The organism is Variovorax sp. Soil_C_12 (assembly GCF_057657375.1).
Genome location: NZ_JBDGIO010000004.1, coordinates 169,316 through 279,757 on the forward strand (window position 1 = coordinate 169,316; position 110,442 = coordinate 279,757).

A 110,442-nucleotide genomic window follows, 5' to 3' on the forward strand; every position below is an offset into this window, starting at 1 on the left:
GCCTGCCAGTAGGCATCCATGCTGCCGTGGTAGTCCAGGTGGTCCTGGGTGAAGTTGGTGAACACCGCGACCGCGATGCGCGTGCCGTCGAGGCGGCGCTCGGCGATGCCGATCGACGATGCCTCGATCGCGCAGGCGCCGAAGCCGCGCTGCGCGAAGGCGCGCAGCTCGCGCTGCAGCATCACAGGGTCAGGCGTGGTGAGGCCGGTGTAGGTGAGATCGGGCGGCACGCCGACGCCGAGCGTGCCCATCACGGCGCAAGGCCGCGTGCTGTCGTGCGCCGCCAGCGCCTGCGCCAGCCACCAGGCGGTGGAGGTCTTGCCGTTGGTGCCGGTGACGGCGAGCACGTCCAGGCGCGCCGACGGGTCCTCGTGGAAGGCCGCAGCGATCGGTCCGGTGGCGGCCTTCAGGCCGGCGTAGCGGGCGATGCGTTCATCACCCTCGTCGAAGCCGAAGGCCTCGGCGCCCTCCGCCTCGATAAGACAGGCCGCCGCGCCCTGGGCCAGCGCAGCCGCGACGTGGCGCCGGCCGTCGGTGGCCGCGCCCGGCCAGGCGACGAAGCCGTCGCCAATACTCACCGGGCGGCTGTCGGCATGCAGCACGCCGCGCACGCGGGACTTCAGCCAGCCCGCGGCCTCGAGGGGGTTGTGGAGCGCCAGCATCAGAAGCTCTCCTCCACGCCGTTGGTCACGACCAGCGGTTTGACTGCCAGGTCCGGCGGCACGTTCATCATGCGCAGCGTCTGCTGCACCACCTCGCTGAACACGGGCGCGGCCACCAGGCCGCCGAAGTACTGGCCGGCGCTCGGCTCGTCGATCATCACGGCCACGATGATGCGCGGCTTCTCGATCGGCGCCATGCCGGTGAACCAGGAGCGGTACTTGTTGCTGGCGTAGCCCCTGCCCACCTGCTTGTGCGCGGTGCCCGACTTGCCGCCCACCGAATAGCCGATGGTCTGCGCCCGCTGGCCGGTGCCGCCGGGGCCCGCGGCCATCTGCAGCATCTTGCGCACTGCCAGCGCGTTCTGTGACGAGAACACCTTCACGCCCACCGCCGGGTCGGGATTCTTGAGGATGGTGGCGGGAATGATGGCGCCGTCGTGCGCGAAGGCGGTGTAGGAATGCGCCATCTGGAACAGCGAGGCCGACAGGCCGTAGCCATAGGCCATGGTGGCCTGCTCGACCGGCTTCCAGCTCTTCCACGGACGCAGCCGTCCGGTCACGGCGCCGGGGAACTGGAGCTGCGGCTTCTGGCCGTAGCCGAGTGCGGTGTAGGTGTCCCACATCTCGTGCGGCGTCATCTTCTGGGCGATCTTGAGCGCGCCCACGTTGCTGGACTTCTGGATCACGCCCTCCACCGTCAGCAGGCCGTAGTTGTGGGTGTCGCTGATGGTGAAGCCGCCGATGCTGAAGCGCCCCGGGGAGGTGTCGATCGGCGTCTGCGGCTTGATGCGGCCGGCCTCCAGCGCCATCGCCACCGTGATGGGCTTCATGGTCGAGCCCGGCTCGAAGGTGTCGGTGAGCGCGCGGTTGCGCAACTGCTCGCCGGTGAGGTTCTGCCGCTTGTCGGGCACGTAGCTCGGGTAATTGGCCAGCGCCAGCACCTCGCCGGTGATGGCGTCCAGCACCACCACGCTGCCGGCCTTGGCCTTGTTGCTGGTGACGGCGTCGCGCAGCTTCTGGTAGGCGAAGAACTGCACCTTGCTGTCCACGGAGAGCTGGATGTCCTTGCCGTCCACCGGCGGCACCTGCTCGCCGATGCCCTCGACCACGCGGCCGAGGCGGTCCTTGATCACGCGCTTGGAGCCGGCCTTGCCCGCCAGGTCGTTGTTGAAGGCGAGCTCGATGCCTTCCTGGCCCTTGTCCTCGACGTTGGTGAAGCCCACCACGTGCGCGGCCGCCTCGCCCTCGGGGTATTGGCGCTTGTATTCCTTGCGCTGGTAGAGGCCCTTGATGTTGAGCTCGGCGATCTGCTTGGCGATGGGCTCGTCGACCTGGCGCTGGATCCAGACGAAGGTCTTGTCCTCGTCCTCCAGCTTCTTGTCGAAGTCCTTCTGCGCCATGCCCAGCAGCTTTGCCACCTGGCGCAGCTTGGCCTTGACCTCGGGGTCGTCGCGCTCGATGTCTTCGGGAATGGCCCAGATGCTGGGCGCCACCACGCTGGAGGCGAGCAGCAGGCCGTTGCGGTCCAGGATGCGGCCGCGATTGGCAGGCAGCTCCAGCGTGCGGGCGAAGCGCACCTCGCCCTGGCGCTGGAAGAAGGCGTTGCCGAACACCTGCACGTAGGCCGCGCGGCCGGCCAGCACCAGGAAGCCGAACGCAATGCCGGCGACGATGAACTTGCTGCGCCAGACGGGCGTCTTGCTCGCCAGCAGCGGGCTGGTGGTGTATTGGACGCTGCGGCTGCTGCGGCTCATCGAATACCTCCGCCTGCGGCTACGGCGCTATTCGCCTTGGGAGCGGCCCTGCGGCTCATGGAGCACTCCTCCGCGCCGGCGCCGCGGCAGGACGGGCGCCAGGCGCTGCGGGCGCCGGCGCGGGTGCCGCGATCGCCGGGATCACCGTGCCGTCGGCGCGCACGTACTGCGTGATGGCCGGCGTGGTGGTGCGCATCTTCAGCTGCTCCTTGGCCAGCCGCTCAACCCGCAGCGGCGTGGCCTGGGCGCGCTTCTCCACCTCCAGCCGGTCGCGCTCGAGCTCCAACCTGCGCGTCTCTTGCTGCACGCGGTGCAGCTCGGTGAAGAGCTGGCGCGACAGGTACTGCGTGTGCACCAGGTAGATCGCCGAGGCCAGCACGGCGAGGAGCAACAGGAGGTTGAGGCGCACCACGGTCAAAGCTCCCCGGTGCGTTCGGCCACGCGCAGGATCGCGCTGCGCGCCCGGGGGTTGGCATCCACCTCGGCCCGCGTCGGCTTGATGCGGCCGATGGCGCGCAGCTTCATCGCACGCGGCGCGGCGAAGGGCGCGCGGCGGTCGTAGACCTCGCGCGAATGCCTGGCGATGAACTGCTTCACGATGCGGTCTTCCAGCGAATGGAAGCTGATCACCGCGAGCCGGCCCTGGGGTTGCAGCACGGAAAGACTCGCTTCTAGCGCCTGTTGCAGCTCTTCAAGCTCGGCGTTGATGAAAATCCGAAGAGCCTGAAATGTGCGCGTTGCAGGGTTCTGGCCCGGCTCGCGGGTTTTGACCGTGCCAGCCACGAGCTCGGCCAGCTCGGCGGTGGTTGAAATTGGGCCCCGTTCCTGTCGGCGAGCTGCAATCGCCTTTGCAATCTGAACAGCAAACCGTTCCTCGCCATAGTCACGAATCACCTCCGCCATCTGCTGTATTTCGGCCGTTGCCAGCCACTCGGCCACGCTCTGGCCGCGCGTGGTGTCCATGCGCATGTCGAGCGGGCCGTCGAAACGAAAAGAAAAACCCCGTACGGGGTTGTCGATCTGTGGGGAGCTCACGCCAAGATCCATCAGCACGCCGGCGACGCTGCGCGGCGGCAGTTCCCCCAGACGGTCGAAGCTCTGGTGCCGGATGGAAAAACGCGCATCCTCGATGCGCGCTGCCTCGGCCACCGCTTCCGCGTCCTTGTCGAACGCGATCAGCCGGCCGGCCTCGGACAGTCTTTCCAGGATGGCCCGGGAGTGACCGCCGCGCCCGAAGGTGGCATCGACGTAGGTGCCGGGTCCTGGCGCGGTGCCGGGAAGGAGGGCGTCCACCGCCTCCTTCAACAGCACGGTCGTATGGCTCCATGGCGCTTGCACGGGCGGCCTCAGAACGAGAAGTCCTGGAACACATCGGGCATCTCGCCCTGGGTGGCCTCGGCCTCCTTGGCGTCGTAGGTGGCCTTGTCCCAGAGCTCGAAGTGGTTGCCCATGCCGAGCAACAGCGCGTCGCGCGTGATGCCGGCGGCCGCACGCAGCTCGGGGGAGATCAGCACGCGACCGGTGCCGTCCATGTCCACGTCCATCGCATTGCCCAGGAAGACGCGCTTCCACCACTGTGCCGACATCGGGAGCGCCGCGATGCGCTCGCGGAATTTCTCCCACTCCGGACGCGGGAACACCATCAGGCAGCCGTGGGGGTGCTTGGTGATCGTGAGCTGGCCGGCGGCGGTCGCGCTCAGGACGTCACGATGCCGGGTCGGCACGGAAAGCCGCCCCTTGGCATCCAGACTGAGCGATGAAGCCCCTTGAAACACGACCGCGTAACCCCTGGTTTGGAAGGCGCCGCGCACCTCGACGAGGCACGAACGGACACTTTTTCCCACTTAACTGCACTTTTTTGCACTGTAGCAGGAAACACCTACCCCGCAACCGGGCGCCGCGGCTATTTTTTGTAATGGAATCAACGACTTAGCGGTGTTTTTGAAGTCTCGAAAACACCGAATTCCGTTGCAAATGAAGCACTTAGCTCACGCAATGAATGTGTTGCGTGAACCGTCCCAGTGCAAAAGCCCGATCAGAGGATGAATCGGGAAAGGTCTTCGTCGTGACTTAGTGCCGAAAGGCGTGCGTCCACGTAGGCGGCGTCGATGTGCACCGTCTGGCCTTCCAGTCTGGCGGCGTCGAAGCTCACCTCGTCGAGCAGCCGCTCCATCACGGTCGAGAGGCGCCGGGCGCCGATGTTCTCGGTGCGCTCGTTGACCTCGTAGGCGATGCTGGCCAGCCGGGTGATGCCGTCGGCCGCGAATTCCAGCGTCACGCCTTCGGTCGCCAGCAGCGCCTGGTACTGCTTGACCAGCGAGGCCCGGGTCTGGGTCAGGATGCTCTCGAAGTCCGCGATCGACAGCGATTGCAGCTCGACGCGGATCGGAAAGCGGCCCTGCAACTCCGGGATCAGGTCGCTGGGCTTGCTCAGGTGGAAGGCGCCGCTGGCGATGAAGAGGATGTGGTCGGTGCGCACCACGCCGTACTTGGTGCTCACCGCCGTGCCCTCGACCAGCGGCAGCAGGTCGCGCTGCACGCCCTGGCGCGAGACGTCGGCGCCCTGGGTCTCGCTGCGGGTCGCGACCTTGTCGATCTCGTCGATGAAGACGATGCCGTTCTGCTCGGCGTTGTTGATCGCCTGGGTGCGGATCTCGTCCTCGTTGAGCAGCTTGGCGGCCTCCTCGTCGACCAGGAGGCGCATGGCCTCGCCGATCTTGAGCTTGCGCGTCTTGCGCCGGCCCTGGGTCAGCTGGCCGAACATGCCGCGCAGCTGCTCGGTCATGTCCTCCATGCCGGCGGGGCCCATGATCTCGAGCGGCGCGCGCTGCTCGGCCAGCTCGATATCGATTTCCTTGTCGTCGAGTTGGTGTTCGCGCAGCTTCTTGCGGAAGGCCTGGCGGGTGGCATTGCTGCTGTCGGCGCTCGCGCCGTCGGCCGTGCGGGCCGGGGGCAGCAGCACGTCGAGGATGCGCTCCTCGGCGCCGTCCTCGGCGCGCATGCGCACCTTGGCGCTCTCGCTCTCGCGCGTCTGCTTGACGGCGATCTCGGCCAGGTCGCGGACGATGGAGTCCACGTCCTTGCCCACGTAGCCCACCTCGGTGAACTTGGTGGCCTCGACCTTGATGAAGGGCGCGTCGGCCAGGCGCGCGAGCCGGCGCGCGATCTCGGTCTTGCCGACGCCGGTGGGGCCGATCATGAGGATGTTCTTGGGCGTGATCTCGGCGCGCAGCTTTTCGTCGACCTGCTGGCGGCGCCAGCGGTTGCGCAGCGCAATGGCCACGGCGCGCTTGGCGTCGGGCTGGCCGACGATGTGGTTGTCGAGTTCGGAGACGATTTCCTGTGGGGTCATGGGCATGGGGCTACTCACTGGGCTCACAGGGTTTCGATGGTGTGATGCATGTTGGTGTAGATGCAGAGCTCGCCCGCGATCTCGAGCGACCTCTTCACGATGTCGGCGGCGCTCAGCTCGGTGTGGTCGAGCAGGGCCTTGGCCGCGGCCTGGGCGTAGGCGCCGCCGGAGCCGATCGCGATGATGCCGTTCTCGGGCTCCAGCACGTCGCCGTTGCCGGTGATGATCAGCGAGCTGTGGGCGTCGGCCACGGCCAGCATCGCCTCCAGGCGGCGCAGCACGCGGTCGGTGCGCCAATCCTTGGTCAACTCGATGGCGGCGCGCGCCAGGTGGCCCTGGTGCTTCTCGAGCTTGCCCTCGAAGCGCTCGAAGAGGGTGAAGGCGTCGGCCGTGGCGCCGGCGAAACCGGCGAGCACCTTGCCCTGGTAGAGCCGGCGCACCTTGCGCGCGCTGCCCTTGATGACGATGTTGCCCAGCGTGACCTGGCCGTCGCCGCCGATCGCGACCTGGTCGCCGTTCGGGGACTTGCGGCGCACGCTGATGATCGTGGTTCCGTGAAATTGTTCCATCGAAGCAATATGGCGATGGCCCGCACGAATGCAAGCCGGAAAGCGGAAAGCAGGGCGCAGACAGAATAGCGCGTTGTGGCGACCTCTTCGGCTGGAATGCCAACGCACGGCGCGGGACGGGCCCGCGCTGCCGGCAGGCTCAGTTCGCCCGGACGCCCACTTCGGCGTGGTCCGCGATCCCGATCACGCCGAAGAAGGCCGCAATGAGGCGGTGTGCATCGACGAAGGCGACGCGCTGGCCGCGCGCATCGCGGGCGGTGACCCAGTTCAGCAGCGAGCCGGCCGCCTGGAAATCGATGCGCACCAGCGCGGCGCAGGAAATGCTCAGGCCCTGCGCATCGGCCAGCTCGGCATCGAGGCGCTCCCAGGTCGCGAGCGACTCGCCCGTGAGCTCCCCCGCCAGCGAGCCGTGGCCCGCCGCGGCGGCCGTCGGTGCGGCGTCGGCGCCTATCAGCTCGTCGTCGTGGCCCGAGACCGAGAATCCGGACGACACCGACGGCCGGGGCGTCGCCGGCGGCGGCTCGAGCTCGCCGAAGTCGCCTTTGGGGTCTTCCCAGGGCGGCGGCGAGACCTCGTAGGTGATGCAGTAGTTGAGCGCCAGCAGCTCGAACTCGTCGGCCCGGTGCATGACGCGCAGGGCCGCCATGTGCAGCTGCCACCAGGCGGCATCGACCCGGCGTTCGTTGACCGGGGTGGCCTCGGTGAGCACGATCAGCAGCCGGTCGGCGCCGGCGAATCGCAGTTGCACCGGCGAGTCGGCCCAGTGGTTGAACAGCGCGCGCAGCGGGCCGGCGGCATCGGCTTCGATGGCGTCGATGGCGCTCCAGTCCAGCTTCCAGGAGGGGCCGGCCGCGGCCAGGGCGCGCGTCAGGGCGAGCAGGTTTTCGCGCTTGAGCACCGGCGGGCTGGCCCAGTCGGCGCCGCCGGCCGGCGGCGGTTCCGGCGCGGGGGTGGCCGCCGCCACGACCTGGGCATGGCGCGCCACCGCGCGCAGCGAGATCCATTCGGGCGAGGCCCGCTTGGTGCGCTGCGCGTAGCGCACCGCGGTGGCCGAGAATTTCTCGTTGTCGCCAATGGCACGGTAGAAGTCGAACAGGGCGCGCCAGGTGTCGTCGTGGTCGGCGCCCGAAGCTTCAGGCGCCAGCGCCTGCAGCAGGATGGCCTCGGTGCCGGCATCGTCGCCGTGGGCGAAGCGGATCGCGGCCTCCTCGATGCAGCCGTCGGAGACGGAGGGCACGGCGGCCGGGCCGGCGGCGCCCTGAGGCGGCGGCACGCCCGGCACGGTGTCGGCATAGGCGCGCGCGTGCTGGGCCGCCATGTCGCCGCCGGGGCCCGCCTTGCCATCGTCGGCGGCCTCGCCGCCGGCGCCGCGGTTCTTCCACCACTGCTGCGACATCTGCTCTTCGATCTCGGCGATCTTCTTGAGCGTGAGCGCGCGGCCTTCGGTCTTGCCGGAGGTGCTGCTGATGTTGAAGGAGGACGGCGTGGCCGCCGGGTCGCGCCCGCCGGCTGCCTCGCGCTGGCGCAGCTTGCGCAGCATGTCGAACTCGCGGCGGCGCACGAAGTCGTTGCGCTGCCGCCGCTCGATCATTTCCTTGAGCATCTCGCGGCTGTAGCCGTTCTCGAGCTGCGAGGACTCCTCGGCGTCGAGCTCGGACCAATCCTTGAGGGGATTGCGAACGAACTTCGCCACCTTGGACAGCAGGCGCCCGGTATCTTCCTTGGCCATGCGCGGCAACTCCCTTCGATCCCGTGCGGCGCTCAGTCGCCGTACATCTTCTGCTTGAGCTCGCGGCGCTGCTGCGCTTCGAGCGACAGCGTGGCGGTCGGGCGGGCCAGCAGGCGGCCGACGCCGATGGGCTCGCCGGTCTCGTCGCAGTAGCCGTAGTCACCGTTGTCGATGCGCTGGATCGACTGCTCGATCTTCTTGAGCAGCTTGCGCTCGCGGTCGCGGGTGCGCAGCTCCAGCGCGTGCTCTTCCTCGATGGTGGCGCGGTCGGCCGGGTCGGGCACCACCACGGTGTCCTCGCGCAGATGCTCGGTGGTCTCGCCGGCGTTATCGAGGATGCCGCGCTTCAACGCCTGCAGCTTGAGGCGGAAGAAGGCCATCTGCTTGTCGTTCATGTACTCCGAGTCGGGCATCGCGATCACCTCGGCGTCGCTGAGCTCCTCGGCCGACTTGGTCTTCCAGTTGTTCGCCAGCTTGGGGTCTTTCTTGACGGCGATGGGCGGCGGCGGCACCAGCGCCGTGTCCGCGACCTGCACGAAGCTGGACTTGGCCGCGGTGGAGGCCACCGATTGCGGCATGGAAGGCACGGTCAGTTGCGACAACCGCGTGACGCGCCCCCCGCGTGCGGGAGCGGGTGCGCTGGAGGGTGGGTTGCTGGTGGAGTCGGTCGGAGTGGTCATGGCAGTTTTCGCCGCAGTGGTGGAGGCCGTGGGCGCCTTTTTAACGGGGATCGATGTAGCAGGTGCGGCGGCGTGGGTGCCGGCCGCCTTGGTTGATGGAGAAGCGCCTGCACCCGCCGCCTTGGCCTTGCTCTCAGCAGGGGGCTTCGGCGGCGCGGCAGGCCTCGCGGGCGTGGACGCGGAAACCTTCTTCGCGGCGGGCGCAGCCTGCTTGGCAACCGCCGTCTTCTTGAGGGCGGGTTGGGACACGGGCGTTGCCTTGGCGACTGGTTTCTTCACGGTGACTGGCTCCTTCGACGAACTGGTACGCGCCCAGGGGTTATACCCCCGAAAGCGGGCCGAAAACGTGCGCAGCTCTATGCCGAAAGTCACACATCGTCCCGGGAAGGACGGTGCCTGGCGTCCGGAACAGGCGCGCGATTGTATAGAGAACTCGAAGGGATGGGAGCGCGCGCCGGTACCGGGTGTTCCCTGCCCCGGCCGCCGGCGCCCGGGCGGGCTCAGGGCGAACGGGGCCTCAGAGGAGGCACTGCTCCAGGCCCTGCTCCAGGATCTCTCGCGGCAGGTCGATGCCGATGAACACCATGCGGCTGTTGCGCTTCTCGTCGGGGCCCCAGGCCGGGCCGAGGTCGCTGCCCATCAGCTGGTGCACGCCCTGGAAGATCACCTTGCGCTCGGTGCCCTGCATGTGCAGCACGCCCTTGTAGCGCAGCATGCGCGGGCCGTAGATGTTGACGATGGCGCCCAGGAAGTCCTCCAGGCGGGCCGGGTCGAAGGGCCGGTCGGCGCGGAAGACGAAGCTCTTGACGTCGTCGTCGTGGCGATGGTGGTGACCCTGGCCCTCGTGCTTGTGCGAGGGGTGGTCGCAATCCTCGCCGTGCGCATGGTCGTGGTCGTGCTCCTCTTCCTCCTTCAGGAAGTCCGGGTCGATGTCCAGCTTGGCGTTGAGGTTGAATCCGCGCAGGTCGAACACGTCCTTCAGCGGCACGTCGCCGAAATGCACCTTCTGCTGCGGCGCGCGCGGGTTCATGTGCTTGAGGCGGTGGATCAGCGCCTCGGTCTCCTCGGCCGCCACCAAGTCGCTCTTGCTGATGAAGATCTGGTCGGCAAAGCCCACCTGGCGGCGTGCCTCCTGGCGGTCGTCGAGCTGCTGCGGCGCATGCTTGGCGTCCACCAGCGTGAGGATCGAGTCGAGCAGGTAGCTCTCGGCGATCTCGTCGTCCATGAAGAAGGTCTGGGCCACCGGGCCCGGGTCGGCCAGGCCGGTGGTCTCGATCACCACGCGGTCGAAGTCGAGCAGCCCCTTGCGCTTCTTGGCGGCCAGCAACTGGAGGGCCTCGCGCAGGTCCTCGCGGATGGTGCAGCAGATGCAGCCGTTGCTCATCTGCACGATCTGCTCCTTGGACTCGGTGACCAGGATGTCGTTGTCGATGTTCTCCTCGCCGAACTCGTTCTCGATCACGGCGATCTTCTGCCCGTGCGCCTCGCTCAGGATGCGCTTGAGCAGGGTGGTCTTGCCGGAGCCGAGGAAGCCGGTGAGGATGGTGGCGGGAATCAGGGCCATGGATGCTCCGGGAATGGGGACAGGGGGAAGGCGGGAAGTTTAGCCACGCGCCCCAGGCCACGTTCCGGCAGGGGCAAAAGGCCTCGAGAGCCTGAGCGGCCTATTTGCGCACCACCACCAGGCCTTTCAAGTACTCGCCCTCCGGGAACTCGATCGTCATCGGGTGGTCCGGCGCCGCGCCCAGGCGCTCGCTGATGTAGCCGTCCACGCCGGCGTCGATGCCGGCCGAGGCCACGATCTTGTGGAACAGGTCGGCGCCGATGCCGCCCGAGCAGGAGAAGGTCAGCAGCACGCCGCCCGGCTCGAGCAGCTTCAGGGCCAGGCGGTTGAGGTCCTTGTAGGCCCGCGCCGCGCGCTCGGCGTGGGCGACGGTGGGCGCGAACTTGGGCGGGTCGAGCACGATCGCGTCGAAGCTGCGGCCTTCGTCGAGAAAGCGGCGCAGACTGGCGTTGACGTCGGCATCGAGGAACTCCGTGCGGGCCCCTGCGAAGCCATTGAGGGCCACATGGGCGCGCGCGCGCTCCAGCGCCGGCAACGAGGAATCGATGGACAGCAGCTCCGCCCCCTCCAACGCATCCGCCGCCTTCAGCCCGGCCAGCGCCGCCACCGTGAAGCCGCCCGTGTAGCAGAAGCAGTTGAGCACGCGCCGGAAGCGCCGGTGCCGCGCCAGCTCGGCGAAGCGGCGGCGGCTGTTGCGCTGGTCGAGGTAGAAGCCGGTCTTGTGCCCGGTGGCGATGTCCAGCGTGAGCTGCCAGTCGTGCTCGCGGATCGCGAGCTCGGTCGGCCCGCTGCCGCGCAGCCAGCCGGCCACGGGCGGCAGGCCCTCGCGCTCGCGGCCGCTCGCATCGGAGCGCTCGTAGAGTTTCGCGAGGCCGGTCGCGGCCAGCAGCGCATCGGCCAGCGCGGGCTTCCAGCGCTCGGCGCCGGCCGACAGGAACTGCGCCACGAGCGTGTCGCCGTAACGGTCGACGATCAGCCCCGGCAGGCCGTCGGCCTCGCCATGGACCAGGCGTACGCCGTCGCTCGGCAGCTCGAAGCGCTCCCGCGCCGCCACCGCGCTCGACACCCGCGATGCCATGAAGGCCGCGTCGATGCGCTGCTGCTCGTCGAAGCTCCAGGCCCGCGCGCGGATCTTCGAATGCGGGCTGAAAGCCGCCCAGGCCAAGAAGCGGCCGTCTTCAGCCTCGATGCGCACCGTCTCGCCGGCGTCGCCGCCGCCCTTGGCGATGGCCGATTCGAAGACCCAGGGATGGCGGCGAAGGAGCGAGCGCTCCTTGCCGGGGCGAAGCCGCAGGACTTTCATTTGCTCTTGTTCCTGACGATCTTGGAGGCGGCTTCCTCGCGAGCCTTGGCCCGGGGATGCGCCGCATCGTAGGCCTTGGCCAGGTGCTGGAAGTCCAGGCGCGTGTAGATCTGCGTGGTCGAGATGCTGGCGTGGCCCAGCAATTCCTGCACGGCGCGCAGGTCGCTGCTGGACTGCAGCACATGGCTGGCGAAGGAATGGCGCAGCATGTGCGGATGCACCGGCGCGGCCAGGCCGGCCTTCAGGCTGCGCTGGCGCAGCTGGCGCCAGACCGCCTGGGAGGACATGCGCACGCCGGTGCGGCCGATGAACAGCGCCGCGGCGCCGGCCGGATCGCGCAGCTGCGCGGCCGGCAGCGCCGCGCAGTCCTCGCGCCGTGCGATCCAGGCTGCCAGCGCCTCGGCCGCCTTGGTGCCTACCGGCACGGCGCGCCGCTTGCTGCCCTTGCCGAGCACGCTGGCCTCCCGCGCATCGAGGTCCACCCAGCCGCGCGCCGTGTTGCTCGCGCGCAGGTCCAGGCCCGTCAGCTCGCTGACCCGCAGGCCGCAGCCGTAGAGCAGCTCCACGATGGCGCGGTCGCGCGCCTCGGTCCAGGGGTCGGCCTCGTCGTCGTGCAGCTCGGCGAGCTGCACCGCCTCGTCGACCGCCAGCGCCTTGGGCAGCGGCCGCCCGGCCTTGGGCGCGTGGACGTCCTGCACCGGGTTCGAACCGATCCGCCCCTCGTGGCCCAGCCAGCGGTAGAAGCCGCGCCAGCAGGAGAGCACCAGCGCAATGCCGCGCGACTCGCGGCCCGCGCTGTGCAATTGCGCCATCCAGCGGCGCACATGCGCGGTCTGCACCTGGTCCAGCGCCAGCCCCGCGGCCTGCGCCTTCTCGACCAGCGTCTTCAGATGGATCGCATAGAGCTCGACGCTGCGCTCCGCCAATCGGCGCTCGACCCGCACATGCTCGAGGTATCGCTCGACGAGCGGCGATTCAGTGGAGGTATCCATTGACGGCATTGTTCACGATGGCCAGCGGCTCGCGCAACGCGCCCCGGAAGGCCATGCCCCAGCGCTGCCAGCAGGTGGTGGGCGCTGCGGCGTACTGCACCTCGAAACGGCGGTCGAAACCTGTGGCCCGCGCCAGCCGCTCGACGCGCCACAGGTGATACGGCTCGGAGATCACGATCACACGCTTTACGCCCGCGGCTTCGAGCAGCGGCCGCGACATCGACAGGTTCTCCCGCGTGGACTGCGACACCGGCTCCAGCAGCAGCGGGCCCGCGTAGCCCACGGCACGGGCGTGCTGCTGCATCACCTCGGCCTCGATGCGTCCGTCTTCCCTGTCGACCCCGCCCGAGAACACGAGCTGGCGCACCAGCCCCGCACGCGCCAGCGCGACGGCGGCATCGACGCGCCCAGTGAGGCAGGGGTTGGGCCGGCCGTCGCGGTACGCGCGATTGCCGAGCACCAGCGCGACATCGGCCGCCTGCCCGGGCGGATGCGCGAGCCGCTCGCGCGCATGCAGCCAGATCGTGCCGTGAATCGCGGCATAGCCCAGCAGCAGCACCAGCAGCGCACCCGGCAGCGCGCGCCGCAGCCGCGCGATCAAGCGCGCAGCCGTGAGAGTGCCGCCGAGGCCAGCTCGGCGATGCGCTCCAGGAAGTCGGTGCCCATTTCCGCGTTGAAGCGATGCGCATCGGGCGATGCCAGCACCAGCAGGCCGAAGGCCGGCGCCTCGGGCTCGGGCCGCAGCGGGATCAGCGCGATCGACACCGCCGCCTGCGGCTCGGCCAGCCAGCTGGCGACCTCGAAGCCGGCGTTGAGGCCGCAGTAAGGCGCGGTCAGCGAGGTGGCCAGCGCCTTCATGTCCTCGCTCACCTGCTGCGCGTAGGGCTCGTGGAGGTAGCTGCTGTCGCAGTCCCAGACCTTGATCGTGACCTGCGGCACCACGAAGAGCGTCTGCAGGTCGCCCGCGATGCGCGTGGGCAGCGCCCGCGGATCGCGCATGGTCAAGAGGCCTCGCGTCCAGCGCTGCAGGCGGTCGGCCGTGACCACGTTCTCGGTGCCGTGGCGCACCATGTCCATCACCCGATGCTCCAGCGCCTTGATCTTCTCGCGCAGCATCTCGGCCTGGCGCTCCTGCAGGCTGACGGCGCGGTTGCCGTGCGGGCTGGTGAGCTGCACCTGCGCCAGCAGCTGCGCATGGCGTTCGAAGAAGTCGGGCGTGTTCGAGAGGTAGTTGGCGATGTCGTCTTCGGTGATGGGGTTCATGGCGTCTTTGTGATTGGATTTCATGGCGCTTTCATCGGGCATCGGGGACCTCGATCTCGCCTTCGAACACGGTGACGGCGGGGCCGGTCATCAGCACCGGGGCGCCGTCGCCGGCCCACTCGATGGTCAGCAACCCGCCGTGAGTCTGCACGTCGACGCGCGCATCGAGCCGCCCGAGCCGGATGCCCGCCACCACCGCGGCGCAGGCGCCGGTGCCACAGGCCAGGGTCTCGCCGGCACCGCGCTCGAACACACGCAGGCGCACGTGGCCGCGGTCGACGATCTGCATGAAGCCGGCATTGACGCGCTGCGGAAAGCGCGGATGGTGCTCGATCGCCGGGCCCTGCTTGGCCACCGGCGCGGTGTCGACATCGGGCACGATCTGCACCGCGTGCGGATTGCCCATCGAGAGCACCGCCAGCGACACCTTGGCGCTGTCGGCGTGCGTGCCCAGGGTGAGATGCCAGGTGTGCCAGCCGTTGTCGTGCTGCGGGTCGAGCCCGGCGGTGTCGAAGGGCACGCGCTGCGGCTCGAAGATGGGGGCGCCCATGTCCACCGTCACGCGGCCGTCGTCGCCCATCCTCGGCTCGATCACGCCCGACAGCGTCTGCACCCGCACCTGGTCCTTGTCGGTCAGGCCCTGCTCGCGCACGAAGCGCATGAAGCAGCGCGCGCCGTTGCCGCATTGCTCGACCTCGCCGCCGTCGGCGTTGTGGATCACGTACTGGAAGTCGACGCCCTCGGCCGGCGCGGGCCGCACGCTGAGGATCTGGTCGGCGCCGACGCCGAAATGGCGGTCGGCCAGGAAGCGATACTGCGCCGCGTCGAGGCCCAGCGCGCCGCGGGTCTCGTCCAGCACGACGAAGTCGTTGCCGGCGCCCTGCATCTTGGTGAAGCGGATTCGCATCGGGGGATTATCAGCCGCGCCGGGCTTCCGATCAGCCGCGCAGCCGGTCGAGCGCCCGATCCAGGAAGACCAGCCGGTCCTGCCCCCAGAAGCGCTCGCCGTCGAGGATGTAGGTCGGCGCGCCGAACACGCCCATGTCCACCGCCTCGGCGCTATTGGCGCGGTAGGTGGCCTGCGTCTCGGCGCCCTGCTCCAGCGCCTGCAGCGCCGCGCCGTCGTAGCCGTTCTCGTCAGCCACAGCGATGCGCACCTCGGCCTTCGAGGTGTCGCGCTCCTCGGCCCACAGCGCACGAAGCAGCGCGTGCGAGAGTGGCTGCGCGTCCAGCCCCTGCAGCTGGGCGGCGATCACCATCCAGCCGGCGTACTTGTTCCAGTCCGGATCGGACGGTTTGCCCTTGGGGTAGTGCGCCGGCTCCAGCACCAGCGGCATGCCCAGGTACTCCCGCCAGCGGGCGAGCTCGAGCGCGTGGTAGCTCCGGCGCGCCTGCGGCCGGGTCTTCAGCGGAATGCCGCCGGTCTGCGGCACCACCGCCTGGAAGTCGTAGGGCTTGAGCGTGAGGCGCACGTGGTGGCGCCGCACGATGTCCTGCAATTGCGGGCCGCCGAGGTAGGCCCAGGGCGAGGAGAGGCTGTAGTAGCAGTCGAGGGCGATCATCTTCTGGATTATCTTCAGGCCATGCCTGACGACGAACTCCCTTCGGCCGCGCTGCCGCCGGTGCCCCCGCAGTTCACGACCAGCCCGCGCGACGCGGCGGCGCTCGATGCCCTCGCGATCCAGGCGCGCGCCGATCTCGAACGCATCAACCTCCCGCCGCCCGCCTGGATGCTCCCGGCCGAATCCGCCACCGCCGCGCAACCGGTGCTCGACGTGCTGGTGGCTGGCGCCGGCATGTGCGGCCAGACCGCCGCCTTCGCCCTGCGCCGCGAGGGCCTCACCAACATCCGCGTGATCGACCGCGCCGCGCGCGGCGAGGAAGGCCCCTGGGGCACCTATGCGCGCATGCTGACGCTGCGCAGCCCCAAGCAGGTCGGCGGGCCGGAGCTGGGCGTGCCTTCGCTCTCCTTCCGCGCCTGGTACGAAGCGCAGCATGGCGACGAGGGCTGGCAGGCGCTGCACAAGATCGGCCGCATCGACTGGCGCGACTACCTGCTGTGGGTGCGCGACACCGCCGGCCTGGCGGTGGACAACGGCGTGAGCCTGCGCTCGGTCGCGCACGACGAAGGCGGCCGCCTGCTCACGATCGAGCTCGAGGGCCCGGCTGGCCGGCGCGAGACCGTGCGCGCCCGCCAGCTGGTGCTGGCGCTGGGCCGTGACGGCAGCGGCGCGCCGCGTTGGCCCGACTTCCCGGCGCTGCGGCGCGACGACCCGCTGGCCACCGGCCGGGTGTTCCATTCCGCCGATCCGATCGACTTTTCCGCCCTCGAAGGCAAGCGCATCGGCGTGCTGGGCGCCGGCGCCTCGGCCTTCGACAACGCCGGCTGCGCGCTGGAGGCCGGCGCCGCCCAGGTGCAGCTGTTCGCGCGCCGGCCGCAGCTGCCGCAGGTCAACAAGAGCAAGGCCGCCTCCAGCCATGGCTTCCTGCGCGGGTTCGAGGGGCTGGACGATCCGCGCAAGTGGCGCGTCTACACCTACATCTTCGACGAGCAGGTGCCGCCGCCCTGGGAGAGCGTGCGCCGCTGCGACGCGCACGAAGCCTTCACGCTGCGCCTGGGCACGCCCTGGCTGGACGTGGCGCCCGACGAGGACGGCGTGACGGTCGCCCTGCCCGACGGCGGCAGCGAGCGCTTCGATGCGGTGATCTTCGGCACCGGCTTCGACGTCGACCTGCTCGACCGGCCGGAAATCGCGCGCTACACGCCGCTGGTCGACACCTGGGCCCGCCATGTGCCCCCCGAGGAGGTGCGGCGCTATCCCGAGCCGGCGCGCTTTCCCTATCTGGGTGCGGGCTTCGAGCTGCGCGCGCATGCGCCCGGAGCGCCGGAAGCGGCCATCGCGCTCTCGCGCATGCGCCTCTTCAACTGGGGCGCCACCATGAGCCACGGCGCGCTGGCGGGCGACATCCCCGGCCTCGCGATCGGCGCCACCCGCCTGGCCCAGGCGATCGCGCGCGACCTGTTCGTGGAAGATGCCGACCGCCACTGGGCGCGGCTGCAGGCGCATGACGAGCCCGAGCTGGCCGCCACGCGCTGGTACGTTCCGGCGGACCGGCGCGAAAGGCCCTGATGGACACCCGCCAGATGCGCTGCATCCTCGCGATCAGCGAGGCCGGCAGCCTCACGCGCGCGGCCGAGCGGCTGGGCCTCGCGCAGCCGGCCCTCACGCAGACGCTGAACCGGCTGGAGCGCGAAATCGGCACGCCCCTGTTCACCCGCACGCGGCGCGGCGCCACGCTGACCGAGGCCGGCCTCGCGATCGTGGACGACGTGCGCGCCAGCCTGGCCCATGGCGACGCCGCGGCCGATCGGGCGCGGGCCATCGCCGCGGGCCGCGCGGGCAGGCTGACCGTGGGCTTCGTGACCCATGCCATCTACGAGGTGCTGCCGCGCGCGCTGCGCCTGCTGCGCGCCGAGCATCCGCAGCTGGAGGTGGTGCTGCGCGAGATGAGCAATGCCGAGCAGGTCGACGCGCTGGCGGGCGGGCGCATCGATGTCGCGCTCTTCCACCCGCCGGTCTCCATCGATGTCCATGTCCATGAGCTGCGGCTGGGCGAGGAGCCGATGGTGGCGGCGCTGCCGGCCGCCCACGAGGTGGCGGAAGACGGCTGCGTCTCCCTGGCCGAGATCGCGCAGCACGGGCTGGTGTGGTTTCCGGAGCAGCAGATCCCCGCCCTGCGCAGCCAGCTGCTGGGCGCGATCCGGCGCGCGGGGCATCAGGTGCAGGTGGTGCAGGACGCGAACCGCACGCTCACCGTGCTGGCCTGCGTGGCCGCCGGGCTGGGCTGGTCGCTGCTGCCGCGCTCGGTGCGTGCGCTGCGCCACGAAGGCGTGCGCTATGCCGAGGTGCGCGACGGCGCCGACCTGCCGGCCTTCGAGCTGGCGGCGATGTGGCTGGCGCGCTCGCGTCCGACCTTTGCCGACGCCTTCGCCGGCAAGCTGTCGCTTCAGTCGAGCTGAAGCTTGTTCTCCTTCGCGAGCCGGCTCCACTTCGCAAGCTCCGCGCGGCGGAAGGCGTCGAGCTCGGCCGGGCCGCTGGCGATCACTTCGGCACCCAGCGCTTCCAGCCGCTGCCGCACTTCCGCGTCCTTCAGCGTCGCGACGATCTCCTTCGACAGCCGCTCGACCACCGCGGGCGGCGTGGCAGCCGGCACGAAGATCGCGTTCCACTCGTACATCTCGTAGCCCGGCAGGCCCGACTCCGCGATGGTCGGCACCTCGGGCAGCGCCGGCGAGCGCGTCCGGCCGCCGATCGCGAGCGGGCGCAGCTTGCCGCCCTGGATGTAGGGCATGCCCGAGCCCAGGCTGGCGAAGAACACCGGCACCTGCCCCGCCATCACATCCGTGAGCGCGGGGCCGCCGCCCTTGTAGGCCACGTGCGTCATGCGCGTCTTCGCCATCGAATCGAAGAGCTCGGCGGCCAGGTGCGGCGAGGAGCCGTTGCCGGAGGAGGCGTAGTTGATCTCGCCCGGCCGCGCCTTTGCCTGCGCGATCAGGTCCTTCACGCTCTGGATCGGCGCGCCGGGATGCACCACCAGGATGTTGGGCACCTTGACCAGCAGGGACACCGGCGCGAAGTCGCGCAGCGTGTCGAAGGGCATCTTGCTGCGCAGCGCCGGGTTCTGCGCATGGTTGGAGGCGTCCAGCATCACGGTGTAGCCGTCGGCCGGGCTCTTGGCGACCAGTTCGCCGCCGATCGCACCGCCCGCGCCACCGCGGTTGTCGATCACGACCGGCTGCCCCAGGCGCGCCGAGAGCTTGGGGCCGATGATGCGCGCCACCGCGTCGACGGTGCCGCCGGGCGGATAGGTCACGACCAGCCGCACCGGCTTGGCCGGCCAGGACTGCGCCTGCGCGGCGGCGGCTGCGAGCAGCAGCCCGGCGGCGGCAGCAAGGACGCGAGAGGTGGCGCGCGCGAGGCGCGTGGAATGGAACATCGTTGTCTCCTTCGGGCGCCCAGGCAGGCGCCTCTTGTCTTGAAAGCTCAGTCGAAGCGGAACAGCGCCGCCGGCGTGTCCACCAGGATGCGGCGGCGCACCCCGGCATCGGGCACCCAGTCGGCCAGCACCGCCCGGGTGGAAGCGAAATCGGCCAGATGCCGGTGCTGCGTGTGCGGCCAGTCGCTGCCCCACAGGAGGCGGTCCGCACCCAGCGCCTGCAGCAGGGCCCGGGCCGCGGCGCAGGCTGCGTTGCCGCGTGAATCAGGCCAGCTGCGGTAAGCGGCGGCGAGCTTGACCCACACGCGCCCGGTCGCGGCGCTTCGCAGCAGCCAGGCGAAGCCTTCGTCGTCGCCGGGCACCGGTCCGGGGCGGCCGAAGTGATCCACGACCAGCTTGCAGCCGGCGTCCAGCAGAGGCTGGCCGGCCACCGGCAGGTCGCGCGATTCGCGATGCAGTTCCACATGCCAGTCGAGGGCGCGCACGCGCTCGAACAGGCGCTGCCACTCGGTGCGCGCGAAGTCGGGGATGGGCAGGCCCACGAGGTTGAGCCGGATGCCGCGCACGCCTTGGCGGTCCAAGTCCGCCAGCGCGGCCTCGTCCAGCGTCGGCTCGATGATCACCACCCCGCGCAGCCGCTGCGGGCTGGCGCGCAGCGCATCAAGGAGAAAGCTGTTGTCGGTGCCCAGGAAGCTCGGCTGCACCAGCACCCCATGCGAGACCGCATGCGCGTCGAGCAGTGCAAAGTAGTCGGGCAGCAGCGCGTCGAAGTCCGGCGCGTGGCGGTGTACCGGGGCCAGCGGCAGGCCGCGCCGGAACACGTGGGCATGGCTGTCGATCGCGGTGATCGCCTCAGGCATAGCGCTGCTCCAGTGCATCGAATTCCTTCTTGCGCACCAGCGCCTGGCGCTCGGCGAAGGTCGCGACCAGGCCGCTCGCCTCCTCGAGCCGGCCGCCGTCGCGCAGGGCCTGCAGCGCCAGCGTCATGCCGCGCACCGCGCCCTGCAGCGCGGCGTTGGCATAGAGCACGAGGCCGAAGCCCATGGCGCCGAGCTCGGCCGCGTCCACCGTCGGCGTCTTGCCGCCGATCACCACGTTGACCAGCTGCGGGCAAGCCAGCTCGCGCGGGATGCGGCGCAGCGCCTCCAGCGACTCGGGCGCCTCGACGAAGGTGATGTCGGCCCCGGCCTCGGCGTAGGCCGCGGCGCGGGCGAGCGCGGCATCGAGGCCTTCGACCGCGGCGGCGTCGGTGCGCGCGATCACGAGGAAGTCGGCATGCCCGCGGGCGTCGACGGCCGCCTTGACCTTGCCCACCATCTCGCTTTGCGCGACCACGCCTTTGCCTTCGAAGTGCCCGCACTTCTTGGGGCTCACCTGGTCTTCCAGCTGGATCGCGTTGGCGCCGGCGCGCTCCAGGGTGCGCACCGTGTGCTGCACGTTGAGCGCATTGCCGAAGCCGGTGTCGGCGTCGACGATGAGGGGCAGCTTCACGGCATCGCGCAGCGCCGCCGTGTGCTGGGCCAGATCGCCCAGGTGGACGAAGCCCAGGTCGGGGATGCCGTAGAAGGTGTTGGTCAGGCCGGCGCCGCTCAGGTAGACGGCCTCGAAGCCCAGTTGCTCGATCACGCGCGCAGCCAGCGCATTGGCCGCGCCCGGCACCAGCAGCCCGCGCCGGGCTTCGACCTTCTGCCGCAGCAGCGTGCCGGGATGGAAGGCTGTGGTGTTCATGCTCACTCGTCCTTCATGCCGGTGGCCTTGACGACCGCGCCCAGGCGCGCGCGCTCGGCATCGACGAACTGCACAAAGGAGGCGCGCGTGCCGCCGATCGGCTCGATGCCCAGCCCCTTGAGCTTCTCGGCGACGGCCGGCGTCTTGATGGCCGCGTCGATGGCGGCGCTCATCTTGTCGAGCACCGGCTCGGGCGTGCCGTGCGGCGCATGCACGCCGGCCCAGTGGGCGATGCGCACGTCCGGGAAGCCCTGCTCCGTCGCCGTGGGCAGCTCGGGATAGGCCGAGATGCGCGTGGTCCAGGTGTTGGCCAGCGCCTTCAGCTTGCCGCTCTTGAGATAGGGCAGCGCGACGATGCTGGCCTCGGACGTGGCCTCGACCTGCTTGCCGAGCACCGCGGTGATCGATTCGGAGCCGCTCTTGTAGGGCACCACGTCGAGCTTGGCGCCGTACTTCGTCTCCAGCATGCCCTCCACGAAATGCGGGGTGCTGCCGGTGCCGGCGGTGGCCCAGTGGAAGCCGGCGCCGGTCTTCGACGCGGCGATGAATTCCTTCAGGTCCTTGTACGGCGCATCGGCCGGCACCAGGATCACCGAGGGCGCAAGGCCGATCATGTTCACCGGCACCAGGTCGCTGTCTTTGTAGGGCAGGCTCTTCTTGATCATGCTGTTGGAGATCACGCCGGCCGCGCTCACCAGGAAGGTATAGCCGTCGGGCGCGCTCTTGGCGACGATGTCAGCGCCCAGCGTGGCGCCGGCACCCGGCTTGTTGTCGACCACGATGGGCTGCCCGAGGGCCTTGGAGGCCCCCTCGGCGGCAGCACGCGCCATCAGGTCGTTGGCGCCGCCGGCCGCGAAGGGCACGACCAGGCGGATCGGCTTGGTGGGCCAGGTCTGCGCAGATGCGGTGGCGGTCGCGCCGGCCAGGGCGGCGAGCAGCACGAGGCTGGAGGAAAGATGCACGGCGATGTCTCCGGGGGTGGGTCTGATGGGTCCCCTCGAACGGGGGCTGGCCCAAGTATCGAGACGCATCGCTCCCGACGGAACGCCGTTGCCCGTTGATTTTGCATAAGCGCGGCTTATGGCCACGCCGCCGCCGGACGCTGGGAGCGCTAAGTCTCGGAGCGGATGCCGCGCATCAGGATCACCCCGCCGAGCTGCGAGGTGTCGGTGCGCATGCGGTAGGCGAGCGCCTGCGGCGTGCCCGCCTGGCTTTGCCAGCCCGCCTTCAGCAGCTGGGCCTGGACCTCGGGGGCGTTCAGCACCTCGCTCATCGCGGCATTGAGCTTCATCACCGCAGCCTTGGGCAGGCTGGCCGGGGCCGCGAGGGCCGTCCAGATCTCCAGGTCGGCGCCGCGCACGCTGGCCTCGCGCAGCGTCGGCAGTTCGCTGAAGAGCGGGCTGCGCAGCGGCGAGGTGACGCCGATGGCCTTGAACTTGCCCGAGGCCACGTGCGGCTTGGCGAGGCCGGGCGGCAGCAGCGCGAGCTGGACCTTGCCGGCGAGCATCGCCTCGATCACCTGCGGGTTGCCGTTGAAGGGCACGTGCTGGGGCGCGATGCTGGTGCGGCTCTTGAGCAGTTCCATGCCCAGGTGCCCAACCGTGCCCACGCCGGGCGTGCCGTACTTGCCCTTGTCGCCGAGGTTTCGCGCCCACAGCAGCAGCTCGGTCGGCGTCTTGCCGACGGCGTCGCCGGAGGTCGCCAGCACCAGCGGCGCGGTGCCGATCAGGCCCACGGGCGCGAAGTCCGTCTCGGGGTCGAAGGGCGTGGCCGGGTTGAGCAGCTTGGCGATCGTGAGGTTGCCGTTGATCAGGGCGCCGATGGTGTGCTCGTCCTGCGCCTTCGCCACCAGGCCGGCCGCGACGTTGCCGCTGGCGCCGGGCTTGTTCTCCACCACCACCGGCTGGCCCAGGCGTTTGGCGAGGGGCTCAGCGATGGCCCGCGCCGCCAGGTCGGGCGAGGCGCCGGCCGGAAAGCCGACCAGCACGCGTACGGGTTGGGTCGGCCAGGTGCCCGGCGCGGCACCGGCACGCGCGGTGCGCGTTGCGGGCGCGGGGGTCTGCTGGGCCCACGCGGCGGTGCCGCACAGCGAGGCGGCGACGCTCTGGAGCAAGCGGCGTTTGGTGATCATGGCGAAATCGGGAATGTTGCAAAGATTGGTAACTGGAAGTTACGCAAACCTTTGCTGCAGCGCAAGACAACCAAATGCCTCACCGGCCCGGCGGGCCGGCCCGCTTCATCAGGCGGAGCGCAGCGAGAGCCGTACCGCCTCGCCTTCGACCGCCACTGCATAGCCCAGCCCATCGGCGAGCGCCTGCAGCGCCACGGCATCGATGGCCAGCTTGCGCGGGGCGCGCAGGGCGCCCGCCATCGGCGGCATCGAATCGGCCAGGGCGGCGTCGCCATGGGTCGCAACGAAGCGCAGGCCCTCGGGGCCGTCGGCCTCGATGCGCAGGGCGCCGAGCCGTTCGGTGGTGTCATGCAGGTAGCCCAGCGCGCCCAGCACCATGTAGCGCAGGGCCGCGCCCTCGGGGAAGCGCGGCTCGTCGGGCGTGCCGGCGACCAGGTCCTCGTCCACGTGCAGCCCGATGCCATGGAGCTCGAAGGCCGCGCGCATCAGCGAGGAACAGCGCTGCACCAGGGCGCTGCGGGTGATGCCGTCGTCGCTCGCGGCCAGCTCCCAGTCGCGCAGGGAGCGCACGCCATCGGCCAGGGCATCGACCTGCTCGGAGATCGATTCGAGCGGCTCCTCCGAGAGGCCCTCGTCGGCCGACGCCGCGGCCGCGCGGTGCTTGAGCAGCAGCAGGCTCATGCGGATCACCGACAGCGGCGCGGCCATGTCATGCCGCAGCGCCGGCAAGGCGCGCGTGAGCAGCTCGTGCCGCACTCCGGCGACGATCCAGCTGCTGGCTCCGGGTGAGGCTTTCACTTTCAATCGAGTGGCTTCCGCGAGAAATGGGGTTCCGAAGTATGGGTGCGCACCGGCGCGCGGCCATGTAGGAGGGGGCCTCCTGCGCCGGCGCGCGCGGGCGCTGCCATCTGGAAGAATGAACCACCGCTCCAAACGGCCGAAAGCAAGAGCATGAACGACGACCCCCAGTACCAGTACGTGCAAGGGCAGGCGCGCCCCGGCTTCCCGGCCCTGCTCGCCGACTACGAGACCCGCAGCCGCGCCGCCGCGGCCGCCGTCGACTGCGCGCTCGACCTGCCCTACGGCCCGCACGCGCGCCAGACCTTCGACTTCTTCCCGGCGCGCGGCAGGCCGCGCGGCACGCTGGCCTACTTTCACGCCGGCTATTGGCAGTCGCGGGACAAGTCGGACTTCCGCTTCATCGCGCCCGCCTATGCGCGGGCCGGCATTCACGTCGCGCTGGTCAACTACCCGCTGTGCCCGGAGGTCTCGGTGGCCGCCCTTGTCGAGGCGGCACGGGCGTGCGTGCCGGCGATCCGCTTGCGGGCCGGTGGCGACGGCGCACTGGTGCTCGCCGGCCATTCGGCGGGTGCGCACATCGCGGTCGAGCTGGCGCTGGCGCAGCAGCCCGGCGCAACGCCGATCGCAGGTGTGGCGGCGCTCAGCGGCATCTACGACCTGGCCCCGCTGGTGGCGACCACGCTCAACGACAAGCTGCAGCTCGACGCGGCCAGCGCCAAGGCCTGCTCGCCCCTGCACCGCGTGCGCGCTGGCGCGGCGCCGGCGCTGGTGGCCGTGGGTGGCGAGGAAACGCCGGCCTTCGTGGCGCAGAGCCGGGACTTCCACGCGGCGTGGAGTGCCGCGGGCAATCGCTCTGCGCTGCACATCGAGCCTGGGGCGGATCACTTCAGCCTGCTGGAGTCGCATTCAGCGCCGGGCAGTTCCTTGTTCGGGGAAGTTCTGGGGCTGTTCGGAAGCGACGGCGGCTAGCAAGCGGTGCGTGCGCGTCGGAGGCCCGGTGCCCCCACCCCTGCCCTCCCCCGGAGGGGGAGGGAGTAAGACCAGGAGTGCGCGTTGAAACAAGCGGGGCGTGTCCCCGTCTTGTCCCCTCTCCCTCTGGGAGAGGGCTAGGGTGAGGGCACCGGGCCTGTCCACGAAGACGTACCGCGAGCAAAGAGCCCTCGCGTCGCCTGCCCATAGCGCCGAGGCGCAAAGCAAGCCGTCATCGGAATCAGCGCCAACGCCACCACCGCCAGGTACACCCAGGCCGCGCCGAACCCGCCGCTCATCGCGCGCACCCAGCCGGTGGCGAAAGGCGCCAGCGCAGCGATCATGAAGCCGAAGCACTGCATGAAGGCGGCCAACGCGCCGGCCTCCGCCGGGTCGGGCCGGTGATCGAGCGCAAGCACCATGCACAGCGAGAAGCCGCCGCCGAGGCCGAATCCCAGCAGCACGACCACGCCCGCGGCCGCCGGCAGTTCCGCAAGCAGGCCGCCGAAGCCGGCGATCTGCATCAGCAGCAGTGCGGCGAGCCAGGGACGCAGGTCGCGCCGGCCGCGCGCCAGCGCCGGCATCACGAGGGCCGCCAGCACCTGCGCCGCGGTCATCAGCGCGAGCAGCGCGCCCGCCTCCTGGTTGCTCCAGCCCCGCTGCGCAAAGGCCGGCGGCAGCCAGGCGACCAGGCTGGTGTAGCCGCCGTTGAGAAGCCCGAAGTAAAGGGCCAGCAGCCAGGCGCGCCGGCTGCGCAGGCACTGCGGCAGCCAGCCGCCACCCATGCGTCCGGCGCTCGCCGGCGCCGAGGCGGCGCGGCCGGCCAGCATCCAGGCCAGCAACGCCGCCAGCGCGGGCAAGGCCCAGATCGCCAGCCCCGCGTGCCAGTCGCCGGCCCGGCGCGCCACCCACGGCGCGCCCAGGGCGCCGAGCCCGCCGCCGCCCATGAGCGCGGCCGAATAAAGACCCATGGCCAGGCCCATGCCGACCGGGTAGGCCCGCTTGATGATCGCGGGCATCAGCGCCTGCACCAGCCCCACGCCCAGGCCCGCGAGCGCGGCGCTGCCGAAGAGCAGCGCCGCCGCGCTAGAGAAACCACGGCTCGCGCAGGCCAGCGCGATGGCGGCCAGGCCCAGCAGCAGCGCGGCGCGCTCGCCGAGCCATCGGCCCACCGCAACGCCGGCCAGCGACATCGGCCCCATGGCCAGCATCGGCAGCACGGTGAGCATCGCGGCATCGCGGAAATCGAGGCCGGTGGCGGCGCGGATCTCGCCCAGCAGCGGACTGCTTGCCGTGAGGAAGGCGCGCAGATTGAGCGCGACCGCCACGATCACCAGCGCGAAGCCGATGCCGGCACCTTGGCGCGCGCGGGCGCCATGCTGCACCTCGCCGCAGTAGGGGGTTGACACAGGATGTCTCATGCCGCCACCGCGCCGGGCAGCAAGGCACCCTCGCGCGCCACGATGCGCCCGCCCGACACCACCAGCCGCCGCGGCGGCCGCGCGACCACGGCCTGCGCGACGGTCTGCGCCTCGACCAGCACCAGGTCGGCGCGGCAGCCGGGCGCCAGACCGTAGGCCTCGAAGCCGCAGCCGCGCGCGCCCGCCTCGGTCACGCAGTCGAGCGCGACCGCGAGCTCGTCGTCGCGTCGAAGGTTGTAGCGCAGGCCGATGAGCATCGCGCGCTCCAGCATGTCGGGGCTGCCGTAGGGCGACCAGGTGTCGCGGATGCCGTCGTTGCCGCCCAGCACCGTGACGCCGGCGCGCCGGCAGGCCAGAAGCGGCGGCACGGCGCGCGCGGCCGGCGCGCTGGTGACCAGCGCCACGCCCAGCTTCGCCATGCGCACCAGCAGCGCCTCGCATTCGCGCTCGGGCAGATCGCCCAGGCAGAAGCCGTGGCTGATCGCGACCCGGCCCTGCAGGCCCAGCGCGGCCGTGCGATCGAGGATGAGTTCCAGCGAGAAGGCCCCCATCGCGCCGGGCTCGTGCAGGTGGATGTCGAGCGGCCGGCCGTGGCGCTGCGCGATCTCGAAGAGCAAATCCAGCGAACGCACCGGATCGCCATCGATCGCGCACGGGTCCAGGCCGCCCAGCACGTCGGCGCCCCGCGCCAGAGCCTGGTCCAGCAGTTCGGCCGTGCCGGGGCGGCCAAGCAGGCCCGACTGCGGAAAGGCCACGATCTGGATCTGCTGCACTTGCTGCATCGCATCGCGGGTGCGCAGCACGCCTTCGAGATGGCGCAAGCCGGCCTCGGTGTCGATGTCCACGTGGGTGCGCAGGCGCGTGGTCCCCAGCGCCAGGAAGGCCTTGGCCAGCGCCAGCGACTGCGTCGCCGCATCGTGGCCGCTGGCCCGGCGGAAGGCGCGCTCGTTGTCGATGCGGTCGACCAGGCGCGGCCCGACCTCGTTGCGGTACCAGTCCATGCCCCACAGCGTCTTGTCCAGGTGGGTGTGGCCCTCGACCAGGCCGGGCAGCAGCAGGGCGCCGCCGCCCTCCTCCACCACGCAGCCCGCCGCGGCTTCGAGCGCAGGGCCGAGAGCGGCGATGCGGCCGTCCTGCACCAGCAGGTCGACGGCGGCGGCGCCCAGGGGGCGCACATTGCGAAGCAGCAGCGGGGGCGGGGACATGGCGGATCCGAAGAGAAAGAAGAAAGAGGTCTGGGGCAAGAGCTTGGTTAACTATTTTTATATTTTTGGTTAACCAAGCGCATCGTAAAGATTGACCATCGCTTCGTCAATCCCGGCCAAAGCCGCCCGACGGGAGGACGCCGGTTAACATTTCCGGCACGCCTTTTCCCGCTCCTTCATGCCCGCCCGCAGCCGCACGTCCACCGCATCTTCCGCCTCCAGGCCACGCGCCGCGCGCGATGTGCCGGCCGAGGCGCCCGTCGCCGACACCAGCGTGGACGAGCGCGTCTACGCAGCCGTCTCGAAAGCCCTGCTGAGCGGCAAGCTGCGCCCCGGCACGCCGCTGCGCGAACGGGCCCTGGCCGAGGCGCTGGGCTGCACGCGCGGCGCCATCCGGAAGGTGCTGGCACGGCTGGGCATGGAAAAGAGGCTGGTGCTGGAACACAACCGCGGCGCCTTCGTGCCCAACCCCTCGATCGAGGACATGCGCGGCATCTACCGCGCGCGCCGCATCGTCGAGGCGGGGGTGGTCACGACGTTGTTCGGGCAGTTGTCGCGCGAGCAGAGCGCTGCGCTGCGCAAGCACGTGCAGGCCGAGCAGCGCGCCTTCAAGGAAGGGCGGCGCGAGGACGCGATCCGCCTGGCGGGCGAGTTCCACCTGCTGCTCGCGCGCATGACGGGCAGCGAGGAACTGCTGTCCTATCTCCAGCGGCTGGTCGCCAACACCGAGCTCTACAAGGCCCTTTACGACTCCGCGGAGGCCGCGAGCTGCGCGCCGCGGGAGCACGAGCAGATCATCGAGGCGCTCTCGGGCGCCTCGCTCGCGCGCGCGCTGGCCGTGGCGCTGGCGCACCTCGACGAGCTGGAGCAGCGCGTGATCGCCGGCGCCGGCGCCGCGCAGCAGGCGCCGGACCTGGCCAGCCTGTTCGCCACTGGCGGGTTGTGACCGGCCGCTAAACCCAGCCCGCGCGCCGGAAACGGTAGTACAGGAAGCCGCAGAAGCTGGCGATCAGGCCCAGCGCGGCCCAGTAGCCGTAGCGCCACTTCAGCTCCGGCATGTGCTCGAAGTTCATGCCCCAGATGCCGGCGAAGGCGGTGCACACGGCGAAGATGGCCGCCCAGGCCGCGAAGCGCTTGGTGACCTCGTTGTCCTCGATCGTGACCATCGAGAGGTTGACGCTGATGGCGGTGCCGATGGTGTCGCGCATCGAGTCGATGGTGTTGTTGATGCGGCCCAGGTGGTCGACCACGTCGCGGAAGTAGTCCTGCGAGCCGGCGCAGATCTGCGGCACGCGCCCGCCGTGCAGCTTGCCGGTGCCTTCGAGCAGCGGTGCGACGGCATGCTTGAGCAGCGTGAGGCGCTGCTTGAGCTCGTAGAGCTGCTTGATGTTCTCGCGCGCCGAACCCTTGGTGAAGATGCGCTGCTCGATGGTCTCGAGCTCGACCTCGAAGGCGTCGATGACGGGGAAGTAGCGGTCGACCACCGCGTCCATCAGCGCATAGAGCACGAAGCCCGGGCCGTTCTTCAGCAGCTCGGGCTCGCGCTCGCAGCGCTCGCGCACCTCGACGAAGCCATGCTCGCTGCGGTTGCGTACCGAGACCACGTAGTTGCGGCCGACGAAGACGTCGAGCTCGCCCACGGACAGCTCGGAGGGCGTCTCGGCCCGGCCCGGCTCCACCAGGTGCATCACCACGAACAGCGAGTCAGCGTACTCCTCGACCTTGGGCCGCTGGTGGCCGTGCTGTGCATCCTCGACCGCCAGCGGATGCAGGCCGAACTCTTCCTGCACCTCCGCCAGCTCCGCCGGCGTGGGGTCGCGCAGCGCGACCCAGACGAAGCAGCCGGGCAGCGAGACGTAGTCGCTGATCTCGGAGACGGGGATGTCGGCCAGCTTGGTGCCGTTCTCGTAGACGACGCAGTTGATGAGCATGCGAGGGGAACCGGGCGGTGGGGGGGGACAGGACGCGGCATCTTGCCACGCGCCGATGTTGCAGGCCTTGGACAGGCCCCTCGATCAACCCTCAGGCTTCTTCCGCAGCCACTGCAACAGCGGCCCCACGATATCCAGCGGCAACGGAAAGATGATGGTCGAGTTCTTGTCCGCCGCAATCACCGTCAGTGTCTCCAGGTAGCGCAGCTGCAGCGCCTGCGGCTCGCGCGCCAGGATCTCGGCCGCCTCCGCCAGCTTGACCGAGGCCTGCAGCTCGCCCTCCGCATGGATCACCTTGGCCCTGCGCTCGCGCTCGGCCTCGGCCTGGCGCGCAATCGCGCGCACCATGTTGTCGTTGAGGTCCACGTGCTTGATCTCGACATTGGTCACCTTGATGCCCCAGGCGTCGGTCTGCGACTCCAGCGTCTTCTGAATGTCGAGGTTGAGGCGCTCGCGCTCGGCCAGCAGGTCGTCGAGCTCGTGCTTGCCCAGCACCGCGCGCAGCGTGGTCTGCGCGAGCTGGCTGGTGGCCTCGAAGTATTTCTCCACCTGGATGATGGCCTTCTCGGCATCGACCACGCGGAAGTACAGCACCGCGTTCACCTTCACCGAAACGTTGTCGCGCGTGATCACGTCCTGGCTCGGGATGTCCAGCACCATCACGCGCAGGCCGACGCGCACCATCTGCTGGATGCCGGGGATCAGGATCACGAGCCCCGGGCCCTTGACCTTCCAGAAGCGGCCGAGCTGGAAGACCACGCCGCGCTCGTACTCGCGCAGGATGCGCAGCGAGGCGGCGATGATCAGGACCGCGAACACCACGATCAGGACGGTGAGCGCGACGCTGAGATTCAAGAACATCGTCAGGCCCTCGCGGCCGCCGACTCCTGGCCTTCCGGCGCCACCTGCAGCGCGCTGCCCTGCACGCCGCTCACGCGAACGCGGCGGCCCGCGTACAAGTCGCCCGTGCCGGTCACGCGCCAGTAGTCGCCCTGGATCTGGGCCCAGCCCTCGCCGTCGGCGAACTCGACCAGCTCGCCCGTGGTGCCCACCAGGGTCGTGACGCCGCTGACCACCGGGCGATGCCTCGCCTTGGCGGCCATGCCGGCGACCACGATGATGAAGAGCGCCGAGACGGCACTGCTCAGCGCGACCACCCACAGCGGCACGCCGAAGCCTGGGGCGTCGTTGTTGATCAGCAGCACGGCGCCGAAGGCGAAGGCGGCGATGCCGCCCAGCCCCAGCACGCCGAAGCTGGGCAGGAAAGCCTCGGCGACCAGGAAGGCCACGCCCAGCAGGATCAGCGCCAGGCCCGCGTAGTTGACCGGCAGCATCTGCAGGCCGAAGAGCGCCAGCGTCAGGCAGATCGCGCCCACCACGCCGGGCAGCACGAAGCCGGGGCTGGAGAACTCGAACAGCAGGCCGTAGATGCCGATCATCAGCAGGATCAGCGCCAGGCTGGGCTCGGTGATCACCGACAGCAGGCGGCTGCGCCAGTCGGCCTCGAACACCAGCAGCTGCGCGCGCTGCGTGGCGAGGCGCACGGTGCCGCGGTCCATCTCCACGTCGCGGCCGTTGACCTGCATCAGCAGGTCGGCCACGTCTTGCGCGACGATGTTGACCACCCGCTTCTGCAGCGCCTCCTGCGCCGACAGGCTGACCGACTCGCGCACCGCCTGCTCGGCCCACTCGGCATTGCGATGGCGCAGCTGCGCGAGGCTGCGGATGTAGGCCGAGGCGTCGGAGAGGCGCTTGGCGGTCATCGCATCGGGCGCGGGTTCCTTCTCGTTCTTGCCGCCGGGTTTCGCATCCGGCCGGCCCGGCGTCGGCATGCCGATTGCCACCGGCGTCGCGGCGCCCAGGTTGGAGGCGGGCGCCATCGCCGCGATGTGGCTGGCGTAGAGGATGTAGGTGCCGGCGCTGGCGGCACGCGCGCCGCCGGGCGCCACGAAGGTCGCGACCGGCACGGGGGAAGCGAGGATGTCCTTGACGATGCTGCGCATGGAGGCATCGAGCCCGCCGGGCGTGTCGATCTGCAGCACCGCGAGGCGCGCGCCCTTCTGGGCAGCGAGGGCGAGACCGCGGCGCACATAGTCGGCGGAGGCGGGTCCGATGGCGCCGTTGAGCTGCATCAGGACCACGATGCGGGTTGCGGGGGCGGCGGGCGGCGCCGCGGGAGACACGGCTTCAGCGCTGGCCGCTGCTGTCGCAAAAGCCAGGAGGACCAGTCCCATCAACCATGCTCTGGCGGACCTCATGCGGCGGATTCTAGGAGTCGGCGGCATGGATGTCACACGCTCGCAAACCCGCTGCTAATCGACAAAAAGCAGGGCTGGAGACTCCAGCGAGGCCCGCACCGCCTGCACGAACCCGGCCGCGTACTGGCCGTCGATGACGCGATGATCGAAAGAGCAGGACAGGTTCATCATGCTGCGGGGCAGCATCGCGCCGTCACGCATGACCGGCCGCAGCACGATGCGGTTGACGCCCACGATCGCCACCTCGGGCAGGTTGATGATCGGCGTGGAGGCGATGCCGCCCAGGGCACCCAGGCTGGTGATGGTGATGGTCGAGCCGCTCAGCTCGTCGCGCGTGGCATGGCCGGCGCGCGCGGCAGCGGCCAGGCGGGCGATCTCGGCCGCACTGGACCACGGGTCGCGCGCCTCGGCATGCCGCAGCACCGGCACCATCAGGCCCGCCTCGGTCTCGGTGGCGATGCCCACGTGCACGGCGCCGTGGCGCGTGAGCACGCCGGCCTCGTCGTCGAAGCGGGCGTTGGCCTGCGGATAGCGCTGCACCGCCAGCACCAGGGCGCGCACCAGCAGAGGCAGCAGCGTCAGGTGCGGGCGCTCGCCCTCCCACCGTTCGTTGAGCTGCGCGCGCAGGCGCTCCACGTCGCTGACGTCGACCTCCTCGACGTAGGTGAAATGCGGGATGCGGCGCGCCGACTCCTGGGTGCGCTGCGCGATGCGGCGGCGCACGCCGGTGATGGGCACGGCCTCTTCGTCGTGGCGCTCGACGCCGCGCGGTGCGCTCGCCTGGGGCGACTGCGACTCACGCTGTGCGCCGGGATGACGGGCTTGCCAGGCGTCGAGGTCGGCCTGCACGATGCGGCCGGCGGTGCCGCTGGCGGGTATTTGCCGCAGATCGATGCCGAGCTCCCACGCGCGGCGCCGCACGGCGGGCGAGGCGATGGGGCGCTCGCCCGGCTGGGCGGGCTCGACGGCTGAAGCGGCGGGCGCGCGCGCTGGTGCTGGTGCTGGTGCTGGTGCTGGTGCTGGCGGTGATGCTGGCGGTGGTGCCGGTGCCGGTGCCGGTGTAGGAGCCAGCGTCGGCCCGGCCGTCTGCGTGCCGGGCACCTCCACGTTGCCGCCCCCTTCCACCTCGATGCGAATCAGCTCCGCACCCACGGCGATCAGCTGTCCCACCGTACCGCCCAGCGAGAGCACCTTGCCGGCGACCGGCGAGGGCAGCTCGACGGTGGCCTTGTCGGTCATCACATCGGCCAGCACCTGGTCTTCCGCCACGGTCTCGCCCGGCTGGACCCACCAGGCGACCAGCTCCACCTCGGCGATGCCTTCGCCGATGTCCGGCACCTTGATCGCAAGCTCGCCCATGGGCTCAGTCCTCCATCACGCGCCGGAAGGCGGCGCCGACGCGCGCCGGACCGGGGAAGTAGGCCCACTCCTGCGCATGCGGGTAGGGCGTGTCCCAGCCCGCCACGCGCTCGATCGGCGCCTCGAGGTGGTAGAAGCAATGCTCCTGCACCAGCGCCGTCAGCTCGGCGCCGAAGCCGCTGGTGCGCGTGGCCTCATGCACGATCGCGCAGCGGCCGGTCTTCTTCACCGAGGCGACCAGCGTGGGCAGGTCCAGCGGCCACAGGCTGCGCAGGTCGATGATCTCGACGTCGATGCCGGTCTCGCGCGCCGCCGCCTCGCAGACGAACACCATCGTGCCGTAGGTGATGGCCGTGAGCGCGCTGCCAGGCCGGAACACCGTGGCCGACTCCAGCGGCACGGTGTAGTAGCCCTCGGGCACCTCACCCAGCGGATGCTGGGACCAGGGCACCAGCGGCTGGTCGTGGTGGCCGTCGAAGGGGCCGTTGTAGAGGCGCTTGGGCTCCAGGAAGATGACCGGATCGTCGTTCTCGATCGAGGCAATCAGCAGGCCCTTGGCATCGCGCGGGTTCGAGGGCATCACCGTGCGCAGCCCGCACACGTGGGTGAACAGCACCTCGGGGCTCTGGCTGTGCGTCTGCCCGCCGTAGATGCCGCCGCCACAGGGCATGCGGATGGTGATGGGCGCGAAGAAGTCGCCGGCCGAGCGGTAGCGCAGGCGCGCCGCCTCCGACACGATCTGGTCGTAGGCCGGATAGAAGTAGTCGGCGAACTGCACCTCCACCACCGGCCGCAGGCCGTAGGCGCCCATGCCGATGGCCGAGCCGACGATGCCGCCCTCGGAGATCGGCGCGTCGAACACGCGCGAGCGGCCGTACTTGGCCTGCAGGCCCTCGGTGACGCGGAACACGCCGCCGAAGTAGCCTACGTCCTGGCCGTAGATCACGACGTTGTCGTCACGCGCAAGCATCAGGTCCATGGCCGAGCGCAGCGCCTGGATCATGGTCATGGCGGGCATGGCTTCAACCCTTCTGGAACTGCGCGAGCTGGCGCCGCTGTTCCTGCAGATGCGCCGGCATGGTCTGGTAGACATCCTCGAACATCGCCGCCGGGCCGAACAGATGGCCGTCGGCCAGCGAGCCGTAGCGCTCGGCCTCCTTCATCGCCGCGCTCACCTGGGCTTCGAGCTCCGACTGCGTGTTCTGGTGCTCTTCCTCCGACCAGGCGCCGATGCCCCGCAGGTGCTGCGCCAGCCGCGCGATCGGATCGCCGAGCGGGAAGTGCTGCCAGTCGTCGGCCGGCCGGTAGCGCGAGGGGTCGTCCGAGGTGGAATGCGCGCCCGCCCGGTAGGTGATCCATTCGATGAGCGTCGGCCCCAGGTTGCCGCGCGCGCGCTCGGCTGCCCAGCGCGAGGCCGCCAGCACGGCCAGGAAGTCGTTGCCGTCCACGCGCAGCGAGGCGATGCCGCAGCCGACGCCGCGCGCGGCGAAAGTGGTGGCCTCGCCGCCCGCGATGGCCTGGAAGGTGGAGATCGCCCACTGGTTGTTGACCACGTTGAGGATCACCGGCGCGCGGTACACGTGCGCGAAGGTCAGCGCGGTGTGGAAGTCGGATTCGGCGGTGGCACCGTCGCCGATCCAGGCCGAGGCGATGCGCGTGTCGCCCTTGATGGCCGAGGCCATGCCCCAGCCCACCGCCTGGATGAACTGCGTGGCCAGGTTGCCCGAGATCGAGAAGAAGCCGGCGCGCTTCATCGAATAGCACACCGGCAACTGACGCCCCTTGAGCGGGTCGCGCTCGTTGGACATCAGCTCGCAGATCATGTCCACCATCGGCACGTCGTCGCGCGCGAGCAGCAGGCCCTGCTGGCGGTAGGTGGGAAAGCACATGTCGCCCTGCACGAGCGTCAGCGCATGGCCGGTGGCGATGGCTTCCTCGCCCAGGCACTGCATGTAGAAGGAGATCTTCTTCTGCCGCTGCGCGATCAGCATGCGGGCGTCGAAGATGCGCGTCTTCATCATCGCGATCAGCCCGCGGCGCAGCAGCGCGGCATCGGCCTCGGGCACCCAGGGGCCGACCGCCCGGCCCTCCTCGTCGAGCACCCGCACCAGCGTGTAGGCCAGGTCGCTGGTGTCGGCCGGCGCGGCCTCGACCGGCGGCCGCCGCACCTCGCCGGCACGCGAGAGATGCAGGTAGGAGAAGTCGGTCTCGTGGCCCGGCCGCCCGGTGGGCTCCGGCACATGCAGGCGAAGAGGGGAAGCGCCCTGGCTCATCGTTTTGTCTCCGAGCTCGTTGTTGTGGCTTGCAAGGCACAGCCTAACGAAATTCGCGTGTCTGCGCAGCCGGGCAAGTGCGCGAAGTCTCCATTGACACCCGGCGGGCCGAGGACTCGAATGCCTTGTTGGAGCGAGCGGGGGAGCACTCAGCAGGAGCACTCATCATGCGCAAGAAGATCTTCCTGGCGACGCTGGCCTGTCTCGCCGGCTTCAGCCTGCCGGCGTGGCCTGCGGGCAACGGAGGTGGTGGGGGTGGTGGAGGCGGCGGCTCCTCGGTCCAGCAACTGGACCCCGACTACCGCGCCGGCCAGACTGCCGTCAAGGCCGAGCAATGGTCCGAGGCCGTCGGGCACCTCGACAAGGCGATCCGCACCGAGCCCAAGAATGCCGACGCCTGGAACCTGCTGGGCTTCGCCTATCGCCACATGGGCCAGATGGACAAGTCCTTCCAGCACTACGAGAAGGCGCTGGAGCTCAACCCCCGGCACCGCGATGCGCACGAGTACGTGGGCGAGGCCTATCTGCAGGTCGGCCAGCTCGAGGGCGCCGAGAAGCACCTGAAGGCGCTCGACAAGCTCTGCTGGTTCCCCTGCGAGCAGTACACGGAACTCAAGGAGAAGATCGAGAAGTTCAAGCGCTCGCGGGTCGGCGGGTAAGTCTGTTCGGGCGCGGCTGCCTTGCTCCCTCTCCGTCCGGGAGAAGGGTGGGGTGAGGGCACCGGGCCTTCGAGTACGCGCGCCCGTCGAGTACGTCTCTAGTCGATGCTCACCTTCGCCGCCTTCGCCACCTCCGCCCACTTCACCCGGTTGGCGTGAACCGTCTGCTTGAACTGCGCCGGCGTCTCGATGCGCACCGTATTGCCCTGCCCTTCGAACTTCTCGCGGATCTCGGGCTGCTCCAGCACGCTGCGGATGGCGGTGTTGAGCTTGTCGACGATGCGCGCATCGGTGCCCTTGGGCGCGAACACGCCGAACCAGATCGAGCTGTCGAAGCCCTGCGTGCCCGCGATGCCGCTGGAGGCGATGGTCGGCACCTCCCGCACGGCCGCCACCGGCTTGGCGGTGGTCACGCCCAGCAGCCGCACCTTGCCTGCCTTGTACTGCGGCAGCACGGTCTGCACCTGGTTCATGATGCAGCAGGTCTCGCCGCGCACCACCGAGGCGATGGCCTCCGGCCCGCCCTTGTAGGGCACGTGGATCATGTCCAGGCCCAGGCGCGAGTTGAACTCGGCAAAGGCCATGTGGGTGCCGGCGCCGTTGCCGGTGGAGGCGTAGTTGTACTTGCCGGGGTTCGCCTTGACCAGATCGACGAATTCCTTGAGCGTCTTCACGTCGATCACGTCCGGGTTGATGGTGAGCACGTTCGAGACGTCCAGCACCGGCGCCACGGGCACGAAGTCGGCCTCCACGTCGAAGCTCAGCTTCTTGTAGAGGGCGGCGTTGCTGCCGTGGGTGGCGGCGGTGCCGAAGGCCAGGGTGTAGCCGTCCGCCTTGGCGCGCGCGACGTACTCGCTGGCGATGTTGCCGGCGGCGCCGGACTTGTAGTCGATCACCACCGGCTGGCCCAGCTTCTGCGAGAGCGGCTCCTGGATGGTGCGGGCCACCACGTCCACGCCGGAGCCGGCCGGGAAGCCCATGATCAGCGTGACCGGCTGCTGCGGCCAGTCAGCCTGGGCCCAGGCCAGCGGCGCCGCGAGCGCGAGGCCGGCGAAGGCAAGGAACGGGCGGCGGAAAAGAGAAGCGGGCATGGCGGTCCTTGAAAGCAGAGAGGGAGCGAGAGCGCATTTTGGCGCGCGCCTCATTCGCAATGGCATCGAAGCTTATGCAGCAGCAACCATGCCATCGTGCAGCCCGCCTCCCGCCTCCCGATAATGACGGCCCATGGTCCGCCCCACGCAACAACTCCATCCGCCGCGCGAGCCCGCCGCCGTGCTGCCCGCCGCCACCGTGCTGCTCCTGCGCGACACGCCCGAAGGCCTCGAGGTGCTGATGACGCGGCGTTCCGCCAGCGCCAGCTTCGCGCCCGGCGCCTACGTGTTTCCGGGCGGGCGCATCGAGGAAGCGGACGCCGTGGCCCAGGCCGTGGCAACGCGCCGGCCCACGCAGAGCGATCTGCAGCTCACCCAATCGGTCGCCGCGGTGCGCGAATGCTTCGAGGAGCTCGGCGTGCTGCTCGCCCGGCATCCGGACGGCCGCCCGGTCGACCCGGCTGTGGTCACGGCCATGGACCGCAGCACCACCTCGGCGATCGCGCTGGTAGACCAGTGCGCTGCGCACGGCCTGCTTCTGGCGACCGACCAGGTCTACACCCTCGCCCATTGGATCACCGACCGCGACCTGCCCAAGCGCTTCGACGTGCCCTTCCTGGTCGCGCGCGTGCCCGAGGGCCAGACGCCCACGGCCGACGAGGCCGAGCAGTTCGAGCCTTGCTGGGTGCGGCCGGCCGACGCGCTGGCGCGGCACCAGGCCGGCGGCTTCTTCATGATCTTCCCGACGCTGCGAACGCTGGAGCGGCTGGCCGCCTACGCGACGGTCGACGCGGTGCTCGAGGCCTGCGCCAACCGCCACGGCGGCGAAGGGCCGCTGTGGACCAGTTGCCCGCGCGCCGGCCTGCTGCGCGGCAAGGAAGCGCGCTACATGGAGCACGAGTCGCCCTTCGGCGAGCTGGCCCTGGTCTGTCCCGACGGCCAGATCGTGCACGAGCTCGGCTGGCAAACCGAGGCCCCTGTGGCGCTGCTGAAGAACCTGCGTCGCCTCACGGCGCCCAACCCCGGCGCCATGACCGGCCCCGGCACCAACAGCTACATCGTGGGCGATGCGGCCACGGGCTGCATCGTGATCGACCCGGGGCCCAACGATGCCGCACACCTGCAGCGGCTGTACCAGGCCACCGGCGGCGACATCCGCCTGATCGTCTGCACCCATTCGCACCCCGACCATTCGCCGGGCGCGGCGCCGCTGCAGGCGATGTGCAGCACGGCAGCCTCGAAGCCCCCCATCCTCGGCCTGGCCTCGGCGCCGACCGCGCGTCCGCACTCCCACTTCGTGCCCGAGCGCGTGCTGCAGGACGGCGAGCGCCTGGTGCTGCAGGACGGCCAGGGCACGACGCACACGCTGCGCGCGGTGCACACGCCCGGCCATGCGGCCAACCACCTGTGCCTGGTGCTGGAGGAAGACGGCCTGCTCTTCTCCGGCGACCATGTGCTCAACGGCAGCACCACGGTGGTCGATCCGCCCGACGGCAACATGAACGCCTACCTCGATTCGCTCGACCGGCTCGACGCCGTCTGCGAAGAGGGCGGCATCCGCTTCATCCTGCCGGCGCACGGCTACGTGCTGGGCGAGGCGCGCGCCGCCATCGCCCACCTGAAGGCGCACCGCCTGAAGCGCGAGGCCAAGATCGCCGCAGCGATGCAGCAGCTTCCGCAGGGCACGCCCGAGGACTGGCTGCCGCTCGCTTACGACGACGTGCCGCAGCGCCTGTGGCCGGTGGCCGCGCGCTCGCTCGCGGCGCACATCGAGCGCATTCGACAGCGCGCGCCGCAATGAACGAATCCGACGAAGGCATCCGCCTGGCCAAGCGCGTGGCCGCATTGGCCGGCTGCTCGCGGCGCGAGGCCGAGCTGCTGATCGAGAACGGCGCGGTCCGCGTCGACGGCGAGCCGGCTCTGCTGCCGCAGTTGCGCGTGCAGCCGCACCAGCAGGTCGAGATCGAGGCCGGCGCGCGGCCCGAGCCCGTGGTGCCCGTCACGCTGCTGCTGCACAAGCCGGCCGGCACCGCGATCGAGCAGGCGCATCGCCTGCTGGTGCCCGCGAACCATCACGCGCCCGAGCGCGCGGGGTTGCGCTTCCTGCCGCGCCACGTGGCGGCGCAGCGCTGCATGTCGCCGCTGGAGACGGCGGCCAGCGGCCTGGTCGTCTTCACGCAGGAATGGCGCATCGAGCGCAAGCTGCACGAGGACGCGGCGCTGCTGGAGCACGAGCTGATCGTCGACGTGGCCGGCCCGGTCGGGCCGGAGGCGCTGGCGCGGCTGGACCGGGCGCCGGCGCGCGTCAGCGTGAGCCAGCAGGCCGAAGGGCACACCGGCCTGCGCTTCGCCGTCAAGGGCTGGCAACCGGGGCAGATCGCGCAGCAATGCCAGGCCGCCGGCCTGAGGCTGCTGGGCATCCGGCGGCTGCGCATCGGCCGCGTCGCGCTCTCGGGGCTGCTGGCGGGCCAATGGCGCTATTTGCTGCCGCACGAGCGCTTCTGAATCCTCTTCATTCCGCCCCACGCATTCGCCACGCCGAAGGCGCCACGCCGACGCATTTCTTGAACGCCCGGCTGAACGCCGCCTCCGACTCGTAGCCGACGGCCTCCGCGACCGCAGCAACCTTCCTCGCGCCGGGCTCGGCGAGCAGGCGGCTTGCCAGCTGCATGCGCCATTGCATGAGGTACTGCATCGGCGCCTTGCCGACGAAATGCGTGAAGCGCTCCGCCAGCACCGAACGCGAGCTGCCGGCCTGCGCGGCGAGCGCCTCCAGCGTCCAGTGCCTGGCCGGCGACGCGTGCAGCAGCGCCAGCGTGCGCGCGACCAGCGGGTCGTGCAGCCCGGCCAGCCAGCCCGCTTGCGCATCGCCCACCGTGTCGAGGTAGCGGCGCACCACCTCGACGAACATCAACTCGGCCAGGCGCAGCCGCACGCCCCGGCCGCCGGACGAAGGCTCGCGCAACTCGCACAGCGCGAACGCGATCAGATGGCCCATGCGATCGTCCGGCCGCGTCGCGCTGCGCAGATGGATCATCGCCGGCAGCGCATCGAGCACCGGGTTGAGGGGCCTGCGGTCGCAGCCGAGGAAGCCGCAGATGAACTGCGCCCGCTCGGCGCGCTCCCCGCCTTCGCTCACGACCGAGGGCATTTCGCCGGCCGCCATGCTGCGGAAGAAATCGACCGCTTCCTCGGGGCCGTAGGCGGCGGGTGTGTCGGGCGAATCGGCGAGGAAGTAGGCGTCGCCGTGGGGCACGACCAGCACGTCCCCGGTTTGGAAGCGCTCGGGCTGCGCATCGCGCAGTCCCGCCCAGCAGCCGCCTTGCGTGACCACGTGGTAGGAGACCAGGTGCTGCGAGTCGGGCAGCGCGACACGGCGGAACGCATCCGCCCTGGGCGCCCATGACATCCAGGGCGAATGCGCATCGACGAGAAACAGCATGGAGCCGGTGAGGCGCACGCAGCGCAGCACGTCGGACAGGACGTCGAAGCCGGACGCCGCAGCAAGCGATCCGGACGCCGGGTCATGGTTCGCGCTCATGGCCTGGCCGATGCTACACGCAGCGATTGCACCGAAGAGGAATCCCATGAGCAAGATCTTCACGCCGCCCACCGAAGACGCCCCGCGCTCGCCGGCCGAGGTGTACGACACGCAATTCGTCCCGGCGCTGTTCCGACACTGGGGACCGGTGCTTTGCGAGGCCGCGCACATCGGGCCGGGCCAGCGATTGCTCGACGTGGCCTGCGGCACCGGCGCGCTGACGGTGGCGGCCGCCGGGCGCGTCTCGCCCGGCGGCGCGGTGCTCGGGCTGGACATCAATCCCGAGATGCTGGCGGTCGCCCGGCGCCAGCATCCCGAGATCGAATGGCACGAGGGCCGAGCCGAATCGCTGCCCTTCGCCGGCGCGAGCTTCGACGCGGTCGTGAGCCAGTTCGGCCTGATGTTCTTCGACGACCGCGTGGCTGCACTGCGCGAGATGCAGCGCGTGCTGCGGCCCGGCGGCCGTCTTGCCGTGGCGGTGTGCGATGCGCTCGAGCGCTCACCGGGCTATGCGGCGCTGGCCGCGCTGCTCGACCGGCTGTTCGGCCGGCGCGTCGGCGATGCCTTCCGTGCGCCCTTCGTGCTGGGCGACGTTGCCACGCTGCAGGCCTTGTGCAACGAAGCAGGCATCGACCAGGCGAGCGTCGCGCAACACGAGGGCACGGTGCGTTTCGATTCGATCGATGCCCTGGTGTCGACCGAGCGCGCCTGCGTGTGGACGCTCGGCGGCTTGCTCGACGACGACCAGTTCGAGCGCCTGCGGCGCGAGGCGCAGGAAGCGTTCAGTCCCTTCGTCGAGGCCGGCGACAGGGTCGCGTTCGCGATGCCGGCGCTGCTGATCACCGCGCAGAAGCGATGAAGCAAGAAAAGTGTGAAGCGCGCCTGTAAGCCGGATTCTGTGCGTTGGAGTTTCCCCCAACGTGACCGCCATTACTCTGGGCCGCTTGTCGCCAAGCGGCTCGGTGCCACCTACCCGCCAGCTCTGCGGAACCACATCGACGCTGGCCTACTTGGTGTTGCTGCGCGCAGAGATTGCCCGTTTCACCCGACCGGGTTGCCCCGGCCGACTCGTCTCTGTTGCTCTGATCCTCACCTCGCGGTGGAGAGCCGTTAGCTCCTGCGCTGTCCTGTGCAGTCCGGACTTTCCTCCAGTGCGCCCTTTCGGGACTTGCACCAGCGGCGGTCCGGCGCGCTTCACGGGCGTGATTATCTTCGCCCCGGGACAGGTCCGCCCCGACTCCTCCAGAATGGCCGTTTTCCCGGCTCGTCCGCAGTGGACCAACCATCCCAAGGAGATCGAATGAAAGCCCAGAACATCCTGCAGACCATCGGCGGCACGCCGCACGTGCGCATCCAGCGCCTGTTCGGCCATGCGACGCAAGAGGTGTGGATCAAGTGCGAGCGCGCCAACCCGGGCGGCTCCATCAAGGACCGCATCGCGCTGTCGATGGTGGAGGACGCCGAGCGCTCCGGCGCGCTGAAGCCCGGCGGCACTATCGTCGAGCCCACCTCGGGCAACACCGGCATCGGTCTGGCGATGGTCGCGGCGGTCAAGGGCTACAAGCTGGTCCTTGTGATGCCCGACAGCATGTCGGTCGAGCGCCGGCGCCTGATGCTGGCCTACGGCGCCAGCTTCGACCTGACGCCGCGCGAGAAGGGCATGAAGGGCTGCATCGCGCGCGCCGAGGAGATCCTGGCCGGCACGCCCGGCGCCTGGATGCCGCAGCAGTTCGACAACCCCGCCAACGTCGAGGTCCATGCGCGCACCACGGCCGAGGAGATCGCGGCGGATTTCCCCGAAGGCATCGATGCGCTGATCACGGGCGTGGGCACCGGCGGTCACATCACGGGTTGCGCGCAGGTGCTGAAGAAGAAGTGGCCCAAGCTGAAGGTCTTCGCGGTGGAGCCGGTGGCCTCACCCGTGATCTCGGGCGGCGCGCCCTCGCCGCATCCGATCCAGGGCATCGGCGCCGGCTTCATCCCGAAGAACCTCGACACGGAGCTGCTCGACGGCGTGATCCAGGTCGACGCCGAGCCGGCACGCGAGATGGCGCGGCGCTGCGCCGCCGAGGAAGGCATGCTCGTCGGCATCTCCTCCGGCGCCACCCTCACCGCGATCGCGCAGAAGCTGCCGGAGCTGGCGCGCGATGCGGTGGTGCTGGGGTTCAACTACGACACGGGGGAGCGGTATCTGTCGGTGGAGGGGTTCCTGCCGGCCGCCTGAGCTTCAGTCCTTCAGCCAGAGGCGCTTGAGTCGCTTGCCGAGGGGGCTGCGATAGCGGTCGAAATCCTTGCGATCGACGGTCAGCACGTTGTAGATGCTGGTACGGTCGGCGGCAAAGACCAGCGCTACGTCCGCCAGATCCGCTCCGCCATCGGCATAGCGCTCGGTGAAATCGGCGATCTCGGACAGATCCGCCGGATCGCTGGCCAGGACCGTCAATCGTCCGGCAGCCGCCCAACGCAGCAGATTGAGCCAGCCGGCGTCATCAAGCAGATGGCCGGCCTCGGTGAGCACCTCCCAAACGGTATAGAGGCGGCGACCTGCCAGCTGATGCAACATGCCGGCGGCGCTTGCATGGTGAGAGTCGCTGTCATTGAAAAGAGCGACCAGGAAACCCGTGTCAGCGAGCGTATCCGTGCTTCTCACGCAGTCGCTCCAGAATGGCTCGCTTGCCAGGGTGGGTCACGCTCTCCGGCTTGCGCAGCCCGCCGCCCTTGCCGATGTAGAGCGCATCGATCTCGGCCGCTGCCTTTTCCGCGGGGACCACCTTGCCGGCATAGGCGGCAATACTGCGCCGGATGAACTCCGACTTGCTGATATGTAGCGCGGCAGCGGCACGCTCCAGCAGGGTTTCGTCTTCGGCGGGCAATCGGATGGACAAAGTCATGGATCACTCCTGTAATACAGAAGTGTATTACAGGCGACGCCCGTTGCGCCACTTGCCTGGCGCGCTGCTCTGCCCTGATCCAGACAGGAGAACAACTACGCAGCGATCGCGGAGTTTCGGGCATGGCTTGTCGAGGAAGGCCGCAGCACCGAACACTTGGAATCGCCCCACCCGAAAGACCAGGTAGCGGCTCCTGCGCCGCGGAAATTACAATCGCAGCCCCTCAAGCGCCACCTGCCCGATCACCACGGGCCGCCCGCCATGATCCGCGTCTCCGAACTCAAACTCCCCCTCGACCATGCGCCCGAGGCGCTGCCCGCGCTGGTCGCGTCCACGCTGGGCATCGCGCCCGGCGACATCGCTTCGCACACCGTCTTCAAGCGCAGCTTCGATGCGCGCAAGGCCGAGCTGCTCACGGTCTACATCGTCGACGTAGACCTGGCCGATGCACAGGCCGAGGCCTCGGTGCTGGCAAAGCATGCCGGCCGCCCGCATGTGCAGCCTGCGCCCGACATGGCCTACCGCCTGCCCGTGCGCGCCGGCGAGAGCTCGCAGCGCCCGGTGGTCGTGGGCTTCGGCCCCTGCGGCATCTTCTGCGCACTGCTGCTGGCGCAGATGGGCTTCAAGCCCATCGTGCTGGAGCGCGGCAAGACCGTGCGCCAGCGCACCAAGGACACCTGGGGCCTGTGGCGCAAGAGCGTGCTAGACCCCGAGTCGAACGTGCAGTTCGGCGAAGGCGGCGCCGGCACCTTCTCCGACGGCAAGCTCTACAGCCAGATCAAGGATCCGCGCTTCCTCGGCCGCCAGGTGATGGAGGAATTCGTCAAGGCCGGCGCGCCGCCGGAGATCCTCTATGTCGCCCATCCGCACATCGGCACCTTCAAGCTGGTGAAGGTGGTGGAGAACATCCGCGAGCAGATCGTCGCCCTGGGCGGCGAGGTTCGCTTCGAGCAGCGCGTGACCGACGTGCACATCGAGAACGGGCATCTGCGCGGCCTCACCGTGCTCGACCAGCGCACCGGCACCAGCAGCGAGCTGCGCACCGACCATGTCGTGATGGCGCTGGGCCACAGCGCGCGCGACAGCTTCGAGATGCTGCATGCGCGCGGGGTACACATCGAGGCCAAGCCCTTCTCGATCGGCTTTCGCGTCGAGCATCCGCAGGGCCTGATCGACCGCGCGCGCTGGGGCCGGCATGCCGGCCATCCGCTGCTGGGCGCGGCCGACTACAAGCTGGTGCACCACGCGAGCAACGGCCGCTCGGTCTACAGCTTCTGCATGTGCCCGGGCGGCACGGTGGTCGCGGCCACCAGCGAGCCCGGCCGCGTCGTCACCAACGGCATGAGCCAGTACTCGCGCAACGAGCGCAACGCCAACGCGGGCATCGTGGTGGGCATCGATCCGCACGACTACCCCGGCTGGGAAGACGGCCGCACCGGATCGCCCCTGGCAGGCATCGCGCTGCAGCGCGCGCTGGAGTCCAACGCCTTCGTGCTCGGCGGCGGCGACTACCGCGCGCCGGGCCAGCTGGTCGGCGACTTCGTGGCCGGCAAGCCCTCGAGCGCGCTGGGCAGCGTCGAGCCCTCGTACAAGCCGGGCGTGACGCCGGGCGACCTGCATGCCGCCCTGCCCGCCTATGCCATCGAGGCCATGCGCGAAGCCTTTCCTGCTTTCGGACGCAAGATCAAGGGCTTCGACCTGCACGACGCGGTGCTGACCGGCGTCGAGACGCGCACGTCATCGCCGATCAGGATTACGCGCGGCGAGGATTTCCAGAGCCTCAATGTGCGCGGGCTCTATCCCGCGGGCGAAGGTGCGAGCTACGCGGGCGGCATCCTCTCGGCGGGCGTAGACGGCATCAAGGTCGCAGAGGCGGTGGCGCGCGGAATCGTCGACGATTCTTGACCGGGTGATCATCTCGACGTCGTTCGCCTGCTCGGCGAGCGTCAAGACACTGCGGGCGCGACGTTGACGAGAGTGGCATGCTCGGCCACCATCGTGCATCGCCACCCATGCCCGACCAGGCGGCGGACTCGTTGGAGAGGCTTGGCCCGCTGAGGAATGGGCGGTCACGTGCGCCGTTCAGCGCGTTCAAGGAGGTCTCATGGCCGAGAGCGACAAGGTCTTCGCGGGCTCGATCCCGAAGTTCTACGACACGCTGATGGTCCCCCTGATCTTCGAGGCCTATGCCGGCGACCTGGCGACGCTTGCCGCTGCCTCCTCGCCCGGCTCGGTGCTTGAAACGGCGGCCGGCAGCGGCGTGGTCACGCGGGCGCTTGCGCCAAAGCTCAGCGCCGACGCGTCCTATGTGGTGACCGACCTCAACCAACCCATGCTCGACTATGCCGCCACCCGGCAGGGGCCCGATAGCCGCATCGAATGGCGGCAGGCGGATGCGCTCGACCTGCCGTTCGAAGATGCCTCGTTCGACGTCGTTTGCTGCCAGTTCGGCGCGATGTTTTTCCCCGACCGGATCGCCGGCTACGCCGAGGCGCGTCGCGTGCTGAGGCCAGGCGGGCGATTTGTCTTCAATGTCTGGGACCGCATCGAAAAGAACGCCTTTGCCGACGAGGTCACCAACGCCGTCGCCGCGGTGTTTCCGCACGACCCTCCGCGATTCCTCGCCCGCACGCCGCACGGCTATCACGACACCGCACTGATCCGCGAGGAATTAAGCCGCGCAGGGTTCGCCGACATCGAGATCGAGACGAGCGAGAAGGTGAGCCGCGCGGCTTCGGCACGCGACGCCGCCACCGCCTATTGCCAGGGGACGCCGCTGCGCAACGAGATCGAGGCGCGCGACGCCAGCTTGCTTCAACTCGCGACGGACCGCGCGACGGAGGCGATCGCCAGCCGCCATGGTGAAGGCCCGGTGGCCGGCAAGATTCAGGCGCATGTGATCGTGGCGGCGGGATAGCGAAGGCCCGGCGCAAGGGTCGGCAATCAGCCCTGGGCGTTCTGCAGGGCCGCGATGCGCTCCTCGATGGGCGGGTGCGTGGCAAACAGCTTGCCGATGCTGCCCGTGATGCCCATGGCTTCCACCGCCTTCGGCAGCTCGCCGGGCGTCAGGCCGCCCAGGCGAGCCAGCGCATTCACCATCGGCTGCTTGCGGCCCATCAGCTGGGCCGCGCCGGCGTCGGCGCGGAACTCGCGCTGGCGCGAGAACCAGGCCACCACGATCGCGGCCGCGAAGCCCAGCACGATGTCGAGCACCACGGTGGTGATCATGTAGCCGATGCCGGGGCCGGACGAACGGTCGTCGCCGCGGCGCAGGAAGCTGTCGACCGCATAGCCGATCACGCGCGAGAGGAAAACCACGAAGGTGTTCATCACGCCCTGGATCAGCGTCATCGTCACCATGTCGCCGTTGGCCACGTGCGCCACCTCGTGGCCGATCACGGCCTCGACCTCCTCGCGCGTCATGTTGGCGAGCAGGCCGGTGGACACGGCCACCAGCGACGAGTTCTTGAAGGCGCCGGTGGCGAAGGCGTTGGGGTCGCCCTCGAAGATGCCGACCTCGGGCATGCCGATGCCGGCCTTGTCGGCGAACTTGCGCACGGTCTGCACGATCCAGGCCTCGTCGGGCGACTGCGGCTCGTTGATGATGCGCACGCCGGCCGACCACTTGGCCATGGGCTTGCTGATGAGCAGCGAGATGATCGCGCCGCCGAAGCCCATCACCAGCGCGAAGCCCAGCAGGGCCGTCAGGTTGAGCCCGTTGGCGGTGAGGTAGCGGTTGACGCCGAGCAGGCTGGCGACGACGCCCAGCACCGCGACCACCATCACGTTGGTCAGGACAAACAGAAGGATGCGTTTCAAGCTGATTTCTCCGTGGGATTCAGGCGAAGTGCTCGCCGTGGCGAGCAAATGAGGCCCGGCGAGGGGGTTTCAAGCGCCGCACGGCGGATCGTTGTGGTGGTTCTGCCCTGCGGCGCCAGGCCTCGGATCGATCATAGGAGCAAAGTTCGCACGTCCGGAACACGCCACTACGCTCACTCGGGATAAAGCCGGCCCGCCAGCGTGGCGCTGGCCTTGCGCAGCGCGGGCAGGAAGGCGTCGCGGAATTCGACGAAGCTCATGCGCTCGGCGCGCACCGCGATGCTCATGGCAGCCACCATCGTGCCGCTGCGGTCGTACACCGGCACGGCCATGGAGCGCACGCCCAGCTCGAGCTCGCCGTCGTTGCCGGCGTAGCCCTCCTCGCGGCAGCGTGCGAGCAAGGCCAGCACCGGCTTCAGCTCGTACACGGTGCGCGCGGTGAGCGGCTGCCGCGGCATCGCGCGCACGCGCCGCTCGGCCTCCGCCGGCGGCAGGCTCGCGAGCAGCACGCGCCCCAACGCCGAGCAATACGCCGGCAGGCGCGAGCCGATGCCCAACCCCGTGCTGAGGCTGCGCCGCGCGGTGGAGCGGGCGATGATGATCGCGTCGTCGCCCAAGAGCTTGCCCAGCGAGGCCGACTCGCGCGTGCGCTCCGACAGCGCGTCGAGCAGCGGCTGCGCCAGCGAGGGCGTGGCCCGCGAGGCCAGGTAGGCATGCGCCACCAGGAGCGCCTTGGGCAGCATCCAGAAGCGCTTGCCGTCGCTGTCGAGATAGCCCAGCGCCTGCAGGGTCAGCAGCGAGCGCCGCGCCGAGGCCGGCGAGCAGCCGGTCAGCCGCGCCACCTCCGACACGGTGAGCCGGCCGTGCTGGCGCCCGAAGCAGGTCAGCACCTCCAGCCCCTTCTGTAGCGAGGCGACGAAATTCTTGTCGGACGGGTCCACGCTTCCCGGGGAAGCGGCTTCGTTTTTGCGCATAGCGCAAATCTAGCTTGTTCGTGACGCCCCTGGGCCGCACACTTCCCCTACCCCGATGAACGTCTATGACGGAGACAAGACCCCCATGCTGAATTCCTTCGCGCGGCGCCTCTGCGCCGCCTGCCTGGCCGGCGCCTGCCTGCTCGGCCCCGCCTCGGCGCAAAGCCCGCAAGCGCTGAAGCTCGTCGTGCCCTTCCCGGCCGGCGGCACCGCCGACATCCTGCCGCGCGTGGTGGCCGAGAAGCTGCGCGCGCAGTATCCCGGCGGCGTGCTGATCGACAACCGCACCGGCGCGGGCGGCAACATCGGCGCCGAGCTGGTGTTCCGTTCGGAGCCCGACGGCAACACCCTGCTGGTCTCGCCGCCGGCGCCGATCGCGATCAACCAGCACCTCTACAAGAAGCTCTCCTTCGATCCCGCGAAATGGGTGCCCGTCACGGTGCTCGCGACGGTGCCCAACGTGCTGGTGGTCAGCCCCAAGCTGCCGGTGAAGAACGTGCAGGAGTTCATCGCCTACGCCAAGGCCAACCCCGGCAAGCTGAGCTACGGCTCGCAGGGCAACGGCACCACCTCGCACCTGACGGCCAGCCTGTTCATGCAGCTGACCGGCGTCGAGATGGTCCACATCCCGTACAAGGGCACGGCGCCCGCGCTGGTGGACCTGGTGGGCGGCCAGATCGACGTGTTCTTCGACAACCTGAGCTCCTCGCTGCCCTTCCACCAGGCCGGCAAGCTGCGCATCCTGGGCGTGGCCGACGAGCAGCGCTCGCACGCCCTGCCCGAGGTGCCCACCTTCGCCGAGCAGAAGCTGCCCGCCATGAACGCCGTGACCTGGTTCGCGGTGGTGGCGCCGCCCGGCACGCCCGCGGACAAGGTCGCCGGCGCGCAGAAGGCCATCGCCGATGCGCTGGCATTGCCCGACGTGAAGCAGAAGTTCGCCGAGCAGGGCGCCGAGCCGCGCGGCTGGGACAGCGAGCGCACCGGCAAGTTCCTGCAGGCCGAGTCCGCGAAATGGAACAAGGTCATCAAGAGCGCCAAGGTCAGCCTCGACTGACATCACGAACATGAACGACATCGCATCCCAACCCATCCACTGGGCCGGCCCCGGCCTCACGCGCATCCCCTTCGCGCTCTACAGCGACGCGCAGACCGCGTCCGACGAGCAGGCCCGCATCTTCCGCGGCGAGGTCTGGAACTACCTGTGCCTCGAGGCCGAACTGCCCGATGCCGGCAGCTACCGCACCACCTTCGCCGGCGAGACGCCGGTGGTGGTGGTACGTGATGAAGACGGCGAGATCTACGCCTTCGAGAACCGCTGCGCCCACCGGGGCGCGCTGATCGCGCTGGAGAAGTCCGGCCGGGCCGAGAACTTCCAGTGCGTCTACCACGCCTGGAGCTACAACCGCCAGGGCGACCTGACCGGCGTGGCCTTCGAGAAGGGCGTCAAGGGCCAGGGCGGCATGCCGCCGGATTTCTGCAAGGAGGCGCACGGCCCGCGCAAGCTGCGCATCGCCACCTTTTGCGGGCTGGTCTTCGGCAGCTTCAGCGAGGACGTGCCCGGCATCGAGGACTACCTGGGCGAGGAGATCTGCGCGCGCATCGAGCGCGTGCTGCACAAGCCGGTGGAGGTCATCGGCCGCTTCACACAGGCGCTGCCCAACAACTGGAAGCTCTACGTGGAGAACGTGAAGGACAGCTACCACGCGAGCCTGCTGCACCTGTTCTTCACCACCTTCGAGCTCAACCGCCTGTCGCAGAAGGGCGGCGTGATCGTCGACGAGAGCGGCGGCCATCACGTGAGCTACTCGATGATCGATCCGGCCGCGGAGAAGGACGCCTCGTACAAGGAACAGGCGCTGCGCTCCGACAACGACCGCTATCGCCTGAAGGACCCGAGCCTGCTCGCCGGCTTCAAGGAATACGAGGACGGCGTGACGTTGCAGATCCTCTCGGTCTTCCCCGGCTTCGTGCTGCAGCAGATCCAGAACTGCCTGGCGGTGCGCCAGGTGCTGCCCAAGGGCGTGGCGCGCACCGAGCTCAACTGGACCTACCTGGGCTATGCCGACGACACGCCGGAGCAGCGCCGCGTGCGCCTGAAGCAGTCGAACCTGATCGGGCCCGCCGGCTTCATCTCGATGGAGGACGGCGCCGTGGGCGGCTTCGTGCAGCGCGGCATCGCGGGCGCGCACGACCAGGAGGCGGTGGTCGAGATGGGCGGCGACGGCGCCGAGTCGAGCGAAGGCCGCGCCACCGAGGCCTCGGTGCGCGGCTTCTGGAAAGCCTATCGCCAGCACATGGGCGCCTGAACCCACGCGACAAGAGAGACACACACGATGATCGACCTGCTGGCGCTGTGCGCCTTCAACGCGGCCTATGCCCACACCATCGACAGCGATGCGCTGGAGCAGTGGCCGGACTATTTCACCGAGGACTGCCACTACCGCATCACGCATGTGGAGAACGAGCGCGAGGGCCTGGCCGCCGGCATCGTCTATGCGGACTCGCGCGCGATGCTGGAAGACCGCATCGCGGCGCTGCGCGAAGCGAACATCTACGAGCGGCAGCGCTACCGGCACCTGCTGGGCATTCCCTTGCTGGAGCAGGCCAGCGCCGACGGCGCCGAGGCGCGCACGCCCTTCATCGTGGCGCGCATCATGGCCACCGGCCAGACGGAAATCTTCGCCACCGGCGTGTACCAGGACCGCTTCGTCCAGCAGGACGGGCAACTGAAGCTGCAGTCGCGCGTGGCCGTGTGCGACAGCACGGTGACGGACACGCTGCTGGCCCTGCCGCTGTGAGCATTACGACGACACGAGCGCGCCGCCTCGCGCTCGCCGCGGGGGATCCCAACGGCATCGGGCCCGAGATTGCGCTGAAGGCGCTGGCCGCGCTGCCCGCCGATGCGCGGGAACGCATCACGCTCTTCGGGCCGCGCAGCGTGCTCGAGCGCACGGCGGCGCAGCTGGGCCTCGAAGCGATGCTGCCGGCGCTGGGCCTGGTCGATGCCGGCGCGCTGCCGTCCCACGCGGCGCAGCCGGGTCGCATCGAGGCCGCGGCCGGTGCTTCGGCCGTGGCCTCGGCCAGCGCGGCGATCGAGGCCTGCCGGCGCGGCGAGTTCGATGCCGTGGTGGCCTGCCCTCACCACGAGACCGCGATCCACCATGCCGGCATCGCCTTCAGCGGCTACCCCTCGCTGGTGGCCCGTGTCTGCGGCCAGCCGGAAGACAGCGTGTTCCTGATGCTGGTCGGCGGCGGCCTGCGCATCGTGCATGCGACGCTGCACGAGAGCGTGCGCCAGGCCCTGGGCCGGCTGCAGCCCGAACTGATCGCCGCCGCGGTGCGCGCCGGTGTGCGGGCCTGTGCGTTGCTGGGGGTGCCGGAGCCGTCGATCGGTGTGTTCGGCATCAATCCGCACGCTTCCGAGGGCGGGCTGTTCGGGCCCGAGGACGAGGCCTGCGTGGCGCCGGCCGTGCGCGCGCTGCGCGCCGAGGGCCTTCGTGTCGACGGCCCGCAGGGCGCCGACGTGCTGCTGGCGCAGCGCCGGCACGATCTCTACGTCGCGATGCTGCACGACCAGGGGCACATCCCCATCAAGCTGCTGGCGCCGAACGCGGCCAGCGCGCTGTCCATCGGCGCCGAGGTGCTGCTGTCCAGCGTGGGCCATGGCAGCGCGATGGACATCGCGGGGCGCGGCATCGCCGATCCGAGCGCGGTGCTGCGGACTCTCCAACTGTTGTCGGGCATGGCCCCGAAGGACACCACACCATGAGCCATCGCGTCGCCATCGCCGGCAGCGACATCGCCTTCGACTGCGCGGAGAACCAGAGCGTGCTCGACGCCGCCCTGCGCGCCGGTATCGAGCTGCCCTACTCCTGCCGCAAGGGCGTGTGCGGCAACTGCGCCGGCGGCATTGCGCAGGGCGAGCTCGCCGGCCTCGAGGGCGCCTCGATCCGCAACGAGAGCTGCACGCCGGAGCAGGTGCTTTACTGCATGTGCACGCCGGCGAGCGATCTGCAGATCCAGCCGGTGTCCTGGCATCGCATCGACCCCGGCGCGCGCAAGCGCTTCACGGCCAAGGTCTTTCGCAATCAGCTGGCCGCGCCCGATGTGTCCGTGCTTCAGTTGCGGCTGCCGGCAGGCCAGCGCGCGAAGTTCCACGCGGGGCAGTACCTGCAGCTCGCGGTGGGCGACGGCAGCACGCGCTGCTATTCGATGGCCAATGCGCCGCACGAGAGCGATGCGCTGACCCTGCACATCCGCCATGTGCCAGGCGGTGCCTTCAGTGCCCGCGTGCCGGCGCTGCAGCAGGGAGACCTGCTCGATGTCGAGCTGCCCTTCGGCGCCGTGACGCTGGACGCCGCGTCGACGCGGCCCATCGTCTTCGTGGCCGGCGGCACCGGCTTCGCACCCATCAAGTCCATCCTCGACGACATGGCGAAGCGCCGCATCGAGCGGCCGATCACGCTGATCTGGGGCGCGCGCCGCGCGGAAGGCATCTACCTGCGGTCGGCAGTGGCGAAGTGGCAGCGGCAATGGCCCGGGGCCTTCCGCTTTGTCGCGGCCTTGAGCGATGAAGCCGGCGATGCGGGCGAGGACGCCTTCACGGGCCGCGTGGACCAGGCCTTGCAGGTCCACTGCCCCGAACTCGCGGGCCGCGAGCTCTACTGCTGCGGCTCGCCCGGCATGGTGCACGCGGTGCGCGAGCTGGGGCTGCAGAAGCTGGGGCTGGCCGCCGCCGACTTCCACGCCGATGTGTTCGTCGACGGACCGGCGCTCAGTGCCGCGGAGGCCGTGGCCGCCTGAAGACCGCCGCGTCGTCATAGAACTCCGGCGCCTCGTTGGCGGGCCACCAGCCCGGCACGCCCAGCACCGGCAGCGGCGCGAAGGGCTTGCCGGCCAGGTGATCGGGTTCCAGGGCGGCCGCGATCGCCGCATCGTCGATCGCGATCGAGCGGACCGCGCCCGGTGCCCACAGCACGTGCGCCGTGAGCGCCTTGCGCGGCGAAACGAGCTTTTCGAGCAGCGCATGGCCGAAGACCAGCAGGCGGGCCTCGCGCCACAGCGCGCGTTCGCGCATGAAGAGGCCCTGCCAGTCGCGCGCCAGCAGCGCCGCCCACAACGCAGCCGGCGCATCGAGCACCGCTCCGTTCTCGTCGAAAAGCGTCAACGCATCGCGCAGGGGCCCGCGCGTGGCACCGATGCCGGCGCGCGCGATCTCGGCCGCCTGCAATTCGTTGAGGCGCCGCTTGGCGCGCGGGAAATGCAGCCACGCCAGGCCGTTGAAGAAGTCATGCAGGTTGTCGCGCGTGGGCACCTGCGCCGTGCGCAAGATGAAGGCCTCGTAGGCTTCGCCGGGTGGCGCGGCATCGGCCTGCACGAAGCGCAGGGGCCCGGCCGGCAGGTCGATGCCTGCGCCCTGGCCCGACAGCACGGCCGCCACGCCGGCGCCTTGTGCCAGCGACGCCGCCATCGCCGCGGCCCGCGGCGCATAGGGCGCCAGCCAGGGCCGTGCCGGGTCGAAGCCCGGAGGCGGATTCACGACGCGGCGGGGCCGACGTACTGCACCTTGTTCGGCGTCTTCTCCGGCGTCAGCAGGAACAGCTCGGGAAACTTCTTGAACAGCTTGGGCGAGCTCGCGCTCTTGCCCAGCAGCTTGGCGCCGCGCAGACGCTCGGCCGCGTGGTTGAGCTCGAGCTTCGCGCCGCCGGCGAGCTCGGGCACCGCATCGAGGATGCGCAGCACGTCCTCGGGCAGCACCACGGGGGCCGGCGCAGGCGCTTGCGCCTTGCTGCGCCGCGGTGCGCGCGCGGGACGCTTGGCGGCAGCGGGCCGGGCCGCGGACTGGTGCTGCAGATCGATGAAGCTGTCGTAGACCCCCACGGTCTCATCGCCCGTCTTGCCCTGCTGGCCGATGCCGCAGACGCGGCAGCCCTTCTCGCGCAGGCGGATCACCAGCGGCGCAAAGTCGGAATCGGAGGACACCAGCACCACCAGCTCGGGCCGCTCGGCCACCACCAGGTCCATCGCATCGACCGCCAGCGCGATGTCGGTGGAGTTCTTGCCGGAGGCCAGGTTGACCATCGGCCGCACCGAGAGCCGCTTGAAGAGCGCCTGCTGCTTGAGGGCGGTCTCGGCGTTGCAATAGGCGCGGCGCACGTGGATGGCGCCCTGGTCGGCGAGCGTGCGCTGCACCGCCTGCTCGATGACATCGGCCGAGACGTTGTCGGCGTCGATCAGCAGCATCACACGGCGCACGGCGGTGCTCACAGCAGCCTCCACGCGACGGTCTCGCCGCCGCGCAGCGGCTTGAGCGTCGCCTCGCCGTAAGGCACGGTCTCCGGCACGGTCCAGCTCTCGCGCTGCAGGGTCACGGTGTCGCTGTTGCGCGGCAGGCCATAGAAGTCGGGGCCGTGGAAGCTGGCGAAGCCTTCGAGCTTGTCCAGCGCGCCGGCGTTGTCGAAGGCCTCGGCATAAAGCTCCAGCGCCGTGAGCGCGGTGTAGCAGCCGGCGCAGCCTAGCGCATGTTCCTTGAGGTGCGCGGGATGCGGCGCGCTGTCGGTGCCGAGGAAAAAGCGCGGGCTGCCGCTGGTGGCCGCCTCGACCAGGGCCACGCGATGGGTCTCGCGCTTGAGCACCGGCAGGCAGTAATAGTGCGGCCGGATGCCGCCGGTGAAGATCGCGTTGCGGTTGTAGAGCAGGTGGTGCGCGGTGATGGTGGCGGCGGTGAAGCGGTCCGCATCGCGCACGTAGTGGGCGCCCTCCTTCGTCGTCAGGTGCTCGAACACGATCTTGAGCTCGGGGAAGTCGCGGCGCAGCGGGATCATCACGCGCTCGATGAAGACGGCCTCGCGGTCGAACAGGTCGACCGCGGGGTCGGTCACCTCGCCGTGCACCAGCAGCAGCAGGCCATGCTGCTGCATGGCTTCGAGCGTCGGGTAGGTCTTGCGGATGTCGGTGACGCCGGCATCACTGTTGGTGGTGGCGCCCGCGGGGTAGAGCTTGAGGGCGCAGACGCCCGCCGCGGCCGCTCGTGCGATCTCCTCCGGCGGCAACTTGTCGGTGAGGTACAGCGACATCACCGGTTCGAAGTCCAGGCCCTCCGGCACGGCGGCGCGGATGCGGTCGCGGTAGGCCTTGGCCTGCTCGGCGGTGGTCACCGGCGGCCGCAGGTTGGGCATGATCAGCGCGCGGCCGAACTGGCGGGCCGAATGCGGCACCACCGCTTGCAGGGCCGCGTCGTCGCGCACATGGAGGTGCCAGTCGTCGGGGCGGGTGAGGGTGAGGGTCTGGGCGGGGCTGGTCATGGCGTGCATTGTCCCATTGGGCTCCGAGAAGAAAACGAGTCTGAGCAATTGTTGCTGCGTGCTCAGAAAGTTCGGCGGCCCGACCTACGATGCCCGCCTTCAAAACCCAGCTTCACGGCAGCCATCGCGCTTGCCGGGAATCTCCAGGAGCAAATCTGCATGGGCAATACGCCTGTCAAGTCCAGTGCCGGCATCAGGACCATGCCCTATGACGTGGCCGACCAGCTGCGCACGCCCGAAGCGTTGGCTGCGTATCTCGACGCCTGGCTGTCCGAGGCGCCGGACGATGCTGGCGGATCGCGCGCATTGGGCGACATCGCCCGTGCCAAGGGCATGTCCCAGGTGGCGCGCGACACCGGCCTCAGCCGCGAAAGCCTCTACAAGGCCTTGGGCGAAAACGGCAACCCAAGCTTTGCCACCTTCCTCAAGGTCGCCTGCGCACTGGGAATACGGCTGCACGCAGAAGCGGCGTGAGCTCGCGGTAGGCCTTGGCATCTTGCTCCTCGGCACATCCACCAGCAGTTGTAGCGGTATGGCTGCATGCCTCATGACTCCACGTTCAGTTGGATCGCATTCCCAGAATTTTTTTCCATGGCAGTCGCTGCGGGATGAATGGCCTTTGGCCATCCCTCCGCGGGCCTTCAGGCGATCTGCGTCAACGCGTTCTCGAACGCGGTGCGGGCGATGCCGGTGCGTGCGCTGGAGCGCGCATGGCAGCGCTCCAGCGCCGCCGCCACGGTGGCCGAGACATCGCCGAAGATCGCTTCGTCCGAGATCTCGACATCGCCCTGCATCAGGAACGCGAAGGCGCGCGCCATGCCGCAATTGGCAATGAAGTCGGGAATTACCGCGACACGCGAATCGGCGTGCTCGTAGATCGGGCCGTAGAAGATCTCGCGATCGGCAAAGGGCACGTTGGCACCGCTGGACACGACTTCGAGTCCGCCCTCGATCAACTGCTCGACCTGCTGCTGCGTCACCAGGCGCGAGCCGGCGCAGGGCAGGAAGATGTCGGCGCCTACGCTCCACACCCGGCGATTGATCTCCTCGAACGGAAGCATGCCCTTGGCGGCGAGCTGGTTGCCCTTCTTCTCGAGGAACAGCGTGCGAATCTGCTCGAAGCCGAAGCCCTCGGGATCGAGCACCCCGCCCTCGCGGTCGATGATGCCGACCACGCGCGCGCCTGCCTGCGCGAGGTAGTAGGCCGCCGTCGAGCCGACGTTGCCCCAGCCCTGCACGATGACGCGCTTGCCGGCCACGTGGCCACCGTAGAGCCGGTAGTAGTGCAGGACCGATTCGGCCACGCCCCAGCCGGTGATCAGGTCGGCCACCAGGACCTTGCGTGCCGGCTCGGGCGTGTAGCGCGGGTCCTCCACCACCTTGGCCACGCCCATGCGCAGCTGGCCGACCTTTTGAATGCGCTCGCTGTCGCTCGGCATGAAGTGGCCGTTGACCACGCCCTCCTGCGGATGCCACAGGCCATAGCTCTCGGTGATCGGGATCACCTCGTGCACCTCGTCGACGTTCAGGTCGCCGCCGGTGCCGTAGTAGGTCTTGAGCAGCGGCGTCACGGCCTTGTACCAGCGCTTGAGCACGTCGTTCTTGCGCGGATCGGCCGGGTCGAAGTCGATGCCCGACTTGGCGCCGCCGATGGCGGGGCCGGACACGCTGAATTTGACCTCCATCGTCTTGGCCAGCGACTCGACCTCGCGCCGGTCCAGGCCCGGGCGCATGCGCGTGCCGCCGCCGGCGGCGCCGCCGCGCAGGGAATTGATGACGACCCAGCCCTTGGCGGGCGTCTCGGCGTCATGCCATTCGAAGACGATCTCGGGCGCCTTGTTCTCGAAACGGGTCAGCAGTTCTTTCATCTCGGTCTTTCAGGATTCGGTGGATTCTTTGGATTCGGTGCGTTCAGGCGAGCAACAGCTTGTCGTCGTCGACCTTCTCGCCGCGGGTCTTCTCGAACATGTGCAGCAGGTCGGGCACGTCCATGCGGGCGCGCTCGGAGCCCTTGACGTCGAGGATCACGCGGCCTTCGTGCAGCATCACCGTGCGCGTGCCGTAGTCGAGCGCCTGGCGCATGCTGTGCGTGACCATCATGGCCGTGAGCTTGCCGGCCTCGACGATCTTCGCGGTGAGCTCGAGCACGAAGGCAGCGGTCTTCGGATCGAGCGCCGCGGTGTGTTCGTCGAGCAGCAGGATGCGCGAGGGCTGCAGCGAGGCCATCAGCAGGCTCACGGCCTGGCGCTGTCCGCCCGAGAGCAGCCCCATGCGGTCGGCCAGACGGTTCTCGAGCCCGAGCTCGAGGATGCTGAGCTTCTCGCGGAAAAGCTCGCGCAGCTTGCGCGTCAGCGAAAAACCGAAGCCGCGGCGCGCGCCGCGCTTCCACGCCAGCGCCATGTTCTCCTCGATCGTCAGCGCTTCGCAGGTACCGGCCATCGGGTCCTGGAAGACGCGTGCGACCAGGTCGGAGCGCTGCCAGGCCGAGCGACGGGTGACCTCGCTCTCGTCGATGTGGATGCTGCCGCGGTCGACCATCAGGTCGCCGCTGATGGCGTTGAGGAAGGTCGACTTGCCGGCCCCGTTGGAGCCGATGACGGTGACGAACTGCCCCGTGGGGATGCTCAGGTCCAGCCCGCGCAGCACGCGGTTCTCGATCGGCGTGCCGGGGTTGAAGGTGATTTCCAGGCCTTTGGCGCGCAGCATTACTTGGCCTCCTTGACGGCGACTGACGGGTTGGTGCGCACGCCGGGCCACAGGGCGGCCAGCTTGCGCTTGTAGGCGGGCACGAGCAGCGCGAAGGCGACCAGCACGGCAGTCACCAGGTTCAGGTCCTGGGCCTGCAGGCCGATGAAGTCGCTGTTGAGCGCCAACGCGATGAAGAAGCGGTAGAGCACCGCGCCGAGCACGCAGGCCAGCGTCGTGACGACCAGGCTGCGGGCCGGCAGGATGGTCTCGCCGATGATCACCGCGGCCAGGCCGACGACGATGGTGCCGATGCCCATGGAGATGTCCGCACCGCCCTGCGACTGCACGAACAGCGCGCCCGCCAGCGCGACCAGGCCGTTGGACAGTGCCAGGCCCCACACGGTCAGCCGGTCGGTCGAGATGCCCTGCGCCCGCGCCATGCGCGGGTTGCCGCCGGTGGCGCGCATCGCAAGGCCCGTCTCCGAGGCGAAGAACAAATCGATCAGCACCTTGGCGGCGGCCACGATCGCCAGCAGCACCAGGGGCTTGAGCCAGTAGTCGGGCAGGCCGCCGAACTGGAGCAGGCTGAACACCGTGGGGTCGTTGATCAGCGCCACGTTGGGCTTGCCCATGATGCGCAGGTTGACCGAGTACAGCGCGATCATCACCAGGATGCTCGCGAGCAGCTGCATGATGCGCAGCCGCACGTTGAGCCAGGCGGTGAGGTAGCCCGACATGGCGCCGGCAAGAATCGCCGCCGCCGTCGCGGCAAACGGATTCCAGCCCGCGACGATCATCGCCGCCGCCACGGCGCCGCCGAGCGGGAAGCTGCCGTCCACCGTCAGGTCGGGAAAATTGATGATGCGGAACGAGAGGTACACGCCCAGCGCGACCAGCCCGAATATCAGGCCGATCTCGATGGCACCCAGGGAAGCAATGAGCGACATGTCCGATGCGCCCGCTTACTTGACCACCACCTGGGCCGACTTGAGCAGCTCGTCCGACAGCGTCACGCCCTGCTTCAGGGCGGCACCCGGATTGACGTGCAGCTCGAAGGTCTTGCTGGTCTGCGAGGCGATCGTGCCGGGCGCCTGGCCCTGGAGGATGCGCACGACGATCTTGCCGGTCTGCTGGCCGATGTCGTAGTAGTTCAGGCCCAGCGCCGCCACGGCGCCGCGCTTGACCGCATCGGTGTCCGCCGCGACCACCGGGATCTTGGCCTGCTGGGCCACCTTGACGATGCCCTCGAAGGCCGACATCACGTTGTTGTCGGTGGGCGCATAGATCACGTCGACCTTGCCGACCAGGCTCTGCGCGGCGCTGGCCACGTCGACGGTGCGCGCGGCGGCGCCCTCCACCAGCGTCATGCCGGCGGCCGGCACGGCCTTCTTCAGCGCATCGACGATCGCCACCGAATTCGCCTCGCCCGGGCTGTAGATCACGCCGACGCGCTTCGCGTTGGGAAGGACCCGCTTGATGAGCTCGAGATGCTTGTCCAGCGGCGAGAGATCGGACACGCCGGTGACGTTGGTGCCCGAGGCCTCCCAGGTCTTGACCAGCTTGGCCGCGACCGGGTCGGTCACGGCGCTGTAGACGACCGGAATGTCCTTGCTCGCGGCGACCACGGCCTGCGCCGAGGGCGTGGCGATGGCGACGATCACGTCCGGCCGCTCGCCCACGTACTTGCGGGCGATCTGCGCCGCGGTGCCGTTGTTGCCCTGTGCGGACTGGTACTGGAATTTCAGGTTCTTGCCGGCTTCGAAGCCGGCGGACTTCAGCTCGTCCTTGACGCCGTCACGCACGGCATCGAGCGCCTTGTGTTCGACGATCGCCGTGACCGCCACCGACTTCTCGGCGGCGAGGGCGGGCGTGGCGATGGCCGTCGCGGCTGCGGCAGCAATGAGGGCCAGGGAAGAACGCAGGAAAGAATGTTGCACCATGAAGTCCTTGTGAGAAATAGTCGGCGTGGTTCAATTGAGAAAGCCACTCCGGCTGGGGACCTGTTTGATCCCCCATCGCCGAGCCGCTTTCCAGGTGGAGAAGTGTGAACTTCCGCACAAAAAATCTGCTTTCATCCCGCATGGGGAGGAACCCTCAGGCAAGCAACATAATTTCTCCATTCGACCCAGACAGGAGACGAATTTGCACGACATCGAACTCGACCGCACCGACCGCAAGATCCTGGCGTTCCTGCAGGAGCATGGGCGCGCCTCCAACCTGGAACTGGCCGGGGCCGTCGGCCTGTCGCCGGCGCAATGCCATCGCCGCCACCGGCGCCTGGAGGAAGCCGGCTTCATCGCCCGCTACGAGACGCGCCTGGACCCCGCGCGGCTCGACTTGCACGTGGTGGCCTTCATCCTCGTCGCGATGGAGAAGGGGCACATTCGCGACCTGTCGAAGTTCACCGACGTCGTGATCGACATGCCGGAGGTGCTGGAGTGCTACTCCATCACCGGCGACTACGACTTCGTGATGAAGGTCATCGCCCGCGACCTGAAGGCGCTGTCGCGCTTCCTGATCGACAAGCTGATGCGCTTGCCGGGCGTCGACGGCGTGCGGTCCAGCGTGTGCCTGGACGAGTTCAAATGCACGAGCTCGCTGCCGTTGCCGGAATGAGGCTGCCGGGGCTCGCCGGCGCATCCGAGTCCTAGCCGGGCTTTGCTCGGGCGCCCGTCGTCAGCCGCATGCGCAGGCCGACAGGGTGCATCGTGAACTCCAGGATCTCCTCGGGCGGTGTGCCGTCGGGCGTCGAGACGTCGAGCAGCTGGAAATCGCGCGCGAGCATGCTCAGCACCAGATTGATCTCGAGCATGGCCAGGTACCGCCCCGGGCAGAGTCTCGGCCCAGCGCCGAACGGCATCGACACGCGCTTGGGCGAGTGGACCGAGCCGGCGTTGTCCGCGAGCCATCGTTCGGGCCGGAACTCGCTCGCGGCCTCGACGACGGACTCGTCGACAGCGGCAGGCCGCATCGCGAGGAACAGCCGTGTTCCCTTGGGAATGCGAACGTCCTGGATCGCCGTGTCTTCGATGGCATCGAGGATCAAGAGCGGCGCAACGGGCCGAAGCCGCATCGCCTCGCTGGCGCAGGCTTCGGCGTACCTCAGCGATCTGAGCTGCTCGACGGACTGTGCGACAGGCTCCTCTCTCAGGATGGCGCGTGCTTCGTCGACAAGACGGCGCCATGCCGCCGGGTGCTGGTGAAGAAGGTAGATGGTCCAGGCGAGCGTGTTGGCGGTGGTGTCTTCCGAAGCGCTGAGCATGGTGAAGACATTGCCGGTGATGTCGGCTTCACTCAGCGCGCTGCCGTCGGCGTCCCGCGCGGCGAGCATGGCTTCGAGCAGGTCGGTGGGCTGCTCCCGTCTCGCCGGGTCCTGCCGCAGGCGCTCGCGCGCCTGCTCGACGATGTCCTTGATGACCCGATGGATCGCCGCGATGTGCCTGTCGTAGACAATGTCCGAGGGCAGACGGAAGTAGCGCCAGTACGGAAACGGCAGGTTCATCCGGCGAAACAGCATCGGGAACATGTGTTTCAGGTGCTCGTGCAGGTCGCTTCTTTCGTCTTCGATGGTGTTGATGTCGATGCCGAAGGAGATGCCGGATGCTGCGTCCACCGAATACCGCATCAGCTCGGCCTGCAGGTTCATGACCGTGGACGCGTGCGCGGCGGCTATCCACCGATTGCGCAGGCGCCTGGTGACGCGAACGAGGGATGGCATGTAGTTGCGCAAGTGCTCGGGGTCGAAGCCCGTCATGACCATCCGGCGTTGGCGGCGCCACTCGTCACCCTCGGCGGCGAACACGCCGTATGCGGCGGATTCCCGCGCGATGGAGGCGAAATTGGCGGGGCGGCTCCAGGTCTCGGGACGGGCTCGCAAGACGGCCGCGATGTCCTCGGCCTTGGTGATGACGACCACGTCCTGCTTCGCCATCTTGAGGCGGTAGATGTTGCCGTAGGTCTTGGCCCAGCCCTCGAGCTGAAGATGCAGGCGAGGGACCTTCATTTGCAGAAGATTGCCCGCCACGGGCCACTGTCTCGGGCCCGGCAGCTCGTCGATCGAGGTGGGCCGCTGCGCCTTGATGGTCGGGCGCTCGGAGACAGAACTCATCCCTTTTCTCCTCGGCTTGGCGCGACGGCGATGTTGTGGAGCCCAAAGCGTCGTGCATCGTACGCCGCCGCCTCCCTGCGGGCAATCCGGAAGAATCTCGCCGCCTCAGGCGGCTGAATCCGAAGCCACAGGCCCGGCGTATACGGGGTTCGCTCCTGCGGAGTCGAGGGCACATTGAAGTCGCTCAACCGCGGGCATAGACTTTGAAATCCCACTCCCATGGAGGACTGTCATGAGCACACCGACCCAAGTCGCACAACAGGCCTACGCCGCCTTCGGACGCGGCGATGTCGAGGGCATCCTGGCATTGCTGACGGACGACGTCGACTGGCGTTTCCTGGCCAGCGCAGGCATCCCCTACGCAGGCCGTTACACCGGCAAGCAACAGGTGCAGGCGTGGTTCGGCAAGGTGGCCGAGTCGGACGACATCCAGAAGTTCGAGCCGCGCGAATTTCTCGAAGGGCCTGACCACGTCACCGTTCTCGGCTGGGAGCAGACCCAGCCGCGGCCCAATGGCAAGGTCTTCGAGAGCGAGTGGGTGCACGTCTTCACGTTCAAGGATGGCAAGGTCAGCCGCTGGATCGGGACGCTCGACACGGCCGCCCACGTCGCGGCAGGACGATAGGTATCGGTTCGCGGTTCGAGGAACCCGAAGCCTCGTTCCTCGTTCCAGGTCTTCAATGGGCCTTCGAATCGATGCGTCACCATCTGGGCAAGATGCGCTCGCCGGGCAGGATCTCGTACGGGTCTGCCCAGCCCGGAATGGCTCGAACGCGCTGAAGCCACGCCTGGACATTGGGGAAGCGGCCCGCGATCTCGTACCCGCTCTCCGCCACAGGATAGAAAAGGTAGCCGCACATGGAAATGTCGGCAATGGTCGCTCCGGTTCCGACCATGTAGCTTCTGCCCGCGAGGTGCTTGTCGACGATGGCGAAGGCGCTGTCCATCCTTCCGCGAAGCCAGGCCATGACCGCCGGGTCAGGCGCGGTCGCACCGAAGGACTTCATGAAGCGATAGCTCGCGAAATAGCTCGTGAGCTTGTGGTTGTCGAACAGGAGCCAACGGAGCACTTCCAGTCGTTCGTCTTCCGTCTGGCCCCCATACGCGCCGTGCTTGGACGCCAGGTAAGTGAGGATGACGCCAGACTGGGTCAGGCGACGATCTCCATCGTCGAGCACGGGGACTTCACCCATTTCGTTGGTGGCGTCGCGCCACTCGCCCGTGCGGGTGACACCGTTCATGTAGTCGACGAACTTCGCTTCCCAGGGTTGGTTCAGCGCTCGAAGAAGAAAAGCGACCTTGAACGTGGGTCCGGACTGGCAGAAGCCGTGAAGTCTGTACATGGTGACGGCGGTGAAGTTGTTGCGAACGCCAGCTTGGCGAAGAACTCTGCCGCGCCATCTCTGCCTGCCCGCAGCATGGCAACGCTACGAACTTGCATGCTGTCTCCACGAGATTCTCGCCGCGGCGAGCCTTGCCAGCGCCGCCTTTCACCGGCATCATCCGCGCCGCAGAGGAAGGAGACCGCCGATGAAAACGTGGATTCGCCATGCAGCCGCCCTGGCAACCCTTGCCGCCGCTGCCGCCGTGCAGGCCGCAGGCACCGTGGGCAACACGCTGCCGCCGGGCTTCCCTTCGATCGAGGACACCTCGCTCGCCAGGCCGCTTATCGGCTTCGGTGCCGCCGGCGCGGTGACGCGAACGCCGGTCATCCTCGTTCACGGCAACAACGACACGCCCTTCCCCACCGCCTGCAGCCCCTTCGGGCGCATCCAGGCGCTGGCGCAATTCCTCGCGGACAACGGCTATTCCACCAGCGAGCTCTGGGGCGTTGGCTATCAGGGCGACCAGTGCGACCTGGCCGCCGACCAGACGCGCCGCTCGAGCATCGCCCACACCAACGCGGCCAACGTGCCGGACCTGCGCCGCTTCGTGCGCGCGGTGATGGACTTCACGGGCGCGAAGCGCGTGGACATCGTCGCCCACAGCCTGGGCGTGACGCTGGCGCGCGAATGGATGCGGCAGGACGAGGCGCATGACGTGGTGCGTCGCCTGGTGGCCATCGACGGCCCCAACCACGGCATCATCAATTGCTCCCCGGACCCCGCGAACTACTTCCAGGCGCCGGCGGCAGGCGGCTTCACGCCGGCGAGCGAGGTGTGCCAGGAGCTGGGCTCGCCCGACACGCCCTTCCTGCGCCTGCTGAACGGCCGCCACGGCGGCCGCGAGAACGACGGGCCCACGCGCGTGCTGGTCATCCGCAACGGCGACGCCAGCTTCGTGTACTTTCCGGTCCAGGACGGCGCGATCGCACCGGTGCCTGCCGTCGACTCCTTCGGCAAGGCCAATGACTTCTCGAAGAGCGCCAGCCTGCGCGGCGCGCGCGAGCTCGTGCTCACGGGGCAAGGCGCCTACGACGCCATCCTGCGCACCGGCCACCTGGGCATCCTGAATTCGCCGCAGACCTGGCAGGCCACGCTCGACTTCCTCACCGACCGGCCCAGGGGCAAGGACAAGGACGACTGAACGCCCGGGATCGTGCCGCTATGCTGGGCGGCATGAATCCCAAGACGCTGCTCGTGGTCTATCACACGATGACCGGCGGCACCGCGCAGATGGCGCAGGCCGCGGCCGAGGGCGCACGCGGCGAACCCGGCGTGCAGGTGCGTCTGCTGCGCGCGCCGGAGGCGCAGCCCGAGGACGTGCTGGGTGCGGACGGCTACGTGTTCGCCACGCCCGAGAACCTCGCCGCGATGGCCGGGCTGATGAAGGACTTCTTCGACCGCTGCTACTACGCCGCACTCGACCGCGTGAACGGCCGGCCCTACGCCACGCTGATCTGCGCCGGCAGCGACGGCCAGAATGCCGCGCGGCAGCTCGAGCGCATCGCCACCGGCTGGCGCCTGAACGCCATCGCGCCCGCATTGATCGTCTGCACCCACGCGCAAACACCCGAGGCGATCGCGCGGCCCAAGCAGATCGGCGCGGACGAGCTCGCGCAATGCCGCGAGCTCGGCGCTGCGCTCGCGGCGGGGCTGGCGCTGGGCGTGTTCTGATGACGATGGCCGCAACCCTCCTGACCCGTACCCGATGAACATCGTCCTCGTCCATGGCATCTTCGACGACGGGGCGATCTTCCGGCGCCTGGTCGACGCGCTGACCCGCGCAGGGCATCGATGCTGGGTGCCGGCGCTCAAGCCGGCCGACGGAAGAACAGGCATCCGGGACCTCGCTGCCAAGCTCCATGCGTACATCGACCGGCACCTGGGCGCCGATGCCGAGTTGGCGCTCATCGGCTTCAGCATGGGCTGCATCGTCTCTCGCCACTACCTGCAGATGCTCGGGGGCGTGCGGCGCACCAAGGCCTTCTTCGCCATCTCCGGGCCGCACGAAGGAACGCTGACGGCCTACCTGTACCCGGGACAAGGCGCGAAGGACCTGCGGCCGGGCAGCCCGCTGCTCCAGGGCTTGAAGCAGACTGAAGACCGGCTGGACGCGATCAGCCTGTTCACCTACTGGACCTCGCGCGACATCACCATCGTCCCCGCGACCAGCTGCTGCTGGCCCCTGTCCCCGCACCGGCTGGATGCCAAGGCGCTGCTGCATCGCTACATGCCGGGCAGCGCGGCGGTGTGTACCGATGTGGTGGGGCGGGTGAACGCGCTGGCGTCGGGCGACGTCGATTCGAAGGAGGCTTGAAGGCTTCGGGGTCCGCCGGTGTGCGGGGCGTCGCGAGCATTTCGGAGGGCCGGTGCCCTCACCCCAACCCGCTCCCAGAGGGAGAGGGAGCAAGACGGGCCTACGCGCGCGCCAGCTCGCTCGCGGCGCTGTCGCCGAGCGCCAACCCGTCGAGCGAATGGAAGAACCGCCGGCTCGCCGGATCGTCGGAGCCGAGCGCACGGTAGACCACCGCGTTGAAGCATTCGATGAAGCATCGGGCGGCCGCGCTCATCGGGTCGCCGCGGCGCGAGATCAGGCTCACGGTCGCTTCGTTCATGCGCTCGGTCAGCGGCAGCACGCACAGCTGCTCGCGGGCGGCGACCGCCTCCACCAGGGGCCAGGGCATCAGCGTCAGCATGTCGGTGCTGCGCAGCAGGCTGATGACGATCACCGTCGAATGGGCGACGTGGATGGTCGGCGCACACTCGCGCAGATAGCGGGCGAACGGGTCGTCCTGCAGGTCTTCGGCGTCATCGCCGGGCGTCGAGTTCAGCAGCCATTGCGCATCGCGCAGATCGGCCAGCGACCGGGCCTGGGCGAGCGGATGGCCCTCGCGCCCCACCACCGCCGAGCTGGTGCGGAACAGCGGAACATGCGCCATGTCCTCATGGGCGGACGCCGGGGCGGCGCGGCCGATGCAGAAGTCCAGCGTGCCGTCGCGCAGCTTCGGGATCGAGACCGTCTGCACGCTTTCCATCAGCTCCAGGCGCACCGTCGGCATGCGCTGCTGGAACAGCTTGACGACATCCCCCAGGCATGTCAGCGCGATCCACGAGTTCACGCCGATGCGCAGCGTCGCACGCCCGCGGCCCGAGAGCTGCGCCATCTCTTCTTCGGCACGCGCCAGTTGGCCCGCCACCAGCCTCGCATGCACCAGCAGCGCGCGGCCGGCTTCGGTGAAGGTCACGCCCTTGGCCTCGCGCGTGATGAGCAGCGTGCCGAGGTCTTCCTCGAGTTCGCGCACCGCCTTGGTCACCGCGGCCGGCGACAGGCCGGCAGCTCGCGACGCGGCGCGGATGCTGCCGTGGTCGCCGATGGCGCAGAGGGCCTTGAGCTGATGGATCTTCATGCGAGTCCCGGTGAAACGAGGAGCATGGCCGCCATTGTCGGACCCGGCAACCGGCGCTCAACAGCAACACCGTGACGGGGCTATTGCGCGCGGTCGGCAAATCCTAGGATCGAGTCAGATCCACCCCACCTGCCCCCGACCATGGCCCCTCGCCGATCCCGACTCCTGCGCATGCTCGCGGCCCTGCTCGCCGGCGCCACCACGACCCTGGCCGCCGCCCAGGACGATTACCCCTCGCGCCCGATCACGCTGGTCGTCGGCTACGCGGCCGGCGGTTCGACCGACAGCGTCGCGCGGCCCTTCGCCGAGGTGTTCGGCCGCGTGCTGAAGGCCCGCGTGGTGGTCGAGAACTTCGCCGGCGCCGGCGGCGCGATGGGCGCGCTGAAAGTGGTCACCGCGAAGCCGGACGGCTACACGCTGCTCATGGGCGGCAACGGCGAGCTGGTCGCGACCAAGGTGATGAATCCGAAGCAGCCCTACGACGGCCTGAAGGACCTGGCGCCGATCGGCGTGGTCAACCACCAGGGCGGCATGTTGCTGGCGTCGCGCCAGTCCGGCGTCAAGACCACCGACCAGTTCATCCAGCTGCTGCGCAAGAACCCCGGCAAGTACAACTACGGCAGCTCGGGCAACGGCTCGATGTTCCACTTCGCCGGCGAGATGGTGCGCGAGCGCACCGGCACCCAGGTCACCCACGTGCCCTACCGCGGCGTGCCGGCGCTGGGCAACGACCTGGCCGGCGGCGCGGTCGAGTTCGGCTACATGGGCACCGGTCCGGCCAAGGCGCTGATCGATGCGGGGGTGGTGGTGCCGATCGCCGTCACCAGCGGCACGCGGGCGCCGATCTATCCGAACGTGCCGGCGCTGGCCGAGCACCCGGAGCTCAAGGGCTACGACCTGACCGGCTGGTTCGCGCTGATGGCACCGAAGGGGGTGCCGGAGCCGGTGATCGCCAAGCTCAAGGCGGCGCTGAAGGAAACCCTGAAGGACGCCCGCCTGCGCCAGACCTTCAACGAGCTGGGCGGCCTGCCGATGGTCGAGGACGAGGACCTGCCCAAGATGATGCGCGAGGAGGATGCGCGCTACCGGAAGTTCGTTGCAAGCGCCAACCTGGAGACCCAGAAGTGAAGCCCGTGTCCGCCGTCGCCGAGATCGCCGCCGCCGTCGAAGAGCGCCGCCGCCCCTACATCGAGATCGCCGACCGCATCTGGGGCCTGGCCGAGATGCGCTACCGCGAGTTCGAATCGGCCGAGCTGCATGCCGCGGCGCTGGAGGCCGAGGGCTTCCGCGTCACGCGCGGCGTGGCCGGGATGCCGACCGCCTTCGTCGCCGAGGCCGGCAGCGGTGGCCCGGTCATCGGCTTCCTCGGCGAGTACGACGCGCTCGCCGGACTGAACCAGGCCAGCGGCGCGCTGGAGTGCCGGCCCGATCCGGAGCGCGCGTTCAACCAGGGCCACGGCTGCGGCCACCACCTGCTGGGCACGGCGGCGCACCTGGCCGCGGTGGTCGCGCGCGACCACCTGCGGCGTCATGAGCTGCCTGGCACCGTCCGCTTCTACGGCTGCCCGGCCGAGGAGGCCGCGGCCGGCAAGACCTTCATGGCACGCGCCGGGCTGTTCGACGACCTGGATGCCGCGCTGTCCTGGCATCCGTCGGTGGCCAACTCCGTGTTCATGAACGCCACGCTGGCCAACGTGCAGGCCTACTTCCGCTTCCACGGCAAGTCGGCGCATGCGGCGCTGGCGCCGCACCTGGGGCGCAGCGCGCTCGACGCGGCCGAGCTGATGAACGTCGGCGTCAACTACCTGCGCGAGCACATGCCCGATCAGGCGCGCGTGCACTTCGCCTACATCGACTCGGGCGGGCCGTCGACCAACGTGATCCCGGCCTACGCCGAAGTGCTCTACACCGTGCGGGCGGCCCGCATCGACGAGGCGCTGGCGCTGTTTGCGCGCGTCGAGCAGGTGGCGCGCGGCGCGGCGATGATGACCGGCACCACGGTCGAGATGGTGTTCGACAAGGCCGTGTCCAACGTGCTGCACAACGACACGCTCGACCGGGTGATGGCCGAGCAGATGGAGGCCGTGGGCGCGCTGGAGGTCAGCGAGGAGGAGCGCAGCTTCGCCGCGAAGATGCAGTCCACCCTCTCGGCCGAGGAGCTCGCCAGCAGCGCCAAGCACTTCGCGGCGGCGCTGCGCGACCCGCAGCCCATCGCCACCGGCATCCAGCCCTACCGGCCCGAAGCCGCGCGGCCGGTGACCGGCTCTACCGACATGGGCGACGTGAGCTGGGCCGCGCCGACCACGCAATGCCTCACGGCCTGCTTCGCGTGGGGCACGGCCTTCCACTCGTGGCAGATGGTCTCGCAGGGCAAGACCTCGCTGGCCCACAAGGGGATGCTGCTGGCTGCCAAGTGCCTGGCGGCCACCGGCGTCGCGCTCGCCGGGCGGCCGGAGGTGCTGTGCGAGGCGGAACGCGAGTTGCGCGCCAAGCGTGGCGGGGCGCCTTATCGCAGCCCGATCCCGGAGGATGTGATGCCGCCGCCAGCGCGGGAGAAGGCGTGAGGAGCAAGCCTGGCGGTGACTCCCTCCCCTTCCGGGGAGGGCTGGGGAGGGGGCACCGGGCCTTCGAGGTACGCGCCAGCCTCACTCACTCTGAGCCGCCGGCGCCACGATCGCGCCCTTGATGCCATGGCGCTGCAACGCGGCACTCACGAAGCCGCTGGACTTCATGGACTCGACGAAAGCCGCAAGCGCAGCCGCGGCCGGCTCCCCCCGGCTGATCGGCACCCCCATCGCCTGCCGGATCTCCATGAAGCGGCCGGGAAGCAGCCGCAGTCCGCCCAGGCGCGCCGCGTCGGCCTCGAGTTGCTGCTTCACGCCGGCAGCGACGTCGGCGTTTTCGGAGAGAAAGCAGTCGACGACGGCGGGCGAGCTCGGCGCGCGTTCGATGCCGGCCGCCTTCAACTCGCGCGTGAGGTACAGGTCGTAGGCACTGCCCTTCCCGACCATGACGCGCACGCCGGCCCGGTCGACCTCGTCGTTCGAGGCGATCGGCGAGCCTTCCTTGACGAGGTAGGCACCCTCGATCAGCACATACGGGGCCGTGAAGCGGATGCCCTGCCCGCGCAGCGGGTCCACGGCAAAGAAGCCGATGTCGGCCTGCTCGGCGGTCACGGCCTCGACGGACTTCCCGGCGGTGTCGAACACCACCAGTTCGAGCGGAACGCCCAGCTGCGCGGCGAAGGCACGCGCCAGGTCGATCGACACCCCCTCGGGCTCGCCGGTTCCGGCATTCCGCTTCGCCAGGATGGGATTGCCGAGATTGATGGATGCGCGCAGGACGCCCATGGGCGTGAAGGCTTTGACGATGGCTGGGTCTGTAGGCATGGGCAGGTCCGGTAGGTGTCAGGTCTTGAGGATGCCGCTGATTTTCTTGAAGTTGCGCAAGACTACTCGAAGGCCGCAACGCGCCCCCAACAGAGATCCAGGGTCCGCGCGACGGTGGCCTGCGCATCCGCTTTCAGTGCGAGGGCGGGCGGAATGCTCAGCGCGTCGAGTCCCTGCCGCAGACGCTGCAGCACGTCGTCGATGGCGGCCTGCGCATCCGTTGCCCGCAGCCCTGCGATGCTGCCGAGTGCCACGAAGTCCGCTCGCCGCAGCCGCTCGTCCTTGCCGTTGAGCTTCAGCGCCATGCGGTCGTGCTCCAGGCCGGGAAAGGCACGCGTCGTCAGCGCGTCGTAGACGGGCGCGAGGCGAACTGCGCTGAACGCCGTCTCGCCGCCACGTGCGCTCTTGAGAAGCGCCAGGTTCTTCAGGTGCATGTCGCCGTCGCCGATGAGCCACGCGAACAGGACGCGGCGAAGCAGCAGCAGCAGGTCTTCCTCCGGGGCCGTGGACAAGGCGCGAACGGCCCGTGCGACACGTTCGAGGGTCCCGGTGTACTTCGCCTGAGGTTCGAGATCCAGCACCGAGCACATGTCCTCCATGGCCAGCCAACGCGTATCGCCCGGCTGATCGCGGATGTCGAAGCGCTCGACGAGGAGGGCCGCAGACATGCCGTCCGGCATGCGAACCAGCGCGGTCTCCGGTGCGGGAAGCCCGCAGGCGCGCGCGAGCGCCAGGCCGATCCACTCGATGAGCGGCAATGCTTCGAAGGCGCCCGTTCCCGCGGGCTTGAGGATGTGCGTGAAGGGCAGCGTCACGCTGGGCACCAGCTTTCCGTCCGCGTCCAGATGCATGGGGGCCTTGATCTGCACGCCGGAGAGGCGCGGCGTTTCGGCGTTGGCGAAGAGCGCGGCCAGCCGGTGCTCGAAGTCCCGCTCGACGGCGCTCCTGCCGGGGCCGGCGTAGGCGCCCGTGAAGAGCCCGTCGCGGGTGAAGGCAGCCAGCTTGTGGGTCAGGATGTCCGCAGGCAATGCCGACAACTCGTCCACCGTCGCGGCGACGGTGATGTTCGACATGTAGCGCTTGCCTGAGCGCAGCAGGGCGCGTTCGTCGCGGCGGCCCTTCAGAACCGACTCGAGCCAGCCCTCGGGCAGCAGGGAGACGATGAAGGGCGGCAGCTTTCCCGGCACGGTTTGCCGCACGACGGGCGGCAGCCGCGCGCCCTCCTGGTTCGCCGACCAGCGCCATTCGAAACCATCGTGCGCGAGCGTGCCGATGGGCAGTCCGTGCCAGGCCACGAGAAGATCGAAGGCGGCCTCGTTCCGGACTGCCACGGCCGTGGGGCGACGCAACAGGAACTTCTGTGCCGCTTCGGCTTCGCGATACCACTCGTTCTCGCGCGCAAGCGCCCAGAGGGCGTCGCTGGCCCCCTTGGCATCGCCGTACTCTTCGATGAGGCGCGCCGAAAGAGCCTCGCGCATGGCCGACTCGATGGACATCGCGTGCTCGCTGCGCCGACGAAAAGCCTCGAGGAAGCGCTGCCGCACGGCAGAGACTTGAACGCTGAACTCCCCGAGACTGTCGGCAATCGACGCGCTGGCGACCGAAGGGTTTGCCGGCGCCTTGTTCTGGATGATTTCCAGGGCGCGGATGCGGGTGCGCTGGACCCGCTGGCCGGACAGGTAAAGGCGGCCATCGCGGGTGGGGCCGAGCAGGATGGCGCTCGCGCCGGACAAATAGGCCTTGGGGTAGAGGTAGCGCGCGATACGCACGGCGTGCGTGAGAACGGTTTGATCGATGTCGTCCCCCGCGTCTGCATAGATGCCTCGCATGAGCTGGACGAGCTTGCCCGTCTCGGCCTGGTAGTGGCTGCGCGTCTTGTCGATGGTCTCGCCGACGAGGTGGAGGGGCACGTCTAACTTTTCCGTGTTTCAGATACGAGAAAGTTAGCATTTCAGGCTGAGATATGCAAATTTTCTAACTTTCGCGTATTTCAAACACGAAAAGGTTAGTAAAAAGAGGGTAGCAAGGGCTCAACTGACGCGCGCTAACGCGGCAGGGGCTGGGCTGGCGCAGGTGTTCGCACCGCCCCAGGTCCGCCCGTCGAACCCGCCCGCTCCAGGATGAACTCGATGAAGGTCCGGGTCGCCCGCGTGTGCTGCCGGTTGGGCATGTAGAGCATGAACATCTGCGTGCCGAAGATGCTCAGGCGCCAGTCGTCCAGCGTGGTCACCACCTCGCCGCGGCGCACGTCCTCCTGCACCACGTAGTCGGGCACCAGGCCGATGCCCAGGCCGGCCAGGACGGCCTGGCGCAGGAACAGGAAGTTCTCGGAGATCAGCGTGGGCTCCAGCACCACCTCGCGCCGCTCCTCGCCCTGGTAGGCCGAGATGCGCAGCTGCTTGCCGATCACCGCGGCGGTGACCACCGGCGCCCCGCTGAGCTGATCGAGCTGCGTGGGCAGACCGTGCTCCTGCGCATAGGCGCGCGAGGCGCAGGCCACGTAGCGCACCGGCCCCAGCGCGCGGGCCACCAGGTTCTGCGGCGGCTCGGGGATCACGCGGATGGCGATGTCGACCTCGTCGCGCAGCAGATCCTCGATGCGGTTCTCGAACAGCACGTCGAGCACGATGCCGGGGTAGAGCCGCTTGAAGTCGATCAACCAGTCCGACATCACCAGTTGCCCGTAGCCGCTGGGCACGCTGAGCCGCACCCGCCCCACCAGCCCTTCGCCCAGCGACGTGGCCGACTCGCGCGCGGCCTGCAGCTCGTTCTGGATGGCCACGCCATGCTGGTAGAGCCGCTGCCCGATCTCGGTGGCCTCGGCGCGGCGCGTGGTGCGGCGCACGAGCTGGGCGCCGACCGAGCGCTCGAGCTGGTTCAGGTGGTAGCTCACGTTGGCGCGGCTCATCTTGAGCCGGCGCGCGGCCTCGCTCAGGTTGCCGGCATCGAGGATCTCGACCAGCAGGGTGAGGGATTGCAAGTCCATGAAGATCGGCGCATTGTGTCAAAAATTCTTTGACAGTCTGTCAACCAGCCATGCAATTGTCAAAGCGACGTGGCTGTCCAAGAATGCGGGGTTCCCCCCCAGCCCCACCGAACCGGCGCAGGTTCGCCCCCAAGGAGACACCCAGCATGGCTACGAACGCCTCCCCCGACCTCGTCACCTTCCAGCGCCAGGCCGATGTGCTGGTCGTGACCATCGACAACCCGCCCGTCAACGCGCTCGGCGTGGACGTGCGCCGCGGCCTGGTGGCCGCCATCGACGCGGCGCAGGCCGATGGCGCCGCAGCCGCGGTGCTGATCGTCGGCGCCGGCCGCAACTTCATCGCCGGGGCCGACATCCGCGAATTCGGCAAGCCGCCGCAGCAGCCTTCGCTGCCCGAGGTCTGCGCCCGCATCGAGAATTGCAGCAAGCCGGTGGTCGCCGCCATCCACGGCGCCGCGCTCGGCGGCGGGCTGGAGATCGCGCTGTCGGCGCACTACCGTCTGGCCGTGCCCTCCGCCAAGCTCGGCCTGCCGGAAGTGCAGCTGGGCCTGATGCCCGGCTCCGGCGGCACGCAGCGCGCGCCGCGCCTGATCGGCGTGAAGGCCGCGCTGGACCTGATGCTGAGCGGCCGCCACGCCGGCGCCAAGGAAGCGCTGGCCCTGGGCCTGGTCGATCGCCTGGGCGAAGGCACCGATGCGCTGGCCGAAGGGCTGGCCTATGCGAAGGAGTTGGCCGCGGGCAAGGCGCCGGTGCGCCGCACGCGTGACGCAAGCGCCGCGCTCGCCGACAAGGACGCCCAGCGCGCGGCGCTGGAAGCTGGCCGTGCCGACACCGCGAAGAAGAGCCGCGGCCTGTTCTCGCCGATGAAGATCGTCGAAGCCACCGAGGCCGCGCTCTCGCTGCCCTTCGACGAGGGCATGGCACTGGAGCGCAAGCTCTTCCTGCAATGCATCGACAGCCCGCAGCGCGCCGGCCTGATCCATGCCTTCTTCGCCGAGCGCGAAGTGCTCAAGGCCCCCGAGACCAAGGCCGCCAAGCCGCGCGCCATCGAATCCTGCGGCATCGTCGGCGGCGGCACCATGGGCGCGGGCATCGCGGTCGCGATGCTCGATGCCGGCTTGCCGGTGACCATGATCGAGCGCGACGAGCCCAGCCTGGCGCGCGGCCGCGCCCACGTCGAGAAGGTCTACGACGGCCTGATCCAGAAGGGCCGCATGACGGCCGAGGCCAAGGCGGCGGTGATGGCGCGCTTCTCGGGCTCGACCGCCTACGACGCGCTCGCGAAGGCCGACCTGGTGGTGGAGGCGGTGTTCGAGGACATGGCCGTCAAGAAGGCCGTCTTCGCCGAGCTCGACCGCGTGTGCAAGCCCGGCGCGGTGCTCGCCACCAACACCTCCTACCTCGACATCGACGAGATCGCGGCCAGCATCTCGCGCCCGGGCGACGTGCTGGGCCTGCACTTCTTCTCGCCGGCCAACATCATGAAGCTGCTGGAGATCGTGGTGCCGGCGAAGGTCAGCGCCGACGTGGTCGCCACCGGCTTCGAGCTGGCGAAGAAGCTGAAGAAGACGCCGGTGCGCGCGGGCGTGTGCGACGGCTTCATCGGCAACCGCATCCTCGCGGTGTACCGCCAGGCGGCCGACCACATGATGGAAGACGGCGCCTCGCCCTACCAGATCGACAAGGCGGTGCGCGAGTTCGGCTACCCGATGGGCCCGTTCCAGGTGTCCGACTTGGCCGGCGGCGACATCGGCTGGGCCACGCGCAAGCGCAAGGCCGCCACCCGCGACCCGAAGGCGCGCTACGTGCAGATCGCCGACCGCATCTGCGAGCGCGGCTGGTTCGGCCAGAAGACCGGCCGCGGCTACTACCTGTACCCCGAGGGTGCGCGCACCGGCACGCCGGACCCGGAGGTCGAGGCCATCATCGACGCCGAGCGCCAGCGCGCCGGCATCACGCCGCGCACTTTCACCGACGAGGAGATCATGCGCCGCTACATGGCCGCGATGGTCAACGAGGGCGCCAACGTCGTGCACCAGCGCATCGCGCTGCGCCCGCTGGACGTGGACGTGACCTTCCTCTACGGCTACGGCTTTCCGCGGCATCGCGGCGGGCCGATGAAGTACGCCGACACGGTGGGCCTGCCGAAGGTGCTGGCCGACATCCGCGAGTTCGCCAAGGAAGACCCGCTGTTCTGGAAGCCCTCGCCGCTCTTGGTGGAGCTGGTGGAACGCGGCGCCGATTTCTCGAGCCTCAATCAATCCGAGTAAAGCCCCAAGCAGGAGACAACACCATGCGCGAAGCCGTCATCGTTTCCACCGCCCGCACGCCGCTCACCAAGGCGCACCGCGGCGAGTTCAACATCACGCCCGGGCCCACGCTGGCCGCCTTCGCGGTGCGCGCCGCGGTGGAGCGCTCGGGGCTGGACCCGGCGCAGATCGAGGACGCGATCCTCGGCTGCGGCTACCCCGAGGGCACCACCGGCCGCAACGTGGCGCGCCAGACCATCGTGCGCGCGGGGCTGCCGATCAGCATCGCCGGCACCACGGTCAACCGCTTCTGCGCCTCGGGCCTGCAGGCCATCGCGATGGCGGCGGGCCGGATCGTGGTCGAAGGTGCGCCGGCCATGATCGCGGGCGGCGTGGAGAGCATCTCGCAGATCCGCAGCCGCAGCGCCACCGACAGCGGTGACTCCGGCATGGACCCGTGGATCGTCGAGCACAAGCCCGCGCTCTACCTCTCGATGATCGAGACCGCCGACATCGTGGCCAAGCGCTACAACATCAGCCGCGAGGCGCAGGACCGCTTCTCGGCCGAGAGCCAGCGCAAGACGGAAGAAGCGCAACTCGCCGGCCGCTACAAGGAAGAGATCGTGGCCTGCACCACCACCATGGCGGTGACCGACAAGGAGACCAAGCAGGTCAGCCACAAGGAGGCGACGATCGACGTCGACACCTGCAACCGCCGCGGCACCACCTACGAGGCGCTGGCCAAGCTCGAGCCGGTGATGGGCGCCGGCAAGTTCGTCACCGCCGGCAATGCCTCGCAGCTCTCCGACGGCGCCTCGGCCTGCGTGCTGATGGAAGCCAAGGACGCGGAGCGCGCCAACCTCAAGCCCCTGGGCGCCTTCCGCGGCCTGGCGCTGGCCGGCTGCGAGCCCGACGAGATGGGCATCGGCCCGGTGTTCGCGGTGCCGAAACTGCTGGCGCGCAACGGCCTGAAGGTCGACGATATCGACCTCTGGGAACTCAACGAGGCCTTTGCCTCGCAGTCCATCTACTGCCAGGAGAAGCTCGGCATTCCGTCCGAGCGGCTCAATGTCGACGGCGGCGCGATCTCCATCGGCCACCCCTTCGGCATGACGGGTGCGCGGCTCGCGGGCCACGTGCTGATCGAGGGTCAACGACGCGGCGCGAAGTACGCCGTGGTCACCATGTGCATCGCGGGCGGCATGGGCGCCGCGGGCCTGTTCGAAATCTATTGAAGGAGACCGCTGTCATGGATCTCAACTTCACCCCCGAAGAGCAGGCCTTCCGCGACGAGGTGCGCACCTTCCTCGCCGAGAAGCTGCCCAGGCGCCTCTCCGACAAGGTGGCCACCGGCAAGCATCTCGCCAAGGCCGACATGGAGGAATGGCACGCCATCCTCAACGCGCGCGGCTGGCTCGCGAACCACTGGCCCGAGCGGTACGGCGGCCCGGGTTGGACCGCGGTCGAGAAGTTCATCTTCGAGAACGAATGCGCGCTGGCCCATGCGCCGCGCATCGTGCCCTTCGGCGTGAACATGCTGGGGCCGGTGATGATCAAGTACGGCAACGAGGAGCAGAAGCGCTACTGGCTGCCGCGCATCCTCGACGGCTCGGACTGGTGGTGCCAGGGCTACTCCGAACCGGGCGCCGGCTCGGACCTCGCCTCGGTCAAGACCTCGGCCGTGCGCGGCGTCGATGCAGAGGGCCCGCACTACATCGTCAACGGCCAGAAGACCTGGACCACGCTGGGCCAGCACGCCAACATGATCTTCTGCCTGGTGCGGACCAACCGCGAGGCGAAGAAGCAGGAGGGCATCAGCTTCCTGCTGATCGACATGAAGTCGCCGGGCGTCGAGGTGCGGCCGATCATCACGCTGGACGGCGACCACGAGGTCAACGAAGTCTTCTTCTCCGACGTGCGCGTGCCGGCCGAGAACCTGGTGGGCGAGGAGGACAAGGGCTGGACCTGCGCCAAGTATTTGCTGACCTACGAACGCACCAACATCGCGGGCGTGGGCTTCTCGGTGGCGGCGATGGAGCAGCTCAAGGCCGTTGCGGCGAAGCAGACGAAGAACGGCAAGCCGCTTTCGGAAGACCCCGCGTTTGCGGCGCGCATGGCGCGCGTCGAGATCGACCTGGAGAACATGAAGACCACCAACCTGCGCGTGATCGCAGCGGTGGCCGGCGGCGGCGTGCCGGGGGCCGAGAGCTCGATGCTCAAGATCCGCGGGACCGAGATCCGGCAGGAGATTTCGTCGCTGATCCGGCGCGCGATGGGGCCGTATGCGCGGCCTTACGTCGAAGCGGCGCTGGAGGAAGGCTTCGGCGGCGTTCCCTTCGGCCCGGCCGAGGCGGCGCCTGCGGCAGTCAAGTACTTCAACAACCGCAAGCTGTCGATCTTCGGCGGCTCCAACGAAATCCAGAAGAACATCATCTCCAAGATGATCCTCGGACTCTAAATAGCTCACCCCCATGCTTGCCCACTTCGTGTGGCCGCCACCCCCTTCCGGGGGCAACACCAGCGGCCCGGCAAAGCCGGTTCCGCGGTGTTTCTGGAATCGCCCTTTTTTTGCCGCTCCAATCCATGCGGCGCGCGTTGCACAAGACGCAGAGGAGAGTTGAAATGAATTTCGAACATACCGAAGACCGGCGCATGCTCGCCGACAGCCTCAACCGCTTCATCGCCGAGCAGTACGCCTTCGAGGCGCGCGACCGCATCGCGAAGTCGCAGCAGGGCTTCAGCACCAAGATCTGGGAGCAGTTCGCCGAGCTGGGCGTGATCGGCGCCCTGTTCCGCGAAGAGGATGGCGGCTTCGGCGGCGGCGGCTTCGACCTGGCCGTGGTCTTCGAGGCACTGGGCCGCGGCCTGGTGGTCGAGCCGGTGCTGGGCGCGGTGATGGCCGGCGAAGCCATTGCCGCCGCGGGCAGCGAGGCGCAGAAGGAACAGCTGGCCGGCATCATAGCGGGCAGCACCGTCGCGGCGCTGGCGCACGACGAGCCCGGCACGCATTACGAGCTCGCGCATGTGCAGACCCGCGCCGAGCGCAGCGGCGACGGCTGGCTGCTCAACGGCGCCAAGGCCGTGGTGCCGCAGGGCGAGCAGGCGGACCTGTTCGTGGTCTCGGCCCGCACCGGCGGCGCGGACGACGATGAAGCGGGCATCTCGCTCTTCCTGGTGCCGGCGAAGACCAAGGGCCTGTACGTGCGCGGCTGCCCCGCCATCGACGGCGGCCGCGTGGCCGAAGTTGTGTTCGACGGCCTGAAGCTGGAAGGCGCAGCACTGCTGGGCGGCGAAGGCCAGGGCTATCCGGCGCTGGAGCGCGCCATCGGCCGCGGCCTGCTCGCCCTGTGCGCAGAAAGCCTGGGCGCGATGGAAGCGGCCAAGACAGCGACGCTCGAATACCTGCGCACGCGCAAGCAGTTCGGCCAGCTGATCGGCAGCTTCCAGGCCCTGCAGCACCGCATGGCCGACCTGCTGCTCGAAGTGGAGCAGGCGCGCTCGGCCGTGATCAATGCCGCCGCGGCGATCGACGGCGAGGACCGCGTGGCGCGCGAGCGTGCGCTCTCGGCCGCCAAGGCCAGCATCGGGCGCATCGGCACGCTGGTGGCCGAGGAAAGCATCCAGATGCACGGCGGCATCGGCATGACCTGGGAGCTGCCGCTGGCCCACTATGCGAAGCGTCTGGTGATGATCGACCACCAGCTGGGCGACGAAGACCATCATCTGCAGCGCTTCGCCGCACTCGGCCGCCAAGCCCTCGCCGCCGCGCGCTGAGGTACCGACAATGGGCGATGCGCGCCGCGGGTCAGCCCGACGCGCATCGGCCCACGCAGAACGAGGAGACATGCCCATGAGCACGAGCGAGACACGCGGCACGGCCGCGCCCTTCAGCGCGTCCTTCCCCATCCGCAGCATCGAGGACGTGCGCCGGCTCGAAGCGAAGCCGCTCGCCGAGGCGCTGACGGTGCGCAGCACCTACGAGATCTTTCGCAATTCGGCCGCCGCCTTCGGCGACAAGACGGCCCTGACCTTGCTGCGCAGCGGCGACCCGGCCGACGAGCCGATCCGCTGGTCCTATGCGCAGCTGCTGGCCGGCATCCACCAGACCGCGAACCTGCTGCACAAGCTGGGCATCGGACGCGACGACGCGGTGGCCATCCTGCTGCCGGGCTGCCTCGAGTACCACCTGGCCCTGTGGGGCGGCGGCGCGGCCGGCATTGCACAGCCGCTCAATCCGCTGCTCACCGACGAGAAGCTGGTCTCGCTGATGACGGCCGGCCGCGCCAAGGTGCTGATCGCCTGGGGCGCGGACGACGATGCGGGCATGTGGTCCAAGGCGATGCGCCTGCGCGGCCAGGTGCCCACGCTCACCACCGTGCTGCGCGTGGCGCCGCACGACGAGGCGCCGGGCGCCGCGGGCGCGCTGCCCGAGGGCGTGCTCGACTTCGCCACGGAGCGCGCGCGCGAGCCCGACGACCGCCTGGTGAGCGGCCGCGACATCCAGCCCGCCGACATCGCCGCCCACTTTCACACCGGCGGCACCACCGGCGCGCCCAAGCTGGCGCGCCACAGCCATGGCGCCCAGGTCTTCACCGCCTTCGCCAGCGTGAACATGACCGGCCAGGGGCCCGACGACATCACCATCAACGGCTATCCGCTGTTCCACGTGGCGGGCGTGCTGCCGGCCTCGCTGGCTTCGCTCTCGGCCGGGGTGGAGGTGATCATTCCCACCACCACCCTGCTGCGCAACAAGCAGGTGATGGCGAACTACTGGAAGCTGGTGCAGAAGCACCGCCCGACCTCGCTGTCGGCCGTGCCCACGGTGCTGGCCGCGCTGGCCAACGTGCCGCTAGCTGGCGCCGACATCTCTTCCATCCAATACTGCCGCACCGGCGCCGCGGTGCTGCCGCCGGAGCTGGCCGCACGTTTCGAGCGCCTGTTCGGCCTGCACGTGCACGAGAGCCTGGGCATGACCGAGATGGCCGGCATCTCCACCATCACGCCGCCCGGCGTGATCGGGCCGCCGGGCTGCGTGGGCTTGCGCCTGCCCTGGTCGCAGGTTCGCATCGTGGCGCTGGACGCGCACGGCAATGCGAGCGATCGCGAGCTGCCGCGCGGCGAGCAGGGCATGGTGCTCTTCAAGTCGCCCAACCTGTTCTCCGGCTTCGTCGATCCGGCGGACAACGCGAAGGCCTTCACCGCCGACGGCTGGCTGGCCACCGGCGACCTGGGCTGGCTCGACGCGCAGGAGCGCCTCAACCTCAGCGGGCGCTCCAAGGACCTGATCATTCGCAGCGGCCACAACATCGACCCCAAGACCATCGAGGATGCGCTGGGCGCGCATCCCGCGGTACAGCTGTGCGCCGCCGTGGGCGCGCCCGATGCCTACGCGGGCGAGCTGCCGGTGGCCTTCGCCACGCTGGTGCCGGGCGCGAAGGCGACCGAGGCCGAGCTGCTGGCCTTCACCGCGGAGCGCGTGGACGAGGCGCCGGCCAAGCCCAGGTCGGTGGTGGTGATCGAGCAGATGCCGATGACCAACGTCGGCAAGATCTTCAAGCCCGACCTGCGCGCCCTGGCCGCGCGCCACGTGGCCGAGGCGCTGGTCGAGGAGGCCTGGGCCGACCTCGACCTGCCCGGCGCCGCGCGGCCGACGGTGCAGGCCGAGGGCGAGAAGGCGCTCACGGTGACCATCGACGCTGCCGCGACGGGGCCGGCCGTGCAGGCGCTGCGGGTGCGACTGCAGGACTCGCTCGGGCGCCTGCCGCTCAAGGTGCAGGTGGTCGTGCAGTAGCTGCCGCCCGCCCGATCTTTTCATTCCAAACGGAGACAGCCATGCCCATCCACGACTTCACCCGCCGCCGATGCCTCGCCGCCGCGGCCTCGGCCATCGCCCTGTGCGCCGGCGCGCCCGCGCTCGCCCAGACCTACCCCGCCAAGCCGATCAAGATGGTCGTGCCCTTCGCCGCCGGCGGCGGCACCGACGTGCTGGCGCGCGTCATCGGCGAGAAGCTCGCGGCCAGCATGGGCCAGCCGGTGGTCATCGACAACAAGCCCGGCGCGGCCGGCATCATCGGCACCGACGCGGTGGCCAAGGCCGCGCCCGACGGCTACACCATCGTGATGTCGCTCTCGAACGCGCTGCTGACCAACCAGTTCCTCTACGAGAAGCTGCCCTACCACCCGGAGCGCGACCTGACCCTGGTCTATCAAGTGGCGATGGGCCCGCTGGTGCTGGTGACCCATCCCAGCGTGCCGGCCAGCAACGGCCCCGAGCTCCTGAAGTACGTGGCGGCCAACAAGGGCAAGCTGGCCTACGGCTCCTACGGGCTGGGCGCCTACCCGCACCTGGCCGGCGCGCACATGAGCGCGACGCAGAACGCCGACATGAACCACGTCGCCTACAAGGGTGAGGCGCCGATGATCGCGGACCTGATCGGCGGCCAGATCCAGATGGCCTACGCCAGCTCGCTGCAGGCCAAGCCGCAGATCGAGGCCGGCAAGCTCAAGGCCATCGGCGTGACCGGCGAGCGCCGCCTCTCCTCGCTGCCCAACGTGCCCACGCTGGCCGAGCAGGGGCTGAAGGACGAGGCCTATCTGCTCACCGGCTGGCTGGCCATCGCCGTGCCGGCGAAGACGCCCGGGCCCATCGTCAAGCGTCTGGCCGACGAGATCCGCAAGGCTACGCAGCAGCCCGATGTGCAGCAGAAGGTGGCGGCCATGGGCTTCGAGCTGAAGGACAGCTCGCCGGAGGCCTTCGCCGCCGAGTACAAGAAGGAGCGGCCGGTGTGGGAGCGCCTGATCAAGCAGTCCGGCGCCAAGCTGGAGTGAGGACCGCACGATGAAGACCCGCATCACCGAGCTTCTCGGCATCCGCTACCCCATCATCCAGGGCGGCATGCAATGGGTGGGCCGCGCCGAGCTGGCGGCAGCCGTGTCCAACGCCGGCGGCCTGGGCATCCTGACAGCGCTGACCCAGCAGACGCCCGAGGCGCTGCGCGACGAGATCGCCCGCACGCGGACGATGACGGACCGGCCCTTCGGCGTGAACCTCACGATCCTGCCGGCCGTGAAGCCGCCGCCCTATGCGCAGTACGTGCAGGCCATCCTCGACGGCGGCATCCGCATCGTCGAGACGGCCGGCAACAGCCCGCGCGACTTCATCGACCAGTTCAAGGCGCAGGGCGTGAAGATCGTGCACAAGTGCACCACGGTGCGCCATGCGCTCTCGGCCGAGCGCAACGGCGTGGACGCGGTCTCGATCGACGGCTTCGAATGCGCGGGCCATCCGGGCGAGGACGACGTGCCGGGCCTGGTGCTGCTGCCGATCGCGGCACGCGCGCTGCGCATCCCGATCATCGCCTCGGGCGGCATTGCCGACGGGCGCGGCATGGCGGCGGCGCTGGCGCTGGGCGCCGAGGGCGTGAACATGGGCACGCGCTTCTGCGTTACGCAGGAGGCGCCGATCCACTACAACATCAAGCAGGCGCTGGTGGCGGCCTCGGAGCGCGACACCAAGCTGATGTTCCGCACGATGAAGAACACGGCGCGGGTGTTCCGCAACGCCATCTCGGAAGAGGTGGTGGCCACCGAGAACCGCCCCGGCGGCTGCCAGTTCGAGGACATCCGTCCGCTGGTGGCCGGCGTGCGCGGGCGTGCGGCGCTGGAGGCCGGCGAAGTCAACGGCGGCGTGATCTCGGCCGGGCAGTGCATCGGGCTGATCGACGACGTGCCGACCTGCGCCGAGCTGATCGAGCGCATGGTGCGGGAATGCCGCGAGCACCTGGACCGGGCGCGCGGCTACTTCGATTCGCCCTGATGCGCGCTGCGATTCGCAGCGCGCACCGTCGCGGCCTTACGCGTCGAACAGGTAGGACTGCACGGTCGCGCCGATGCGGCGCACGATCTCCGGCCGCTTGAGCGCGACCACCGGCGGCAGCTTCAGCACATAGCGGCACAGGGCGAAGCCCAGCACCTGGCTGGCGATCAAGCCGGCACGCGCGGCCGCACCGGCGCGCGAGTCGCCGCTCAGGCGCGCGATCAGGGGCGCCATCTGCGACGAGAACAGCGCCTGCATGCGCGCCGCCGCAGCCTCGTTGGTCGACGCGGTGCGCAGCAGCGCCATCAGCGTCTCGTCATCCTCCCACCGATCCAGGAAGTGCGACACCAGCGCGGCGCCCAGCGCATCGCGCGGCACGCCGGCCAGATCCGGCAGGCGCAGGTCGAAATCGGCCGCCGCGGCAAACAGCCCTTCCTTGTTGCCGAAGTAGCGCATGACCATCGCGGGATCGATCTCGGCCGCGTTCGCGACGGCGCGAATGGTGGTGGCCTGGTAGCCCAAGGCCGCGAACTGCGCGCGCGCGGCCGCGAGGATGCACGCCTTGGTCGCGTCGGAGCGCCGGGCGGGGGGGAGGATGGGGTCGGGTTCAGCCATGTCAACAAGTATAGGCCAACAGTTGTTGACAAACGGATCGGTCTTGACCAGAATTGCCAACAAGCGTTGACCAACACTTGTTGACTTTACAGGAGACCCCTCATGTCCGACCCGCGCATCCCCTCTTCTTCCTCCTTCGACACCGACGTGCTGATCGTCGGCGCAGGACCTGCCGGCCTCACGCTGGCGACCGCGCTCGCCGCCCGCGGCGCGAACTTCATGCTGATCGACCGGCAGGCCGAGGGCGCCAACACCTCGCGCGCCGCAGTGGTCCATGCCCACACGCTGGAGGCGCTCGAGCCGCTGCAGGTCGCGGGCCGGCTGGTCGAGCGCGGCGTGCAGGCGCAGCGCTTCACGATCCGCGACCGCGACCGCGTGCTGGTGCCGATCGGCTTCGACCAGCTGCCGACGCGCTATCCCTACACGCTGATGGTTTCGCAGGCGGTCACCGAAAGCGTGCTGCTCGAACGGCTGCGCGAGCTCGGCGGCCAGGTGTTGCGCCCGCGCGTGCTGACCGACCTGCGCCAGGACGCCACCGGCGCCACTGCCACGCTCGACGACGGCCGGCACGTGCGCGCGCGCTACGTGGTGGGCACCGACGGGATGCACAGCACGGTGCGCGAGCAGGCGGGCATCGGCTTTACCGGCGGCAGCTACGGCGAGTCCTTCCTGCTGGCCGACGTTCGCCTGACGGGCGGCGTGCCGCACGACGAGGTGATCCTCTACTTCTCGCCCGCGGGCATGGTCGTGGTGGCGCCCCTTCCGGGCGGTGCGCACCGCATCGTCGCAACGGTGGCGAATGCGCCGGAGCACCCCGACGCCGGCTACCTGCAGGCCCTGCTGGACGCGCGCGGCCCGGCGAGCGAGCGGGCGGTGGTCCGCGAGGTGCTGTGGGGTTCGCGCTTCAGGGTTCATCACCGGCTGGCCGATGCCTACCGCACAGGGCGCGTGCTGCTGGCCGGCGATGCCGCCCATGTGCACAGCCCGGCCGGCGGCCAGGGCATGAACGTCGGCATCGTCGACGCGATCACCCTGGCCGATGCGCTGAGCCAGGCGCTGGCCGGCAACGAAGCCGCACTCGATACCTACGGCACGACGCGGCGCCCCGTTGCGGGCCAGGTGATCGCGCTGGCCGATCGCCTCACGCGCATGGCGACGGCCAGGCCCGCCCTGCGCGCGGCGCGCAACCTTCTGCTGCGCACGCTGTCGCGAGTGCCGATGGTCCGCCGGCAGCTCGCGTGGCGCCTCTCGGGCCTGGTCTACCGATAGGGCCGCAGCAGGTCAGTCGGCGGCCTCTTTGAAGCCCTGCGGACCGGTCTCGAAGACCTCCTGCATCGCCCGCGGCAGCAGCGCTCGCAGCCAGCGCGAGGCCGCATCGTCATGGAAGCGCTCGTGCCAGAACTGCTCGATCAGCAGCTTCGGCAGCCGGATCGGCAGCGGATGCATGCGCACCGCCGCCACGGGCAGCATCAGCTCTGCCAGCGGCCGGGGGATGGTGGCGATCATGTCGCTGGCCGCCACGATGGTCGGCAAGGCGAGGAAGTGCGGCACGCGCGCACCGATGGAATCGAGCAGCCCCATGCGCTGGAGCGCGGCCTCGACCGCGTGGTGCCCGGTGCCCTGGGCCTGGGCCACGGCGTGGCGCTCGCGCGTGAAGTCCTGCAGCTTCATCCGCTCGCGGATGCGCGGGTGCGTGGCGCTGGCGATGCACACGTACTCGCTGCGAAAGAAGGACTTGTGCAGCAGGCTCGCCCGCAGGGCGGGACTGAAGCCGATGGCCACGTCCGCCGCACCGTCGCGCAGCGCGCTGACGACGGATTCGGTGGGCAGCTGGATGGCGCGAAAGCCCACCGCAGGCGCCTCGCGCCGGCACAGGCCGAGGATGCGCGGAAGGATGATCGCCTCGGCGATGTCCGTCATCACGATCGTGAACTCGCGGCGGCTCGACGCGGGGTCGAACTCGCCGCGGATGTCGAGCCCCTGCTCGAGCAGGGCCAGGGCCTGGCTGATGCGGCGCGCGATGGTCTCGGCCAGGGGCGTGGGCATGACGCCGCCGGGGCAGCGCACGAAGATGCGATCGCCGAAATGCGCACGCAGATCGCGCAAGGCATGGCTGACGGTGGGCTGCGAGACACCCAGCGCCTCGGCTGCGCGCGAGACGTTGCGGCACTCCCAGATGGCCCGGAAGACACGAAGCCGGTTGAGGTCGAGTGCCTGCTTATTCATTCAACGAATAGTACAGACTAAACCATTCGCATTGCGTGGCGAGGGGTCTGGAACGAATACTTGCCCCAACGAATCCGGAACCGAGACCATGAACCCCACTCCCCTGCAACAGCACGTCCTCCTGCAGGAAGACGCACGCGAGAGATTCGCGATCCACGTCCATCAGCCGGACCATGCGGACGCGACCCACGCGGTGGTGCTGCTCCCCGCCATCGCTGGCGTGAACGCGTACGTCGCGGCCCGCGCCGCACAGCTCGCGCGCGCCGGCTACCTGGTCGCCGTCGTCGACTACTTCAGCCGCAGCGCATCGCAGCCGGACCTGTCGACGCCCGAGCGCATCGATGCCGCCGTGGCGGCCGTCGATGACCATCGCGTGCTGGCCGACGTCCGCCATGTGCTCGACTGGATCGGCGAGCGCGGCATCGATCGCCGGCACGCAGGCGTGCTGGGCTTCTGCATCGGCGGCAGCTACGCCGTGCTCGCGGCGAGCGAGGCGGACGGCCCTGCCTGCGCGGTCGCGTACTACGGGCAGCTGCGCCGCTCGCGCCCGAAAGCGCTGGACCCCATCGGCGTGGCGGCGCGCCTGCAGGCGCCGCTGCTGGGGCACTTCGGCGACATGGACAGGCTGATCGGCAAGGACGAGTTGGCTGACTTCTCGGCGCTGCTGCGCGAAGCCCAGCGGCACCACGAGATCCACACCTATGCGGGCGCGCCCCATGCGTTCGACGAATGGTTCCGCCCTGCCGTCTTCCGCCCCGTCGCCTCCGCCGAGGCCTGGAGAAGAAGCCTGGTCTTCCTCGACTGGCATCTGCGCGGACGCCTGCTCGACTGACGATTTTTTTTCAACGACCCCCAGGAGACACATTCATGAGCGCACAACTCAACACCGAAGACCACGCCCCGGAAACCACGTCGACCGTCGATCGCACCGACTGGGCGCGGTTCATGACCGATGACGAGTACTACCCCTTCCTCGTCAAGAAGAACCTGCGCGCGGCCATTTGGCGCTGGAACGATCTCCAGCCCCGTCTGGAGCAGGTGCTGCGCGACCCCCTGCGCCGCGCCGACCGCCGCTTCATCGCGCTGGTCAACAGCGACACCGGCGAAGCGGGTGGCGTGTTTCCGTCGATCTTTCTCGGCATCCAGATCTTCGGCCCCGGCGAGCACATCGTCGCGCACCGGCACAACTCCTACGCCCTCTATCACATCATCCAGGGCGAGGGCTATTCGGTGCTGGACGGCCAGCGCTTCGACTGGAAGCGGGGCGACACCTTCGGCTGCCCGCCGATGGCCAGCCACGAGCACATCAACACCGGCAGCGAGCCGGCCATCCAGTACGTCATCCAGGACATGCCGGCGCGCGCGATGGACCGCAACCTGATCTGGGAGGAGCCCATCGGCCGCACCTTCCACATGGTCGAGGGCAAGGCACCGCACCAGGACTGATCGCTGCCTCGTCCTGACACACACACGGAGAACATGATGCCCCCGACCCCTTCTGTCGACGCGGCGACGGCGATCGACCAGGCGCCCTTCGGCCGCGCCCAGAAACGTATCGTCTTCCTCTGCGCCTTGATCGCGATGCTGGACGGCTTCGATACCCAGGTCGTTGCCTTCGTGGCGCCGGTGCTGGCCGCCCAATGGGGCCTGCCGGTCTCGTCCTTCGGCCCGGTGTTCGGCGCCGGCCTGGCCGGGCTGATGCTCGGCGCGCTGGTCTTCGGCCCGGCAGCGGATCGCTTCGGGCGCCGCCGCGTGATCATGGCCACGACCGCGATCTTCGGCGCGTTCACGCTGCTGACGCCCTGGGCGGATTCGCTCACGACGCTGATGATCCTGCGGCTGCTGACGGGCCTGGGCCTGGGCGGCGCCATGCCCAACATCATTGCGCTGACCGCAGAGTACGCACCGGCGCGCTCGCGGGCGACGCTGATCAGCGTGATGTTCTGCGGCTTCCCGCTGGGCGCCGTGCTCGGCGGTTTCCTGGCGGCGCGGATGATCCCCTCGCTCGGATGGGAATCGACCTTCTGGCTGGGCGGCGCGTTGCCTTTGCTGCTGCTCCCGGCGCTCTTCGTCTGGCTGCCCGAGTCGATCCGGCTGCTGGCCGCGCGGCGGACGCCCGACGCCACGCTGCGGGCGCTGCTGGTCCCGATCCTGGGCGCCGAGCGCGCTGCGCACGTGCATTTCAAAAGTAGCGAGGCGCAGCCGCAGAAAGGCATGAGCGTCCTGCAGCTCTTCGGTGGCCGGCGCACCGCGCAGACCCTGCTGCTGTGGGCGGTGTTCTTCATGAACCTGCTGGTGCTGTACTTCCTGGTCAACTGGTTGCCTGCCCTGCTGCGGCAGGCCGGCGTGCCGCTGGACAAGGCCATCGTGTCCACGGCGCTGCTCAATCTCGGCGGCATCGCGGGCGCCTTGATGTTCGCGCGGCTGATCGATCGGCTGGGCCCATACCGGGTGCTCCTCGCCGCGTACGTTGCGGCTGGCCTGGCGACGTTCGCCATCGGCCGCATGACGCAGGCGGAGTTCCCCGCGCTGATGGCGATGGTCTTCGTCGCCGGCTTCTGCGTGATCGGGGCCCAGATCAGCATCAACGCACTGGCCTCCAGCCTCTATGCCACCGAGATTCGCTCGACCGGCGTGGGCTGGGCCCTGGGCGTGGGGCGGGCGGGCTCGGTCGTCGGGCCCGTGGTGGGCGGCATGCTGGTCGGCACCGGCGTGGCCCTGGAATCCCTCTTCGCCGTGGCCGCGCTCCCCGCGTGGATGGCCGCCGTCGCGATCGCGCTGCTGGCTCGCCGGACGATGCGCCGTCGCGAAGCGGTGCCCGATGCGGGCACGCGCCCGGCGGCCGGAGCGCTTGAATGAGCGCCTATGTGCTGCCCCCGCCGCCCGCGACGGCCGTGCCCGTTGCAGGCAGCGGCCTGCTCTTCCCGGTGCGCCGTGTCTACTGCGTCGGACGCAACTACGCGGCGCATGCCCGCGAGATGGGCTTCTCGGACCGCGAGCCGCCCTTCTTCTTCTGCAAGCCCACGGACGCGATCGTCCCCATCCGCGAAGGCACGACGGCCGAGATCCCCTATCCCGCCTGCACCACGGACTTCCAGCACGAGATCGAGCTCGTCGTCGCCATGGGCAGGCGCGGCAGCGACATCCCTGTCCGGGACGCGCTCGATCACGTCTTCGGCTACGCGGTCGGCCTCGACATGACCCGGCGCGACCTCCAGATCCGGATGCGCGAGCAAGGCAGGCCGTGGGAAATCGGAAAGTCCTTCGACGGCTCGGCACTGGTCGGCGAAATCCGGCCTGCCGCCGCCATCGGGCACCCCGAGCGCGCGCGCATCCGGGTCGACGTGGACGGCCAGACACGCCAGGACAGCGACATCGACCAGTTGATCTGGAACGTCGCGGAGACCATCGCGCACCTGTCCGGCTGGTTCGAGCTGCATCCGGGCGACCTCATCTACACGGGAACGCCGGCCGGCGTGGGGCCCGTGCAAGCCGGACAGACGATGGTCGGCGCGGTGGAAGGACTGGGCGAGCTTCGGGTGCACGTCGGTGCCCGGCTGCAGAATCCGACGCCGAGCGGCCGGCCATGAGCACGGAACGCGGCTAAGGAAAGCCCCCATAGGGAAACCGTTATCGATCGTTACGATCGCAGGTTGCCGAATCCCGGCCGCTGCGCCGTTTCCCTGATGTCCTCTCCCCCCGAGTCCGGCCCCACGCTGGACGCCGCCAGCCCTCTTCCCCCCGAGATCGAAGCCGCCGACGAGCCCACCCGCGTGCCCCTGGCCATCGAGGACTGGGCCACGGTGGTCATCATGGGCCTCTTGGCCTGCATCACCTTCGCCAACGTGCTGGTGCGCTACTTCACCGATTCCTCCTTCGCCTGGACCGAGGAGTTCTCGGTGTTCCTGATGATCCTGCTGGCGATGGTCGCGGGCTCGGCCGCGGTGGCGCGCGACCGCCACATCCGCATCGAGTACTTCGCGGAAAGCGGCTCCATGGGCCGGCGCAAGCGGCTCGCGCAGTTCGGCGCGCTGATGGTGGCCGCGCTCTCCTTCCTGATCGCCGCGCTGAGCGTGCGCGTGGTGTGGGACGACTACCGCTTCGAGGAGACCTCGCCGGGCATCGGCGTGCCGCAGTGGTGGTACTCGGTCTGGCTGCCGATCGTCTGCTTCGCGATCGGGCTGCGCGCGGTGGGCCTGTTCATCCGGCGCAGCCGCGAGCGGCGCGCCGAGGGCGCGGGCGAATGATCCCGGCGCTGCTCTTCGCCGCCTTCATCCTGATGATGCTGGTCGGCGTGCCGATCGGCGCGGCGCTGGGCCTCGCGGGCGCGGTCGCCATCGGGCTGGCCAATGCCGATGCCCAGTGGTTCGGCCTGCTGGCGGTGCCGCAGAACTTCTATGCCGGCCTGGGCAAGTACCCGCTGCTGGCAATCCCGATGTTCGTGCTGGTGGGTTCGATCTTCGACCGCTCGGGCGTGGCGCTGCGCCTGGTCAACTTCGCCGTGGCGATCGTCGGGCGCGGGCCCGGCATGCTGCCGCTGGTGGCGATCGTGGTGGCGATGTTCCTCGGCGGCATCTCGGGCTCGGGCCCGGCCAACGCGGCGGCGGTGGGCGCGGTGATGATCGGCGCGATGTCGCGCGCGGGCTATCCGGCCGCCTACTCGGCCAGCGTGGTCGGCGCAGCTGCGGCCACCGACATCCTGATCCCGCCCTCGGTGGCCTTCATCGTCTACTCGGTGCTGGTGCCCGGCGCCTCGGTGCCGGCGCTGTTCGCGGCCGGCATGGTGCCGGGCCTGCTGGCGGGCCTGGCGCTGATCGTTCCGGCCGTGTGGATGGCGCGCCGGCACCGCATGGGCGCGCTCGAGGCCTCGCTGCCGCGCCCGCCCTTCTGGAAGAGTTTCCGCGACGCGATCTGGGGCCTGGCGGCGCCGGTGCTCATTCTCGGCGGCATGCGCGCGGGCTGGTTCACGCCCACCGAGGCGGCGGTGGTCGCGGTGTTCTACGGGCTCTTCGTCGGCATGGCGGTGCATCGCACGATCCGCGTGCGCGACCTGTTCGTGATCCTGCGCGAGTCGGGCGAGCTGTCGGCGGTGATCCTGCTGGTGGTCTCGCTGGCGGGGATCTTTGCCTATTCGCTGTCGACGCTGGGCGTGATCGATCCGGTGACGCGCGCGATCGTGAACTCGGGGCTGGGCGAGTACGGCGTGCTGTCGCTGCTGATCCTGCTGCTGATCACGGTGGGCATGTTCCTCGACGGGGTCTCGATCTTCCTGATCTTCGTGCCGCTCCTGTGGCCGATCGTTCAGCACTACAAGTGGGACCCAGTGTGGTTCGGAGTGATCCTCACGCTCAAGGTGGCGCTGGGACAGTTCACGCCGCCGCTGGCGGTGAACCTGATGGTGTCCTGCCGCATCGCCGGCGTGCGCATGGAAGAGACCGTGCGCTGGGTGGGCTGGATGCTGTTTGCGATGTTCCTCGTGATGGTGGCGGTGATCATCTGGCCGCAGCTGGCGCTGTGGTTGCCGCATGCGCTGGGCTATTGATTTTTTTGCTTCGTTCCAAAGGAGACACACCCATGAAATTCCGTCGTTCCCTGCTCGGCCTGCTGGCCATCGCTGCCACGCTGGGCAGCTTCTCGGTCTCCGCGCCGGCGCAAGGCTACAAGGCCGAATACAAGATGTCGCTGGTGCTGGGCCCGCCCACACCGTGGGGCCAGGCCGGCAAGATTTGGGCCGACCTGGTGAAGGAGCGCACGCAGGGCCGCATCAACATCAAGCTCTACCCCGGCGTCTCGCTGATCCAGGGCGACCAGACGCGCGAGTTCAGCGCGCTGCGCCAGGGCGTGATCGACATGGCGGTGGGCTCGACCATCAACTGGTCGCCGCAGGTCAAGCAGCTCAACCTGTTCTCGCTGCCCTTCCTCATGCCCGACTACGCGGCCGTCGATGCGCTGACGCAGGGCGAGGTGGGCAAGGAGATCTTCAAGACGCTGGACAAGGCCGGCGTGGTGCCGCTGGCCTGGGGCGAGAACGGCTACCGCGAGATCACCAACTCCAAGCGCGCGATCAAGTCGCCTGAAGACCTGAAGGGCATGAAGATCCGCGTGGTGGGCTCGCCCATCTTCTCTGACATGTTCAGCACGCTGGGCGCCAACCCGACGCAGATGAGCTGGGCCGATGCGCAGCCGGCGCTGGCGAGCGGCGCGGTGGACGGGCAGGAGAACCCGCTGTTCCTCTTCACCGTGCTCAAGATGCACACGGTGGGGCAGAAGTTCGTGACGACCTGGGGCTACATGGCGGACCCGCTGGTGTTCGTGGTCAACAAGGACATCTGGGCGTCGTGGACCCCGGCCGACCAGGCGATCGTGCGGCAGGCTGCGATCGACGCCGGCAAGCAGGAGATCGAGCTGGCCCGCAAGGGGCTGGTGGAGGCCGACAAGCCGGTGCTGAAGGACATCGCGGGGATGGGCGTGACGGTGACGCAGCTCACGCCGGAAGAGCGCGAGGCCTTCGTGAAGGCGACGCGGCCTGTGTATGCGAAATGGAAGCCGCAGATTGGTGTGGAGCTGGTGACGAAGGCTGAGCAGGCGATTGCTGCTCGGAAGAAGTAACGAGCGTTCGACCGGTGGGGCGCGGAGGCGTGCGGTGCCGTGGATAGGCTCGGTGCCCCCACCCCGGCCCTCCGAGGTGCACGCAACCCTCGCACACCCCAAGCCCGGCATGCGGTGCGGGTCGGGCGATCCCCTCTGCGGCGCCGAGGAGCGCAGCCTTTCGCGGATCAGGGCTCGCGACTGTTTGAGCGAAGCGAGTTCGAGCGAGACCCCGCGAAAGGCGAGCACCGCAGGGAAGCCCCGAAGGGGCCGCCGCAGTGGGGTCGACCGGCCCGCATCGCATGCCGGGCGCCCCTCCATGGGACAAAGCACGCAAAGCACCCAATAAAAAACCCCGCATCGCGGGGCTTTTCGTCGAAGAACACAAGACTCAGTGCTGCAAGATCTTGTTGAGAAAGTCCCGGGTCCGCGCCTGCCGGTTCTCCGGGTGCGCGAAGAACTCGTCCTTCGAGCAGTCTTCCAGGATGCGGCCACCCACGTCGATGAAGATCACCCGGCTCGCCACCTTGCGCGCGAACCCCATCTCGTGCGTGACCACCATCATGGTCATGCCTTCCTTGGCCAGCGCCACCATGACGTCCAGCACCTCGCCCACCATCTCCGGGTCCAGGGCAGACGTCGGCTCGTCGAACAGCATCACGATCGGGTCCATGCTCAGCGCGCGCGCGATCGCCACGCGCTGCTGCTGACCGCCCGAGAGCTGGCCCGGGAACTTGTCCTTGTGCGCCATCAGGCCCACGCGGTCGAGCATCTTCAGGCCGCGCGCCTTGGCCTCGTCCTGCGAGCGGCCCAGCACCTTAATCTGCGCGATCGTGAGGTTCTCCGTCACCGACAGGTGCGGGAACAGCTCGAAGTGCTGGAACACCATGCCCACCCTGGAGCGCAGCTTCGGCAGGTTGGTATTGGGGTCGTGCAGCGGCGTGCCGTTGACCGTGATCTCGCCCTTCTGGAAGGGCTCGAGCGCGTTCACCGTCTTGATCAGCGTCGACTTGCCCGAACCCGAGGGCCCGCACACCACCACCACATCGCCCTTCGCGATGCTGACCGAGCAGTCGTTGAGCACCTGCACCGGGCCGTACCACTTGGAGACGTTCTTGATTTCGATCATTTTGTCGGCCATGACTTTGCCTTTCGATGTTCAGCGGATGATGGCGATCTTCTTGTGAAGACGCTTGACGAGATAGGACAGCGCATAGCAGATGACGAAGTACAGCACCGCCGCCAGCAGGTAGGACTCGATGGGCCGGCCGAAATTCTTGCCGGCCGTCTCGAAGCCCTTCAACAGGTCGTAGGCACCGATGGCATACACCAGCGAGGTGTCCTGAAACAAGATGATGGTCTGCGTCAGCAGCACCGGCAGCATGTTGCGGAAGGCCTGCGGCAGGACCACCAGCGTCATGTTCTGCTTGTAGGTCATGCCCACCGCCTGCCCGGCGAAGACCTGCCCGCGCGGGATCGACTGGATGCCCGCGCGCATGATCTCGCTGAAGTAGGCCGCCTCGAAAGCCACGAAGGTGATGATGGCGGAGATCTCGGCGCCGATAGGACGGCCGATGATGAAGGGCACCAGCAGGAAGAACCACAGGATCACCATCACCAGTGGAATGCTGCGCATGCCGTTGACGTAGATCGCCGCGGGCGCGTCCAGCCACTTCTTGCCCGACAGGCGCATCAGCGCCAGCAGCGTGCCGAAGAGAATGCCGCCCAGCGTCGCGACGACCGTGAGGAAGAGACTGAAGTACAGGCCCTTCAACAGGAAGCCGGTAATGACGTCCCAGTTGTAGAAGGAGAAGTCGAGGTTGGTCAGCATGTCAGTGCCCTCCCCCGCCGGCCTGGGCAATGAAGCCCGGCACCCGTGTCCGCTTCTCGATCGAGGCCATGATGCGGTTGATCGCGAAGGCCGAGATGATGTAGAGCACCGTGACGGCCAGGTACATCTCCATCGGCCGCGCAGTCTCTTCGCCGGCCTGCATCGCGAACTGCGTCATCTCGGCGATCGACACCGCGAAGGCCACCGACGAGTTCTTGAAGATGTTCATCGACTCGCTGGTGAGCGGCGGAATGATGATCCGGTAGGCCATCGGCAGCAGCACGTAGCGGTAGTACTGCGGCGTGGTGAAGCCTACCGCCATGCCGGCGTAGCGCTGCCCCCGCGGCAAGGCCTGGATGCCGGAGCGCAGTTGCTCCGCGATCCGCGACGAGGTGAAGAAGCCCAGCGCCAGTACCACCAGCACGAAAGGCGGCACGTCGCGCATGACCGGGAACAGCGCCGGCACCACGTGGTACCAGAGGAAAATCTGTACCAGCAACGGAATGTTGCGGAACAGCTCGACCCAGGCATTGCCGGCGCGCACCCAGCCCGGGCTGTTGGGCAGCGTGCGGATCACGCCGACGAGGGAGCCGAGGACCAGCGCCACCACCAAGGCCGAGAGGGCGACGGACACAGTCCAGCCCCATGCGGAGAGCAGCCATTGCCAATATGTCGGGTCCTTGCCACCCGGGTCCTGCAGGAAGACCTGCCAATCCCAACTTCCCATCGGGACCTCCTCAGTCGTTGTTGCTTGAAGAAGAAGAAAAAAGAAAACCTGAAAACAAACGCCCGCCGCAAAGGGCGGGCGTTTCGACTCAGCCCACGAGCATCACTTCTTGACGTAGTCTTCCATCGGCTTGTCGTTGGGCGCCGCCCACGCAGCCTTGGTGGCTTCCGACAGCGGCAGGCCCACCTTGGTGTTGGTCGGCGGGATCGGCTGGTTAAACCACTTGTCGTACAGCTTGGCCAGCGAGCCGTCCTTGATCTGGGCTTTGATGCTGTCGTCGACCGCCTTCTTGAAGGCCGGGTCGTCCTTGCGCATCATGCAGGCGATCGGCTCGACCGACAGCGCCTCGCCGACGACCTTGAAGCCAGCCGGGTTCTTGGACTTGGAGATGTTGCCGGCCAGGATCTGGCCATCCATCACGAAGGCATCGGCACGGCCCGATTCGAGCAGCAGGAAGCTGTCGGCGTGGTCCTTCCCCATGACTTCCTTGAAGTCGATGCCCTGGGCGCGCTCGTTCTTGCGCAGGGTCTGCACGGAGGTCGTGCCGGTGGTGGTGGCCACGCTCTTGCCGTTGAGGTCGGCGACCTTGGTGATGCCGGAGTCGGCCTTGACGGCGATGCGAACTTCCTCGACGTAGGTGGTGATCGCGAAGGCCACGTCCTTCTGGCGGGTGGCGTTGTTGGTGGTCGAGCCGCATTCGAGGTCGACGGTGCCGTTCTGCACCAGGGGAATGCGGTTCTGCGAAGTGACCAGCTGCTCCTTCACTTCCAGCTTGGGCAGGCCCAGCTGCTTCTGGATGTCGCTCAGGATCTTGCGCGACATCTCGGTGTGGAAGCCGACGTACTTGCCGTCGCCGATGGTGTAAGCCAGCGCGCCGGACGAGTCGCGCACCCCCATCGTGACGCTGCCGCTGGACTTGATCTTGGCCAGGGTGTCAGTGGCTTGCGCCATTGCGCCTCCCGCGGCGAGTGCCATCACGGCCAGCGCCAATACTTGCTTCTTCATAAGGAAAACTCCTGTGACTGAGAGATACACAAATTCTAGACACCCGCATTCTGCGGCATACCCGGGCCAACCCGGTGCGCCGCGCACCGCCTGCGACCCACGCGGAGTGTGCAGCAGTTCCGAGGCGGTGCACCGTGTTGCAAAGCGCTTCATGGGATCAGCTATAGCAGCCTTTGTGCCCGAAAAAAAGCACGCGCATGGCGCGTGCTCTCCGAAGCCTGGGACAGCAGAAACGTGCGGCCAGACTGTAGGGGCGCCCCTCACTCGAGGCAAATGCCCTTTGCGGCGGTCGGCATGCCGGTGCGTCATAGATTTGTGCAGCGCACAAAGAAAGGGGCTTGTTCAATCGGCTGGCTGGGTGCCGACGAGGTAGGCCCACAGCGCGTCGGCCGTGCCCTTGTTGCTGCGCAACGTCGCGCCCTCCCCCTTGGCGGCACGCGCGCCGGGCTTGCCTGGCGCCGCAGCAGTCGGCCGCTCGCGGTAGGCGCGGATCTCCATGGTGGCCTCGAGCTTCTCGATCTCGGGCGGCAGCGCGCTCACGAGCGTGCGCGCCCGCACCTCCTTGCGCACCGCGCTCTGCGGCAGGAAGGCGATGCCATGCCCTTCGAGCGCCATCACCTTGAGGCCCTCGGCCATGTCGGTCTCGTAGACGCGGTCCAGATGGATGGCGGTGTGCGATTCCTTCAGCAGCTGGTCGACCACCCGCCCCAGGTAGGCGCCGGGGGCGTAGCCCAGGTAGGGCAGCGGCTGGCCGGGGCGGCCCGGCAGCCGGTAGCGCGGCGCGCCCTCGGCATCGGGCTTGACCCAGGGCGCGACCACTTCCTCGCCGAGGCTCACCATCTCGTAGCGGGTGGCGTCCAGCGGCAGCGGCTGCGAGGGGTGGTGGTAGGCGATCAGCAGGTCGCAGCTGCCTTCCACCAGGCGCAGCACGGCATCGTGCACGTTGAGGGCGATGAGCCGGCTCTTCAGCGGCCCGAACTGCTCGCGCAGGCTGGTGACCCAGGCCGGGAAGAAGGTGAAGGCCAGGGTGTGCGGCACGGCCACCTCGATCACGTCCTGCGCCGCGGCCGAATGGCCGCGCAGCATGGCGCGCGTGCTCTGCAGGGCCTGCAGCATCTCGATGGCCTGGCCGTAGAGCGTCTGCCCGGCGGGCGTGAGGCGGGTGGGGTAGGAGCTGCGGTCGACCAGGTCGGTGCCGGCCCAGCCTTCGAGCGCCTGGATGCGGCGCGAGAAGGCCGGCTGGGTTACGTGGCGCAGCTGGGCCGAGCGGCTGAAGCTGCGTGTCTCTGCAAGGCTGACGAAGTCCTCAAGCCACTTGGTTTCCATGGGCGCCGATTATGTCCGGCCCATGACGCGGGCTAGATCGGCGACACCACGCCGCGCCCCGCGAAGTGCCCTTCTGCGTTGGCCATGAAGCGGTCCACCGAGGCCTGCGTGGCCTCGGGCGACCAGCCGGCCACGTGCGGCGTGAGCAGCACGTTGTCGAGCCCGATCAGCGGCTCGGGGCGCTTGGGCTCGCTCTCGTAGACGTCGAGCCCGGCGCCGGCGATGCGGCCCTCGCGCAGCGCGGCCGCGAGCGCTTCGGTGTCGACCACGCTGCCGCGCGAGATATTGACCAGGAAGCCCCGCGCGCCGAGCGCGTCGAGGATGCCGGCATCGACCAGGTGCCGCGTGCCGGGACCGCCCGGCGTAGCCACCATCAGCACGTCCGCCCAGGCGGCCAGCGCCTTCAGGCTGTCGAAGTAGCGGTGCACGGCGCCCTCGCGCGGCTTGCGGTTGTGGTAGCCGACTTCCATGTCGAAGCCGGCGGCGCGTTTGGCGATCTTCTGCCCGATGGTGCCCAGGCCGAGGATCCCCAGGCGCTTGCCCGAGACGTTGGGCGGCTGCGGGATCGCCTCGCGCCACACGCCCTCCCGGCACTGCCGGTCGAGGGTGCGGATGCCGCGCACGATGCCGATCAGCAGGCCGAAGGCATGGTCGGCCACGCAGTCGTCGTTGGTGCCGGCGCCGTTGGCGAGCGCGATGCCACGCGAGCGCGCCGCCGGGAGCGGCAGGCCTTCGTAGCCCGCGCCCATGGCGCAGATCAGCTCGACCTTCGGCATCGCCGCCAGCTCGTCGGGCGTGAGCCCGATCACGCCGATGGTCAGCACCGCGCGGAAGCGGGCGCCCTGCGCTGCGATGGCGGCCGCGCGCTCGGCCGCCGTGGGCGCGTAAGTCATGTCGTAGACGGCGGCAATCTGGGCCTGGTGAGCGCTCGACAGGCTGTTGAGCACCAGCAGGGGAATCTTGTCGGGCATCGTCCGATCTCCGGAAAAAGCGGTGGGAATCAAAGGACGGGCTCGGCAGCCTCGATCTGCTGCAGGGCCCACATCTGGGCATAGCGCGCCTCCCTGGCCAGCAACTGCGCATGGGTGCCGCGCTCGACGATCACGCCGCCCTCGAGCACCAGGATCTCGTGCGCGTCGACCACGGTCGAGAGCCGGTGCGCGATCACCAGGGTGGTCTTGTTTTGCGCCGCGCTCTTGAGCTCGGACTGAATGGCGCGCTCGTTGGCCGAGTCCAGCGCCGAGGTGGCCTCGTCGAAGATCAGGATGGGCGGGTTCTTCAGCAGGGTGCGCGCGATCGCCACCCGCTGCTTCTCGCCGCCCGAGAGCTTGAGGCCGCGCTCGCCGACGGCCGTTTCGTAGCCCTTGGGCGTGGCGGCGATGAAGTCGTGGATGCGCGCCGCCCGCGCCGCCTGCTCGACCTCGGCACGGCTCGCACCCGGGCGGCCGTAGGCGATGTTGTATTCGATGGTGTCGTTGAACAGCACCGTGTCCTGCGGCACGATGCCGATGGCCTGGCGCACGCTGGCCTGGGTCACCTCGCGGATGTCCTCGCCGCCGATGAGGATGCGGCCCCCGCCGGCGCCGGGCCGCCCCAAGCCGGCGGCGGCCCCCTCGGGGGGCAGGGAGCCACGCGCAGCAGGCGACCGTGGGGGCTCGATACCGACGTCGTAGAAGCGGTAGAGCAGCCTGGCCAGCGTGGACTTGCCCGAGCCCGAGGGGCCGACCACCGCCACCGTCTTGCCCGCCGGGATCTCGAAGCTCACATGCTTCAGAATCGGCCGCGCGGCCTCGTAGGCAAAGCTCACATCCTCGAAACGCACGCTGGCATCGCGCCCCGCCAGCGGCAGCGCGCCCGGCGCGTCGCGCACCTCGCGCTCCTTCTCCATCAGCACGAACATCTTGTCCAGGTCCGTGAGGCTTTGCTTGATCTCGCGGTAGATCACGCCCAGGAAGTTGAGCGGGATGTAGAGCTGGATCATGAAGGCGTTGACCATCACCAGGTCGCCCAGCGTCATGCGGCCCTCGACCACGCCCGCGGTGGCGCGCCACAGCATCAGCACCAGGCTCACGGCGATCAGCAACTGCTGGCCGGTGTTGAGCAGGCTCAGCGTGTTCTGGCTCTTGATGGCGGCGCGGCGGTAGCGGTCCAGGCTGGCGTCGTAGCGCCCGGCCTCGAACTCCTCGTTGTTGAAATACTTGACCGTCTCGTAGTTCAGCAGCGAGTCGATGGCGCGGCTCTGCGCCACCGAGTCGAGCTCGTTCATGGTCTTGCGAAACTGCGTGCGCCACTCGGTCACGGTGACGGTGAAGAGGATGTAGAGCACCAGCGCGCATCCGGTGATCCAGACGAAGAGCGAATCGAACTTGACGCCCAGGATGGTCAGCACCAGCGTCAGCTCGATGATGGTGGGCACGATGCTGTAGAGCGACATCGAGATCAGCGAATGCACGCCGCGCGTGCCGCGCTCGATGTCGCGCGTCATGCCGCCGGTCTGCCGCTCCAGGTGGAAGCGCAGCGACAGCGCATGCAGGTGGCGGAACACCTCCAGCGAGATGCTGCGCGCCGCCCCCTCGGTCGCCTTGGCGAACACCAGCTCGCGCAGCTCGCCGAACAGCGAGGTCGAGAAGCGCAGCAGCCCGTAGGCGACCAAGAGCGCGATCGGCACCACCAGCAGCGCCTGCGCCATGTCGGGCTTGGGCGTCATGGTGTCGACCAGGTTCTTCAGCAGCACCGGCACGCCGACGTTGGCGACCTTGGCGCCCACCATGAAGAGCAGTGCGGCCAGCACGCGCCACTTGTAGCGCCAGAGATAGGGAAACAGCCGGCGCAGCGTCGCCCAGTCGGAGCGGTCGGCGCGCGCGGGCTCGCTGGACGAGGCGTGGTGGGCAGAGGAAAGGGTTTCGCCGCTACGGCGCATGAGGAGACAATCGTGGCTGTTGCTTTTCACGGATTGTGCCCATGTCTGCTCCCTCGAATGTCGCCGCCCCGCTCAAGAGCCTGCCCGCCGACATGGAACTCGTGCTCAAGGTGATCCCGCTGCCGGCCGACGTCAACGCCAACGGCGACATCTTCGGCGGCTGGGTGATGGCCCAGTGCGACCTCGCCGGCTCCGTCATCCCGGCGCGCTACGCCAAGGGCCGCATGGCCACGGTCGCCGTCAACGAGTTCGTCTTCAAGCAGCCGGTGCGGCTGGGCGACATCCTGTCCTTCTATTCGAAGCTGGTGCGGATCGGCCGGACCTCGGTGACGGTCACGGTGGAGGTGTTCGCGGAGCGCTTCAAGGCGCAGGGCGAGTACATCAAGGTGACCGAGGCCACCTTCACCTACGTCGCAATCGACGACAACGGGAGGCCGCGGGCGATCGTCAAGGAGTGATTGCGCGGCGCGGTCAGACGAAGCTGCGCGGGTGCGCAAAGCGGTGGAGCGGCCGGCTGCGCGCCGCGGAAGGCGGTCTGCGGCCCGAGGTCATACTGGGGCGGTCGTCGCTACGCGCCGACTCCGCTGCGGTGCTCGTCTGGGGGCGGCGCCGCGGAACTCGCTGCGTGCCCCTTCGGTGCACTTCGCTCAAATCGCCCGGTCCGCAGACCACCTTCCGCGGAGGAGACGTTGGGGGGGTGACCGGAATACCGCCCCGCGCACACGCGGCGCTTGCAGGTTTTTGAGATACCGGCACAACTTGTCCCGCAAAGGCGCCTGCGGGTCCGCTGCGGCGCGCTGGCGACGCGAGCACCGCAGGGGAGTCGGCGCGAAGCGACGACCGCCACAGTGGCGCGCCGCAGTGGACCCGTGGGCGCCTTTGCAGCGCGCAGGCACATGCAAGCGCGCTCTTCGAACCTTGATCGCGACCCGATATCAGAGCTTAGAAAAATCCGGCTTCCGCTTCTCCATGAACGCCGTGAAAGCCTCCCGCGCGGCCGGCTCTCGCAGCATGCGGCCGAAGCTCTGGCCTTCCTCGCCCATGCGCTCGAGCACAACCGGCTGTTGCGCCTTCTTCATCAGCCGCTTGGTCTCGATCAGCGCCGACAGCGGCTTGGCCGCCAGCTTGCGCGCCTGGGCCTGGGCGATGGAGTTGGCCTCGGTGGGCGGGACCACGCGGTTGACCAGGCCGACCTCGAGCGCCGCCTCGGCCATGAAGGGCTCGCCCAGCAGCAGCGCCTCGGCCGCGCGGTGGTAGCCGAACATCTGCGGCACCAGCAGGCTCGACGCCGCCTCGGGGCACAGGCCCAGGTTGACGAAGGGCATCGAGAAGGCCGCGTTGTCGCCGGCATAGACCAGGTCGCAATGGAACAGCATCGTGGTGCCGACGCCCACCGCCGGGCCGCACACCGCAGCTACCAGCGGCTTCGGAAAGCTCGCGATGCCGTGCAGGAAGCGGAACACCGGCGATTCCGGCGTCGAGGGCGGCGCGTTGAGGAAGTCGCCGATGTCGTTGCCGGCGCTGAAGATGGTGGCGTCGCCCTGGATCAGCACGGCGCGCACCGCGCCGTCCTCAGCGGCCTTCGCCAGCGCGTCGGCCAGCTCGGCATACATGGCGCTAGTGATCGAGTTCTTCTTGTCGAGCCGGTTGAAGGTCAGGGTCATCACGCCGGCTTCGGTGTGGACGAGGATGTCGCTCATGGAAGGTCCTTGCTGCAAAGAAGTGGAAGAAGTATCGGGCCTCGCAGCCTTCACTCCTTGAAGTAGACGATCTGGTTCGAGGTGGCCAGCAGCGCACCGGCCTCGCTCCACAGCTGCGCGGCCTGGTCGAAGTAGCCGTTGCGAAACTGCTGGCCGGTGGCGCGGCCCAGCAGGTAGCCGTCGCCCACCTCGGCGAGTTGCGCGGCGTCGACATGGACGTAGGTGGTGATCGACACCGTGCCGATCGGCACCGGCTTGGCGCGGCGCAGCCACACGCGCGGATAGAAGCAGTCGCACAGCGCCGCCAGCGCCGCGAAATCGAGCGGGCGCGCCGGCGCGTCGCGCAGCCACATGCGGGTCTCGCTGTGGTCGCCGCTGCCGTCCCAGCGCGTCGGGATCGTGCCGCTGATCGGGCGCATCTCGTAGCGGTCCAGCCAGGCCACCTTGCCCGGGCCGATGCTCAGGCGCTCGACCTCGATCGGCGGCGGCACCTCGGGCATCGGCAGGTCGCTGGCGCCCCAGGTGTCGCGCCGCAGGGCCGTGACCGCGGTGCCCGTGCTCACCACCTGCGGCCTGCCCTCGGCATCGGCCTGCGACATCTGGATCGTCCAGTGCTGGGTCGAGCGGTTGGTGCGCACCGGCACGGCCAGGAGCTCGAAGGGGCCGGCCTCCAGTGCCGCGGCGTAGTTCACCGTCAACGCCACCGGCGCGCCGAGCAGTTCGGGATGCTTCAGCACCGACTGCAGCATCGCGGCCGCGGTCGTGCCGCCGAAGGGCCCGACCATGTTCCAGTAGTCGGCGCTGGTGGCGCCGGTGAACAGGCCGGCGCGAAGGTCGCTGTGCGCGAGCGCCAGGGCCTGGTCCAGGGGATGTGTGCTCATCATCGCAGTGTGCTCCGTCGCTGCGGCTCAGGCAGTCGTGTGCGTGACGCCCGCCGCCGGCGACGCGGTCAGCGCCGCGAGCCGGTGCAGGCTGTCGGCCAGGCGCGGCCACAGGTTCAGGCTGAACTGCTCGCGGAAGAAGCCGAAGTGCCCGATGCGCCGGGCCTGTACGTCGGCCGGCGCGATGCGCTGCACCGCCTTCGGCGCACTCGCGTAGAAGCTCAGAAGGCTCTGGGTGCCTTCCAGCGTCATCAGCTCGTCGTCGGTGATCGACAGCGCCAGCACCGGGAAGCGCACGCGCCCGTAGCTGCGCGCGGCCGCCTCGCCCTCGGCGCCCACGCTGTAGCGCGGGTCCAGGCACCAGCGCCGCCATTGCAGGATCACGCCGCGCGGCAGGTCGCCCACCTTGCGCAGCTTGCGGCCCGGGAAGTAGCCCCACAGGCGCGTGGCCAGCGGCACCAGCACGAACCAGAAGTACAGGACGGTGCGCTTGAGCCGCGGCGCGTTCTCGCGCCAGTAGCCGCTGCCCGCCGCGATGCTGACCAGGCCGTCGACCTGCTGCGGCCGCTGCAGGAAGCCCGGCAGTTGCGCGCCCAGGCTGTGGCCCAAGAGGTAGAGCGGGCGGTCGGGCCGCGCGGCCTTGGCGGCATCGATCACGGCCTCGTAGTCGCGTGCCCAGTCGAACAGGTCGGCCTCGAAGCCGCGCAGCGAGGCCCCGGCGCCGCCCGGCCGCGAGTCGCCCGAGCCACGATAGTCGAAGGTCCAGACGTCGACGTCCTCCTGCGCCAGCCAGCGCGCGAAGGGCTCGTAGAAGGCCTGGCGCACGCCCATCGCGCCGCCGATCACCACGCTCGCGCGCTGCGGGCCGGCGGCTTCGTAGCGGCGCACCGCGAGCGGGGTGCCGTCTTCGAGGGTCAGGGTCTTCTGTTGCATGCCGTTGTCTCCTTCTTTTCCGTGGCGGCCTGCGCGGCGCGTGCGATCAAACCCTTTCGAAGATGCCGGCGGCGCCCTGCCCCATGCCCACGCACATGGTGACCATGCCGTACTTGAGCTTCTTGCGTTGCAGCGCATGCACCACGGTGGCCGAGCGGATGGCCCCGGTCGCGCCGAGCGGGTGGCCCAATGCGATCGCGCCGCCCATCGGGTTGACCTTGGCCGGATCCAGGCCCAGGGTGTTGATCACGGCCAGCGACTGCGCGGCGAAGGCTTCGTTGAGCTCGATCCAGTCGATCGCGTCCTGCGTGAGCCCGGCGTAGCGCAGCGCCGCGGGAATCGCCTCGATCGGGCCGATGCCCATGATGTGCGGCGGCACGCCCTTGCTCGCGAAGCTCACGAAACGCGCCAGGGGCTTCAGGTCGAACTGCTTGCAGGCCTTCTCGCTCGCCAGGATCAGCGCGCCCGCGCCGTCGGAGGTCTGCGAGCTGTTGCCGGCGGTGACGGTGCCGCGGGCGGCGAACACGGTGCGCAGCCTGGCGAGGCCTTCGAGGCTGGTGTCGGGGCGTGCGCCTTCGTCGAGCGACACGGTGCGGGTCTTGGCGATGGCCTCGCCGCTGTCCAGCTCGGGCGCGCGATCGGTCACCTCGATCGGCGTGATCTCGTCGGCGAATTCGCCGGCCTGCTGCGCGGCCAGCGCGCGCTGGTGCGACTGCAGCGCGAAGGCATCCTGCGCCTCGCGGCTGACCTTCCACTGCTGCGCCACCTTCTCGGCGGTGAGGCCCATGCCGTAGGCGATGCCGACGTCGCCGTCGCGCTCGAAGATCGAGGGCGACAGCGATGGCGAGTTGCCCATCATCGGCACCATGCTCATGCTCTCGACGCCGGCGGCGATCATCACCTCGGCCTCGCCGACGCGGATACGGTCGGCCGCCATCTGCACGGCCGAGAGGCCCGAGGCGCAGAAGCGGTTGACCGTGATGCCGCCGATGCTGGTGGGCAGACCCGCGAGCACGGCGCCAATGCGGGCGACGTTGAGGCCTTGCTGCGCTTCGGGGATGGCGCAGCCGCAGACGATGTCTTCGATGGCCTTCGGGTCCAGGCCGGGCACGGCCGCCAACGCGGCCTTGAGCGTGGCCGCGAGCAGGTCGTCGGGGCGGGTGTTGCGGAAGAAGCCGCGGTGGGAGCGGCCGATGGGGGTGCGGGTGGCGGAGACGATGTAGGCGTCTTGGAGTTGTTTCATGATGGGCTCCTGGCTATTGCTCCTTCCCCCTCCGGGGGAAGGCAGGGATGGGGGCAAGCGGCGCTCAATTCGTCAAGCCGATTGACGATGGCCTGAAGCACCCCATCGAGATTGATGAACGGATCGTTCGATCCAAAGCGCAGCACATCGAATCCCTGTGCGCGAAGAAATGCATCGCGCCGCGAGTCGTACTCCGCGGCCTGCTGGTGTTGCGAGCCGTCGAGCTCGATGATCAATTTGGGGTCGAGGCAGGCGAAATCCGCGATGTAATTGCCCAAGGGATGCTGGCGCCGGAACTTCACGCCCAGTTGCTCCCCGCGCAGGCCGGACCAGAGCTTGCGCTCGGAGTCGGTCATGTCGCGCCGCAAGGTGCGGGCGTTCTTCTGAGCTGTGATGCTGGATTGCTTTCGCATGATGTGCGCGTGCCCCCATCCCAACCTTCCCCCGGAGGGGGAAGGAGCAAGGCAGGTCAGTTGCGTAATGGCTTGCCCGTCGAAAGCATCCCCATGATCCGCTCCTGCGTCTTGGGATGAAGAATCAGCGAGCAGAAGGCCTTGCGCTCCAGCGCCATGAGGTACTCCTCGCTCACCAGGCTGCCGGCATCGACGTCGCCGCCGGTGACCACGTTCGCGATCAGTCCGGCGATGTGGAAATCGTGCGCGCTGATGAAGCCGCCGTCGCGCATGTTGACCAGCTGCCCCTTGATCGTGGCCGCGCCGCTGCGCCCGGCGACCTTGAACAGCCGCCGCATCGGCGCGCGCCAGCCGGCGTCCGCCATCGCCTTGGCCTGCTGCAGCGCGACGTACAGCAGCTCGTCCTTGTTGGGCACGATCACGTCGCTGTCCAGCAGGTAGCCCAGCTTCTTCGATTCCAGCGCGCTGGTGCCGACCTTGGCCATGGCCGCGGCGGTGAAGCCCTCGGTCAGGAAGGGCAGCAGGTCGCTGCCGGTCGAAGCCGCGGCGTTCTCGGCCGCACGGCGCGCGATGTAGGTCAGGCCGCCGGCACCGGGCACCAGGCCCACGCCGACCTCGACCAGGCCGATGTAGCTTTCCATCGCCGCGACGCGCTTCGCCGAATAAATGGCCAGCTCGCAGCCGCCGCCCAGCGCCATGCCGCGCACGGCCGACACCACCGGCACGCCGGCGTAGCGGATCTTGAGCATCACCTTCTGCAGCTCTTCCTCCGCCCCCTCGACCGCGCCGATGCCCGCGACCACGAAGGCCGGCAGCATGGCCTGGAGGTCGGCGCCGACCGAGAACATCTCGTCGGGCGACCAGATCACCATCGCCTTGTACTCGCGCTCGGCCAGCTCGACGCCGGCCGCCAGCGCATCGGCCACGTCGGGGCTGATGGCATGCATCTTCGAATGGATGCTGGCGATCAGCACCTCACCGTCCAGCGTCCAGAGACGCACGTCGCCCTCGTCCTGGATCGTGGTTCCCGCCTGATTCGCGTCGGCCGCGTTGCTGCCGAGCACACTCTCGGGGAAGAGCTGGCGCTCATGCACCGGCAGGCGGCGCTGCGGGACGAATCGGTTCTGCGAGGCGCTCCACGAGCCCTCGGGCGTGTGCACGCCGCCGGCCTCGGCCACCGGGCCTTCGAACACCCACTTCGGCAGCGGCGCCTTCGACAGCGCCTCGCCGGCATCGATGTCTTCCTGGATCCACTTCGCGACCTGCGCCCAGCCCGCTTCCTGCCAGAGCTCGAAGGGGCCCTGCTTCATGCCGAAGCCCCAGCGCATCGCGAAGTCGACGTCGCGGGCGCTCTCGGCGATGGTCGCCAGGTGCACGGCCGCGTAGTGGAAGCTGTCGCGCAGGATGGCCCAGAGGAAGCGGCCTTGCGTGCCCTCGCTCTCGCGCAGCAGCTTCAGTCGCTGGGCTGCCGGCTTCTTGAGCATGCGGCCGTAGACCTCGTCGGCCTTCTCGCCCGAGGGCACATAGTCACCCTTGGCCAAGTCGAAGCGCAGGATGTCCCTGCCGGCCTTCTTGAAGAAACCGGCTTTGGTCTTCTGCCCCAGGTTGCCCAGCTCCAGCAGCCTGGCGAGCACCGGCGGCGTCGCGAAGTTGGCGTAGAAGGGATCGGTCTCTGCGCTCAGGTTGTCCTGCAGCGTCTTCACCACATGGGCCAGGGTGTCCAGCCCCACCACGTCGGCGGTGCGGAAGGTGCCCGAACTCGCGCGGCCCAGCTTCTTGCCGGTGAGGTCGTCCACCACGTCGGGCGTGAGGCCGAACTTCTCCACCTCCTTCAGGGTCGCCAGCATGCCGGCAATACCGACACGGTTGGCGATGAAGTTGGGCGTGTCGTGCGCGCGCACGACGCCCTTGCCGAGCGTGCTCGTGACGAAAGCCTCGAGCTGGTCCAGCACCTGCGGCTCGGTGGTCGGCGTATCGATCAGCTCGACCAGGAACATGTAGCGCGGCGGATTGAAGAAGTGGATGCCGCAGAAGCGCGGCTTGAGCGCCTCGGGCAGCGCCTCGCTGAGCTTGGTGATCGACAGGCCCGAGGTGTTCGAGGCCAGGATCGCGTGCTTGGCCACATGCGGCGCTATCTTCTTGTAGAGATCGAGCTTCCAGTCCATGCGCTCGGCGATGGCTTCGATCACCAGGTCGCATTCGCCGAGCTTTGCGAGGTCGTCCTCGTAGTTGGCCTGCTCGATCAGCTCGGCGTCGGCGGCATCGCCCAGCGGCGCGGGCTTGAGCTTCTTGAGGTTATCGATCGCGCGCGTGACGATGCCGTTCTTCGGCCCTTCCTTCGCGGCGAGATCGAACAGCACCACCGGCACGCGGACATTGACGAGATGGGCCGCGATCTGCGCGCCCATCACGCCGGCGCCGAGCACGGCGACCTTCTTCACTTGAAATCTGGACATGGAATTTCCAACAAATAGATGTCTTACTGGACGCGGACCCAGGTCTGCGTGCGGCCGATGCCCAGCACCGAGCCGCGCACTTCCAGCTTCTTGCCGCCGTCGATGGGCGTGAGGCGCAGCGTGTAGCTCTTGCCGTTCTCGGGGTCGAGGATCTTTCCGTCTTCCCAGACTTCCTTGCCCTCGGCCTTCTTCGCGCCGCGGATGATCTCCAGGCCGACCAGCGGCTTGCCCTTGCGGTCGTCGGTGCATTCGTCGCACACCGCGTCCTGCTTCGCGTCCTTGCGCAGCAGCTTCTCGATGCGGCCGCTGAGCACGCCGCCCGAGTCGCTGATGCGGATCTGCGACTTGGCCTCGCTGGTCTTGTCGTCGATGCTCTGCCAGACGCCGACCGGCGTCATCTGCGCGAGCGCCGAGCCGGCCCACACCAGGGCGATTGCAGCAAGTAGGCGCTTCATGGCGTTCAGGCCAGGGCCGCGTCGGTGTTCATGAGCGGCGCGGCGCCGGCGCGCGCGGTGCGCATCAGCGTCGCGGTCTCGGGGAAGAGCTTGGCGAAGTAGAAACGCGCCGTCTGCAGCTTGGCCTGGTAGAACGGGTCGGTGTTGCCGGCCGCGATCGCGGCGAGCGCCACGCGCGCCTGCAGCGCGAATAGGTAGCCGAACACGAAGTGGCCCGCCACGCGCAGGTAGTCCACCGCCGCGGCACCGACTTCGTCGGGGTTCTGGAAGCCGCGGAAGCCCAGCTCGGTGGTGAACTTGGTGAGCTGTTCGCCCAGCACGGCGATGGGCGTGATGAACTCGCTCATCTTCTCGTTCACGCCCTCTTCCTCCACCAGCTTGGCCACCAGCTTGCCGAACTTCTTGAGCGTGGCGCCGTTGTTGCCCAGCACCTTGCGGCCCAGCAGGTCGAGCGACTGGATGGTGTTGGTGCCCTCGTAGATCATGTTGATGCGGTTGTCCCGCACGAACTGCTCCATGCCCCATTCCTTGATGAAGCCGTGGCCGCCGAAGACCTGCATGCAGGCGTTGGTCGAGATGTGGCCGTTGTCGGTGATGAAGGCCTTCACGATCGGCGTGAGCAGCGCGACCAGCTCGCCCGAATCCTTGCGCACCTTCTCGTCGGGATGGTGGTGCTCCTTGTCCAGGAGCAGCGTGCAGAAGATCTGCAGCGCTCGGCCGCCTTCGGCATAGGCCTTGGCCGTCATCAGCATCTTGCGCACGTCGGGGTGCACGATGATCGGGTCGGCGTCCTTGTCCTTGGCCTTCACGCCCGACAGCGAGCGCATCTGCACGCGGTCCTTGGCGTAGGCCAGCGCGTTCTGGAAGGCCACCTCGGTCAGGCCCAGCGACTGGTTGCCCACGCCCAGGCGCGCCGCGTTCATCATCACGAACATCGCGGCCAGGCCCTTGTTGGGCTCGCCCACCAGCGTGCCGCTGGCGGCTTCGAGCACGATCTGCGCGGTGGCATTGCCGTGGATGCCCATCTTGTGCTCCAGGCCGCCGCAGTAGATGCCGTTGCGGCTGCCGAGCGAGCCGTCGGGCTTGACGTTGAACTTGGGCACCACGAACAGGCTGATGCCTTTGCTGCCCTTGGGCGCGTCCGGCAGGCGGGCCAGCACCAGGTGGATGATGTTGTCGGCCATGTCGTGCTCGCCGGCCGAGATGAAGATCTTGTTGCCGGTGAGCTTGTAGCTGCCGTCGGGCTGCGGCTCTGCCTTGGTGCGCAAGAGGCCCAGGTCGGTGCCGCAGTGCGGCTCGGTCAGGCACATGGTGCCGGTCCATTCGCCGCTGGTGAGCTTGGGCAGGTAGGTCTTCTTCTGCTCGTCGGTGCCGTGCGCGACCAGCGCTTCGTAGGCGCCGTGCGAGAGGCCCGGGTACATGGTCCAGGCCTGGTTGGCCGAGTTGAGCATCTCGTAGATGCACTGGTTCACCACGAAGGGCAGGCCCTGGCCGCCGTACTGCGGGTCGCAGGACAGCGCCGCCCAGCCGCCCTCGACGTACTTGGCATAGGCCTCCTTGAAGCCCTTGGGGGTCTTCACCTCGTGCGTGGTCTTGTCGAGCACGCAGCCCTCCTCGTCGCCCGAGATGTTGAGCGGGAAAGTCACCTCGGCGGCGAACTTGCCGCCCTCTTCCAGCACCGCGTTGATGGTGTCGGCGTCGACCTCGGCGTGCTTGGGCAGGGCCTTGAATTCGTCGGTGACCTTGAGCACTTCGTGCATCACGAACTGCATGTCGCGAAGGGGCGGGGTGTAGGCGGGCATGGAAAGGTCTCCGGAAAAAATGAAGAGAGAAAAGGAAGTCGTGTTCAGCGCACCGGCTTGAGCCGGCGCGTCGCC

The 110,442-nt window shown here is 69.1% G+C and carries 107 protein-coding genes and 1 other RNA gene (2 of these 108 only partly in view); 40 read left to right on the forward strand and 68 right to left on the reverse strand.

The features are described 5' to 3' along the window. The 16 genes from AC3A6X_RS13080 to AC3A6X_RS13155 all read right to left on the reverse strand — a co-directional run. Positions 1-662 carry the start of a UDP-N-acetylmuramoyl-L-alanyl-D-glutamate--2,6-diaminopimelate ligase gene (locus AC3A6X_RS13080; RefSeq protein WP_487842572.1) on the reverse strand. Its footprint begins 841 nt before the window's first position, so only the first 662 of its 1,503 coding nucleotides appear in the window; it begins with the start codon at positions 660-662; its stop codon lies beyond the left edge, outside the window. Beyond that, positions 662-2,416, reverse strand: a complete 1,755-nt coding sequence (locus AC3A6X_RS13085; RefSeq protein ID WP_487842573.1) for a peptidoglycan D,D-transpeptidase FtsI family protein — start codon at positions 2,414-2,416, stop codon at positions 662-664. Before AC3A6X_RS13085 ends, AC3A6X_RS13080 begins: the two co-directional genes overlap by 1 nt. A gap of 55 nt (positions 2,417-2,471) precedes the next feature. Next, positions 2,472-2,828, reverse strand: a complete 357-nt coding sequence (gene ftsL / locus AC3A6X_RS13090) for a cell division protein FtsL (RefSeq protein WP_487842574.1) — start codon at positions 2,826-2,828, stop codon at positions 2,472-2,474. A gap of 2 nt (positions 2,829-2,830) precedes the next feature. Beyond that, complete coding sequence (gene rsmH / locus AC3A6X_RS13095) at positions 2,831-3,754, reverse strand: 16S rRNA (cytosine(1402)-N(4))-methyltransferase RsmH (protein ID WP_487842575.1); 924 nt, start codon at positions 3,752-3,754, stop codon at positions 2,831-2,833. Between the two features lie 8 nt (positions 3,755-3,762). Next, positions 3,763-4,191: a division/cell wall cluster transcriptional repressor MraZ gene (gene mraZ, locus AC3A6X_RS13100; RefSeq protein ID WP_068683908.1), complete on the reverse strand. Its 429-nt coding sequence runs from the start codon at positions 4,189-4,191 to the stop codon at positions 3,763-3,765. Between the two features lie 260 nt (positions 4,192-4,451). Further along, on the reverse strand, positions 4,452-5,774 hold the full coding sequence (gene hslU, locus AC3A6X_RS13105; protein ID WP_487842576.1) for an ATP-dependent protease ATPase subunit HslU: 1,323 nt from the start codon (positions 5,772-5,774) through the stop codon (positions 4,452-4,454). Positions 5,775-5,791: 17 nt separating this feature from the next. Then, complete coding sequence (gene hslV / locus AC3A6X_RS13110) at positions 5,792-6,337, reverse strand: ATP-dependent protease subunit HslV (protein WP_309970890.1); 546 nt, start codon at positions 6,335-6,337, stop codon at positions 5,792-5,794. Between the two features lie 139 nt (positions 6,338-6,476). Then, entirely contained in the window at positions 6,477-8,066 is a 1,590-nt protein-coding gene (locus AC3A6X_RS13115) for an STAS domain-containing protein (RefSeq protein ID WP_487842577.1), read from the reverse strand. Between the two features lie 32 nt (positions 8,067-8,098). Further along, positions 8,099-9,025, reverse strand: coding sequence for an RNA polymerase-binding protein DksA (gene dksA / locus AC3A6X_RS13120; RefSeq protein WP_487842578.1), 927 nt, complete (start codon positions 9,023-9,025; stop codon positions 8,099-8,101). Between the two features lie 238 nt (positions 9,026-9,263). Beyond that, positions 9,264-10,310, reverse strand: coding sequence for a CobW family GTP-binding protein (locus AC3A6X_RS13125; RefSeq protein ID WP_487842579.1), 1,047 nt, complete (start codon positions 10,308-10,310; stop codon positions 9,264-9,266). Between the two features lie 100 nt (positions 10,311-10,410). Then, on the reverse strand, positions 10,411-11,613 hold the full coding sequence (locus tag AC3A6X_RS13130; protein WP_487842580.1) for a class I SAM-dependent rRNA methyltransferase: 1,203 nt from the start codon (positions 11,611-11,613) through the stop codon (positions 10,411-10,413). Beyond that, positions 11,610-12,605 carry a tyrosine recombinase XerC gene (locus AC3A6X_RS13135; protein WP_487842581.1) on the reverse strand — a complete coding sequence of 332 codons (996 nt, stop codon included), beginning with the start codon at positions 12,603-12,605 and terminating at the stop codon, positions 11,610-11,612. The genes AC3A6X_RS13130 and AC3A6X_RS13135 overlap by 4 nt, the downstream gene beginning before the upstream one ends. Continuing rightward, positions 12,589-13,206 (reverse strand): YdcF family protein, encoded by a 618-nt coding sequence (locus AC3A6X_RS13140; protein WP_487842582.1) that lies wholly within the window; start codon positions 13,204-13,206, stop codon positions 12,589-12,591. The genes AC3A6X_RS13135 and AC3A6X_RS13140 overlap by 17 nt, the downstream gene beginning before the upstream one ends. Next, positions 13,203-13,892 (reverse strand): DUF484 family protein, encoded by a 690-nt coding sequence (locus tag AC3A6X_RS13145; RefSeq protein WP_106558551.1) that lies wholly within the window; start codon positions 13,890-13,892, stop codon positions 13,203-13,205. The genes AC3A6X_RS13140 and AC3A6X_RS13145 overlap by 4 nt, the downstream gene beginning before the upstream one ends. A gap of 7 nt (positions 13,893-13,899) precedes the next feature. After that, positions 13,900-14,775, reverse strand: a complete 876-nt coding sequence (gene dapF, locus AC3A6X_RS13150) for a diaminopimelate epimerase (RefSeq protein WP_487842583.1) — start codon at positions 14,773-14,775, stop codon at positions 13,900-13,902. A gap of 31 nt (positions 14,776-14,806) precedes the next feature. Further along, complete coding sequence (locus AC3A6X_RS13155; protein WP_487842584.1) at positions 14,807-15,430, reverse strand: DsbA family protein; 624 nt, start codon at positions 15,428-15,430, stop codon at positions 14,807-14,809. A 21-nt stretch (positions 15,431-15,451) separates the two neighbouring features. Here AC3A6X_RS13155 and AC3A6X_RS13160 point away from each other — a divergent pair, with 21 nt between their 5' ends. Both AC3A6X_RS13160 and AC3A6X_RS13165 read left to right on the forward strand, forming a co-directional pair. Next, on the forward strand, positions 15,452-16,999 hold the full coding sequence (locus AC3A6X_RS13160; protein ID WP_487842585.1) for an FAD-dependent oxidoreductase: 1,548 nt from the start codon (positions 15,452-15,454) through the stop codon (positions 16,997-16,999). Beyond that, positions 16,999-17,889: a LysR family transcriptional regulator gene (locus tag AC3A6X_RS13165; RefSeq protein WP_487842586.1), complete on the forward strand. Its 891-nt coding sequence runs from the start codon at positions 16,999-17,001 to the stop codon at positions 17,887-17,889. The genes AC3A6X_RS13160 and AC3A6X_RS13165 overlap by 1 nt, the downstream gene beginning before the upstream one ends. On the opposite strand, the gene AC3A6X_RS13170 is transcribed toward AC3A6X_RS13165, so the two are convergent. The 6 genes from AC3A6X_RS13170 to AC3A6X_RS13195 form a co-directional block, all read right to left on the reverse strand. Continuing rightward, positions 17,877-18,866: a tripartite tricarboxylate transporter substrate binding protein gene (locus tag AC3A6X_RS13170; RefSeq protein ID WP_487842587.1), complete on the reverse strand. Its 990-nt coding sequence runs from the start codon at positions 18,864-18,866 to the stop codon at positions 17,877-17,879. The two genes, AC3A6X_RS13165 and AC3A6X_RS13170, sit on opposite strands and share 13 nt — an antisense overlap. A 47-nt stretch (positions 18,867-18,913) precedes the next feature. Further along, on the reverse strand, positions 18,914-19,726 hold the full coding sequence (locus AC3A6X_RS13175; protein WP_487842588.1) for an amidohydrolase family protein: 813 nt from the start codon (positions 19,724-19,726) through the stop codon (positions 18,914-18,916). After that, the gene (locus AC3A6X_RS13180; protein WP_487842589.1) at positions 19,719-20,594 is read right to left on the reverse strand and encodes an isocitrate lyase/PEP mutase family protein; all 876 of its coding nucleotides are present in this window, start codon (positions 20,592-20,594) and stop codon (positions 19,719-19,721) included. Before AC3A6X_RS13180 ends, AC3A6X_RS13175 begins: the two co-directional genes overlap by 8 nt. 2 nt (positions 20,595-20,596) lie before the next feature. After that, on the reverse strand, positions 20,597-21,556 hold the full coding sequence (locus AC3A6X_RS13185) for a tripartite tricarboxylate transporter substrate binding protein (RefSeq protein WP_487842590.1): 960 nt from the start codon (positions 21,554-21,556) through the stop codon (positions 20,597-20,599). A gap of 149 nt (positions 21,557-21,705) precedes the next feature. Next, entirely contained in the window at positions 21,706-22,725 is a 1,020-nt protein-coding gene (locus AC3A6X_RS13190) for a Bug family tripartite tricarboxylate transporter substrate binding protein (RefSeq protein ID WP_487842591.1), read from the reverse strand. A gap of 108 nt (positions 22,726-22,833) precedes the next feature. Further along, positions 22,834-23,523 carry a hypothetical protein gene (locus AC3A6X_RS13195; protein WP_487842592.1) on the reverse strand — a complete coding sequence of 230 codons (690 nt, stop codon included), beginning with the start codon at positions 23,521-23,523 and terminating at the stop codon, positions 22,834-22,836. Positions 23,524-23,676: 153 nt separating this feature from the next. Between AC3A6X_RS13195 and AC3A6X_RS13200 the strand changes: the two genes are divergently transcribed. After that, the gene (locus AC3A6X_RS13200) at positions 23,677-24,495 is read left to right on the forward strand and encodes an alpha/beta hydrolase (RefSeq protein ID WP_487842593.1); all 819 of its coding nucleotides are present in this window, start codon (positions 23,677-23,679) and stop codon (positions 24,493-24,495) included. 137 nt (positions 24,496-24,632) lie between these two features. On the opposite strand, the gene AC3A6X_RS13205 is transcribed toward AC3A6X_RS13200, so the two are convergent. Both AC3A6X_RS13205 and AC3A6X_RS13210 read right to left on the reverse strand, forming a co-directional pair. Next, positions 24,633-25,904, reverse strand: coding sequence for a cyanate transporter (locus AC3A6X_RS13205; RefSeq protein ID WP_487842594.1), 1,272 nt, complete (start codon positions 25,902-25,904; stop codon positions 24,633-24,635). A gap of 8 nt (positions 25,905-25,912) precedes the next feature. Further along, the gene (locus tag AC3A6X_RS13210) at positions 25,913-27,121 is read right to left on the reverse strand and encodes an amidohydrolase family protein (RefSeq protein WP_487842595.1); all 1,209 of its coding nucleotides are present in this window, start codon (positions 27,119-27,121) and stop codon (positions 25,913-25,915) included. A gap of 178 nt (positions 27,122-27,299) precedes the next feature. On the opposite strand from AC3A6X_RS13210, the gene AC3A6X_RS13215 reads away from it, so the two are divergent. Further along, complete coding sequence (locus AC3A6X_RS13215) at positions 27,300-28,067, forward strand: GntR family transcriptional regulator (RefSeq protein ID WP_487842596.1); 768 nt, start codon at positions 27,300-27,302, stop codon at positions 28,065-28,067. A 7-nt stretch (positions 28,068-28,074) separates the two neighbouring features. On the opposite strand, the gene corA is transcribed toward AC3A6X_RS13215, so the two are convergent. The 6 genes from corA to AC3A6X_RS13245 form a co-directional block, all read right to left on the reverse strand. Beyond that, complete coding sequence (gene corA, locus AC3A6X_RS13220; RefSeq protein WP_487842597.1) at positions 28,075-29,052, reverse strand: magnesium/cobalt transporter CorA; 978 nt, start codon at positions 29,050-29,052, stop codon at positions 28,075-28,077. An 84-nt stretch (positions 29,053-29,136) separates the two neighbouring features. Beyond that, positions 29,137-29,913, reverse strand: a complete 777-nt coding sequence (locus AC3A6X_RS13225; protein ID WP_487842598.1) for a slipin family protein — start codon at positions 29,911-29,913, stop codon at positions 29,137-29,139. A gap of 2 nt (positions 29,914-29,915) precedes the next feature. Next, positions 29,916-31,286 carry an NfeD family protein gene (locus AC3A6X_RS13230; protein WP_487842599.1) on the reverse strand — a complete coding sequence of 457 codons (1,371 nt, stop codon included), beginning with the start codon at positions 31,284-31,286 and terminating at the stop codon, positions 29,916-29,918. Between the two features lie 78 nt (positions 31,287-31,364). After that, positions 31,365-32,669 (reverse strand): dihydrolipoamide acetyltransferase family protein, encoded by a 1,305-nt coding sequence (locus tag AC3A6X_RS13235; RefSeq protein ID WP_487842600.1) that lies wholly within the window; start codon positions 32,667-32,669, stop codon positions 31,365-31,367. A 4-nt stretch (positions 32,670-32,673) separates the two neighbouring features. Continuing rightward, entirely contained in the window at positions 32,674-33,687 is a 1,014-nt protein-coding gene (locus AC3A6X_RS13240) for an alpha-ketoacid dehydrogenase subunit beta (protein WP_106558569.1), read from the reverse strand. 4 nt (positions 33,688-33,691) lie between these two features. Continuing rightward, positions 33,692-34,942 (reverse strand): thiamine pyrophosphate-dependent enzyme, encoded by a 1,251-nt coding sequence (locus tag AC3A6X_RS13245; RefSeq protein ID WP_487842601.1) that lies wholly within the window; start codon positions 34,940-34,942, stop codon positions 33,692-33,694. 167 nt (positions 34,943-35,109) lie between these two features. Here AC3A6X_RS13245 and AC3A6X_RS13250 point away from each other — a divergent pair, with 167 nt between their 5' ends. After that, positions 35,110-35,601, forward strand: coding sequence for a tetratricopeptide repeat protein (locus tag AC3A6X_RS13250; RefSeq protein ID WP_487842602.1), 492 nt, complete (start codon positions 35,110-35,112; stop codon positions 35,599-35,601). 98 nt (positions 35,602-35,699) lie between these two features. On the opposite strand, the gene AC3A6X_RS13255 is transcribed toward AC3A6X_RS13250, so the two are convergent. Next, the gene (locus tag AC3A6X_RS13255; protein ID WP_487842603.1) at positions 35,700-36,692 is read right to left on the reverse strand and encodes a Bug family tripartite tricarboxylate transporter substrate binding protein; all 993 of its coding nucleotides are present in this window, start codon (positions 36,690-36,692) and stop codon (positions 35,700-35,702) included. Between the two features lie 133 nt (positions 36,693-36,825). On the opposite strand from AC3A6X_RS13255, the gene AC3A6X_RS13260 reads away from it, so the two are divergent. After that, positions 36,826-38,493, forward strand: coding sequence for an MBL fold metallo-hydrolase (locus AC3A6X_RS13260; protein WP_487842604.1), 1,668 nt, complete (start codon positions 36,826-36,828; stop codon positions 38,491-38,493). Next, positions 38,490-39,197, forward strand: a complete 708-nt coding sequence (locus tag AC3A6X_RS13265; protein ID WP_487842605.1) for an RNA pseudouridine synthase — start codon at positions 38,490-38,492, stop codon at positions 39,195-39,197. The genes AC3A6X_RS13260 and AC3A6X_RS13265 overlap by 4 nt, the downstream gene beginning before the upstream one ends. Positions 39,198-39,204: 7 nt before the next feature. On the opposite strand, the gene AC3A6X_RS13270 is transcribed toward AC3A6X_RS13265, so the two are convergent. Beyond that, the gene (locus AC3A6X_RS13270; RefSeq protein WP_487842606.1) at positions 39,205-40,233 is read right to left on the reverse strand and encodes an AraC family transcriptional regulator; all 1,029 of its coding nucleotides are present in this window, start codon (positions 40,231-40,233) and stop codon (positions 39,205-39,207) included. Positions 40,234-40,279: 46 nt separating this feature from the next. Here AC3A6X_RS13270 and AC3A6X_RS13275 point away from each other — a divergent pair, with 46 nt between their 5' ends. Continuing rightward, complete coding sequence (locus AC3A6X_RS13275; protein WP_487842607.1) at positions 40,280-41,092, forward strand: methyltransferase domain-containing protein; 813 nt, start codon at positions 40,280-40,282, stop codon at positions 41,090-41,092. A gap of 10 nt (positions 41,093-41,102) precedes the next feature. On the opposite strand, the gene rnpB is transcribed toward AC3A6X_RS13275, so the two are convergent. Beyond that, positions 41,103-41,429: RNase P RNA component class A (rnpB, locus tag AC3A6X_RS13280), an RNA gene on the reverse strand. Positions 41,430-41,533: 104 nt separating this feature from the next. Here rnpB and cysK point away from each other — a divergent pair. Then, positions 41,534-42,457 (forward strand): cysteine synthase A, encoded by a 924-nt coding sequence (gene cysK, locus AC3A6X_RS13285; RefSeq protein WP_487842608.1) that lies wholly within the window; start codon positions 41,534-41,536, stop codon positions 42,455-42,457. Between the two features lie 3 nt (positions 42,458-42,460). On the opposite strand, the gene AC3A6X_RS13290 is transcribed toward cysK, so the two are convergent. Both AC3A6X_RS13290 and AC3A6X_RS13295 read right to left on the reverse strand, forming a co-directional pair. Then, complete coding sequence (locus AC3A6X_RS13290; RefSeq protein ID WP_487842609.1) at positions 42,461-42,883, reverse strand: type II toxin-antitoxin system VapC family toxin; 423 nt, start codon at positions 42,881-42,883, stop codon at positions 42,461-42,463. Beyond that, positions 42,858-43,124 (reverse strand): ribbon-helix-helix protein, CopG family, encoded by a 267-nt coding sequence (locus AC3A6X_RS13295; protein WP_487842610.1) that lies wholly within the window; start codon positions 43,122-43,124, stop codon positions 42,858-42,860. Before AC3A6X_RS13295 ends, AC3A6X_RS13290 begins: the two co-directional genes overlap by 26 nt. A 261-nt stretch (positions 43,125-43,385) precedes the next feature. Between AC3A6X_RS13295 and AC3A6X_RS13300 the strand changes: the two genes are divergently transcribed. Together AC3A6X_RS13300 and AC3A6X_RS13305 are read left to right on the forward strand one after the other, a co-directional pair. Continuing rightward, positions 43,386-45,029 carry an NAD(P)/FAD-dependent oxidoreductase gene (locus AC3A6X_RS13300; RefSeq protein WP_487842611.1) on the forward strand — a complete coding sequence of 548 codons (1,644 nt, stop codon included), beginning with the start codon at positions 43,386-43,388 and terminating at the stop codon, positions 45,027-45,029. 199 nt (positions 45,030-45,228) lie between these two features. Then, positions 45,229-46,041 (forward strand): class I SAM-dependent methyltransferase, encoded by an 813-nt coding sequence (locus tag AC3A6X_RS13305; protein WP_487842612.1) that lies wholly within the window; start codon positions 45,229-45,231, stop codon positions 46,039-46,041. A gap of 26 nt (positions 46,042-46,067) precedes the next feature. Here AC3A6X_RS13305 and htpX read toward each other — a convergent pair whose 3' ends face one another. Together htpX and AC3A6X_RS13315 are read right to left on the reverse strand one after the other, a co-directional pair. Further along, positions 46,068-46,943, reverse strand: coding sequence for a protease HtpX (htpX, locus tag AC3A6X_RS13310; RefSeq protein WP_487842613.1), 876 nt, complete (start codon positions 46,941-46,943; stop codon positions 46,068-46,070). Positions 46,944-47,116: 173 nt separating this feature from the next. Next, a complete protein-coding gene (locus AC3A6X_RS13315; protein WP_487842614.1) occupies positions 47,117-47,917 on the reverse strand; it encodes an IclR family transcriptional regulator domain-containing protein in 801 nt (266 codons plus the stop codon). Between the two features lie 85 nt (positions 47,918-48,002). Here AC3A6X_RS13315 and AC3A6X_RS13320 point away from each other — a divergent pair, with 85 nt between their 5' ends. Genes AC3A6X_RS13320 through AC3A6X_RS13340 form a run of 5 tightly spaced genes read left to right on the forward strand, consistent with a single transcriptional unit; the run spans position 48,003 to position 52,720 of the window. Then, positions 48,003-48,971 carry a Bug family tripartite tricarboxylate transporter substrate binding protein gene (locus AC3A6X_RS13320; RefSeq protein ID WP_487842615.1) on the forward strand — a complete coding sequence of 323 codons (969 nt, stop codon included), beginning with the start codon at positions 48,003-48,005 and terminating at the stop codon, positions 48,969-48,971. A 10-nt stretch (positions 48,972-48,981) separates the two neighbouring features. Continuing rightward, complete coding sequence (locus AC3A6X_RS13325; protein ID WP_487842616.1) at positions 48,982-50,223, forward strand: Rieske 2Fe-2S domain-containing protein; 1,242 nt, start codon at positions 48,982-48,984, stop codon at positions 50,221-50,223. A gap of 27 nt (positions 50,224-50,250) precedes the next feature. Continuing rightward, a complete protein-coding gene (locus tag AC3A6X_RS13330; RefSeq protein WP_487842617.1) occupies positions 50,251-50,715 on the forward strand; it encodes an aromatic-ring-hydroxylating dioxygenase subunit beta in 465 nt (154 codons plus the stop codon). Next, a complete protein-coding gene (locus tag AC3A6X_RS13335) occupies positions 50,712-51,686 on the forward strand; it encodes a PdxA family dehydrogenase (RefSeq protein ID WP_487842618.1) in 975 nt (324 codons plus the stop codon). Before AC3A6X_RS13330 ends, AC3A6X_RS13335 begins: the two co-directional genes overlap by 4 nt. Then, the gene (locus tag AC3A6X_RS13340; RefSeq protein ID WP_487842619.1) at positions 51,683-52,720 is read left to right on the forward strand and encodes a 2Fe-2S iron-sulfur cluster-binding protein; all 1,038 of its coding nucleotides are present in this window, start codon (positions 51,683-51,685) and stop codon (positions 52,718-52,720) included. Before AC3A6X_RS13335 ends, AC3A6X_RS13340 begins: the two co-directional genes overlap by 4 nt. Here AC3A6X_RS13340 and AC3A6X_RS13345 read toward each other — a convergent pair. The 3 genes from AC3A6X_RS13345 to pyrC all read right to left on the reverse strand — a co-directional run bounded on the left by AC3A6X_RS13345 (position 52,692) and on the right by pyrC (position 55,221). Further along, a complete protein-coding gene (locus AC3A6X_RS13345) occupies positions 52,692-53,387 on the reverse strand; it encodes a DUF3025 domain-containing protein (protein WP_487842870.1) in 696 nt (231 codons plus the stop codon). The genes AC3A6X_RS13340 and AC3A6X_RS13345 overlap by 29 nt on opposite strands. Positions 53,388-53,452: 65 nt before the next feature. Continuing rightward, positions 53,453-54,184 (reverse strand): NYN domain-containing protein, encoded by a 732-nt coding sequence (locus AC3A6X_RS13350; protein WP_487842620.1) that lies wholly within the window; start codon positions 54,182-54,184, stop codon positions 53,453-53,455. Further along, a complete protein-coding gene (gene pyrC / locus AC3A6X_RS13355; protein WP_487842621.1) occupies positions 54,181-55,221 on the reverse strand; it encodes a dihydroorotase in 1,041 nt (346 codons plus the stop codon). The genes AC3A6X_RS13350 and pyrC overlap by 4 nt, the downstream gene beginning before the upstream one ends. A gap of 159 nt (positions 55,222-55,380) precedes the next feature. On the opposite strand from pyrC, the gene AC3A6X_RS13360 reads away from it, so the two are divergent. Continuing rightward, the gene (locus AC3A6X_RS13360; protein WP_487842871.1) at positions 55,381-55,695 is read left to right on the forward strand and encodes an addiction module antidote protein; all 315 of its coding nucleotides are present in this window, start codon (positions 55,381-55,383) and stop codon (positions 55,693-55,695) included. Positions 55,696-55,862: 167 nt separating this feature from the next. Here the strand turns inward: AC3A6X_RS13360 and AC3A6X_RS13365 are convergent, their stop codons facing one another. From AC3A6X_RS13365 to AC3A6X_RS13380, 4 genes are read right to left on the reverse strand one after another with little or no spacing between them, the layout of a single operon-like run. Beyond that, the gene (locus tag AC3A6X_RS13365; protein ID WP_487842622.1) at positions 55,863-57,089 is read right to left on the reverse strand and encodes a Glu/Leu/Phe/Val dehydrogenase dimerization domain-containing protein; all 1,227 of its coding nucleotides are present in this window, start codon (positions 57,087-57,089) and stop codon (positions 55,863-55,865) included. Between the two features lie 43 nt (positions 57,090-57,132). Next, a complete protein-coding gene (locus tag AC3A6X_RS13370; RefSeq protein WP_487842623.1) occupies positions 57,133-57,927 on the reverse strand; it encodes an ABC transporter ATP-binding protein in 795 nt (264 codons plus the stop codon). Continuing rightward, positions 57,927-58,856: an ABC transporter permease gene (locus AC3A6X_RS13375; protein WP_487842624.1), complete on the reverse strand. Its 930-nt coding sequence runs from the start codon at positions 58,854-58,856 to the stop codon at positions 57,927-57,929. The genes AC3A6X_RS13370 and AC3A6X_RS13375 overlap by 1 nt, the downstream gene beginning before the upstream one ends. Before the next feature lie 15 nt (positions 58,857-58,871). After that, on the reverse strand, positions 58,872-59,849 hold the full coding sequence (locus tag AC3A6X_RS13380) for an ABC transporter substrate-binding protein (protein ID WP_487842625.1): 978 nt from the start codon (positions 59,847-59,849) through the stop codon (positions 58,872-58,874). Positions 59,850-60,051: 202 nt separating this feature from the next. Between AC3A6X_RS13380 and AC3A6X_RS13385 the strand changes: the two genes are divergently transcribed. Continuing rightward, positions 60,052-60,525 (forward strand): Lrp/AsnC family transcriptional regulator, encoded by a 474-nt coding sequence (locus tag AC3A6X_RS13385; protein WP_487842626.1) that lies wholly within the window; start codon positions 60,052-60,054, stop codon positions 60,523-60,525. Positions 60,526-60,556: 31 nt separating this feature from the next. Here the strand turns inward: AC3A6X_RS13385 and AC3A6X_RS13390 are convergent, their stop codons facing one another. Next, positions 60,557-62,017, reverse strand: a complete 1,461-nt coding sequence (locus AC3A6X_RS13390; RefSeq protein ID WP_487842627.1) for a cytochrome P450 — start codon at positions 62,015-62,017, stop codon at positions 60,557-60,559. 232 nt (positions 62,018-62,249) lie between these two features. Here AC3A6X_RS13390 and AC3A6X_RS13395 point away from each other — a divergent pair, with 232 nt between their 5' ends. Then, positions 62,250-62,642, forward strand: a complete 393-nt coding sequence (locus AC3A6X_RS13395) for a nuclear transport factor 2 family protein (protein WP_487842628.1) — start codon at positions 62,250-62,252, stop codon at positions 62,640-62,642. Between the two features lie 76 nt (positions 62,643-62,718). Here the strand turns inward: AC3A6X_RS13395 and AC3A6X_RS13400 are convergent, their stop codons facing one another. Continuing rightward, on the reverse strand, positions 62,719-63,360 hold the full coding sequence (locus AC3A6X_RS13400) for a glutathione S-transferase family protein (protein ID WP_487842629.1): 642 nt from the start codon (positions 63,358-63,360) through the stop codon (positions 62,719-62,721). A 187-nt stretch (positions 63,361-63,547) separates the two neighbouring features. On the opposite strand from AC3A6X_RS13400, the gene AC3A6X_RS13405 reads away from it, so the two are divergent. From AC3A6X_RS13405 to AC3A6X_RS13415, 3 genes are read left to right on the forward strand one after another with little or no spacing between them, the layout of a single operon-like run. Then, positions 63,548-64,543 (forward strand): esterase/lipase family protein, encoded by a 996-nt coding sequence (locus AC3A6X_RS13405; RefSeq protein WP_487842630.1) that lies wholly within the window; start codon positions 63,548-63,550, stop codon positions 64,541-64,543. 32 nt (positions 64,544-64,575) lie between these two features. Continuing rightward, the gene (locus tag AC3A6X_RS13410; protein WP_487842631.1) at positions 64,576-65,073 is read left to right on the forward strand and encodes a flavodoxin family protein; all 498 of its coding nucleotides are present in this window, start codon (positions 64,576-64,578) and stop codon (positions 65,071-65,073) included. A 34-nt stretch (positions 65,074-65,107) separates the two neighbouring features. Then, positions 65,108-65,716 (forward strand): esterase/lipase family protein, encoded by a 609-nt coding sequence (locus tag AC3A6X_RS13415; RefSeq protein ID WP_487842632.1) that lies wholly within the window; start codon positions 65,108-65,110, stop codon positions 65,714-65,716. A gap of 100 nt (positions 65,717-65,816) precedes the next feature. Here AC3A6X_RS13415 and AC3A6X_RS13420 read toward each other — a convergent pair whose 3' ends face one another. Next, a complete protein-coding gene (locus AC3A6X_RS13420; RefSeq protein ID WP_487842633.1) occupies positions 65,817-66,806 on the reverse strand; it encodes a LysR substrate-binding domain-containing protein in 990 nt (329 codons plus the stop codon). Between the two features lie 171 nt (positions 66,807-66,977). Between AC3A6X_RS13420 and AC3A6X_RS13425 the strand changes: the two genes are divergently transcribed. Together AC3A6X_RS13425 and AC3A6X_RS13430 are read left to right on the forward strand one after the other, a co-directional pair. After that, complete coding sequence (locus tag AC3A6X_RS13425) at positions 66,978-67,934, forward strand: Bug family tripartite tricarboxylate transporter substrate binding protein (RefSeq protein WP_487842634.1); 957 nt, start codon at positions 66,978-66,980, stop codon at positions 67,932-67,934. 5 nt (positions 67,935-67,939) lie between these two features. Continuing rightward, complete coding sequence (locus AC3A6X_RS13430) at positions 67,940-69,370, forward strand: amidohydrolase (RefSeq protein WP_487842872.1); 1,431 nt, start codon at positions 67,940-67,942, stop codon at positions 69,368-69,370. 81 nt (positions 69,371-69,451) lie between these two features. Here AC3A6X_RS13430 and AC3A6X_RS13435 read toward each other — a convergent pair whose 3' ends face one another. The 3 genes from AC3A6X_RS13435 to AC3A6X_RS13445 form a co-directional block, all read right to left on the reverse strand. Next, complete coding sequence (locus tag AC3A6X_RS13435) at positions 69,452-70,195, reverse strand: ABC transporter substrate-binding protein (protein WP_487842635.1); 744 nt, start codon at positions 70,193-70,195, stop codon at positions 69,452-69,454. Positions 70,196-70,257: 62 nt separating this feature from the next. Then, positions 70,258-72,105: a type II toxin-antitoxin system HipA family toxin gene (locus AC3A6X_RS13440; protein ID WP_487842636.1), complete on the reverse strand. Its 1,848-nt coding sequence runs from the start codon at positions 72,103-72,105 to the stop codon at positions 70,258-70,260. Between the two features lie 134 nt (positions 72,106-72,239). Further along, positions 72,240-73,181: a LysR family transcriptional regulator gene (locus AC3A6X_RS13445; RefSeq protein WP_487842637.1), complete on the reverse strand. Its 942-nt coding sequence runs from the start codon at positions 73,179-73,181 to the stop codon at positions 72,240-72,242. A gap of 146 nt (positions 73,182-73,327) precedes the next feature. On the opposite strand from AC3A6X_RS13445, the gene AC3A6X_RS13450 reads away from it, so the two are divergent. The 7 genes from AC3A6X_RS13450 (at position 73,328) to AC3A6X_RS13480 (ending at position 83,246) form a co-directional block, all read left to right on the forward strand. Continuing rightward, positions 73,328-75,451, forward strand: a complete 2,124-nt coding sequence (locus AC3A6X_RS13450) for a 3-hydroxyacyl-CoA dehydrogenase NAD-binding domain-containing protein (RefSeq protein ID WP_487842638.1) — start codon at positions 73,328-73,330, stop codon at positions 75,449-75,451. Positions 75,452-75,474: 23 nt separating this feature from the next. After that, complete coding sequence (locus AC3A6X_RS13455; protein WP_487842639.1) at positions 75,475-76,665, forward strand: acetyl-CoA C-acyltransferase; 1,191 nt, start codon at positions 75,475-75,477, stop codon at positions 76,663-76,665. Between the two features lie 14 nt (positions 76,666-76,679). Then, positions 76,680-77,888 carry an acyl-CoA dehydrogenase family protein gene (locus AC3A6X_RS13460; RefSeq protein ID WP_487842640.1) on the forward strand — a complete coding sequence of 403 codons (1,209 nt, stop codon included), beginning with the start codon at positions 76,680-76,682 and terminating at the stop codon, positions 77,886-77,888. 164 nt (positions 77,889-78,052) lie between these two features. Then, entirely contained in the window at positions 78,053-79,204 is a 1,152-nt protein-coding gene (locus tag AC3A6X_RS13465; RefSeq protein ID WP_487842641.1) for an acyl-CoA dehydrogenase family protein, read from the forward strand. Between the two features lie 76 nt (positions 79,205-79,280). Beyond that, positions 79,281-81,221, forward strand: a complete 1,941-nt coding sequence (locus AC3A6X_RS13470) for an acyl-CoA synthetase (protein WP_487842642.1) — start codon at positions 79,281-79,283, stop codon at positions 81,219-81,221. A 41-nt stretch (positions 81,222-81,262) separates the two neighbouring features. Beyond that, entirely contained in the window at positions 81,263-82,258 is a 996-nt protein-coding gene (locus AC3A6X_RS13475; protein ID WP_487842643.1) for a Bug family tripartite tricarboxylate transporter substrate binding protein, read from the forward strand. A gap of 10 nt (positions 82,259-82,268) precedes the next feature. Next, positions 82,269-83,246, forward strand: a complete 978-nt coding sequence (locus AC3A6X_RS13480) for an NAD(P)H-dependent flavin oxidoreductase (protein WP_487842644.1) — start codon at positions 82,269-82,271, stop codon at positions 83,244-83,246. A gap of 36 nt (positions 83,247-83,282) precedes the next feature. Here the strand turns inward: AC3A6X_RS13480 and AC3A6X_RS13485 are convergent, their stop codons facing one another. Next, positions 83,283-83,861 (reverse strand): TetR/AcrR family transcriptional regulator, encoded by a 579-nt coding sequence (locus tag AC3A6X_RS13485; RefSeq protein WP_487842645.1) that lies wholly within the window; start codon positions 83,859-83,861, stop codon positions 83,283-83,285. 102 nt (positions 83,862-83,963) lie between these two features. Here AC3A6X_RS13485 and AC3A6X_RS13490 point away from each other — a divergent pair, with 102 nt between their 5' ends. Further along, complete coding sequence (locus tag AC3A6X_RS13490) at positions 83,964-85,130, forward strand: FAD-dependent oxidoreductase (RefSeq protein WP_487842646.1); 1,167 nt, start codon at positions 83,964-83,966, stop codon at positions 85,128-85,130. A gap of 12 nt (positions 85,131-85,142) precedes the next feature. On the opposite strand, the gene AC3A6X_RS13495 is transcribed toward AC3A6X_RS13490, so the two are convergent. Then, positions 85,143-86,087: a LysR family transcriptional regulator gene (locus tag AC3A6X_RS13495; RefSeq protein WP_487842647.1), complete on the reverse strand. Its 945-nt coding sequence runs from the start codon at positions 86,085-86,087 to the stop codon at positions 85,143-85,145. Positions 86,088-86,175: 88 nt separating this feature from the next. Here AC3A6X_RS13495 and AC3A6X_RS13500 point away from each other — a divergent pair, with 88 nt between their 5' ends. The 7 genes from AC3A6X_RS13500 to AC3A6X_RS13530 all read left to right on the forward strand — a co-directional run bounded on the left by AC3A6X_RS13500 (position 86,176) and on the right by AC3A6X_RS13530 (position 92,696). Continuing rightward, entirely contained in the window at positions 86,176-86,919 is a 744-nt protein-coding gene (locus tag AC3A6X_RS13500; RefSeq protein WP_487842648.1) for a dienelactone hydrolase family protein, read from the forward strand. Between the two features lie 35 nt (positions 86,920-86,954). Further along, entirely contained in the window at positions 86,955-87,533 is a 579-nt protein-coding gene (locus AC3A6X_RS13505; protein WP_487842649.1) for a cupin domain-containing protein, read from the forward strand. 36 nt (positions 87,534-87,569) lie between these two features. Continuing rightward, positions 87,570-88,946: an MFS transporter gene (locus AC3A6X_RS13510; RefSeq protein WP_487842650.1), complete on the forward strand. Its 1,377-nt coding sequence runs from the start codon at positions 87,570-87,572 to the stop codon at positions 88,944-88,946. Further along, entirely contained in the window at positions 88,943-89,677 is a 735-nt protein-coding gene (locus AC3A6X_RS13515) for a fumarylacetoacetate hydrolase family protein (protein WP_487842651.1), read from the forward strand. Before AC3A6X_RS13510 ends, AC3A6X_RS13515 begins: the two co-directional genes overlap by 4 nt. Before the next feature lie 96 nt (positions 89,678-89,773). Continuing rightward, entirely contained in the window at positions 89,774-90,334 is a 561-nt protein-coding gene (locus AC3A6X_RS13520) for a TRAP transporter small permease (protein ID WP_487842652.1), read from the forward strand. Next, positions 90,331-91,629 (forward strand): TRAP transporter large permease, encoded by a 1,299-nt coding sequence (locus tag AC3A6X_RS13525; RefSeq protein ID WP_487842653.1) that lies wholly within the window; start codon positions 90,331-90,333, stop codon positions 91,627-91,629. The genes AC3A6X_RS13520 and AC3A6X_RS13525 overlap by 4 nt, the downstream gene beginning before the upstream one ends. A 32-nt stretch (positions 91,630-91,661) precedes the next feature. Further along, positions 91,662-92,696, forward strand: a complete 1,035-nt coding sequence (locus AC3A6X_RS13530; RefSeq protein ID WP_487842654.1) for a DctP family TRAP transporter solute-binding subunit — start codon at positions 91,662-91,664, stop codon at positions 92,694-92,696. Between the two features lie 370 nt (positions 92,697-93,066). Here the strand turns inward: AC3A6X_RS13530 and AC3A6X_RS13535 are convergent, their stop codons facing one another. The 7 genes from AC3A6X_RS13535 to AC3A6X_RS13565 all read right to left on the reverse strand — a co-directional run bounded on the left by AC3A6X_RS13535 (position 93,067) and on the right by AC3A6X_RS13565 (position 100,484). Continuing rightward, on the reverse strand, positions 93,067-93,804 hold the full coding sequence (locus tag AC3A6X_RS13535; protein ID WP_487842873.1) for an amino acid ABC transporter ATP-binding protein: 738 nt from the start codon (positions 93,802-93,804) through the stop codon (positions 93,067-93,069). Positions 93,805-93,834: 30 nt separating this feature from the next. Further along, positions 93,835-94,506, reverse strand: coding sequence for an amino acid ABC transporter permease (locus AC3A6X_RS13540; RefSeq protein WP_487842655.1), 672 nt, complete (start codon positions 94,504-94,506; stop codon positions 93,835-93,837). 1 nt (position 94,507) lies between these two features. Next, complete coding sequence (locus tag AC3A6X_RS13545) at positions 94,508-95,233, reverse strand: amino acid ABC transporter permease (protein WP_309970692.1); 726 nt, start codon at positions 95,231-95,233, stop codon at positions 94,508-94,510. Between the two features lie 102 nt (positions 95,234-95,335). Beyond that, positions 95,336-96,238 carry a transporter substrate-binding domain-containing protein gene (locus AC3A6X_RS13550; protein ID WP_487842656.1) on the reverse strand — a complete coding sequence of 301 codons (903 nt, stop codon included), beginning with the start codon at positions 96,236-96,238 and terminating at the stop codon, positions 95,336-95,338. A gap of 342 nt (positions 96,239-96,580) precedes the next feature. Next, positions 96,581-97,564: a LysR substrate-binding domain-containing protein gene (locus tag AC3A6X_RS13555; RefSeq protein WP_487842657.1), complete on the reverse strand. Its 984-nt coding sequence runs from the start codon at positions 97,562-97,564 to the stop codon at positions 96,581-96,583. Between the two features lie 32 nt (positions 97,565-97,596). Then, complete coding sequence (locus AC3A6X_RS13560; RefSeq protein ID WP_487842658.1) at positions 97,597-98,535, reverse strand: 2-hydroxyacid dehydrogenase; 939 nt, start codon at positions 98,533-98,535, stop codon at positions 97,597-97,599. Positions 98,536-98,564: 29 nt separating this feature from the next. Continuing rightward, positions 98,565-100,484 carry an ABCB family ABC transporter ATP-binding protein/permease gene (locus AC3A6X_RS13565; protein ID WP_487842659.1) on the reverse strand — a complete coding sequence of 640 codons (1,920 nt, stop codon included), beginning with the start codon at positions 100,482-100,484 and terminating at the stop codon, positions 98,565-98,567. A gap of 41 nt (positions 100,485-100,525) precedes the next feature. On the opposite strand from AC3A6X_RS13565, the gene AC3A6X_RS13570 reads away from it, so the two are divergent. Then, complete coding sequence (locus AC3A6X_RS13570) at positions 100,526-100,942, forward strand: acyl-CoA thioesterase (RefSeq protein WP_487842660.1); 417 nt, start codon at positions 100,526-100,528, stop codon at positions 100,940-100,942. A 477-nt stretch (positions 100,943-101,419) separates the two neighbouring features. Here the strand turns inward: AC3A6X_RS13570 and AC3A6X_RS13575 are convergent, their stop codons facing one another. The 9 genes in view from AC3A6X_RS13575 to AC3A6X_RS13615 are tightly spaced (at most 56 nt apart) and all read right to left on the reverse strand, a layout consistent with a single transcriptional unit that may run on beyond the window. Beyond that, positions 101,420-102,184, reverse strand: coding sequence for an enoyl-CoA hydratase (locus AC3A6X_RS13575; protein WP_487842661.1), 765 nt, complete (start codon positions 102,182-102,184; stop codon positions 101,420-101,422). A gap of 50 nt (positions 102,185-102,234) precedes the next feature. Then, positions 102,235-103,068 carry an acyl-CoA thioesterase gene (locus AC3A6X_RS13580; RefSeq protein ID WP_487842662.1) on the reverse strand — a complete coding sequence of 278 codons (834 nt, stop codon included), beginning with the start codon at positions 103,066-103,068 and terminating at the stop codon, positions 102,235-102,237. A 24-nt stretch (positions 103,069-103,092) separates the two neighbouring features. Next, the gene (locus tag AC3A6X_RS13585; protein WP_487842663.1) at positions 103,093-103,998 is read right to left on the reverse strand and encodes an alpha/beta hydrolase family protein; all 906 of its coding nucleotides are present in this window, start codon (positions 103,996-103,998) and stop codon (positions 103,093-103,095) included. A gap of 46 nt (positions 103,999-104,044) precedes the next feature. After that, positions 104,045-105,241 carry an acetyl-CoA C-acyltransferase gene (locus tag AC3A6X_RS13590; RefSeq protein WP_487842664.1) on the reverse strand — a complete coding sequence of 399 codons (1,197 nt, stop codon included), beginning with the start codon at positions 105,239-105,241 and terminating at the stop codon, positions 104,045-104,047. Further along, positions 105,238-105,654: an endonuclease domain-containing protein gene (locus AC3A6X_RS13595; RefSeq protein WP_487842665.1), complete on the reverse strand. Its 417-nt coding sequence runs from the start codon at positions 105,652-105,654 to the stop codon at positions 105,238-105,240. Before AC3A6X_RS13595 ends, AC3A6X_RS13590 begins: the two co-directional genes overlap by 4 nt. A 56-nt stretch (positions 105,655-105,710) precedes the next feature. Then, the gene (locus AC3A6X_RS13600; RefSeq protein WP_487842666.1) at positions 105,711-108,110 is read right to left on the reverse strand and encodes a 3-hydroxyacyl-CoA dehydrogenase/enoyl-CoA hydratase family protein; all 2,400 of its coding nucleotides are present in this window, start codon (positions 108,108-108,110) and stop codon (positions 105,711-105,713) included. 23 nt (positions 108,111-108,133) lie between these two features. Further along, a complete protein-coding gene (locus tag AC3A6X_RS13605) occupies positions 108,134-108,565 on the reverse strand; it encodes a DUF2147 domain-containing protein (protein ID WP_487842667.1) in 432 nt (143 codons plus the stop codon). 5 nt (positions 108,566-108,570) lie between these two features. Further along, positions 108,571-110,367, reverse strand: coding sequence for an acyl-CoA dehydrogenase C-terminal domain-containing protein (locus AC3A6X_RS13610; protein ID WP_487842668.1), 1,797 nt, complete (start codon positions 110,365-110,367; stop codon positions 108,571-108,573). Between the two features lie 44 nt (positions 110,368-110,411). Further along, on the reverse strand, positions 110,412-110,442 hold the final stretch of the coding sequence (locus AC3A6X_RS13615; RefSeq protein WP_487842669.1) for a TetR/AcrR family transcriptional regulator. Its footprint extends 656 nt past the window's final position; 31 of the gene's 687 nt are visible here — the last part of the coding sequence; the start codon falls outside the window, past its right edge — the gene reads right to left on this strand; its stop codon occupies positions 110,412-110,414.

Excerpts from the sequence above, each read along its gene's own strand:
- AC3A6X_RS13085 (WP_487842573.1), bottom strand. The coding sequence starts at position 2,416 with ATGAGCCGCAGCAGCCGCAGCGTCCAATACACCACCAGCCCGCTGCTG.
- hslU (WP_487842576.1), bottom strand. The coding sequence starts at position 5,774 with ATGCCCATGACCCCACAGGAAATCGTCTCCGAACTCGACAACCACATC.
- hslV (WP_309970890.1), bottom strand. The coding sequence starts at position 6,337 with ATGGAACAATTTCACGGAACCACGATCATCAGCGTGCGCCGCAAGTCC.
- AC3A6X_RS13115 (WP_487842577.1), bottom strand. The coding sequence starts at position 8,066 with ATGGCCAAGGAAGATACCGGGCGCCTGCTGTCCAAGGTGGCGAAGTTC.
- AC3A6X_RS13125 (WP_487842579.1), bottom strand. The coding sequence starts at position 10,310 with ATGGCCCTGATTCCCGCCACCATCCTCACCGGCTTCCTCGGCTCCGGC.
- AC3A6X_RS13130 (WP_487842580.1), bottom strand. The coding sequence starts at position 11,613 with ATGAAAGTCCTGCGGCTTCGCCCCGGCAAGGAGCGCTCGCTCCTTCGC.
- AC3A6X_RS13135 (WP_487842581.1), bottom strand. The coding sequence starts at position 12,605 with ATGGATACCTCCACTGAATCGCCGCTCGTCGAGCGATACCTCGAGCAT.
- AC3A6X_RS13145 (WP_106558551.1), bottom strand. The coding sequence starts at position 13,892 with ATGAAATCCAATCACAAAGACGCCATGAACCCCATCACCGAAGACGAC.
- dapF (WP_487842583.1), bottom strand. The coding sequence starts at position 14,775 with ATGCGAATCCGCTTCACCAAGATGCAGGGCGCCGGCAACGACTTCGTC.
- AC3A6X_RS13155 (WP_487842584.1), bottom strand. The coding sequence starts at position 15,430 with ATGATCGCCCTCGACTGCTACTACAGCCTCTCCTCGCCCTGGGCCTAC.
- AC3A6X_RS13160 (WP_487842585.1), top strand. The coding sequence starts at position 15,452 with ATGCCTGACGACGAACTCCCTTCGGCCGCGCTGCCGCCGGTGCCCCCG.
- AC3A6X_RS13165 (WP_487842586.1), top strand. The coding sequence starts at position 16,999 with ATGGACACCCGCCAGATGCGCTGCATCCTCGCGATCAGCGAGGCCGGC.
- AC3A6X_RS13170 (WP_487842587.1), bottom strand. The coding sequence starts at position 18,866 with ATGTTCCATTCCACGCGCCTCGCGCGCGCCACCTCTCGCGTCCTTGCT.
- AC3A6X_RS13175 (WP_487842588.1), bottom strand. The coding sequence starts at position 19,726 with ATGCCTGAGGCGATCACCGCGATCGACAGCCATGCCCACGTGTTCCGG.
- AC3A6X_RS13180 (WP_487842589.1), bottom strand. The coding sequence starts at position 20,594 with ATGAACACCACAGCCTTCCATCCCGGCACGCTGCTGCGGCAGAAGGTC.
- AC3A6X_RS13190 (WP_487842591.1), bottom strand. The coding sequence starts at position 22,725 with ATGATCACCAAACGCCGCTTGCTCCAGAGCGTCGCCGCCTCGCTGTGC.
- AC3A6X_RS13200 (WP_487842593.1), top strand. The coding sequence starts at position 23,677 with ATGAACGACGACCCCCAGTACCAGTACGTGCAAGGGCAGGCGCGCCCC.
- AC3A6X_RS13210 (WP_487842595.1), bottom strand. The coding sequence starts at position 27,121 with ATGTCCCCGCCCCCGCTGCTGCTTCGCAATGTGCGCCCCCTGGGCGCC.
- AC3A6X_RS13215 (WP_487842596.1), top strand. The coding sequence starts at position 27,300 with ATGCCCGCCCGCAGCCGCACGTCCACCGCATCTTCCGCCTCCAGGCCA.
- corA (WP_487842597.1), bottom strand. The coding sequence starts at position 29,052 with ATGCTCATCAACTGCGTCGTCTACGAGAACGGCACCAAGCTGGCCGAC.
- AC3A6X_RS13225 (WP_487842598.1), bottom strand. The coding sequence starts at position 29,913 with ATGTTCTTGAATCTCAGCGTCGCGCTCACCGTCCTGATCGTGGTGTTC.
- AC3A6X_RS13230 (WP_487842599.1), bottom strand. The coding sequence starts at position 31,286 with ATGGGACTGGTCCTCCTGGCTTTTGCGACAGCAGCGGCCAGCGCTGAA.
- AC3A6X_RS13235 (WP_487842600.1), bottom strand. The coding sequence starts at position 32,669 with ATGGGCGAGCTTGCGATCAAGGTGCCGGACATCGGCGAAGGCATCGCC.
- AC3A6X_RS13240 (WP_106558569.1), bottom strand. The coding sequence starts at position 33,687 with ATGCCCGCCATGACCATGATCCAGGCGCTGCGCTCGGCCATGGACCTG.
- AC3A6X_RS13245 (WP_487842601.1), bottom strand. The coding sequence starts at position 34,942 with ATGAGCCAGGGCGCTTCCCCTCTTCGCCTGCATGTGCCGGAGCCCACC.
- AC3A6X_RS13250 (WP_487842602.1), top strand. The coding sequence starts at position 35,110 with ATGCGCAAGAAGATCTTCCTGGCGACGCTGGCCTGTCTCGCCGGCTTC.
- AC3A6X_RS13255 (WP_487842603.1), bottom strand. The coding sequence starts at position 36,692 with ATGCCCGCTTCTCTTTTCCGCCGCCCGTTCCTTGCCTTCGCCGGCCTC.
- AC3A6X_RS13260 (WP_487842604.1), top strand. The coding sequence starts at position 36,826 with ATGGTCCGCCCCACGCAACAACTCCATCCGCCGCGCGAGCCCGCCGCC.
- AC3A6X_RS13265 (WP_487842605.1), top strand. The coding sequence starts at position 38,490 with ATGAACGAATCCGACGAAGGCATCCGCCTGGCCAAGCGCGTGGCCGCA.
- AC3A6X_RS13270 (WP_487842606.1), bottom strand. The coding sequence starts at position 40,233 with ATGAGCGCGAACCATGACCCGGCGTCCGGATCGCTTGCTGCGGCGTCC.
- AC3A6X_RS13275 (WP_487842607.1), top strand. The coding sequence starts at position 40,280 with ATGAGCAAGATCTTCACGCCGCCCACCGAAGACGCCCCGCGCTCGCCG.
- cysK (WP_487842608.1), top strand. The coding sequence starts at position 41,534 with ATGAAAGCCCAGAACATCCTGCAGACCATCGGCGGCACGCCGCACGTG.
- AC3A6X_RS13295 (WP_487842610.1), bottom strand. The coding sequence starts at position 43,124 with ATGACTTTGTCCATCCGATTGCCCGCCGAAGACGAAACCCTGCTGGAG.
- AC3A6X_RS13300 (WP_487842611.1), top strand. The coding sequence starts at position 43,386 with ATGATCCGCGTCTCCGAACTCAAACTCCCCCTCGACCATGCGCCCGAG.
- AC3A6X_RS13305 (WP_487842612.1), top strand. The coding sequence starts at position 45,229 with ATGGCCGAGAGCGACAAGGTCTTCGCGGGCTCGATCCCGAAGTTCTAC.
- AC3A6X_RS13315 (WP_487842614.1), bottom strand. The coding sequence starts at position 47,917 with ATGCGCAAAAACGAAGCCGCTTCCCCGGGAAGCGTGGACCCGTCCGAC.
- AC3A6X_RS13320 (WP_487842615.1), top strand. The coding sequence starts at position 48,003 with ATGCTGAATTCCTTCGCGCGGCGCCTCTGCGCCGCCTGCCTGGCCGGC.
- AC3A6X_RS13325 (WP_487842616.1), top strand. The coding sequence starts at position 48,982 with ATGAACGACATCGCATCCCAACCCATCCACTGGGCCGGCCCCGGCCTC.
- AC3A6X_RS13330 (WP_487842617.1), top strand. The coding sequence starts at position 50,251 with ATGATCGACCTGCTGGCGCTGTGCGCCTTCAACGCGGCCTATGCCCAC.
- AC3A6X_RS13340 (WP_487842619.1), top strand. The coding sequence starts at position 51,683 with ATGAGCCATCGCGTCGCCATCGCCGGCAGCGACATCGCCTTCGACTGC.
- AC3A6X_RS13345 (WP_487842870.1), bottom strand. The coding sequence starts at position 53,387 with ATGGCGGCGTCGCTGGCACAAGGCGCCGGCGTGGCGGCCGTGCTGTCG.
- pyrC (WP_487842621.1), bottom strand. The coding sequence starts at position 55,221 with ATGACCAGCCCCGCCCAGACCCTCACCCTCACCCGCCCCGACGACTGG.
- AC3A6X_RS13360 (WP_487842871.1), top strand. The coding sequence starts at position 55,381 with ATGGGCAATACGCCTGTCAAGTCCAGTGCCGGCATCAGGACCATGCCC.
- AC3A6X_RS13365 (WP_487842622.1), bottom strand. The coding sequence starts at position 57,089 with ATGAAAGAACTGCTGACCCGTTTCGAGAACAAGGCGCCCGAGATCGTC.
- AC3A6X_RS13370 (WP_487842623.1), bottom strand. The coding sequence starts at position 57,927 with ATGCTGCGCGCCAAAGGCCTGGAAATCACCTTCAACCCCGGCACGCCG.
- AC3A6X_RS13375 (WP_487842624.1), bottom strand. The coding sequence starts at position 58,856 with ATGTCGCTCATTGCTTCCCTGGGTGCCATCGAGATCGGCCTGATATTC.
- AC3A6X_RS13380 (WP_487842625.1), bottom strand. The coding sequence starts at position 59,849 with ATGGTGCAACATTCTTTCCTGCGTTCTTCCCTGGCCCTCATTGCTGCC.
- AC3A6X_RS13390 (WP_487842627.1), bottom strand. The coding sequence starts at position 62,017 with ATGAGTTCTGTCTCCGAGCGCCCGACCATCAAGGCGCAGCGGCCCACC.
- AC3A6X_RS13395 (WP_487842628.1), top strand. The coding sequence starts at position 62,250 with ATGAGCACACCGACCCAAGTCGCACAACAGGCCTACGCCGCCTTCGGA.
- AC3A6X_RS13400 (WP_487842629.1), bottom strand. The coding sequence starts at position 63,360 with ATGTACAGACTTCACGGCTTCTGCCAGTCCGGACCCACGTTCAAGGTC.
- AC3A6X_RS13405 (WP_487842630.1), top strand. The coding sequence starts at position 63,548 with ATGAAAACGTGGATTCGCCATGCAGCCGCCCTGGCAACCCTTGCCGCC.
- AC3A6X_RS13410 (WP_487842631.1), top strand. The coding sequence starts at position 64,576 with ATGAATCCCAAGACGCTGCTCGTGGTCTATCACACGATGACCGGCGGC.
- AC3A6X_RS13415 (WP_487842632.1), top strand. The coding sequence starts at position 65,108 with ATGAACATCGTCCTCGTCCATGGCATCTTCGACGACGGGGCGATCTTC.
- AC3A6X_RS13420 (WP_487842633.1), bottom strand. The coding sequence starts at position 66,806 with ATGAAGATCCATCAGCTCAAGGCCCTCTGCGCCATCGGCGACCACGGC.
- AC3A6X_RS13425 (WP_487842634.1), top strand. The coding sequence starts at position 66,978 with ATGCTCGCGGCCCTGCTCGCCGGCGCCACCACGACCCTGGCCGCCGCC.
- AC3A6X_RS13435 (WP_487842635.1), bottom strand. The coding sequence starts at position 70,195 with ATGCCTACAGACCCAGCCATCGTCAAAGCCTTCACGCCCATGGGCGTC.
- AC3A6X_RS13445 (WP_487842637.1), bottom strand. The coding sequence starts at position 73,181 with ATGGACTTGCAATCCCTCACCCTGCTGGTCGAGATCCTCGATGCCGGC.
- AC3A6X_RS13450 (WP_487842638.1), top strand. The coding sequence starts at position 73,328 with ATGGCTACGAACGCCTCCCCCGACCTCGTCACCTTCCAGCGCCAGGCC.
- AC3A6X_RS13455 (WP_487842639.1), top strand. The coding sequence starts at position 75,475 with ATGCGCGAAGCCGTCATCGTTTCCACCGCCCGCACGCCGCTCACCAAG.
- AC3A6X_RS13460 (WP_487842640.1), top strand. The coding sequence starts at position 76,680 with ATGGATCTCAACTTCACCCCCGAAGAGCAGGCCTTCCGCGACGAGGTG.
- AC3A6X_RS13465 (WP_487842641.1), top strand. The coding sequence starts at position 78,053 with ATGAATTTCGAACATACCGAAGACCGGCGCATGCTCGCCGACAGCCTC.
- AC3A6X_RS13470 (WP_487842642.1), top strand. The coding sequence starts at position 79,281 with ATGAGCACGAGCGAGACACGCGGCACGGCCGCGCCCTTCAGCGCGTCC.
- AC3A6X_RS13475 (WP_487842643.1), top strand. The coding sequence starts at position 81,263 with ATGCCCATCCACGACTTCACCCGCCGCCGATGCCTCGCCGCCGCGGCC.
- AC3A6X_RS13480 (WP_487842644.1), top strand. The coding sequence starts at position 82,269 with ATGAAGACCCGCATCACCGAGCTTCTCGGCATCCGCTACCCCATCATC.
- AC3A6X_RS13485 (WP_487842645.1), bottom strand. The coding sequence starts at position 83,861 with ATGGCTGAACCCGACCCCATCCTCCCCCCCGCCCGGCGCTCCGACGCG.
- AC3A6X_RS13490 (WP_487842646.1), top strand. The coding sequence starts at position 83,964 with ATGTCCGACCCGCGCATCCCCTCTTCTTCCTCCTTCGACACCGACGTG.
- AC3A6X_RS13495 (WP_487842647.1), bottom strand. The coding sequence starts at position 86,087 with ATGAATAAGCAGGCACTCGACCTCAACCGGCTTCGTGTCTTCCGGGCC.
- AC3A6X_RS13500 (WP_487842648.1), top strand. The coding sequence starts at position 86,176 with ATGAACCCCACTCCCCTGCAACAGCACGTCCTCCTGCAGGAAGACGCA.
- AC3A6X_RS13505 (WP_487842649.1), top strand. The coding sequence starts at position 86,955 with ATGAGCGCACAACTCAACACCGAAGACCACGCCCCGGAAACCACGTCG.
- AC3A6X_RS13510 (WP_487842650.1), top strand. The coding sequence starts at position 87,570 with ATGCCCCCGACCCCTTCTGTCGACGCGGCGACGGCGATCGACCAGGCG.
- AC3A6X_RS13515 (WP_487842651.1), top strand. The coding sequence starts at position 88,943 with ATGAGCGCCTATGTGCTGCCCCCGCCGCCCGCGACGGCCGTGCCCGTT.
- AC3A6X_RS13520 (WP_487842652.1), top strand. The coding sequence starts at position 89,774 with ATGTCCTCTCCCCCCGAGTCCGGCCCCACGCTGGACGCCGCCAGCCCT.
- AC3A6X_RS13525 (WP_487842653.1), top strand. The coding sequence starts at position 90,331 with ATGATCCCGGCGCTGCTCTTCGCCGCCTTCATCCTGATGATGCTGGTC.
- AC3A6X_RS13530 (WP_487842654.1), top strand. The coding sequence starts at position 91,662 with ATGAAATTCCGTCGTTCCCTGCTCGGCCTGCTGGCCATCGCTGCCACG.
- AC3A6X_RS13535 (WP_487842873.1), bottom strand. The coding sequence starts at position 93,804 with ATGATCGAAATCAAGAACGTCTCCAAGTGGTACGGCCCGGTGCAGGTG.
- AC3A6X_RS13540 (WP_487842655.1), bottom strand. The coding sequence starts at position 94,506 with ATGCTGACCAACCTCGACTTCTCCTTCTACAACTGGGACGTCATTACC.
- AC3A6X_RS13545 (WP_309970692.1), bottom strand. The coding sequence starts at position 95,233 with ATGGGAAGTTGGGATTGGCAGGTCTTCCTGCAGGACCCGGGTGGCAAG.
- AC3A6X_RS13550 (WP_487842656.1), bottom strand. The coding sequence starts at position 96,238 with ATGAAGAAGCAAGTATTGGCGCTGGCCGTGATGGCACTCGCCGCGGGA.
- AC3A6X_RS13555 (WP_487842657.1), bottom strand. The coding sequence starts at position 97,564 with ATGGAAACCAAGTGGCTTGAGGACTTCGTCAGCCTTGCAGAGACACGC.
- AC3A6X_RS13560 (WP_487842658.1), bottom strand. The coding sequence starts at position 98,535 with ATGCCCGACAAGATTCCCCTGCTGGTGCTCAACAGCCTGTCGAGCGCT.
- AC3A6X_RS13565 (WP_487842659.1), bottom strand. The coding sequence starts at position 100,484 with ATGCGCCGTAGCGGCGAAACCCTTTCCTCTGCCCACCACGCCTCGTCC.
- AC3A6X_RS13570 (WP_487842660.1), top strand. The coding sequence starts at position 100,526 with ATGTCTGCTCCCTCGAATGTCGCCGCCCCGCTCAAGAGCCTGCCCGCC.
- AC3A6X_RS13575 (WP_487842661.1), bottom strand. The coding sequence starts at position 102,184 with ATGAGCGACATCCTCGTCCACACCGAAGCCGGCGTGATGACCCTGACC.
- AC3A6X_RS13580 (WP_487842662.1), bottom strand. The coding sequence starts at position 103,068 with ATGATGAGCACACATCCCCTGGACCAGGCCCTGGCGCTCGCGCACAGC.
- AC3A6X_RS13585 (WP_487842663.1), bottom strand. The coding sequence starts at position 103,998 with ATGCAACAGAAGACCCTGACCCTCGAAGACGGCACCCCGCTCGCGGTG.
- AC3A6X_RS13590 (WP_487842664.1), bottom strand. The coding sequence starts at position 105,241 with ATGAAACAACTCCAAGACGCCTACATCGTCTCCGCCACCCGCACCCCC.
- AC3A6X_RS13595 (WP_487842665.1), bottom strand. The coding sequence starts at position 105,654 with ATGCGAAAGCAATCCAGCATCACAGCTCAGAAGAACGCCCGCACCTTG.
- AC3A6X_RS13600 (WP_487842666.1), bottom strand. The coding sequence starts at position 108,110 with ATGTCCAGATTTCAAGTGAAGAAGGTCGCCGTGCTCGGCGCCGGCGTG.
- AC3A6X_RS13605 (WP_487842667.1), bottom strand. The coding sequence starts at position 108,565 with ATGAAGCGCCTACTTGCTGCAATCGCCCTGGTGTGGGCCGGCTCGGCG.
- AC3A6X_RS13610 (WP_487842668.1), bottom strand. The coding sequence starts at position 110,367 with ATGCCCGCCTACACCCCGCCCCTTCGCGACATGCAGTTCGTGATGCAC.